General features: G+C 39.9%; 93 protein-coding genes and 2 pseudogenes (2 of these 95 cut by a window edge). 48 read left to right on the forward strand and 47 right to left on the reverse strand.

Annotation, left to right across the window (positions count from 1 at the left end; genetic code table 11):
• The 4 genes and pseudogenes from ALFOR1_RS03305 to ALFOR1_RS03320 all read right to left on the reverse strand — a co-directional run.
• Positions 1 to 1,920 carry the 5' portion of an FG-GAP repeat domain-containing protein gene (locus tag ALFOR1_RS03305; protein ID WP_104642052.1) on the reverse strand. It extends 789 nt beyond the left edge of the window, so 1,920 of the gene's 2,709 nt are visible here — the first part of the coding sequence; the start codon lies at positions 1,918 to 1,920; its stop codon lies off the left edge, out of view.
• A gap of 312 nt (positions 1,921 to 2,232) precedes the next feature.
• Positions 2,233 to 2,910 carry a DUF799 domain-containing protein gene (locus ALFOR1_RS03310; protein WP_104642053.1) on the reverse strand — a complete coding sequence of 226 codons (678 nt, stop codon included), beginning with the start codon at positions 2,908 to 2,910 and terminating at the stop codon, positions 2,233 to 2,235.
• A gap of 1 nt (position 2,911) precedes the next feature.
• On the reverse strand, positions 2,912 to 3,259 hold the full coding sequence (locus tag ALFOR1_RS03315) for a DUF4810 domain-containing protein (RefSeq protein ID WP_104642054.1): 348 nt from the start codon (positions 3,257 to 3,259) through the stop codon (positions 2,912 to 2,914).
• Positions 3,259 to 3,939 (reverse strand): annotated as a pseudogene (locus tag ALFOR1_RS03320) (CsgG/HfaB family protein). Before ALFOR1_RS03320 ends, ALFOR1_RS03315 begins: the two are co-directional and overlap by 1 nt.
• Positions 3,940 to 4,248: 309 nt before the next feature.
• Between ALFOR1_RS03320 and ALFOR1_RS03325 the strand changes: the two are divergent.
• The gene (locus ALFOR1_RS03325; RefSeq protein WP_058547077.1) at positions 4,249 to 4,926 is read left to right on the forward strand and encodes a glutathione S-transferase family protein; all 678 of its coding nucleotides are present in this window, start codon (positions 4,249 to 4,251) and stop codon (positions 4,924 to 4,926) included.
• A 173-nt stretch (positions 4,927 to 5,099) separates the two neighbouring features.
• Here the strand turns inward: ALFOR1_RS03325 and ALFOR1_RS03330 are convergent, their stop codons facing one another.
• From ALFOR1_RS03330 to dps, 3 genes are all read right to left on the reverse strand, one after another.
• Complete coding sequence (locus ALFOR1_RS03330) at positions 5,100 to 5,894, reverse strand: hypothetical protein (RefSeq protein ID WP_104642055.1); 795 nt, start codon at positions 5,892 to 5,894, stop codon at positions 5,100 to 5,102.
• A gap of 214 nt (positions 5,895 to 6,108) precedes the next feature.
• Entirely contained in the window at positions 6,109 to 9,045 is a 2,937-nt protein-coding gene (locus tag ALFOR1_RS03335) for a TonB-dependent receptor (protein ID WP_104642056.1), read from the reverse strand.
• 609 nt (positions 9,046 to 9,654) lie between these two features.
• Entirely contained in the window at positions 9,655 to 10,170 is a 516-nt protein-coding gene (gene dps, locus ALFOR1_RS03340; protein ID WP_104642057.1) for a DNA starvation/stationary phase protection protein Dps, read from the reverse strand.
• A 629-nt stretch (positions 10,171 to 10,799) separates the two neighbouring features.
• Between dps and ALFOR1_RS03345 the strand changes: the two genes are divergently transcribed.
• Positions 10,800 to 11,579: a nucleoside-binding protein gene (locus tag ALFOR1_RS03345; protein WP_104642058.1), complete on the forward strand. Its 780-nt coding sequence runs from the start codon at positions 10,800 to 10,802 to the stop codon at positions 11,577 to 11,579.
• 97 nt (positions 11,580 to 11,676) lie between these two features.
• On the opposite strand, the gene ALFOR1_RS03350 is transcribed toward ALFOR1_RS03345, so the two are convergent.
• Entirely contained in the window at positions 11,677 to 12,456 is a 780-nt protein-coding gene (locus ALFOR1_RS03350) for a DUF2189 domain-containing protein (RefSeq protein ID WP_058547082.1), read from the reverse strand.
• Positions 12,457 to 12,714: 258 nt separating this feature from the next.
• Between ALFOR1_RS03350 and ALFOR1_RS03355 the strand changes: the two genes are divergently transcribed.
• From ALFOR1_RS03355 to ALFOR1_RS03370, 4 genes and pseudogenes are all read left to right on the forward strand, one after another.
• A complete protein-coding gene (locus tag ALFOR1_RS03355) occupies positions 12,715 to 13,548 on the forward strand; it encodes a mechanosensitive ion channel family protein (RefSeq protein WP_058547083.1) in 834 nt (277 codons plus the stop codon).
• Between the two features lie 239 nt (positions 13,549 to 13,787).
• Positions 13,788 to 15,860, forward strand: a complete 2,073-nt coding sequence (locus ALFOR1_RS03360) for a catalase (RefSeq protein WP_104642059.1) — start codon at positions 13,788 to 13,790, stop codon at positions 15,858 to 15,860.
• A gap of 101 nt (positions 15,861 to 15,961) precedes the next feature.
• Positions 15,962 to 16,433, forward strand: a pseudogene (locus tag ALFOR1_RS03365) (GFA family protein).
• Positions 16,434 to 16,533: 100 nt separating this feature from the next.
• Entirely contained in the window at positions 16,534 to 17,007 is a 474-nt protein-coding gene (locus ALFOR1_RS03370; protein ID WP_104642060.1) for a VOC family protein, read from the forward strand.
• A 37-nt stretch (positions 17,008 to 17,044) separates the two neighbouring features.
• Here the strand turns inward: ALFOR1_RS03370 and ALFOR1_RS03375 are convergent, their stop codons facing one another.
• A complete protein-coding gene (locus tag ALFOR1_RS03375; protein WP_104642061.1) occupies positions 17,045 to 18,640 on the reverse strand; it encodes a nicotinate phosphoribosyltransferase in 1,596 nt (531 codons plus the stop codon).
• Positions 18,641 to 18,650: 10 nt separating this feature from the next.
• On the reverse strand, positions 18,651 to 19,505 hold the full coding sequence (prs, locus tag ALFOR1_RS03380; protein WP_104642062.1) for a ribose-phosphate diphosphokinase: 855 nt from the start codon (positions 19,503 to 19,505) through the stop codon (positions 18,651 to 18,653).
• A 186-nt stretch (positions 19,506 to 19,691) separates the two neighbouring features.
• On the opposite strand from prs, the gene ALFOR1_RS03385 reads away from it, so the two are divergent.
• Genes ALFOR1_RS03385 through ALFOR1_RS03395 form a run of 3 tightly spaced genes read left to right on the forward strand, consistent with a single transcriptional unit; the run spans position 19,692 to position 23,642 of the window.
• On the forward strand, positions 19,692 to 20,390 hold the full coding sequence (locus tag ALFOR1_RS03385; protein ID WP_104642063.1) for an NUDIX hydrolase: 699 nt from the start codon (positions 19,692 to 19,694) through the stop codon (positions 20,388 to 20,390).
• A 19-nt stretch (positions 20,391 to 20,409) separates the two neighbouring features.
• Positions 20,410 to 23,106, forward strand: a complete 2,697-nt coding sequence (locus ALFOR1_RS03390) for a DEAD/DEAH box helicase (protein ID WP_227006911.1) — start codon at positions 20,410 to 20,412, stop codon at positions 23,104 to 23,106.
• A gap of 11 nt (positions 23,107 to 23,117) precedes the next feature.
• Positions 23,118 to 23,642, forward strand: a complete 525-nt coding sequence (locus ALFOR1_RS03395; RefSeq protein WP_104642065.1) for a hypothetical protein — start codon at positions 23,118 to 23,120, stop codon at positions 23,640 to 23,642.
• Positions 23,643 to 23,723: 81 nt separating this feature from the next.
• Here ALFOR1_RS03395 and ALFOR1_RS03400 read toward each other — a convergent pair whose 3' ends face one another.
• From ALFOR1_RS03400 to ALFOR1_RS03410, 3 genes are all read right to left on the reverse strand, one after another.
• Positions 23,724 to 24,491: a DUF6515 family protein gene (locus ALFOR1_RS03400; protein WP_104642066.1), complete on the reverse strand. Its 768-nt coding sequence runs from the start codon at positions 24,489 to 24,491 to the stop codon at positions 23,724 to 23,726.
• 390 nt (positions 24,492 to 24,881) lie between these two features.
• Entirely contained in the window at positions 24,882 to 26,180 is a 1,299-nt protein-coding gene (locus tag ALFOR1_RS03405) for a YHYH protein (RefSeq protein ID WP_227006912.1), read from the reverse strand.
• A 299-nt stretch (positions 26,181 to 26,479) separates the two neighbouring features.
• Positions 26,480 to 27,376 carry a LysR family transcriptional regulator gene (locus tag ALFOR1_RS03410; protein WP_104642068.1) on the reverse strand — a complete coding sequence of 299 codons (897 nt, stop codon included), beginning with the start codon at positions 27,374 to 27,376 and terminating at the stop codon, positions 26,480 to 26,482.
• 172 nt (positions 27,377 to 27,548) lie between these two features.
• On the opposite strand from ALFOR1_RS03410, the gene ALFOR1_RS03415 reads away from it, so the two are divergent.
• Both ALFOR1_RS03415 and ALFOR1_RS03420 read left to right on the forward strand, forming a co-directional pair.
• A complete protein-coding gene (locus tag ALFOR1_RS03415) occupies positions 27,549 to 28,886 on the forward strand; it encodes an MATE family efflux transporter (protein ID WP_104642069.1) in 1,338 nt (445 codons plus the stop codon).
• A gap of 167 nt (positions 28,887 to 29,053) precedes the next feature.
• Positions 29,054 to 29,581, forward strand: coding sequence for an acyloxyacyl hydrolase (locus tag ALFOR1_RS03420; RefSeq protein WP_104643615.1), 528 nt, complete (start codon positions 29,054 to 29,056; stop codon positions 29,579 to 29,581).
• Between the two features lie 16 nt (positions 29,582 to 29,597).
• Here ALFOR1_RS03420 and ALFOR1_RS03425 read toward each other — a convergent pair whose 3' ends face one another.
• The 4 genes from ALFOR1_RS03425 to ALFOR1_RS03440 form a co-directional block, all read right to left on the reverse strand.
• Positions 29,598 to 30,665 (reverse strand): cytochrome-c peroxidase, encoded by a 1,068-nt coding sequence (locus tag ALFOR1_RS03425; RefSeq protein ID WP_104642070.1) that lies wholly within the window; start codon positions 30,663 to 30,665, stop codon positions 29,598 to 29,600.
• Positions 30,658 to 33,336 (reverse strand): TonB-dependent receptor, encoded by a 2,679-nt coding sequence (locus tag ALFOR1_RS03430; RefSeq protein ID WP_104642071.1) that lies wholly within the window; start codon positions 33,334 to 33,336, stop codon positions 30,658 to 30,660. Before ALFOR1_RS03430 ends, ALFOR1_RS03425 begins: the two co-directional genes overlap by 8 nt.
• A gap of 16 nt (positions 33,337 to 33,352) precedes the next feature.
• A complete protein-coding gene (locus ALFOR1_RS03435; protein WP_104642072.1) occupies positions 33,353 to 36,097 on the reverse strand; it encodes an Ig-like domain-containing protein in 2,745 nt (914 codons plus the stop codon).
• A gap of 195 nt (positions 36,098 to 36,292) precedes the next feature.
• On the reverse strand, positions 36,293 to 36,985 hold the full coding sequence (locus ALFOR1_RS03440; RefSeq protein WP_227006913.1) for a hypothetical protein: 693 nt from the start codon (positions 36,983 to 36,985) through the stop codon (positions 36,293 to 36,295).
• Between the two features lie 153 nt (positions 36,986 to 37,138).
• Here ALFOR1_RS03440 and ALFOR1_RS03445 point away from each other — a divergent pair, with 153 nt between their 5' ends.
• The 5 genes from ALFOR1_RS03445 to ALFOR1_RS03465 are packed head-to-tail and all read left to right on the forward strand — an operon-like array spanning position 37,139 to position 44,793.
• A complete protein-coding gene (locus ALFOR1_RS03445; RefSeq protein ID WP_104642074.1) occupies positions 37,139 to 38,500 on the forward strand; it encodes a TolC family protein in 1,362 nt (453 codons plus the stop codon).
• Positions 38,497 to 39,642 carry an efflux RND transporter periplasmic adaptor subunit gene (locus tag ALFOR1_RS03450; RefSeq protein ID WP_104642075.1) on the forward strand — a complete coding sequence of 382 codons (1,146 nt, stop codon included), beginning with the start codon at positions 38,497 to 38,499 and terminating at the stop codon, positions 39,640 to 39,642. Before ALFOR1_RS03445 ends, ALFOR1_RS03450 begins: the two co-directional genes overlap by 4 nt.
• Positions 39,642 to 42,827, forward strand: coding sequence for an efflux RND transporter permease subunit (locus tag ALFOR1_RS03455; protein ID WP_104642076.1), 3,186 nt, complete (start codon positions 39,642 to 39,644; stop codon positions 42,825 to 42,827). The genes ALFOR1_RS03450 and ALFOR1_RS03455 overlap by 1 nt, the downstream gene beginning before the upstream one ends.
• Complete coding sequence (locus ALFOR1_RS03460) at positions 42,827 to 43,510, forward strand: response regulator transcription factor (RefSeq protein WP_104642077.1); 684 nt, start codon at positions 42,827 to 42,829, stop codon at positions 43,508 to 43,510. The genes ALFOR1_RS03455 and ALFOR1_RS03460 overlap by 1 nt, the downstream gene beginning before the upstream one ends.
• The gene (locus ALFOR1_RS03465; RefSeq protein WP_104642078.1) at positions 43,507 to 44,793 is read left to right on the forward strand and encodes a sensor histidine kinase; all 1,287 of its coding nucleotides are present in this window, start codon (positions 43,507 to 43,509) and stop codon (positions 44,791 to 44,793) included. Before ALFOR1_RS03460 ends, ALFOR1_RS03465 begins: the two co-directional genes overlap by 4 nt.
• 151 nt (positions 44,794 to 44,944) lie before the next feature.
• On the opposite strand, the gene ALFOR1_RS03470 is transcribed toward ALFOR1_RS03465, so the two are convergent.
• The 4 genes from ALFOR1_RS03470 to ALFOR1_RS03485 all read right to left on the reverse strand — a co-directional run bounded on the left by ALFOR1_RS03470 (position 44,945) and on the right by ALFOR1_RS03485 (position 50,110).
• Positions 44,945 to 45,892: an alpha/beta hydrolase gene (locus tag ALFOR1_RS03470; protein ID WP_104642079.1), complete on the reverse strand. Its 948-nt coding sequence runs from the start codon at positions 45,890 to 45,892 to the stop codon at positions 44,945 to 44,947.
• A 107-nt stretch (positions 45,893 to 45,999) separates the two neighbouring features.
• The gene (locus ALFOR1_RS03475) at positions 46,000 to 46,857 is read right to left on the reverse strand and encodes an MBL fold metallo-hydrolase (RefSeq protein WP_104642080.1); all 858 of its coding nucleotides are present in this window, start codon (positions 46,855 to 46,857) and stop codon (positions 46,000 to 46,002) included.
• Between the two features lie 117 nt (positions 46,858 to 46,974).
• Positions 46,975 to 48,057 carry a methyl-accepting chemotaxis protein gene (locus ALFOR1_RS03480; protein WP_104642081.1) on the reverse strand — a complete coding sequence of 361 codons (1,083 nt, stop codon included), beginning with the start codon at positions 48,055 to 48,057 and terminating at the stop codon, positions 46,975 to 46,977.
• Positions 48,058 to 48,226: 169 nt separating this feature from the next.
• On the reverse strand, positions 48,227 to 50,110 hold the full coding sequence (locus ALFOR1_RS03485; RefSeq protein WP_104642082.1) for a propionyl-CoA synthetase: 1,884 nt from the start codon (positions 50,108 to 50,110) through the stop codon (positions 48,227 to 48,229).
• Positions 50,111 to 50,292: 182 nt separating this feature from the next.
• On the opposite strand from ALFOR1_RS03485, the gene ALFOR1_RS03490 reads away from it, so the two are divergent.
• Positions 50,293 to 50,697 carry a nucleotide triphosphate diphosphatase NUDT15 gene (locus ALFOR1_RS03490; RefSeq protein WP_058547104.1) on the forward strand — a complete coding sequence of 135 codons (405 nt, stop codon included), beginning with the start codon at positions 50,293 to 50,295 and terminating at the stop codon, positions 50,695 to 50,697.
• On the opposite strand, the gene ALFOR1_RS03495 is transcribed toward ALFOR1_RS03490, so the two are convergent.
• The 4 genes from ALFOR1_RS03495 to ALFOR1_RS03510 form a co-directional block, all read right to left on the reverse strand.
• Entirely contained in the window at positions 50,687 to 51,775 is a 1,089-nt protein-coding gene (locus tag ALFOR1_RS03495; RefSeq protein WP_104642083.1) for a polysaccharide lyase family 7 protein, read from the reverse strand. The two genes, ALFOR1_RS03490 and ALFOR1_RS03495, sit on opposite strands and share 11 nt — an antisense overlap.
• A 128-nt stretch (positions 51,776 to 51,903) precedes the next feature.
• Complete coding sequence (locus ALFOR1_RS03500; protein WP_104642084.1) at positions 51,904 to 52,854, reverse strand: alpha/beta fold hydrolase; 951 nt, start codon at positions 52,852 to 52,854, stop codon at positions 51,904 to 51,906.
• Positions 52,855 to 52,900: 46 nt separating this feature from the next.
• Entirely contained in the window at positions 52,901 to 53,671 is a 771-nt protein-coding gene (locus tag ALFOR1_RS03505; protein ID WP_058547107.1) for a substrate-binding periplasmic protein, read from the reverse strand.
• 90 nt (positions 53,672 to 53,761) lie between these two features.
• A complete protein-coding gene (locus ALFOR1_RS03510; protein ID WP_104642085.1) occupies positions 53,762 to 54,772 on the reverse strand; it encodes an AraC family transcriptional regulator in 1,011 nt (336 codons plus the stop codon).
• Positions 54,773 to 54,870: 98 nt separating this feature from the next.
• Between ALFOR1_RS03510 and ALFOR1_RS03515 the strand changes: the two genes are divergently transcribed.
• Both ALFOR1_RS03515 and ALFOR1_RS03520 read left to right on the forward strand, forming a co-directional pair.
• Positions 54,871 to 55,317, forward strand: a complete 447-nt coding sequence (locus ALFOR1_RS03515) for an SRPBCC family protein (RefSeq protein ID WP_104642086.1) — start codon at positions 54,871 to 54,873, stop codon at positions 55,315 to 55,317.
• On the forward strand, positions 55,314 to 56,135 hold the full coding sequence (locus ALFOR1_RS03520; RefSeq protein ID WP_104642087.1) for a sterol desaturase family protein: 822 nt from the start codon (positions 55,314 to 55,316) through the stop codon (positions 56,133 to 56,135). Before ALFOR1_RS03515 ends, ALFOR1_RS03520 begins: the two co-directional genes overlap by 4 nt.
• A 4-nt stretch (positions 56,136 to 56,139) precedes the next feature.
• On the opposite strand, the gene ALFOR1_RS03525 is transcribed toward ALFOR1_RS03520, so the two are convergent.
• The 4 genes from ALFOR1_RS03525 to ALFOR1_RS03540 form a co-directional block, all read right to left on the reverse strand.
• On the reverse strand, positions 56,140 to 57,972 hold the full coding sequence (locus ALFOR1_RS03525) for an Lnb N-terminal periplasmic domain-containing protein (protein WP_104643616.1): 1,833 nt from the start codon (positions 57,970 to 57,972) through the stop codon (positions 56,140 to 56,142).
• A gap of 79 nt (positions 57,973 to 58,051) precedes the next feature.
• Entirely contained in the window at positions 58,052 to 58,534 is a 483-nt protein-coding gene (locus ALFOR1_RS03530; protein WP_058547111.1) for a DUF3015 domain-containing protein, read from the reverse strand.
• A gap of 167 nt (positions 58,535 to 58,701) precedes the next feature.
• Positions 58,702 to 59,088, reverse strand: coding sequence for a hypothetical protein (locus ALFOR1_RS03535; protein ID WP_058547112.1), 387 nt, complete (start codon positions 59,086 to 59,088; stop codon positions 58,702 to 58,704).
• On the reverse strand, positions 59,085 to 59,390 hold the full coding sequence (locus ALFOR1_RS03540; RefSeq protein ID WP_058547511.1) for a hypothetical protein: 306 nt from the start codon (positions 59,388 to 59,390) through the stop codon (positions 59,085 to 59,087). Before ALFOR1_RS03540 ends, ALFOR1_RS03535 begins: the two co-directional genes overlap by 4 nt.
• A gap of 271 nt (positions 59,391 to 59,661) precedes the next feature.
• On the opposite strand from ALFOR1_RS03540, the gene ALFOR1_RS03545 reads away from it, so the two are divergent.
• Together ALFOR1_RS03545 and ALFOR1_RS03550 are read left to right on the forward strand one after the other, a co-directional pair.
• Positions 59,662 to 60,081 carry a VOC family protein gene (locus ALFOR1_RS03545; protein WP_104642088.1) on the forward strand — a complete coding sequence of 140 codons (420 nt, stop codon included), beginning with the start codon at positions 59,662 to 59,664 and terminating at the stop codon, positions 60,079 to 60,081.
• Between the two features lie 177 nt (positions 60,082 to 60,258).
• The gene (locus ALFOR1_RS03550) at positions 60,259 to 61,053 is read left to right on the forward strand and encodes a hypothetical protein (RefSeq protein WP_227006914.1); all 795 of its coding nucleotides are present in this window, start codon (positions 60,259 to 60,261) and stop codon (positions 61,051 to 61,053) included.
• A 2-nt stretch (positions 61,054 to 61,055) separates the two neighbouring features.
• On the opposite strand, the gene ALFOR1_RS03555 is transcribed toward ALFOR1_RS03550, so the two are convergent.
• Together ALFOR1_RS03555 and ALFOR1_RS03560 are read right to left on the reverse strand one after the other, a co-directional pair.
• Positions 61,056 to 62,681, reverse strand: coding sequence for a sensor domain-containing diguanylate cyclase (locus tag ALFOR1_RS03555; RefSeq protein ID WP_104642089.1), 1,626 nt, complete (start codon positions 62,679 to 62,681; stop codon positions 61,056 to 61,058).
• Between the two features lie 203 nt (positions 62,682 to 62,884).
• Positions 62,885 to 63,769, reverse strand: a complete 885-nt coding sequence (locus ALFOR1_RS03560; RefSeq protein WP_104642090.1) for an AraC family transcriptional regulator — start codon at positions 63,767 to 63,769, stop codon at positions 62,885 to 62,887.
• A gap of 184 nt (positions 63,770 to 63,953) precedes the next feature.
• Between ALFOR1_RS03560 and ALFOR1_RS03565 the strand changes: the two genes are divergently transcribed.
• The gene (locus ALFOR1_RS03565; protein ID WP_104642091.1) at positions 63,954 to 65,099 is read left to right on the forward strand and encodes an iron-containing alcohol dehydrogenase; all 1,146 of its coding nucleotides are present in this window, start codon (positions 63,954 to 63,956) and stop codon (positions 65,097 to 65,099) included.
• A 359-nt stretch (positions 65,100 to 65,458) separates the two neighbouring features.
• Positions 65,459 to 65,905: a DoxX family protein gene (locus ALFOR1_RS03570; protein WP_104642092.1), complete on the forward strand. Its 447-nt coding sequence runs from the start codon at positions 65,459 to 65,461 to the stop codon at positions 65,903 to 65,905.
• Between the two features lie 69 nt (positions 65,906 to 65,974).
• Here ALFOR1_RS03570 and ALFOR1_RS03575 read toward each other — a convergent pair whose 3' ends face one another.
• Positions 65,975 to 69,073 (reverse strand): beta-galactosidase, encoded by a 3,099-nt coding sequence (locus ALFOR1_RS03575; RefSeq protein WP_104642093.1) that lies wholly within the window; start codon positions 69,071 to 69,073, stop codon positions 65,975 to 65,977.
• A 112-nt stretch (positions 69,074 to 69,185) separates the two neighbouring features.
• On the opposite strand from ALFOR1_RS03575, the gene ALFOR1_RS03580 reads away from it, so the two are divergent.
• From ALFOR1_RS03580 to ALFOR1_RS03600, 5 genes are all read left to right on the forward strand, one after another.
• The gene (locus ALFOR1_RS03580) at positions 69,186 to 70,004 is read left to right on the forward strand and encodes an AraC family transcriptional regulator (protein ID WP_104642094.1); all 819 of its coding nucleotides are present in this window, start codon (positions 69,186 to 69,188) and stop codon (positions 70,002 to 70,004) included.
• A gap of 80 nt (positions 70,005 to 70,084) precedes the next feature.
• Positions 70,085 to 70,393 (forward strand): hypothetical protein, encoded by a 309-nt coding sequence (locus tag ALFOR1_RS03585; protein ID WP_058547120.1) that lies wholly within the window; start codon positions 70,085 to 70,087, stop codon positions 70,391 to 70,393.
• 148 nt (positions 70,394 to 70,541) lie between these two features.
• On the forward strand, positions 70,542 to 71,804 hold the full coding sequence (locus ALFOR1_RS03590; protein ID WP_104642095.1) for a TolC family protein: 1,263 nt from the start codon (positions 70,542 to 70,544) through the stop codon (positions 71,802 to 71,804).
• The gene (locus ALFOR1_RS03595; RefSeq protein ID WP_104642096.1) at positions 71,801 to 73,060 is read left to right on the forward strand and encodes an efflux RND transporter periplasmic adaptor subunit; all 1,260 of its coding nucleotides are present in this window, start codon (positions 71,801 to 71,803) and stop codon (positions 73,058 to 73,060) included. The genes ALFOR1_RS03590 and ALFOR1_RS03595 overlap by 4 nt, the downstream gene beginning before the upstream one ends.
• Positions 73,061 to 73,068: 8 nt before the next feature.
• Positions 73,069 to 76,206: an efflux RND transporter permease subunit gene (locus tag ALFOR1_RS03600; RefSeq protein ID WP_104642097.1), complete on the forward strand. Its 3,138-nt coding sequence runs from the start codon at positions 73,069 to 73,071 to the stop codon at positions 76,204 to 76,206.
• Positions 76,207 to 76,284: 78 nt separating this feature from the next.
• Here the strand turns inward: ALFOR1_RS03600 and ALFOR1_RS03605 are convergent, their stop codons facing one another.
• Positions 76,285 to 77,520 (reverse strand): TMEM143 family protein, encoded by a 1,236-nt coding sequence (locus ALFOR1_RS03605; protein ID WP_104642098.1) that lies wholly within the window; start codon positions 77,518 to 77,520, stop codon positions 76,285 to 76,287.
• 188 nt (positions 77,521 to 77,708) lie between these two features.
• Between ALFOR1_RS03605 and ALFOR1_RS03610 the strand changes: the two genes are divergently transcribed.
• The 4 genes from ALFOR1_RS03610 (at position 77,709) to ALFOR1_RS03625 (ending at position 83,587) form a co-directional block, all read left to right on the forward strand.
• Positions 77,709 to 78,293 carry a YqaA family protein gene (locus ALFOR1_RS03610; RefSeq protein WP_058547125.1) on the forward strand — a complete coding sequence of 195 codons (585 nt, stop codon included), beginning with the start codon at positions 77,709 to 77,711 and terminating at the stop codon, positions 78,291 to 78,293.
• A gap of 93 nt (positions 78,294 to 78,386) precedes the next feature.
• Positions 78,387 to 79,295 carry a GGDEF domain-containing protein gene (locus tag ALFOR1_RS03615; protein WP_104642099.1) on the forward strand — a complete coding sequence of 303 codons (909 nt, stop codon included), beginning with the start codon at positions 78,387 to 78,389 and terminating at the stop codon, positions 79,293 to 79,295.
• A gap of 159 nt (positions 79,296 to 79,454) precedes the next feature.
• Positions 79,455 to 80,816, forward strand: a complete 1,362-nt coding sequence (locus ALFOR1_RS03620) for a hypothetical protein (RefSeq protein ID WP_058547126.1) — start codon at positions 79,455 to 79,457, stop codon at positions 80,814 to 80,816.
• 128 nt (positions 80,817 to 80,944) lie between these two features.
• Positions 80,945 to 83,587 (forward strand): DUF2339 domain-containing protein, encoded by a 2,643-nt coding sequence (locus ALFOR1_RS03625; RefSeq protein ID WP_058547127.1) that lies wholly within the window; start codon positions 80,945 to 80,947, stop codon positions 83,585 to 83,587.
• A gap of 248 nt (positions 83,588 to 83,835) precedes the next feature.
• Here ALFOR1_RS03625 and ALFOR1_RS03630 read toward each other — a convergent pair whose 3' ends face one another.
• Positions 83,836 to 87,276, reverse strand: a complete 3,441-nt coding sequence (locus tag ALFOR1_RS03630; RefSeq protein WP_104642100.1) for a PAS domain-containing hybrid sensor histidine kinase/response regulator — start codon at positions 87,274 to 87,276, stop codon at positions 83,836 to 83,838.
• A gap of 411 nt (positions 87,277 to 87,687) precedes the next feature.
• Between ALFOR1_RS03630 and ALFOR1_RS03635 the strand changes: the two genes are divergently transcribed.
• The 12 genes from ALFOR1_RS03635 (at position 87,688) to ALFOR1_RS03690 (ending at position 102,041) form a co-directional block, all read left to right on the forward strand.
• Positions 87,688 to 87,951 carry a DUF4212 domain-containing protein gene (locus ALFOR1_RS03635; RefSeq protein ID WP_104642101.1) on the forward strand — a complete coding sequence of 88 codons (264 nt, stop codon included), beginning with the start codon at positions 87,688 to 87,690 and terminating at the stop codon, positions 87,949 to 87,951.
• 10 nt (positions 87,952 to 87,961) lie between these two features.
• On the forward strand, positions 87,962 to 89,686 hold the full coding sequence (locus tag ALFOR1_RS03640; RefSeq protein ID WP_058547129.1) for a sodium:solute symporter family protein: 1,725 nt from the start codon (positions 87,962 to 87,964) through the stop codon (positions 89,684 to 89,686).
• 105 nt (positions 89,687 to 89,791) lie between these two features.
• Complete coding sequence (locus ALFOR1_RS03645; RefSeq protein ID WP_104643618.1) at positions 89,792 to 91,630, forward strand: DUF294 nucleotidyltransferase-like domain-containing protein; 1,839 nt, start codon at positions 89,792 to 89,794, stop codon at positions 91,628 to 91,630.
• Between the two features lie 20 nt (positions 91,631 to 91,650).
• Positions 91,651 to 92,274 carry a 3'-5' exonuclease gene (locus ALFOR1_RS03650; protein ID WP_104642102.1) on the forward strand — a complete coding sequence of 208 codons (624 nt, stop codon included), beginning with the start codon at positions 91,651 to 91,653 and terminating at the stop codon, positions 92,272 to 92,274.
• Between the two features lie 834 nt (positions 92,275 to 93,108).
• Positions 93,109 to 93,843 (forward strand): SIMPL domain-containing protein, encoded by a 735-nt coding sequence (locus ALFOR1_RS03655; protein WP_104642103.1) that lies wholly within the window; start codon positions 93,109 to 93,111, stop codon positions 93,841 to 93,843.
• Between the two features lie 79 nt (positions 93,844 to 93,922).
• Positions 93,923 to 94,585 carry a peroxiredoxin-like family protein gene (locus ALFOR1_RS03660; RefSeq protein WP_058547133.1) on the forward strand — a complete coding sequence of 221 codons (663 nt, stop codon included), beginning with the start codon at positions 93,923 to 93,925 and terminating at the stop codon, positions 94,583 to 94,585.
• 171 nt (positions 94,586 to 94,756) lie between these two features.
• Positions 94,757 to 95,767 carry an erythrose-4-phosphate dehydrogenase gene (gene epd / locus ALFOR1_RS03665; RefSeq protein WP_058547134.1) on the forward strand — a complete coding sequence of 337 codons (1,011 nt, stop codon included), beginning with the start codon at positions 94,757 to 94,759 and terminating at the stop codon, positions 95,765 to 95,767.
• Positions 95,768 to 95,832: 65 nt separating this feature from the next.
• Complete coding sequence (locus ALFOR1_RS03670) at positions 95,833 to 97,008, forward strand: phosphoglycerate kinase (protein WP_104642104.1); 1,176 nt, start codon at positions 95,833 to 95,835, stop codon at positions 97,006 to 97,008.
• A 201-nt stretch (positions 97,009 to 97,209) separates the two neighbouring features.
• The gene (gene fba / locus ALFOR1_RS03675; RefSeq protein ID WP_058547136.1) at positions 97,210 to 98,274 is read left to right on the forward strand and encodes a class II fructose-bisphosphate aldolase; all 1,065 of its coding nucleotides are present in this window, start codon (positions 97,210 to 97,212) and stop codon (positions 98,272 to 98,274) included.
• Between the two features lie 645 nt (positions 98,275 to 98,919).
• On the forward strand, positions 98,920 to 99,609 hold the full coding sequence (gene phoB, locus ALFOR1_RS03680; RefSeq protein ID WP_058547137.1) for a phosphate regulon transcriptional regulator PhoB: 690 nt from the start codon (positions 98,920 to 98,922) through the stop codon (positions 99,607 to 99,609).
• 54 nt (positions 99,610 to 99,663) lie between these two features.
• Positions 99,664 to 100,968 carry a phosphate regulon sensor histidine kinase PhoR gene (phoR, locus tag ALFOR1_RS03685; protein WP_058547138.1) on the forward strand — a complete coding sequence of 435 codons (1,305 nt, stop codon included), beginning with the start codon at positions 99,664 to 99,666 and terminating at the stop codon, positions 100,966 to 100,968.
• Positions 100,969 to 101,075: 107 nt separating this feature from the next.
• Positions 101,076 to 102,041, forward strand: a complete 966-nt coding sequence (locus ALFOR1_RS03690; RefSeq protein ID WP_058547139.1) for a PstS family phosphate ABC transporter substrate-binding protein — start codon at positions 101,076 to 101,078, stop codon at positions 102,039 to 102,041.
• A gap of 67 nt (positions 102,042 to 102,108) precedes the next feature.
• Here ALFOR1_RS03690 and ALFOR1_RS03695 read toward each other — a convergent pair whose 3' ends face one another.
• The 8 genes from ALFOR1_RS03695 to sfsA form a co-directional block, all read right to left on the reverse strand.
• On the reverse strand, positions 102,109 to 102,345 hold the full coding sequence (locus ALFOR1_RS03695) for a hypothetical protein (RefSeq protein ID WP_058547140.1): 237 nt from the start codon (positions 102,343 to 102,345) through the stop codon (positions 102,109 to 102,111).
• Positions 102,346 to 102,583: 238 nt separating this feature from the next.
• Positions 102,584 to 103,432 carry a pantoate--beta-alanine ligase gene (gene panC / locus ALFOR1_RS03700; RefSeq protein WP_104642105.1) on the reverse strand — a complete coding sequence of 283 codons (849 nt, stop codon included), beginning with the start codon at positions 103,430 to 103,432 and terminating at the stop codon, positions 102,584 to 102,586.
• Positions 103,432 to 104,226 (reverse strand): 3-methyl-2-oxobutanoate hydroxymethyltransferase, encoded by a 795-nt coding sequence (gene panB, locus ALFOR1_RS03705; RefSeq protein WP_058547142.1) that lies wholly within the window; start codon positions 104,224 to 104,226, stop codon positions 103,432 to 103,434. The genes panC and panB overlap by 1 nt, the downstream gene beginning before the upstream one ends.
• 31 nt (positions 104,227 to 104,257) lie before the next feature.
• A complete protein-coding gene (gene folK / locus ALFOR1_RS03710; protein WP_104642106.1) occupies positions 104,258 to 104,743 on the reverse strand; it encodes a 2-amino-4-hydroxy-6-hydroxymethyldihydropteridine diphosphokinase in 486 nt (161 codons plus the stop codon).
• Positions 104,744 to 104,746: 3 nt separating this feature from the next.
• Entirely contained in the window at positions 104,747 to 106,045 is a 1,299-nt protein-coding gene (gene pcnB / locus ALFOR1_RS03715; RefSeq protein WP_104642107.1) for a polynucleotide adenylyltransferase PcnB, read from the reverse strand.
• A 269-nt stretch (positions 106,046 to 106,314) separates the two neighbouring features.
• On the reverse strand, positions 106,315 to 107,259 hold the full coding sequence (gluQRS, locus tag ALFOR1_RS03720) for a tRNA glutamyl-Q(34) synthetase GluQRS (RefSeq protein ID WP_104642108.1): 945 nt from the start codon (positions 107,257 to 107,259) through the stop codon (positions 106,315 to 106,317).
• A gap of 20 nt (positions 107,260 to 107,279) precedes the next feature.
• Positions 107,280 to 107,723, reverse strand: coding sequence for an RNA polymerase-binding protein DksA (dksA, locus tag ALFOR1_RS03725; RefSeq protein ID WP_058547146.1), 444 nt, complete (start codon positions 107,721 to 107,723; stop codon positions 107,280 to 107,282).
• A gap of 255 nt (positions 107,724 to 107,978) precedes the next feature.
• Positions 107,979 to 108,704, reverse strand: coding sequence for a DNA/RNA nuclease SfsA (gene sfsA / locus ALFOR1_RS03730; RefSeq protein ID WP_104642109.1), 726 nt, complete (start codon positions 108,702 to 108,704; stop codon positions 107,979 to 107,981).
• 121 nt (positions 108,705 to 108,825) lie between these two features.
• On the opposite strand from sfsA, the gene pepB reads away from it, so the two are divergent.
• On the forward strand, positions 108,826 to 110,121 hold the full coding sequence (pepB, locus tag ALFOR1_RS03735; protein WP_058547148.1) for an aminopeptidase PepB: 1,296 nt from the start codon (positions 108,826 to 108,828) through the stop codon (positions 110,119 to 110,121).
• A 182-nt stretch (positions 110,122 to 110,303) separates the two neighbouring features.
• Positions 110,304 to 110,870 (forward strand): phosphoribosyltransferase, encoded by a 567-nt coding sequence (locus tag ALFOR1_RS03740; RefSeq protein ID WP_058547149.1) that lies wholly within the window; start codon positions 110,304 to 110,306, stop codon positions 110,868 to 110,870.
• A 63-nt stretch (positions 110,871 to 110,933) separates the two neighbouring features.
• On the opposite strand, the gene ALFOR1_RS03745 is transcribed toward ALFOR1_RS03740, so the two are convergent.
• Entirely contained in the window at positions 110,934 to 111,590 is a 657-nt protein-coding gene (locus ALFOR1_RS03745; protein WP_058547150.1) for a Crp/Fnr family transcriptional regulator, read from the reverse strand.
• Between the two features lie 279 nt (positions 111,591 to 111,869).
• Here ALFOR1_RS03745 and ALFOR1_RS03750 point away from each other — a divergent pair, with 279 nt between their 5' ends.
• Positions 111,870 to 112,106 (forward strand): YgjV family protein, encoded by a 237-nt coding sequence (locus ALFOR1_RS03750; RefSeq protein WP_058547151.1) that lies wholly within the window; start codon positions 111,870 to 111,872, stop codon positions 112,104 to 112,106.
• Between the two features lie 51 nt (positions 112,107 to 112,157).
• Here the strand turns inward: ALFOR1_RS03750 and ALFOR1_RS03755 are convergent, their stop codons facing one another.
• Complete coding sequence (locus tag ALFOR1_RS03755) at positions 112,158 to 113,828, reverse strand: amidohydrolase (protein ID WP_104642110.1); 1,671 nt, start codon at positions 113,826 to 113,828, stop codon at positions 112,158 to 112,160.
• A gap of 162 nt (positions 113,829 to 113,990) precedes the next feature.
• Between ALFOR1_RS03755 and ALFOR1_RS03760 the strand changes: the two genes are divergently transcribed.
• Positions 113,991 to 114,449, forward strand: a complete 459-nt coding sequence (locus tag ALFOR1_RS03760; protein ID WP_104642111.1) for an energy transducer TonB — start codon at positions 113,991 to 113,993, stop codon at positions 114,447 to 114,449.
• A gap of 50 nt (positions 114,450 to 114,499) precedes the next feature.
• Here the strand turns inward: ALFOR1_RS03760 and ALFOR1_RS03765 are convergent, their stop codons facing one another.
• The 3 genes from ALFOR1_RS03765 to ALFOR1_RS03775 form a co-directional block, all read right to left on the reverse strand.
• Positions 114,500 to 114,736, reverse strand: a complete 237-nt coding sequence (locus ALFOR1_RS03765; RefSeq protein WP_058547154.1) for an EF-hand domain-containing protein — start codon at positions 114,734 to 114,736, stop codon at positions 114,500 to 114,502.
• 9 nt (positions 114,737 to 114,745) lie between these two features.
• Positions 114,746 to 114,982 carry an EF-hand domain-containing protein gene (locus ALFOR1_RS03770; protein ID WP_058547155.1) on the reverse strand — a complete coding sequence of 79 codons (237 nt, stop codon included), beginning with the start codon at positions 114,980 to 114,982 and terminating at the stop codon, positions 114,746 to 114,748.
• Between the two features lie 174 nt (positions 114,983 to 115,156).
• Positions 115,157 to 115,343: the 3' portion of an EF-hand domain-containing protein gene (locus ALFOR1_RS03775; protein WP_058547156.1), read on the reverse strand. Its footprint extends 41 nt past the window's final position; the window shows 187 of its 228 coding nt (coding positions 42-228); the start codon falls outside the window, past its right edge; its stop codon occupies positions 115,157 to 115,159.

Raw genomic sequence — 115,343 nt, forward strand, 5'->3', positions numbered from 1 at the left:
TAAGGCTGCTTCGAGAATATTTGATGAGCTATTATAATTAGGTGTAACTTTACCATCTTCATTCATAGTTAAGTATCGAGGGCGAATATAGCCACTATTTGTACTAGGAATTATATAAACTGCCGCCTCTTTTTCAGGGCTTATATTTGCCCACCCAGCTGCAATATAGGAATCGTATTGTGAAGGTGATTCTCTATTTGCGTTATGCCATAAAATTTCAGGATTTGGAGTAATACCAGCGACTACTAGTATATCTTTACCTGAACTGCTTAAGCCTGTCCCCCAAACAATTTCTTCTTTACCATCATTATTAATATCGCCAACAACCATCGCAGCGCTGCCATGATCTATAAGTGGCAGTGTCCACAGCTCTGTATAAGTATCGTCAGTAATATCGTAGGCGTGAACTTGACCCCATTGGCAGTCGCCAATTATTATCTCATCGGCTGGGTCGTTATCTATATTTGCTGTTGCTACAGAACAATTATCTTGATTATCAATAGTTAGAATTTGAGAGCGATCATTTGCATTCCATACTGTTATCGAATTCCATCCTCCAGTGCTAATGATCTCATTTATACCGTCGCTATTTACGTCACCTATAGCCATAATTGGGCCAAAACCGTCAGCGTTAAACCATTGACTGCTAGCACTTTGGATATCAAAAATTTCACCGTTTGAGAGTATTAATTCTAATGATGTGTCGCTATCGATATTTTCAACAGCTATTTCAATAGGAGAATTTCCCTCTAGAGAAAAGCTAAAAAGCTCCGTTTGAAAATTATTGTCGTAAACAATAGCTTCTTTAGCGCTATAGCTTTCACCAAAAATTACGATTAATTCAGGTCCGCTATCACTATCAATATTTTTTACCATAAAATTGTGAATAGTTTTACTTGTCGAAAATACACTTTGAGGGGGCTGTGTAAAATCACTTACTTGATAGATATTATTATTTGTTTTTACAAAGATATTGTTTGCGCCATTATCTTCTTTAAATACAGACAGGCGCATTTCATTATGATTACCGCCAAAAGAGTATGGGTAGCTGTAAATTGATTCGAATCCATCGCTTTTTTGAGATATAACAGACAGCCCTCCTAATTTATCAAGCACCAACATTTCGTTATTTTCATCGCCAATGAAGTTACCAATTTGCATGCCGTTCGATGTATCGGTAAGCTCAATATCCTTTCGCATTGTAGGTGCTTTAAAGTTTGGTATTGTTACATTTATTTCACTAACTAATGGCTCAAGGGTTCTATCAGACGTAAAAGCAAATTTAACTGTATTTTGTTGCGTTATCATAGGCAATAGTGGGGTCCATTTTACTTCCCCTTTGCTTGATACTGTCATTCCAGTGGGTCCGTATAATAACTCGACTGGGGTGTCTGACTCAGTATCTTTATTTACATTGAATGTAACTTCTTCGCCTGCTTTTGCTTCAGTAGGTACGCTTGATAAAGACAACGTTATTGCTCTATCAAGTGTAAAAATAGCACTGCCGCCAGTGCCTGATTCATACCATTGCATTTGTTGTTCATTGGGAAAACTAGCAAATAGCTCAAAGTTAGCCCCAACAATATAATCAAAAGAGCTTTCACAGTCATACCCTTGATTTTGTTGCTCAAAGCTTAGGGTTAATGAGTGACGTTCACCGCTATCAACAGATGCATCAAATGAGTAGCTACCGGTTACATTCGACTGATTAGAATTGATTTCGAAACTACCATCTGTATTAAACTGAAATGTTTCTAAGCATTTATTAGGGTACTCGTAAAACCAAGTTGCACTAATTGATTTTGATGTTTTATTAGCAATAGGGACGGCGGACTTAGCGGCATCTTCACCCCCGCCACCTCCACCGCAGCCGGAAGTGAAAATCGTTGATAAAAATATTACAGAGAGTAGCTTACGCATTACATCTTCCTTAATCTTAGCTTTGACAAACCATATAAATAAACTGGAATATAAGATTAGCCATGACACTGAGCATAACTAACAGATAAAAGTGAACGAATTGTGAATAAAAATAAGCTAGAAATCTAGTGAAATCATAATTATTTGTAAACATAAGTAAATTGAACGACGGCTAAAGTGGTTGGTTTGGAGTGTTCATAGTCGTTCGGCTCTTGCGCATAGAGTCGGTACTAATTGAGCGCTAAAAAAAGGCCGGTTACTACTTGGTAGTACGGCCTTTAAAACTCTAAAATAGATTAGTAATTATAAAGTTTATTGCTTCTTTTCGCTTGGTGCCGGTTGGCCATAATTAGGTGAACGAGGTCCATATAATAAGCCGTTGTAAACATCTGAAGAAAGTAAGCGTGTTGAAGTCATTGCTGCGATTTCAAAACCTTTATCGGTTACAGTTTCTGCAATTTGATTAATTGCAGCAACTACAAGCATACCTACAAGTCCGCCGCCGCTATTATTTTGCTGTTCAGCGGAAGAGGCTCTTGCTTTACCTTGCCATAATTGCTCGCCACTTCGTAAATCTACTAATGAAGCTGATACAGTTACAGCGGTTTCGCTAGAAATTACAACGTAGCTAGTACCATATTCTTCAATAGTAATGTATAGAGCTGTGTCAGCACCAAAAATATCATGTAGTTTTTTTACTGGTACTTGGTGTACATCACTCGCAACCGTAAGGCCATTGCCCTTGAAGGTTTGCTCAACAAGAGCTACTGGAAATACGTAAAAACCAGACTCAGCAATAGGAGCAACCATTTGAGTCATAACACTGTATGGTGCAATTACTTCAGGTGTATTATTTAATGGCGGTAAAATAATTACAGAATGAGGATCTGCATGTTTGAATGCGGTGTAATCGTGCGCTGGTGGAGGCGATACACACCCTGCAAGTAGTGCTAATAACGCTGCCGTTGTAAGTGTTTTCAAATTGAACATGTTAGGCACCTTTTGCTGAGTTTAAAAGAAAGTCTATGTACTGAACAGACTCAGGGAAAAGTGTTTTTTCAGTTTCAAAGTGAGTGGTACCTAAAGAAGGATTACCTGTTTCAAAATAGAGCATGCCTAAGTGAGCATGAAGGCCTGGCGCAACAGGTTTATTTTTACCCGCAGCTTCGCTTATTACTTGCTCAAGCATGCTAATTTGTTCTTCAGCAGATACTTCATCTGCTTTTAAGTAGGCATAAACTGCAGTGCTATAATCGCCGTAATAATAAATTGGCTCTTTAGTTGAGTTACAGCCTGCTAGGGCAGCACAGACCACAACAAGAGATAATAATTTTTTCATTATTTATCACCCCACTGACCTGACTCTAAACCAGTAACAAGCTTATTAACGACTTCACGAATCGCTAAATCAAGCACCTTTCCATTTAAAGTAGCATCATATGAAGCTGTGCTACCAAATCCAATAACTTCGCGCTCAGATAAGCTGTATTCGCCAGCGCCTTGAACTGAGTAAATAACTTCTGAAGTTGTTACGTCAACAATGTTTAAGGTCACTTTAGCATACGCAATTTGCGATTTACCTTTACCTAATAAGCCAAACAATTGGCGATCGCCTATGGCTTAACGGCCAAACTCTGTAACATCACCAGTTACAACAAATTTAGCACCACTAAGAACTTGTTTTGTACCTGTTAATCTTGCTTCTTCTGCAAGGGCTGCCATATTGTCACGATCAAGCACACTAAAGCGGTTTGTTTGTTGTAAGTGGCTCATTAATGTTGTTTTTGCTTGGCTGCCTAATCGATCTTGGCCTGAGGAAAAAATACCGTTTTGAAAGCTAGAACGATTTACAAATTGACCTACGACCAATTTACTTTTTGTACCAGAGTAGGTTGTGTTGTAGCTTGCTACAGTTGGCGTTTCAACTACTTTTGACGATGTAGTTGCACAGCCAGATAAGGTAGATGCAGTCAGTGCAGAAATTATTATTGTTTTAATGTGTTTGTTGCTTATGAGCATAAGTTTTTTATATCCGTTTAAATAAATGCAGAAGTAATTTAGAAAGGAGCTTATACGAGTATAAAGTTTAAGAATCCATTCTAAGCGACTTTATAAACAAAAAACCTTGTAAACGCAATGTTATTAATGATTTAACTTTAAAGTTTCATTTATATAAAAACTGCAATTAATATAGCTTTATCCACCTTTTAGCTATTCTGCTGAAGAAAGTAAGGCCAAACTTAAGAGCTGTTTATCTGAGGAAAATAAGAATTTGAACGATTGCTCAAGTTGTGATTTAATTGTAGCCACTACTTTTAGGAGCGTTTCATGATCAAATTTTATTTTCACCATACACCTAACCCAATGAAGGTTGCTTTGTTTTTAGAGGAAACAGGGCTGCCGTTTGAACTTGTGCCACTTGATACGTTAAAAGGTGAGCAACATACACCTGAGTTTAAAGCTATTAATCCTAATGCAAAAGCACCTGCTATTGTTGATGGTGAAACCCGTGTGTTCGATTCAAATGCTATTTTAATGTACCTCTCTGAAAAATATGCAAAGCTAGAAGGTAAAGCTGAAAACCGCGCTGAAATGCTTTCATGGTTAATGTTTATCGCATCGGGTTTAGGCCCATACTCAGGGCAAAGTGTACACTTTAGACACATGGCGCCAGAAGGGCTTGATTACGCTGTTAACCGTTACTTGCGTGAGGCACAGCGCCACTACGAAGTGCTTGATACACACCTTGAAGGTCGCGACTTTATAGTGGGTGATGAATACACCATTGCTGATGTATCAGCTTGGGGCTGGATTGATAAAGCGCCAGTAGTATTAGGTGAAGAGGGCTTAGCGCCATACCCTAATTTAAAACGTTGGTTTGAAAGTATAGATAGTCGCCCAGCTGTTGCTCGTGCGCGTAAAATTGGTACCGATGTAGCCTTCAAAAAAGAGTTTGATGAAGAAGCCAAGCGCGCGTTTTTTCCATCTAATTACCCTAAATCGTAGGGTAGTTTAAAGCAGAGGTAAATGAGTAGTTCTGTGATGGTTACTTATTTACCACTATTTTTAGATTAAATATACACGCCTACTTTTGGTGTTGGCTTAAGCTATGAGCTATTGTGCATTTGTATTAATTATTATTACTTTTGTTCAAAACTAAGTACTACATTTAATCTTTTTTATTGAGCGCCACATGCTGGGTACAAATTAAGTACTTCAGTTACTACTTGTGCAAACATAGCTTGCTCTTGCTGACTTAAATTTATATCTGCATCAAATTGCATGGTATCGGCTAGCTCAGAGGTAATTATTTCGTAAAAAACCATGGCAGTGAGTACATTACCTGCATATGAAGCATGATTTCCATCTGCATTATAAAGATTTACGCTCGGCATTATTTCTAATACTCGGTTCCATACAAAACCAATAGGCGCGACGCAGCTAGGCTGCTTTGTACTTATCGATAAATGTAGATCGTATACCTGTTTTGCTTCCGCAGGGTTACCCTTTTGAGGATGCTCTGGAAATAATATGGGGGTTATTTTTTGTTCTTTAGCAACTGAGATCATACGCTCGGTGGCGTCGGTCGGGTAGTCAACGGCTCCTGATTGCGAATATTTCTGGCCTTGAAAAATAGCATGACTCCAATTATTTTCACTTAGTTTATCTATATTAGAGTCTATTTCGGCTATTTCATCTAAAAACCGCCCGCCAACAGTCATTGTTTGTACTGAGGTATTAGATAGTTGATGTGTAATTATGGTTTCTAATAAAGCACCTAAGCTTGAACTATGGCTATTACCGTAAATAATTATTTTGTAATCACCTTGTGGATTGTTATTAGTTACAGGTGGTGATGTTAGTGTTTCTTTATTCTCAGCTATTTTTGAGTCATTACCTCCAGAGCCGCACGCAGTTAACGCTAACATTAAAGCTAATGTGAGTGATATTTTAGATATATATTCGAATGACATTAGAAACCCTTTTTTTGTACCAAATTTAAGCACGATTTCTGAATACTAGATACTTTATGGTAAAGCTGCAAGTTGGCTTTAAAGATGAAAAATTACTTTTCGGGAGGAGGGGAGTATTTAAACTTTAATCGTAAAGTAATTCAATTGTGCTTTAACACAGCTATTTTTGAATAAAAAAAGCCTGCATAAAGCAGGCTTTAGTTTTCAGGGGAAATTAAAACTTAGCACGGATACCAAAGCTGTATCTGCGGTCTGCTTCAGTGTACTTCCAAGCACCACCTAGTTCAGATAGGTAGATAGAAGGCTCACCGGTTAAGTTAGTTGCATTGCCTACTAAGGTCACGTTTTCGTTAATGTCCCAACTTGCTGAGAAGTCTAACTGGCCGCGGTCGTCACGGTAGTTGTTACCGTAAACTGTACCTTCTGCTGAAATACTGCCGTCTGAGTTAATATTTTCAACGCGTTTTTCGTTTTCAGTATCTAAGAAGCTATCACGGTAGTTATAAGCTAAACGTGTAGAGAATCCTTCGTATTCCCAAAACACTTGTAAGTTGTAGGTGTTTTTAGAAATATCTAACAGTGGGTTACCGTTAGGTTGTTCGCTGTCTGCGTAGGTGTAGTTTGCGTTTATACCCAGGCCAGAAAAAGCACCAGGTAAGCTTGTAAAGAACTGTTGGTAACCTACTTCAAAACCTTGAACTGAGCCATTTTCGCCATTTACATTTTTAACGGTATCAATACCTGTTAAACCTGCATCGCGAAGCTCTGAAACATGGTTAAAGCCATCGGCATCAACAGGGAAATCGGTTGTATCTGAGTAAACTAAGTTATCTTGAGATACACCCGCGGTATCTAGCTGACATACTTGGTTCCACTGCGTTACATTTTGACCCGCGGTGCTAGATGAAGCCTGACAGCTGCTTTCGTTACTTAAGAAAGATTCAACATCTTTATAAAACACAGCAAAAGATATTACGTTACCTTCATCAAAGTAATGCTCTACTGACAAGTCGTATTGTGTTGCACGGTATGGTTCTAAATCAATAGAGCCTTGCGTTGCGCCTGTAATATCGTTATTTACGTCAAACGCTGGGCTTAACTCACTAAAATCTGCTCGGCGCATTACTTTTGCAGCTGCAAAGCGGAATAATGTTTCGTCTGAGTAGTTATAGGTAACGTTTAAGCTTGGTAAAAAGTCGCTGTAGTCATTCTCACCTGTTACTTTTTCACCATTTAAATAAACGCTTGATTCTAAATCTGTTGTCACATAACGACCACCTACAATTGCAGTGATGTTATCAAAATCTAAGTAGGCTGAAATATAAACTGCGGCTGTATCTTCAACTACGTTACGGTACGCACTTTCTTGAAACTCTTGGTTGTCCGAAAGGCTTCCTGTTGTTGCTAAGTTAGTTCCTGCAAGTAACTGTTGTAACTGAGCGTAAGTATTCGCAGGGTTAGATAAACCGTTGTAGCTTAAAAACGTTAATAGGTCGTTTTGGCCAGAACTACCTAATTGATCAAATGAGTTATCGTGGCTAACAGTTGTAAAGCTATTTGAAAACGCAGCATTGTAATCATCTACCCATAAAGTCGCTAATGAACCGTCGGAGTCATTAAATGCATTTTTATAAATGTCTTTAATTTCAACTTTGTATTGCTCGTACTCGTAATCTCGGTTGGTAACACGTACACCGGTTTTTATTTTAGATACCCAGCTTAAGCTGCTGATAGGTTCAAACATTTCTACATCAAAACGAATAGCTGTTTCTTCGTTATCAGTTCTTCTATCTTCACTTTTAAATGTACGTAATGCTAAGTTTTGTGGGTCGGTAAATGCATTTGGATCTGAGTGAATAATACTTGGGAGTTTATTACCGTCTTGTGAAAAAGCGCCATCGTATAAATGGTTTACTAAATCAACGCCACCGCTTGCTTCAAATGTCGATTTTTCGATTGGGCGAAGAGTAAATTCAGAATCAGGTCTTACGCTTTCAGATGATGCAACAGCAACTTCACCTGAAATTTTTATATTATCAGTAATGTTCCATTCTGCACCAAGTGCATTAGAAAACGAGTCGGTTTCTCTAAAGTCACTGTATGTTTTTGGAATGCCAAATTCGTTTGTTAGTGTGTAATTATTTACACCATTCGCACCTTGAGTGGTATTTGCATCGGTTGATAACGAACCCGCTACACCTAAAATAGAGTTACCAGCTTGTTCGCCTGAGCGTTTAGTGCCGCTCAAATCAAGGTACACCATGCCATTACCAGATTGCGGTGCCCATTGCAGAGATAAATTTACAGCGGTACGTTCACGTTTTTCTACGTATTGCTCAACACTGTGCTCGTCGCGTACGATAGCGTTACCACTTGGTGTATTACCTTCTTGGCCGTTAATTTCAATATCTTGAGGCTTAACACGGCTTGAAGTTTCATCTTGACGAATTTCACGATCTTGATATGAAAACATCACAATAGCGCCAAATGTACCCATTTCGTCAAAGTCCCAATTGTCGCCAATTGAACCACTAAAAATAGGGGCTACATTTTCGGTTTTATCTGCGTATTCGCCATCAATCGAAATAGCACCTGTAAGTTTATCAAGCTCTAAAGGGCGAACTGTTTTTAAGCTAACGGTTCCGCCTAGCGCACCTTCAATCATGTCAGCGGTAGGTGATTTAACAACTTCTACCGTTTTTAAGAAACTCGAAGGGTAATCTTGTAGGCTAATACCATCACGCGAGTCACCAATGGTAGAGCGGCCATTTAATTCAACGCGGTTTTGCGGTAAACCACGAATCGATACACTGTCACCCACTCCAAAATCGGTATTAATAGATACACCTGTAATACGTTGAAGTGCTTCAGCAATATTATTATCAGGCAGTTTACCAATATCCTCTGCAACAACAGCATCTACAATACGTCCGTCAGTACGCTTAAGCATTGCAGCCGCTTTCATACTGCCTAACATGCCTTTTACTTCAATAACTTCTATATCATCAGTTGGTATATCTGAAGTTGTCGGCGCTTCCTGTGCTGAAATAGTAGAAGACGCCATTAATAAAAGGGCAGCAGCGCTGAGTGTTATTGAGCTACTTTTTTGGTGCTTATTAATTAGCGATGAAGTAATTTGATTGAGTTTCATGTATCTCTCCCGTTGGGGTACGACTTGCGTCATTGTGTGTGTTGCAATATGGTTTGGTTAACCAATTTTGTTGTGTTTGATCTGTTTGTGTCATACAGATTGTGTGGTTGAAATTAGTACAATTTAAATTTTATTACAACCTTTGTTTACCAAAATTTCATAAAATGTATTACAAATTGTTATTAAATTTACTTAAAGTTAATTTGTTCAATAGGTTATGATTAATGAAATGTTTTAATAATATTTAATATAAATTGGAAAATAACCATTACCAAAGCCATTTTATGTATGATTTGTAATATTTAATGAGGTATTTATGACTAATTTAAATTTTTTATGTAGGTATTTAGTGTGTTAATTATGAGTCTAAATTAGGCGTTACTATTCTTAATAGATTAAGTAAACCTAAAGTTGTTACGATTAAATAACTAGGTTGAAATTACTGGTTTTTATTTGCGTTAATTATTTGGTAATACCAATTTTCTATTGTGTTTAATTTATATTTATATTATGGATATGTGGTGGGATGTTGTACAAAATGGTAAATGAGCTTATTTTTTTGCAAAAAAAAGCCCCGCATAAATGCAGGGCTTGTATAGATTAAAAATTTTAGCTTTGCAGTTGGCCTGTAGCTGATTCAATATGAGCACGTACAAACCATTGAAATTGCTCTAAGTCAGCTAATTGGCTAGTAATCATATCTTCAGAAACAGGATCTAGCTCTGAAAGCGTTTCGATTGCTTTGCGGTGATCGCCATTAATACCGTTGTACACTTTATCAAGTGCACCTAAATGCTCGGTTACTAAACCTTTACCAATAGAATATTCATTCCATGAGCGACGGTCTACTATCGATTGCGGCGTTCCAACGGGTATACCGCCAAGGGTCGCAATTCTCTCCGCGATTGTATCTGTCATTTCGCGTACAGCTTCAACTTGTGGATCTAACATTTCGTGTACGCCAATAAAGTTTGGTCCAACTACATTCCAGTGAATATGCTTTAAAGTAAGCTGTAAATCAATAAGCGCAACCATACGGTTGTCAGGTGTGGCAATTGTATTTTGCGCTGCATCGTTATCCATACCGGGTGCTGTAAATTCGGCTACTTTATTTGTATTACTCATAATGTCTCCTGTTATGTGATTTATTGTTTGTAGATCTAATTACAAACATGACTTGGTATTAATAAAGCAATACGTATGCCGAATTTTTAAATTTAGCTAACATGCTGTTTTATAAGGGTATAATTTAAATTTAAGTTTTTATTAGACTCTAAATAAAATGTGCTTATGAATTATCTGCAGCTCCTTTGTAAATTATGCACACTGCTAATTAGCCCCGTAAATATAAAGCAGAACTAGGGCGTGTTGATCTTTGGTGGGTGAATTTGCAGCAGTATGTTTGGTTTTTAGGCAAGGCGGAGCTTATTTAGTGTGGTTATTCCCCATGAATAGGCGATAACGCAGCATAAAGACCAAACATGCGCTGCCCTTTGGGTTCTTTCTAGGGACGATTAACTCTTTGTTACTCGGTTTTTACTTAGCCCACTAGGTTACAAACCTCGCGCCGCGATTTAATCGCCCCTAGATTGAACAAATTTCAATCTACAAAGATCAACACGCCCTAAGTAAGCCTAATATTTGTATTGGTTACTTTTTAAAATCTAATCTCTTTTTATTATTTACCTACTTCAGTTAGTGAATACTCACTGGTATACTCCTGCCGCATTTTAATTGGGGTCTGTTAATAATTTATGAATTTTTTAAAAACACTGTTTACAACATTTATACTGCTTTTGTCTCACTCAGCATTGGCAGAAAACTGGAGTGTTACACAGCTCCATACAAATTTTGGTAATGCTTTAAACCCATTTACAGGGGAGTCGTCATTTACACGCACATATACCATAGAGCATGCATCTGAGCATGACTTAGGTGATAACTACTTATTTATCGACTTTTTAAACGACAGCCTTACCGATGGTTTTCAAGATACGGGTATTTATGGTGAGTGGTACACAACACTTAGCTTATCTAAAGCACTTAATACCTCTTTAAAGTACGGCCCAATAAAAGATACAGGTTTAGTGTTTGGTATTAATGCAGGCGAAGAAGGCTTAATGAAATACACGCCCGGTGTAAAATTAAGTTGGGATGCCCCTGGATTTGATTTTTTAACCACTACTTTTGCTGGATACATCGATGCTAACGGCGGTGTACAAAAAGATCAGTTAGCTAAGCAAGATACCAGTATTTTTGTGGATCTTGCATGGGGCGCACCTTTTTCGTTAGGTAGCCAAGCATTTTATTTTACTGGCCACGTTGAATATATTTCAGGGCGTGATGACGAGCAAGGCAGAAAAGTAAACGAATGGCTACTCGCGCAACCCGCAGTGCATTGGGATGTTGGTCAAAACTTTAATTTAGAGGCTAAGCAATTAATGGTTGGGCTTGAATGGCGTTATTGGTACAACAAGCTAGGTACTGATGAAATAGAAAACCAACCATTTTTACATGCTATTTGGGTTTTTTAAGTAGTATGTTTTAATCACTTTAAAACGAATAAAAAAATAGCGCCTTAGGCGCTATTTTTGTTTACTGTGGTTGTTAACTCATGTGGTTGGTAAAGCTTTATTCGTATCCGCGAGGTTTTTTAGTTTTAATAACTGCGATATAGGCATGCCAGCTAGCGTAGCTAAGTAGCGGCATAATGATAATAAACCCCGTTGCCCCGGTAGCAAAACCAATAGCTACCAATAAAAATATACAGATTGACCACACTACCATGGCAGCAAAGTTAGTTTTTACTGCATTCATAGAGCTGATCACTGCTGTCATTATATCAACGCGTCGTTCCATCATAATTTGTGGGGCAAATGCCGAAAGCGAAAATACCGTTACTAGCAGTACTCCACCTATAATACTGCCCAGTGTTAAAAACGCCGATAGCTCTTCAAAGGTTGGGTTGGCGTGGCTTGGGTATAAAGCGTGTACTAATGCAGCTAAGCGCATCCAAGCAATCATTATTACCATAAGCAATATAGCAAAACCCCATTCACCTACAGGGTTTCTAAACATCGACTTAATAGAGTGGGCAAACGTTGGTTTGTGGCCTTTTTCAAGTTCCCACGCTACATCGTAAAGCCCTGCTGCAAATGCAGGACCTATTAAAGCAAAGGCAACGGTTGCCGGTAAAATAACGAGGTAGGTGCCTGTAAACACAGCTGAATAAACAATAGCAACAGGAATAAGCGTAAATATAACCCCGTAAATGAGGCTTAGTATGGGGGCGCGTGCCATGTCTTTAAATGCAAGCGCTAACCAATGAAAGGCGGCAAAAGTATCAACCTTATTGCACTCAATACAGCGTGCAAATTCGGTATTTTTATTAATAGTATTTGTTGTTGGCATAACAATGTTCCTTAACAAGGTGTCTATTAAAGGTTTAGAACACATTGGCTTTATTTACAAATTGAACAATATATACGCAAAAACATTAGGGTTTGCTCACTTTATATTCATAAATGTGATTTTTTAAGCTTTATTACTGCATAAAAAGTAATGCGCTTAGCTTTAGGTCGTTGTAAAGTCGTATTTTAGTTAATAAAAGGTTAATATGTCGGCGTTACAATGTTTTAATAATTTACAAACAGTTCAACAGGAAAAAAAATGGACGACATAATAAATAATCTTGATGTAAATCAGTACTTACCTGCGGCAATAGATTGGGCAACTAATATTTTGCTAGCAATTATTATTTTACTTTTAGGCTTATGGTTAGCAGGTAAAGTAAGAGGCATAATTATTGGTTTGTGCCACAAGTATACTCACTTAGACGACACACTATTTCGCTTTTTAGGCAGTATGGCCCGTTACATTATTTTAGCGTTTGTGTTTATTGCAGTGTTAAACCGTTTTGGTGTACAAACGGCTTCAATTATTGCGTTATTAGGCGCTGCAGGTTTAGCAATTGGTTTAGCATTACAAGGTGCGATGTCTAACTTAGCTGCTGGCGTAATGTTACTTATATTCAGACCTTATAAAGTGAATGATTTTATTGAAGCAGCAGGGCGCTTTGGTAAAGTAACTGAAGTAGATATGTTTACTACAATTTTGCAAACGTTCGATAATCAACAGGTTATTATTCCAAATAGCCAGATTTGGGGTGCGCAAATTATTAACCACTCACACCACCCAATTCGTGGTGTAGATATGCACTTTGGTGTGGCTTATGACGAAAATACCGACGCAGTACGTAAAGTAATAGATAGTGTATTAGACGCACACCCACATATTTTAAAAGACCCAGCACCATTTGTAGAAGTAGAAACCCTTAACAACAGCTCAGTGGACTTTTTAGTAAGGCCATTTTGTAAAGGCGAGCATTACTTTGAAATTTTATACACAGTGCCGGAGCTTATTAAAAAAGCCCTTGATGAAAACAATATAGAAATCCCATTCCCGCATCGTAAGGTTATTTTAGTTAACGAGAATAAAGATTAACTAATTTAAAAAGCCTAAATCTAAGAGCACTTTTACGTGCTCTTTTTTGTCTGAAAAAGTTACATACCTGTGTAAATTTTTCTTTTTAAAATCCTCTAAATACTACTTTTTTGCCTGTATGACCCTTTTTTTACTAGGTTGGATGGCTGGTCTTTATTTTGCATTTGCATAGTCGCTTTTAGTTTTAAAGCCCATAAAAACTATCGACCCATTAAATCAAACTGTATGAAGGACTAAACATGGCTGAATCATTTAAATACTCAGGTAATAAAGGGCATGGCGGCGAATTGCATCAAAAGGCATCGGATGAACACCCTACCATGACCACCGCGCAGGGCTGCCCTGTAAGCGACGATCAAAACTCATTACGTGCGGGCAAACGTGGCCCTGGATTATTAGAAGATCATATAATGCGCGAGAAAATCTTTCACTTTGATCACGAGCGCATTCCGGAGCGAGTAGTGCACGCTAGGGGTTATGGTGCACACGGATATTTTGAAACTTACGACACGCTTGAAGATTTAACGTGTGCAGATATTTTTCAGCGAAAAGGTGAAAAAACGCCAGTGTTTACTCGCTTCTCTACGGTTGCAGGCAATAAAGGATCACCAGATTTAGCACGTGATGTACGCGGTTTTGCGGTTAAGTTTTATACCCAAGAGGGAAACTGGGATTTAGTGGGTAACAATATACCCGTATTCTTTATTCAAGATGCAATGAAGTTTCCTGATTTAATTCATAGCGCTAAAGCCGAGCCTGATCGTGGTTTTCCGCAGGCGCAAACAGCACATGATAACTTTTGGGACTTTGTGAGCTTGTCACCTGAGTCAATGCACATGGTTATGTGGGCAATGTCTGATAGAGCTATTCCGCGCTCTTTACGTTTTATGGAAGGCTTTGGTGTTCATACCTTTAAATTTATTAATGCCAAAGGCGATGAAAAATTTGTTAAATTTCATTGGAAGCCAAAAGGCGGTATGCAATCGGTAGTATGGAACGAAGCACTTAAGCTTAACGGCGCCGATCCTGATTTTCATCGCAGAGATATGTGGGAATCTATTGGCAATGGCGACTTCCCTGAATGGGAGTTAGGTGTGCAAGTGTTTGATCAGCAATTTGCGGATGAATTTGAATTTGATGTTTTTGATGCCACTAAACTTATTCCTGAAGAGCAAGTGCCAGTTCAAATTGTTGGCCGCATGGTGCTTGACCGTGTTGTAGACAACTTTTTTGCAGAAACAGAACAAGTTGCCTTTTGTACTCAAAATATTGTACCAGGGCTCGACTTTACACCCGACCCGCTACTGCAAGGTCGTAACTTTTCATATTTAGATACTCAAACTAAGCGTTTAGGTGGGCCTAACTTTACGCACATTCCGGTCAATGCTCCTAAATGCCCAATGCGTCATTTTCAGCAAGATGGCCACATGGCAATGCACAATCCAAAAGGGCGTGTAAATTACGAGCCAAACTCGTGGAGCGGCGACGAAAATAACCCGCGCGAATGCCCTGTACATGGCTTTAAAAGCTCAAGCGAGCCTGAAGTAAGCGGCGGAGATAAATTACGTTATCGCTCAGAAACTTTCAGCGATCATTACAGCCAAGCACGCCAATTTTATTTAAGCCAAACAGACATTGAGCAAGCGCATATTCAATACGCACTGGTATTTGAGCTTTCTAAAGTTGAGCATTTACCAATACGTGAGCGTGTAGTTTCGCACTTACTTAATATAGACGACACGTTAGCGCAAGAGGTTGCCAAAGGCTTGCGCTTGCAAGAAATGCCAGAGCCGGCAGAAGCCGCAATGCCAACTCGTGACGATTTACCTACTTCAGATGCGCTTAGTATTTTAAAAAATGCGCCTAACACCTTTAAAGGCCGCAAGTTAGGTATTTTAATAAGCGATGGCTTTGACGCTGATATTTTTGATTCAGTTGTCAATGAACTTGAAGCCGAGGGTGCAAACTTTGAAATTATTGCAGCGCAAGTTGGTGGCGCATGTTGTAGTAAAGGTAAGCATATTGCAGCGGACCAAGTAATTAATGGTGGCCCTTCGGTATTGTACGATGCGGTAATGATACTGGCGACTCAAGAGGGCGCTGAAAAACTTGCTGGTATTCCTGAGGCTAAAGACTTTGTAAACGATGCATTTGCTCATATGAAATACATTGGCTATACGCAAGAGGCTATGCCTTTATTTAAAGCGGCAGGCCTTGATGGAAAAGCAGATGATGGTTGGATAGATTTAGAGGCGCATTCAGCCGATAAGTTTATAAATACATTACGAAATTTAAGATACTGGAAACGTTAGTAAGCTCAATAATTAAAAAACCACAACATGAATTGTTGTGGTTTTTTTAAGCTCACCTAGCTAAGGTATTAATTCAAGCCAGCAATAAAATTGGATTTATTATGAAGCTTAATGGCGCTTGCCACTGTGGCAAAGTGAAATTTACGGTTAACTCAAAACACCCTTATCCTTACAATTTATGTTACTGCTCTATTTGTCGTAAAACCGCTGGGGGGCGGCGGGTTTGTTATTAATTTAAGCGCAGAGTATAAAACGCTTGAAGTGCAAGGGCGTGAACACATAACTGTTTATCATGCAAAAATAGGCGATAAAGTCAGCCCAGCAGAGCGTTATTTTTGTAAGCATTGTAGCGCTAACTTGTGGTTATACGATGCACGTTGGCCAGAGCAAGTTCATCCCTTTGCTGGTGCAATTGATAGTGAGTTACCCATACCGCCAGAGCGCACTCATTTAATGCTTGGTAGTAAAGCCAATTGGGTAAATGCACCCATTAATAAAGATGATAAGCAATTTGAAGAGTACCCTGATGAAAGTATTGCTGCTTGGCATCAGCGTTTAAACCTCGAAAAGTAACGCAATTTTTTGTATGAGCTAAGCTTAAGTGTAGAGGCAATTAAACGCATATTTAGTTACTTAAGAATTAAAGAACACCGCGTAAGTAAAGGAGAACATTATGGCAGTTTCAGCAATCCCAAAAGGGTTTACTTCAATAACACCTTATTTAATTATTGATGGCGCTCAGCAAGCCATTTGCTTTTATAGCGATGCATTTGATGCACAACTTGTTATGCAAATGCCTTTACCTGAAGGCGGTATTGCACATGCTGAAATTATTATTGGCGACTCACATATTATGATTTCAGATTCATGCCCAGATGAGTCTTTTAAAAGCCCAAGTGAGCTTGGAGGCACACCGGTAAGCTTAATGCTGTACGTTGAAGACGTTGATGCAGTTTTTAATAAAGCCATAGAACTAGGTGCCACGCAAATACGCCCAGTGCACGATCAATTTTATGGTGATAGAGCGGGCACTTTACAAGACCCATATGGCCATATGTGGACCATAGGCACACACAAAGAAGATTTAACAGATCAAGAAATTAATCGAAGAATGGCTGACTTAATGTCAAAAGAGCAAGATGCATAAAGCAGCTTGCTCTTTGGAGATTAGAATATATTAACAATTAAATTTGTGTATCTATTAAAGTTCTAATTTCATTTAGTGTTGTTTCTTTAACTATTTTGCCGTTTTCAAAAACAACCTCTAATAGGCCTTTAGATTCTTCTTGCTCGGTTACGTCATCAAATAAAGTTAGTTCGCCATTTACTCTGTCTATTTTTAAGAGCCCTTTAGCCGATTTTTTCTTTGAGTCAGTTTTTGGGTCTTTAAAAATAGCTAAACGTTCACCTGCTTTAACTACACTCGTTGCTTTTACAGCAGAGCCATGTGTGTCACGTGTTACGTATTGGTAGCTGTATGAGCCAATACCAAGTACGACTTTTGAAGCGAAGCCTTTATCCATTAAGCGCTGTAAAATTTGGCGTTGGCGAGTTAGTGTTATTGCGTCACCATATATAGCACCAATATGATCATCAAGCAGTTTATAGCCTTTAGATGTTATTGTGCCGCCAAATGTATCCCATAGGCACTCTATAAGCCCTTTAACTTCACATTCCATCAGTTCAATAGTGTTGCTATCTTCAAATCCGTAATATTGACCATTAAAGCGATATGCTTCATAGCCTTTATTAATAACGTCAGCTTCAGCTTTTTTTTGTGTTTCAAATAACTCCTTGTAATCAGATACTGGTGAAACTTTGTAACCTGTTAATACTTTAACAGGGTCGCCAGAATCGGGGCGTATAACTAAGGTGCCATCGCGCGCCATTATTTCGCTTTTTAACTGAGGCAAGTAGTCAGTAACAAGTGTCCAAAAGTCCCATGTGTCAGACACAACACTTAAAATCCCTTTTGGTGATTGCTCTTTCATTAGGTACTTAAAAAACTCTATTTCACCTTCCATAATCCATGAACAGGTAACCGAATGTTCAGTTGCATCTACAGAGCAGCCAACTAGCTCGTTATCTACATTTGCTCCGTAATATTTTTCTGCAAATAAAACAGCGGGTATGGTATCTGTACCTACCAGTCCTGATGCTAAATGGCCAAAGCCACTCATTGCCGCAGCGTGTTTGCCAAACATACCTCTAAAGCTAAAGTCATGGCCTTGAAAAGGAACAAACTCCATAGGCGTCCCTGTTTTTTGTGCAAACTCTTTGAATACTTTTAAATATGCAACAGAGGTTGTAGTGCTGGTTTGTATTGGCCAGTTTTCGCAGCTCAATACAGTTTCAATCATATTTGTTAGCCATTGAAAGCCAGCTTTAGTGTTTACTATTGTCATAGGCGGAACTAAATAAGGGACTAATGTTCCCTCTGGTAACGCTTTAATTTTTAATGGTAAGTAACCTAAATCATGTAAATCTTCTAAATACTTTACATCAACTGTATAGCCAAGCATTGAGCTCATTATTCGTTTATGGTTAGCAACGGCAGTTGCTTTATCTAGTTTAAAAAACTCATTCCATTCTTCTAAAAGATAACTTTTAATAAAGTATTGAAGACCAACAAACGCAACTCTATCGTTATTTTCTATGTTGCTAAGCTTTCCGCTTCTTGATGTAAAGTTTGCATATACTTCACTTACATCAGGGTGATAAGCACGGCTATGAAATTCTTTATAAACATCTTTTTGCATACTTGCAGCTGTAATAGTCATGGTGTTTTCCTTACATCTCAATTATTTGTAAACTAATGGCGTTACTATTTTTAAACTCATTAGCCGGTTTAAACGAATCAGTTGTATAAATGCGCTCTATTAGGCCTTCAAAAACATCAAGCCCCTTTGAAAAAATACCGTGAGTTATAAAAAGAGAAACTTCAGCAGCACCATTGCTTTTTAATACCTTCGCAAGTTCAATAAACGTTCTGCCGCCATCACAAATGTCATCAGCAATAAGTACGTTTTTACCTTTAACATTACCAATAATTTCTGTTTTTATTATTTCGCCTGTTTTTAAGTTTCTTACTTTTTGAGCTTGAATAACCTCGGGTACGCCATCGAATTTTTCTGAAATTTTAATCGTTTTTTTACTTGCTCCAGCGTCAGGAGAAATAAGCGTTAGTTCGCCTTTTGCTAAACGTTGGCTAAGTTCTTCACAGCGTCCAAGTAACGTAATTTGCTCAACATTAGTTACTCTATTAATTAAAGCTGGGGATACATCGCTATGCGCATCCCAAATAGTTACTTTTGAAAAGTGTAAGCTATTAATAAAGCTTGCCATAACGGCTGCGCCTAGCGCTTCCCCTTCAACGCATACTCGGTCTTGGCGTGCATAAGGAAAATAAGGAATAACGAGTTCGATAGGTGTGCTTTCATCTGTTAATCTTTTTAACGCATCAACAGCAATCATTAATCTAACCATTTTTGAAGAATTGGTTAATCGTTCAAAAATCTCTATTTTGATAGAGTCTGAAAAATTAGCAGTGTTGAATCTGACATGCTCTTCACCACCTGAAAAAGTAAAGTGATCATAATCAACTAACGATTTACTTCCTGTTGAGTTATAGCTAAATATTTTCATTTTTTGTCCTTTTAATGTTTGTGTCCTAGCGACACAATTAAATTATCAAATGTACCTATAGTAATCAAGCTGTTTTTTAAACTAAATCACTGAGCTAATGATATATCTGTAATTTTACAGTAGGTTGAAATTGAGATGTGTTTAATTTATTGTGTCACTAAGACCTTAACTTAATGTGAGCACGCTGTGATTAAACATTACGATATTACCGAATACAAAAATCCATTATTTACAGTCGACAGTGTGTTATTTACTGTTAAAAACGGTGCCCTAAAAGTACTGATGGTTAAGCGTGCGAGCGAGCCGTTTGCAGGTCGGTGGGGGCTGCCAGGTGGGTTTGTTGACGTAGATATTGACGATAGCGTAAGTATGACTGCGCTTAGAAAGCTTAAAGAAAAAACCAGTGTGGCACCTCAATATTTAGAGCAGTTGCAAACATACTCAGGTATTAATAGAGATCCTAGAGGGTTTAGTGTCACTTTAGTTTATTTTGCTTTAATTGCAGAGGCGCAAGTATCAACCCATATAGAAACGGTTGATGATGCAAAATGGATAGATATAGATGAAGTAAATAATTTGCCAGTGGCTTTTGATCACAAGTATATTATTGAGCAAGCTAAAGCGCGTTTAAAACAAAAAGCATTGTACTCAATGGCGCCGGTATATTGTTTGCCAGAGCATTTTACCGTAGGACAGTTTAAGTCCGTAATTGAAACCATTATAGGTAAACCTGTTCAGCGTAAAAGTATAATAAGACGCATTGAAGCTGCTGGTATGTTTGAAACACTAGATGAAAAAGTTAAATCTGGCGGTCGCTTAGCACAGTTATACAAAGTAAAAGCCGGCGTTGATATTGTTAATTTTGAGCGTAATTTGAGTGTTTAACTTTAAATGGAATTAAATTTTGAGTAGTAAAAACGTCCTGTCGTATTATCGCGATTGCTACAAAGAAGATAGCGCAGATTTAAATTTATGGAATCTAAATAAATTAAAAAAAGAGGATCGCTTTGTTCTTCAAGGCCGAGATGATTTAGGTTCTGGGTTTTTACCACGCCTTCCAATTCCTGCAGATTTTGCTAAGCAAATGATGAAGCGTGTAGAGATCTATCAGCGAGAACGGGTACTACTTTATACACGCTTTATATTAGTTGGTAATCTTGAGGTTAGGGGGGAGTTGAAACAGGTTGTTTCGCCTATCTTATTTAATGAAGCTGTTATAGAAAAAGAACAGGATGACTATTACTTTTCTCTTACTGATGCTCAACCGGACATAAATGAATCATTAACTCAACTATTAATACCACAGGGTAACAAGCTTACAAGTATTGATGAAACGGCTGATATTCAGTCAGCTTACTTTTGGACCTCATTATTAAAAGAAAGCCCTTTAGCAATCAATGTATTTGAGCTTTTAAGCTATCCTGAACTTGCTAACAATGACGAAATAAAAAAGGCATTAAAAAGTAAAAAAAACACACTTTTACCTGTCTCTATGCTGGTTTTTGTAGAGCGTTCAAGCAGTAGCCGTGGTGTACTTCATGAGTTAGAAGAAATCATAGAATCAAATAAACTACCGCCTCCTATAAATGGTTTAATTGCGGGTGTGCAGCCAATAATCGAAAATAAAAAACTAAAGTATGATTACTTACCGGGTTTACTGTCAGCTTCGCAAAAGAAAGTTATCTCAATTGCCGCAAATATTAATTTAGGCTGTGTTTCTGGACCGCCAGGCACGGGGAAAAGTTACACCATTGCAGCTATTGCAGCAGAGCATATGGCGCGAGGAGAGTCGGTGCTTATTGTAGCAAATAATAATCCCGCACTGGATGTAATAGCCGATAAATTAGATAAAAATTTTGGGCTAAGCGATGTATCCATACGCGCCGGACAAAAAGAGTTTTTAAAAAAATTAAAAGATTATATTGCCGATTTATTAGCAGGGTACTTAGCGGATGAACAAGATAACCCCGCGCTTATTGAGTCTGAACTAAACGAATTAAATACCTCATTAAATGAATTAGAACTGCGCTTTAGTCAGTTTTGCCACCGAGCCATAATTAGAGGTAAAAGACTCAAAAATCTTGAAGATAAGAATATCGAATGGCTTAGCAATTTATACATTAAATTTGCTCGTCGTGGTATTAAGCAATTAGCAAAGCAGTGGTCTTCGTTAGAGCAAATAAATACCCAACAACTTAAAAGAGAAAAACTGGCGAGTAGTTATTTAAGCGCGTTAAAAAATAAAAACCTTAAAGCGCTAATTGATACTCAGCGTAAATCGTTAAACGCATTTAACCAAGCTATTCGTAGTCGCACATCTAAAAGACAATTTGAGCTTTTTGATAATATAGAATACGAGGCTTTATTATCGGCTTTTCCGGTGTGGCTCGTAAGTTTAAATACCTTGTATAGAGTACTACCGTTAAAAGCCGAAATGTTCGACTTAGTTATTATTGACGAAGCGACACAATGTAACACCAGTAGTTGTTTACCTGCACTTTATCGCGCAAAAAGAGCGCTTATTGTTGGTGACACTAAGCAGTTAAGGCATTACTCTTTTTTGGCAAAAAACAAAGAAGCCCAGCTTATGTCTAAGAATAATGTGAGCTTTAGCGATAAAGGCGTTATGAGCTATCGTGATAACTCTATTCTAGATTTAGCCTTAAATGCATTAAACGATAATAAACAACTGGCATTTTTAGATGAACATTTTAGAAGCAAGCCTGAGTTAATTAATTTTAGTAATGAACATTTTTATCAATCAAAGTTAAAAATAATGCAGCACAGACCTTGTACAAGTACGGGTAACTTACTGGTACAACGCGTTAATGGAACTCGAGATAGTTCAGGTATTAATCATCTTGAGGCGAGCAGTATTATAAACACGATTAAGCAACAAATTGATGATGATAAAAGCGCAGGGATCAGCCATAGCATTGGGGTTGTTTCGCCTTTTAGAAGCCAAGCTGATTATATTACCAAAGAGATAGAAGCTCACTTTAATGAAGCTGAGATAATAAAGTATAAACTGAGATCTGCCACTCCATTTGGTTTTCAAGGCGAGGAGCGAGACATTGTGCTTATCTCTTTTGCGCTAGATAATAATGCTAAAAGAGCTGCGGCTTATATTAATAAAGCAGATGTATTTAATGTGTGTATTACACGAGCGAGGCAAAAACAATGCGTATTTTTATCAATAGATGAAACGCAATTGCCAGAGCATTATTTACTAAGGCGTTATATAAGTTCAATAACGCAGTTTAAAGCAACTCACAATGTAACCTCTGATATTGATAAATTTCAGCAAAGCGTTATTTGCAAATTAACTAGTTTAAAAATAGAAACGTGGGCTGGTTACACGATAGCCGGAACGGATGTTGATATTTTGTGCCGGTATAATGGTCGATATCTTGCGATTAATTTAATTGGCTTTCCAGGGCCATGGGCTGATTTTTTTGAGCTCGATACCTATAAATTATTTAGCCGCGCTAATATAGATATACTGCCAATAAGTTATGGATTATGGGTTGTAGATAAAAGTACGTGTGTACAACACATTATGAGTAAGCTTAGGGTGTGCGGAACGTACTCAATAATGTAAAAGGAATTAAAATGTTTATGTCTATGTTTAAGCCTGAGTATGGGTACTATGGATTTTTATTTATGACCTTATTGACTTTGTGTGGGTCGATAGAAGGATATTTACTGTCTTACAAGCAAAAAATTATAGATAAAAGCATTTCTAATAACGCTAAAAAGATGAACATATCATTAGAGGAATCCACACAGCAAGATAATATAAAATACCGCAGGAAATTGGCTAAACGAGGGTGGGGGAAAGCATCACTAATATTTATATACGAAACAAGCTCATATCTTTTTGTTCTTTTTTTGTTGATATTTCCTTTTATTTTAGCAGCTTATATCCCCATAGTTTTATTTCTTGTAGATAATTACTTTTATCAATTTTTCATTTACTTTATTATTTGGGTGGCTTATTTTTTTCTATTCGCTTTATATTTAAAGTTAAATGATAGTGGTGGAATTCTTCTTATTATAGGCATTACGGCATTTTCGGGCTTTTTTCTAGCTAGTTCATTAGCTGTCGTAGTTAGGTGGCTAATGGGCGTGATTTAGTAATTAAGGTGCACCCTAGATCGGGTTACATTAAATAAAAAGCTCAGCAGTTAAGTGCTGAGCTTTTAAAGTTTATTACAATTAACCTAAATTTATAGCTAAATATTTTATTTCGTCACCATTTATTTGCGGTAAAAAATAAATATCTTGGTACTTAAAATATTGTTGATCGTTAATCGTGACAGCCTCTGCCGAAATAGGGAGGGCGTCGTAGGTTTGGCCTAAATCGTAATTTTTAGCACTGCCTACTTTTATAGCCTGATTAACAACTATTTTTGGCTCATCAACTACTCTATAACCATTATTGTCTGCCACATAAAATACATTTTGGTAGGTATAGTAAGTGGTATTATGGCGCTTAAAATGCGAGTAGTGCCTAGGTAATGAGCGTATTCTTAAACCTCTTGGTGGCTTAACAACATGATAGCCTCTTTTCGCTTTACGATAATAAATACCGTCACTAAAGGTAAACGAAATACCATTAAATCTAATTGATGCACTGTTACGCGGTAAATGATTAAAGTAGCGCCCTGGTCTGTAGGTAACTACATTGTGGCGGTTATTTTTTATGTAAGTACGTTTGCGTTTTTCTTGCTTGTAACGCACAACTTTGCGTTTTGTTTCTTTACGCTTTTCGCGTTTCTCTTGTTTACGATCTTCCCTTTTGTTTTGTTTATATTCAATACGTTGCTTTTTATCTTCACGGCGTTCATCGCGTTTGTACTGAATACGTTTAGCACGGTCGTTATTAAAATTTTTGCTGTTCTCTCGCTCGTTTGGTGCTCCAAGCGCAGAGCCAGATACTGCGCCTAATGCAAGTAGAGCTGGGAGTAAAAAAGTGAGTTTCATAATATTGCCTCGTGTATGTTTTTACATAACTGGGTTCAATACTAGCGCTTTAAACTGAATGGTAACTGACATGTAACGGCTAACGAGAGTATGTTTACAGCTTTTTACTAACGTTTACTGTTCTTGACACAAGCCAACGCTTTCTCACATTTTTGACGATTTTAGGAACTTTTATAGGCTATAAGTCGCGTAACTAATTGTTACGGCAAGTGCTTTTAACACTTGCTGTAATTTATAATTAGCCTGAATTTTGGATAATAAATCTATCTCGAGTGGCTATTTTCAGCGCTAACAGCGTTGAATTTACTGAAAATCTCTGGCTAGAGAATAAACTTAAATATCGTCATGGTTCAATATGTTAGTAAATCTCTTAACCAGAGTTCAGGTTAATTAGCGTTTTGGTTTTTCGGGTAGGGCTGCTTTTAATTGCTCCAATGGTACGTTAAGTGCTTTTGCTACAATCGTTAAATCGGCATTAGGGCCGCCAGCGTCTTGCATGGCTTGATTAAGCGCCTTTTCGCTAACGCCTAGCTTTTTAGCTGCTTGTGCAAACCCAGGTGGTGACATGCCGCCGCCATTAGGACCACCTGTTTTTGAGCCACCGCCACCAGGTGGTTCATGGCGTGTTATTTCAGTACCTTCAGGCGGTTTAGCCCCTACGCCAGCTTGTGCTGTGGTAGTAAAGTTGTTTTGTGCAACCGCGCCTTTTAAGCACTTAGGTAAGTTAGGGAATGTATTACTTGCGTGGTAGTGGTAAGTAACTATGCCGTTTTCACCCGTAGGGCCTGTGTGGCCATTACAGCTATCAAGCTCGGTTGGGGATGTACCATCAATTTCTTGGCTTCCGTAAATAGGGTAGCCATCAAAGCCATAACCAAATAGAGCGCTTGGCTTTTGCGTTAAATTATTACAGTTGGCGTTTACATGTTCGTGTTTATATACGCTGTCTATATCACTGGCGGTGCCGTGGTAGTGGTACCAACCGCCCGGATCAATATGGCCTGCGCACGTATCTAGCGCGGGTAAATGCCCTGTATGTTGCACACTTGGCGCATCCGAAAAAATAGGCACACCCGCAAGCGCTATACCCACTTTAGATACAGTGCCCAACGGTGTTGATTGCTCAGACATAACAGGGTGCAGTGGTAAAAGGGCGGTAATTTCTACGCTTTTATCTACCGATACATTAATACATGCATGATCAACTGTTGGGCGAATGGTCGCGTTATCAACAATATGCACTTTGCCGTCTTCATCGTAAAAGGTAAAACCTTGCTCGTTAAGCATGGTTAAAAATACTTTATCTAACCTATATAGCCCCGCATTGGTGCCATCCCAATCCCAAACTCCACCTACGTCGTCGAGTGTTTCTGGGCAAAAAGGGCCGACTTCAATATTGTCGGGCTGATATTTTAAAACCACTTGAGCACACTGAGTTTGTAGGCCGTTTTCAAGCGTACACTCAACAGTTTCTGGCAGCTTTACCATGGCTTTAATATTAAATTCATCGGTATTTATAAGCGTGTTTTTAGCGCTTTTAGCTTCTGGGGAGGTAGGTGTACTTTCGCTTTTTATCTGCTCGCCACATGCAGTTAAAAGTACCGTGGCACTAAGCAGGAAAAATGCGAGTTTAGTCTTTGTAGTGTTAACGCTAGGCGCTTTTAAACGACTTCGTTTAATTGATCTCATACTTACCCCAAAACGATTTATATACGTAGGTTTTAGTATGGCAATAAATTGTGCAAATAAAATGAAAGTTTTAAAAGAGTTATTGATATGTTTGAGATGTATGGCTAGCTTTTAATTAACATTATTGGGAGTTGTTATTAAGTTATTTAATAAACTTACACGATTAAATACGAAGTATAAAAGTACAAGTTAGCAACTGCTGTTTTTACTTGCCCAAGGTTTACCAATGAAGCTCCATATATTTAAAGCGCAAAAAGCACAAACCTAGGTTTGTGCTTTTATATTTTACAGTTAAATAATTATATTTTTTCCCAGTAGGGTTCGTCACCAAAGTAGCCGCTAAAGTAGTCTATAAAGGCCCTTACTTTTGGCGCTAATAAACGCGAACTTGGGTAAACACTCCAAATAGCGGTGTCGGATGCAAGTGGGTAGTCTTGTAAAATTTGTACCAGCTCACCACTTTGTAGTTTTTTATAGGCACACCAGCTCGACATTAACGTAATACCTAAGCCTTGCACGCACGCATCGCGCACCGCTTCACCGTTATCAGCTTGTAATACATTATTGGTTTTAATATTTTGTGGGCCTTCGGGTGTTGTAAACGACCACGTAGTTAAACCATGAAGATTAACGCAGGTATGATTTTTTAAATCTTGTGGTGTTTTAGGTGTGCCGTGTTTAGCAAGGTACTTAGGCGATGCGCAAATTAAGCGTTTATCACGGGCAACCTTTCGGGCTATAAGGGTTGAGTCGTTTAATGCGGCGTCGCGTATTGCTATATCAAAACCTCCGCCAACCATATCAATAATGCTATCACTTAGGCGTAAATCAATTGTCAGGTCGGGGTATTGCTCAATAAACCCAGCCAATGCAGGAATAATATGCATACGCCCGAACGAAGCAGGGGCGGTAATGCGCAATTTTCCTTGTGGAGTTACACTGCCTATACCTACCGATGCGCGCGCCATTTCAACATTAGCAAGTACTTCTTCGGCGTGAGGTAAAAAGGCTTGGCCTTCTTCAGTTAACGACACTTTACGCGTTGTACGGTGCATAAGTTTAACGCCTAGGGTTTCTTCAAGCTTATTCATTTGCGCGCTAGAAACCGCAGCCGATAAGCCTAACTCCTTGCCTGCTAAGCTAATATTGTGTGTTGTTGCGATTCTGACAAACAGATTTAAATGGGCAATATTCATTATCAAATTTTTCAATAAACTGATTATTTAAACAACTATATTATCAAAAGTTAGTTGTGTAAATATACTAACAACCTATTCATTGTGACTTTTCCTGTGGCGCTTACTATAAGCGCCTTTTTTTTCGGTATTTTTCTCGTTTAAATTTTTAAGTTTAGAGTGAGCCTGCCTTATGAGCCGTAATACATCATTACTTTTAAAGTATTTATTTAAGCAAACTTGGCCTATGTTGGTTGGCTTGTTTTCTATTATGGGAAGCCAGCTGGTTGATAGTATTTTTATTGCTAAGCTAGGCGCTGAGCCGCTCGCTGTAGTTGCCTTTAGTATTGCTATTTTTCAGGTAATTGTGGGAGTACAAGTAGGCTTAGGTATTGCGGCAACTGCGACCATTTCTACTGCACTTGGGGAAAATAAAGTTAACTACGCACGCTACTTAGGTAGTTTAATCGTATTTATTGGCACCGTAATAGTAACGCTATTGTGTTTGGCGTTGTGGTTTTTTCAACAGCCTATAATTTTAGCGTTGGGTGCAACGCCTTCGTTATTTAATTTAACCGAGCTTTACAGGCTACCTTGGCTAATAAGCTGCTGGCTTGGAGCGCTTCTTTATTTTGGTTACAGCATTTGCCGTGCCCATAACGAAACCTTATTGCCTGGGCGAATTATGGTGCTAACCAGCGTGTTAAATATAGCGCTCGACCCATTGTTTATGTTTACCTTTGATATGGGGTTAGCGGGTGCTGCATGGGCAAGCTGTGTTGCTTTTGCAATAGGCTTAGTAGTGGTGTTTTACACGCTTATTAAACGAGAACTTATAACTTTTGACGTTTTAAAAAACCGCACCGAGCAGGCAATAAAAGCCATTGCAAAAATGATGGCACCGGCTTTACTTTCACAGTTTATTCCGCCTATTTCAGCCATGATAGTAACGGCACTGATTGCCGCGTATGGTGGGTTTGCTGTAGCAGCTTGGGGGCTTGCAAACCGTATTGAATATATTGCGATTATTTTGATCTTAGCGCTTACCATGGCGCTGCCCCCCATTGTTGGAAATTTAAAAGGGCGGGGCGAGCTTAGGCAAATATTAAGTGTAGTAAAACTTGCGTGCGGTTTTGTAATTGGCATGCAAATTTTATTAGCGGTTATTATGCTAGGTGTGGCTAACCCGCTTGCAAATGCGCTTAGCAATAATAGTGAAATAGTTGCTAACCTAACAGATTACTTTGCTTTTGTGCCCCTGAGCTACGCGGCTTTGGGTGTATGTATGATCACGGTATCGGTATGTAACGCGCTGGGGTTTGCGACCACGGCCTTATTTATCTCCATATTGCGGCTATTTTTGTGTTACTTACCACTACTTTGGTTAGGCTCGCATTTTTACGGTTTAACAGGGTTATTTATCGGTATGGCATGCGGTAATACCTTGTCGGGTATTGTGGGTTGGCAGCTTTTTAAGCAGCAATATAAGCGGTTAACAACACACGTTAGCGTGCGCTCAATCACTGTTTAATTATCAATATATTGAAGAAAGTTATTCCACTTAAATTGCAATTATCAAAATAGTTAAATGCAATTAGTATGCACCTCATTGAATCATTGCTTAATCTATAGCAGTTAAATTTGCTGTGTTTAGGTCAAGCAATTGCAATAAAAATAGAGCTGCTTGAGGTGAATAACATGAAACTTTATAAATTGTTTTTAATAGCTATAACGCTATACGCAGGCGCTGCAACGGCTGCACAAGATTACTTTTCGATGAGCTATATTCAAGGTGAAGGAGACGTGCGAGGGGTTAAGGTGGCTTATCAATGTGCCTTAGATTATCAAATTGAAGGCTTTGAAGAGCTAGAGATTTACCTAGAAGCCAATGCTAACTTTTTTGAATACGATGACCCAAAACGCTACGACGCTAATTTAGGCTTATCGCTTTCGCCAGTTATTTTTTATCCTATTGGCAGTATTGCAGGGAACCGCGTTTTTGCCGAGTTTGGTATTGGTTTAAGCTTATTAGACGACACCAAATTTGCGGGAAAAAACATAAGCACACATTACCAGTTTGAAGACCGCCTAGGCATTGCCATGAAATTTGGTGAGGCTGAGCAACATAGCGTGTCACTTAAGTATTTTCATTATTCAAACGCTGGTATTAAAAAGCCCAACCCAGGCCTCGATTTTATATCGCTTAGCTACTCACGCGCACTTTAGGTGAGTAGCTTACTATTTATAAAATCCGTAAAAATGCCACTAGGTCTGCTTGTTCTTGCTTGGTTAAATTAAGCTTTATAAGCAGGTTGGTGGTTTTAGGGAAGTGTGGGTCGTTTAGTTGGTTTTTTCGTGGTCTGGGCCTTACTCCTCCATGGTTATATAAGGCGACAATGCCGGCTAAATCGTCAAATAAGCCGTTATGCATCCACGGAAATGTTTGCATTAACCCTAATAGCGATGGGGTTCTAAATTGGCCAATATGCTCAGGGTTGTGGGTGGCATCGTAGCGGCCTTTATCTTCAAAACGGCGGCCGTAATAATGCAGCCCTGTGCCATGGAATTGGTTGTCGCTAAGTAGTGCGCCGTTATGGCAAGTCATGCATTTAGCTTTAGTTCTAAATAGGTGCAGGCCATTTAACTCACTATCACTTAGGCTACTAACTGCTTGTTGTGGATTTTTATTAAGCTGCGTTAAAAAAGTTTTATAGCGGCTATTTGGCGCAGCTAATGTGCGTTCAAACGCAACTAAGGCTTTTGCCATTTGCTCGGTGGTTAACGTGTTGCTATTAAAAGCGCTTTTATTAAATGCACGGTAACTCTTATCTTTATTTACTCGGGCTAAGGCTATTTTTGGATCTAAGTCCATTTCAATTGGGTTTTCTATTGGCATAAGTGCTTGCTGCTCAGCGGTGCTTGCGCGTCCATCCCAAAAAAAATGTTGCCATTGATCAATACCAAAAATAGCGGGGGTGTTACGCGTGCCTATTTGCTTGTCAATGCCTATGGCAGTTGTACGGCCATCATGAAAGCCTTTGTCGCGTTCATGGCAGGTGGCGCAGCTAACGGTATTATTACGTGAAAGCTGCACATCATGAAAAAGCTTATCGCCTAGTGCCACGTGCTCAGGCTTAGGCGATGCTACAGGCAAAAGCGACATGGGCTCAACGCTTCTTCCGTCACTGGTTTGAATAGCAGGCCAATGAGCTTGGCCTTTGCTATAAAGTGAGCGTAAATCGTTACTAATTGTTGATTTGGCGTTTAAGCTAAATGAGCACAGTAAAAAAATACTTAATAACCTAATCATAGTTATAGCTAACTCCTACCCAAAACATACGCCCGGGCTCAATACCTGATGCCCCTTCGTTTACTGTGTAAGTGCGGGCATTTAATAAATTAGAAATATCTGCTCTTATGTCAATAGACTGGGTTTTTGTGAGGTTATGGCTATAGCGTAAACTGAGCCCTAGCATGGTTCTGGCGCGTATTTCTTGCTCTTCGTATACATCAACTAAGCTTGATTCTACAGGGCAACTTGTACAGCTTTGCTCAAGCCCAATACTTTCGCTAGCCCCGGTACTTACCGCGCTGGTGTAGCTGTCACTGTAGGTAACATTTAAGCCTGTACTAAATGAGCTGTTCCAATCAACATTCCAGCCAAGCGCACCTGACACTGGGGTGCCAAAATTGGTACGTATTTGCTCTAGCTGCCCAAGCGTTACAAGCTCGCCTTCGCCTTGTGCATTGAGATAATAAACGAGTTCATCAAGGGGGGTATTTTCTGCACTAGCGCTGTATTCGTCGTTTGAAACTTTGTTTTCAGCGTAGGAGGCATTGGCCCATAAAGAGTGTTTACCAAACTGTGCACTCCACGAGATAGAGTAGCGCTCTGAGCTGCCATCACCCTCGTTAGTCATATAAATGTATTTATAGCCATCACTAGCTGCTTCTTCATCGGTAACCTGAGAAAACTGCTGATGCTTTTTACGTTTTACATATTTGAGCGATATATTGCCTGCTTTTTCAAATGAGTGCGCAATGCCTAATGCGAGTTCGTCATCGTAGGGGGTATTTACATCATCAAAGCGGTATTTAAACGCGCCGGTATAGTTAGACGGCAGCCACCCTTGAAGGTAGCCGTTTTCAATTGGGCGATACTCTCGATATGAAAAACGCTGCTGCTCTTTTACTTTATAACCAATAATGGCTGAGTCGTAATAGCGGTTTACCCCTGCGCTAATAATAGTGCGGTTGTTGTTAAATACATCGTAACCAAGGGATAGACGTGGCGCAATATTATGATTAGCTAAAAAGTCATCGTATTCGTAGCGCATACCTAAATTTAAGCTTAATTGCCCTAAGGTGATGCTATCTGTTGCATAAAACGAGGCGCGATTTAACGCTACATTAATATACTCTGCTGGGGTTACTAAGCGGCCATTAAAATACTGCGCGGTGGTTGTTACATTGTTGCTGTACGCTGTTATGTGATCTTGGTTGTTAAAATCAATTTCGCCCCCTAACTGCGCTGCAAGTTCGTCAATAGATATAGTGGTTTCAAGCGCTTGGCAGTCAAGCGTGTAACCACTGCAATTAAGTGGTGTACTAGCGCTAGACCATATAATAGGGGAGTCGTAGTTGTAGCTATTTTGTATGCGTTCGCGCTCTACTTCTTGGCGAATAAGCTCTATACCGGCCTTAATATTATGCTCAGTTCCTGCAAATTCAAATGAATTGAAATTTAGCGTGTTTTTCCAGCTGGTGGTGTATTGGGTGTTATCTAAAGCGCCATAGCCTCCTTGGCGAGAGTAGCGTGTTTGCGCATCGCCTTGGTCGGCATATTGTCCCCAATCTTTGCCTTTAGCTTGCAGCCAGTTATAAAAGTGCGCTGGGCCTTCTCGGTTGCTATCACTCATACTAAAATTAAGGTTGCTGCGCCAGGTTGCAAAATCAAAGTGCTGGGTAAGTGATGCGACCGCGCCTACGGCGCCGCCTTCTAAATGGAAGTCGCTGTCTTTGGCGTCGGTTATAAAGTCATCTACTTCGTAAGGTGAATACATTAGAGTTAAATCTAATGCGTCTACCCAGCCATTGCGATAACCATATTTAACAATGGCATTTATGTTTTTACGGCTTTGCGTTTTGACTTCCCCTAACGACAAATCGCTGATGTCGCTGGTTAAGTAACTAACACTCATCATTACGCCATGGCGCTTATTAATTTGTTTATTAGCACGCAGGTTATAGCTGATTTTTTCATACTTAGGCGTTTCAAGTGTGCTTTGATCAACATTTTGCTGAGAGCTGTCTTGATCGGCTTCTATAAAGTGATAACTCCCCCAGCTACTTTGATTACTTCGCACACCAAAGCTAAAACTGTCATTGGTAAATACGCTTTTGGTTTTACTATCAACAATACCACCCGAAAAGCCACCAAACTCAGCCGGAATGTTATGGTCGTATACTGTGATTGATTCAACTACATCGGAGTTTACATTCATGCTTTGCACGCCGCCCGATACATCGTTTGATGAAGAGCTTAAGCGGCTGCTGCTACCAGGGTCTATGCGGTTATTGTAGTTTAGTCCATCTAATGAAAAGCCAGTTTGCCATGGCTGCGCGCCTGAGATTGATATTTCTGGTGCGCTGATTTCTGCCAAACTACCAATAGAGTAAGCCTCGTTGCTTAGCTGTACACCAGGGAGCAATGCAATAAGCTCGTTTATATCGCCGTTGCCTTTAGGTGTGGCATTTATAAAGTCACGATTTAAGTAAGAACGCCCAATAACTTCGGGTACTTCTATGCCTATGTACTGGCCTTTTACTTCAATGTGCTCAAGTGCTTCACAACGCTCTTTTTGCTCATTTTTAAGGTCGTTACATGGCTGTGTTTTTGGTTCGGTCTGCTGTTGCTGCTCTGCGGCGTATACACCCTGAGAAAGCAAAAGCAGACACGCGAGGGTAGTCGGTGTCTGCATTTATTACGGCTCTTAGTTAAATACCTAGTGGGGTAGTGTCTTCGCTATCAATTACGCCATCGTTATCGGCGTCTTGGTCGGCAATTAATCCAGCTAAGGCTATATCTTCATCGCTGGTGTTAGGTAAAAAGAAGTTAGGTAAGCCGTCGTGGTCAGTATCTACGCTGGCAATAGCTATGCCTTTAAAGTCATCACGAGAGGCGACTAAGTTGGTCATGCCTATGTAAAGCTCAAGCTGATCGGCTTCGCCATTAACGCCATTATTTATTAAGCTTTGTGCTTTAGTGGTATCGTTAATTAGCGTAAAACTGTTTACTAAATCTTCCATGTTGTCGGCAATAATTGTATCGGCAAAGTTTAAAATAAGAGGCTCAAGCGTATTTAAAAGCGTGCTAGCTTGTGTTTTTGCATTGCTATAGTTTGCTGAAAAATCGCTAATATTCGCCGCGTTAGTGCCCATACTTGAAAGCATAGAATAACGTTCAAATTCACCTGTTTGAGCTTCTTCTAAGCCAATTACTTCGGCTTTAACAGCGGCTAAAATAGTTTCTAGCTGATCGCTTGTTAATGCATTTAGCTCAGGCGTTATTTCAGTAATAGCATCATTTAAAGTGGTACTTGCCAGTGATGTTTGGTTTGCATTAACTAAGTAACCTAAGGTTTCTAAGCGGGCTTCAAACCTGTCTTCGGTATCTTCATCTAGTGCAATGTAGCTAAGTAGTTGATTGTGTACACCAGCTACTTGCTCCGATAAGCCGCCTTTAATAAGCGATACTATTACTTGATTATGAGCTGCAATTGATGAGGTATTACTTAGCGTACGTATATCGCCTGCATTGAGCGTATTAAGCATGGTTAAGCATTTATTAGCGGAATTTGCTGTATCACCACCGACTTGCGCAGTTAAATCAACTAACAATTTACAGCCCTTGGAACCGGTTAAAAGCGTGGTTGATGATTCTTTGCTTATGTAGTCATCCGAGGCTATAAAGTCGCCAGCATAGGTAAATACTTGCTGTGCTAGATCGTTTCTGCCAGCTTCACTTAAAATTAGGCCTGTGCCAGGGACGTTATCAAGCGATGTTAGCGCTCTAAAAAATTCGTTGTAATCACCATTTTCTATAAAAAAGCTGCGAGCTTGTGCTGCGGCACTCGTTATATCTTCCCCACCAAGCAGGCGATTAGCTATATTAAAACCATACACTTGCTCTTGCGCGCTGTTTATATCGGTTTCGCTGTCTGATAGCGTTATTGCTGGGTTTTCGCCGCTTTGGTATAGGCCTTCAATTAAGCCTGCTAAAAATTGAATAGGGTAAGTGTAGTTATCCAAAGTAGCGGCGCTGTAAGGCGATGCAGAGTAAGCGTAGTTACTATCAAAACCCGTTGAACCATACATGGCAAGTACTTGGTTGGTATAGTCTTTTGCCGCTTCAAATTCACCAGCTCTATAAAGGTATTGCGCAGCCCATGCACCATGTAGCGTTTTGTATTGCTCGTATGGTTGGCCTTCGTATTCGCCGCTACGTACTAGCCTGTAACCTGTTTTTACTGCAAGTTGCGCGTAATTATTAGCAAGCAATTTGGCTTGCGTTAAATCGCTTTCATCTAGGCTTTGCGCATAGCTTTGTAGGGCGTCATCTATTGATAAGCGTACGCCATTTAAAAAGTAGCCATAGCTTGAGGTGTATTCGTCTTCGCGTACTTGCTCTGCGTATAATGAAATTGTATTTAACAAATTACTTGCTTGCGAAACTTGATCAGCAGCTAAATAGCTTTTTACTAAAGAATAAAGCGCTGATGCGTCTGATGAGGCAATGTTATCAAAGCCTTTATCAGCTAAGTATTGGTTGTAGGCCGCCACCGCTTGGTCACGGTAATCGTTAGCTTGTTCTGTTTGGCCTATTTCATCTAGTGCTTGTGCCACATCTTTTAGTGCCGAAGAACGCGCTGTTTGCTCGTTTATTAGCGCTAAATAGTCGTTAGCAGTATCTAAAAATCCTGCACGTGCATAGGCCGCAGCTTGGGTTGCGTATACCTCATATCGAGAAAGTTCATCGGCAATATTTGCGCTTAACTCGTCGGCTTGTTTTAAGTGCGACAGACTAGAGCTGTAGTAATAATTAAGTTTATCTTCGTTAGTTACATAAGATGGGCTTAGTGAAATAATTGCAGTTAACGGCTCGCTAATTAGGCCATCTGTGTAGCTAATTTCAAATTGCTCATCAATGCTGCTTAGAGATTGAGCCTCATAGGTAAATTCACCCGTGGTGCTATTTATGCTCATTACGCCATTACTCGGTGGTGTTATTAAGCTAATAGTTACGGTGTCGCCATCTAAGTCTTGTGTAGTAATAACCCCTTGAGTGGTGGTTGAAGAGGTGACAAATACATTAGTAGTGAGTAGCTGCGGGGCATCATTAACATTTTCTACGCTAAAGCGTATCACTACATTAGCCGTTAAGCTGCCATCGCTTGCGCTAATGGTTGCTGTGTCTTCTCCAAAATAATTACTAAATGGTGTGTAGGTAAATTCACCGTTTGCTTCAACTGCTATGATGCCATTGCTTGGTGCATTAGCAAGCGTATAGCTTAAGGCGTCATCGTCGGTAGCTGTTACTTGGCCTAAAAAAGCGGTGTCTTCGTTTACAGTAAAACTTAAATTAGGTTGAGAAAACTGTGGAGCAGTATTACCAGAGCCACCGCCACAACCAGCCAACGCAAGCGCGCATAATATTGGGGTAAATTTAATTAGCTTGTTCATTATTGTTAATATTAAAAGTTAATGATGTTACGAATGATAACGCATATCAATTAGATTTTAAAGTGTGTGAAGTATTTGTCATATTAATAGTGAGTATCCACAAAGTATTTCTAAGGCAGCTAAAACACAAAACCCTGCTATTAACAGGGCTTTATTGTGAGTAAAAATGAGATTAGTAAAGTGGGGGGATGGTTATTAGTTTAAGTCGCTAATAATAAGCAGCGGAAAATTTTTAACTGAACGAGGTTGCCAATTATTATAGCTAATATTGCTAATTCCAAAATAGTTAAGCACCTTAGGTGAGTACGTCCAGCCACGCGCACGTTGCTTTATGGCGGCACTGCGTAAACTGGGTTTTAGCCCTACTGTGAGTAGGTCGTGATTTACATTTAGCTTTGTGTAAAAGGCTTTTTCGCGCAAGCTTGCTTTAGCAATTACCTCATCGTAATGGGCGCGTAATGCCTGCCACTTTTTGCTTTTTTGTGGTTCTTTTAAATGCTTTACCATGGCATCAATATCACTATCTAACCACTTAGCTGAGGCTGCATCCCCATGCCAGCCAATAATCGTATTGGGCTCAATTGTAGTAGGGTGCCCAGCAAGCAACACATAATTAGCACACGACGAAAAGCAAAACTGCTTTATGTTTACCGTTAGCTTATGCGCCAAAATTAACTCGGCTAAGTCCATCCCTAAATCTATGTTTCCGCCGCCGCTGGTAATCGTAAATGTATTAATTGTAGGGTTAGTTTTTAAAAGCTCAGCTGCCGTATTGTTATTTTGTTTGTTGATTTGGCCACTGTATCTAATGGTTTTATCACTTAAGGTTACTTGAGCCTGCAATAACGTGGGGAGTATTAAAAAAAGGGTAAAAATTAATTTATGCATATGAGTTTTAAGTGAGTATTTTTGCCAAAGGCTACGTAATTTGGCTAAACGAGGCAAATACTAATTTGTCTAAAGCAAGTTAACCCCTTTTAACCCATCCTTAACCCTTGCCCTAATACACTGTGTGTAATGATGTAAATTAGGCACAGTTAAATGGTTTATTTTAAAAAGCGCTCAACGGTTTTATTGCTTGCACTTAGCTGCACGCTTGCTGCGTGTAGTAGCCAGCCAAGCTATACAGGTAATAGCACCGAGCAATCGCTAAAGCAGCATGCAAATTGGCAATACACACAAGATGATGCAACCGAGGTAAGTTATATCACTGATTTAGTGAATATAGCGGGGCTTGATTCGTTTATTAACCAAGCCGTTGCAAATAATCCTTCATTTAACCAAGTGCATGTGGCGCTAAAACTTGCTTATGCACAGCGCGATGTTACCGCAGCAAGCCAGTGGTTTAGTGTAGATGCCGATTTTGACGCTCAGCGCAACGAAACAACTGGCACGCAGTACAGCTCATCACTAGGGGTTAGCTGGGAGGCCGACGTATGGCAAAAAATTGCTGATAACGTAGCCGCGCAAGACATGACCATAGCCAGTAATCAGGCCACTTACCAAGGCGCTAAAGACACCTTAGTAGCCAGCGTGATGCGCACGTATTTAAACATTATTTTGCAGCAAGATTTACTTAACATAGAGCAGCAGCGTTTAACTGTTTTAGAAAATAACGAGCAAAGTATTGTTGAGCGTTACCAATACGGCTTAGGTGATTTAGAAGCCCTTGATACCGCGCGTACAAATACCGCCTCAACCCGAGCCACTATTGCCGATTATCAAGAACAAATAGCGCAAGCTAAACGTGCTTTAGTATTATTAGTGGGCGTTGATAAACTTGAAAACTTACCTACTACCTCTGTTTTACCTGAGGTAATTGAGCCGCTAAGCGCGCTACCAGATCAAGATTTAGCGCGTCGCCCCGATTTACAAAGTGCCTATTACAATATTCAATCTAAACGTTATTTAGTGGATGTAGCTTACAAAGATTTACTGCCAAGCATTACGCTTTCGGCATCGCTTAGCGATTTAGCAACTACACCAAGCCAAGCATTATTAACCAGCCCAGTATGGAACTTATTAGGCAGTTTAAGTGCGCCGTTGTTTCAAGGCGGGGCACTTCGTGCACAAGTTGATATTGCAAAACTAAATGCCGAACAAGCGTTTTGGGAATACCAAGACACGCTACTTAGCGCCGTAAACGAAGTAGAAAATGCACTAGGTCAAGAGCAATCATTAACACAGCAGCAGCTACAAATTAGTAAAGCACTTGCCAGTGCTAAGCGCAGTTATAGCAACTACCAAAGCAAATACCAGCAAGGTTTGGTTGATATTTTAGATTTACTAACCGTGCAGCAGCAGGTGTACGACCTACAAGCTCAGCTAAGCCAAATAAATTACACCCTTTTAACTAACCGTATAGATTTAGGCCTTGCCTTGGGCCTTGGAGTATCGTCATGAAAATTTCGCCAGTACCTGTTGTTGTAACTCTTGTTGCCATTGTTTGTATAGGGCTTGCTATTTCATATAACGGCCAAAAAATGGCGCAGCAAGCAAATGGCCCAAAGCCAGAGCCGGCTAAATCTGTGTCACCCAATGTATCGGTTATAAATGCTGTGCCAAGTACTTATCAAGCCTATGTTAGCGGCCACGGTGAGGCTAAAGCACACTGGGCACTTAGCTTAAAAGCACAAGTTAAGGGCGAAATAACCAATATGAGCGAGCAATTTGCTACCGGTAATGTAGTTAAAAAGGGCCAAGTGCTTGCACAAATAGATAACACCGAATACTTACAAGCAGTCGCGAGCGCTAAAGCCACATTGGCAGATGCCAAACTTGCCCTACAAGAAGAGCAAGACTTAGGAAACCAAGCAAAGCGTGAATGGCAGCGCTCGGGTGTAACACAAGCGCCAAGCTCACCTTTAGTATTTAGAACGCTACAGCTAGAAGCCGCCCAAGCAACGGCCGATAACGCCCAATACGCACTACAAACTGCGCAGCGTGATGAAAAAAACACCCATATAAGTGCGCCGTTTGATGCTGTTATTTTATCGCGCGATGTAGATTTAGGCACTTACGTAAGCATTGGCGATACACTGGCTACATTAAACAGCACCGACAAAGTAGAAATTAGCGTACCGCTTTCATTAAGCCAATGGCAAAACCTGGCAAGCGATAAGTCGGGCGAGGTTATTTTAAGTGATGTAACAACACAGAATCAGTGGCAAGGTTACATTGCTCGTTTTGAGCAGCATCTTGACGATAGCTCTCGCCAGCGCAGTGTAGTGGTTGCGCTAGACAAACCTTTTGAGCAAGCAACACCATTGCTACCAGGTACATTTTTAGCGGTACAAATTGCCGGTAAAGCGCTTAACAACGTAATTAAATTACCCGCCTCAGCAGTATCGCAAGAAGGCTTAATTTGGTACGTAAACGAGCAAAACACGTTAATGAGCATTCAAGCGCAAAAACTATTTGAGCGCGGTGATTACGTTTATATCTCTCCTATTGAAGGACACACTAATTTACGTGTGGTGGCTCGCCCACTCGTAAGCTACTTAAACGATATGTTAGTAAACCCAATTGTTGAGGAGATGCCATAATGAGCCCGCATCAAGCACCGCAATTACCTAATAATACTAACCCTTTGCACGGTATTATTAGCTGGTTTGCTAACAACTCAGTAGCCGCCAATTTATTACTCATTAGCGTAATAGTTATGGGCATAATGTCGCTTTCTACTTTGCGTAAAGAGGCGTTTCCAAGCCTTGAGCCAGATACTATTTCGGTATCGGTGGTTTACGACAGTGGCGATGCCTTACAAGCAGAAGAAGGCATCGCCCTAAAAGTAGAAGAGGCCCTTGAAACCGTACCGGGTATTAAGCGCATTACCTCTACATCTGATGCCAGCGGCAGCCATGTAAGCATTGAGAAAAAAACCGATTACTCGCTTGATGAGCTACTCACCGATGTTAAAAACCAAGTTGATGCCATAAATAACTTTCCGGCAGATGCCGAAGAGCCGGTGATCGACAAAGCGCGCAGGCAAGATCACGCATTAACCTTACAATTATTTGGTGATGCCGACCGCCATACTTTGCAAAACCTAGGTGAAAAACTAAAAGCCGATTTATTAGCTAAATCGGGCATTAGCGATGTAGAGCAATCGGGCGTGCTTGATCCTATGATGTCGGTAGAAATCGACGAAGGCAAACTACAAGCCTACGGTTTAACAATTAGCGATGTAAGCGAGGTGATTAACAACGAATCATCGAGCCCGCTTTCTACTAGCTTGCGCGATAGCAATAAAATAATGCGCCTAAAAGCGGCAGATCAAGCTTACTGGCAGCGCGACTTTGCCAATATTGTGTTACTTAAAACGCAATCAGGCACACAAATTAAATTAGGTGATGTAGCAACCGTTACCGACACATTCGCAGAAGATACCAACTCACTAAGTCGTTATAACCAGAAAAATGCCGTAGGCATTGAAATTTTAATGGATGAAAATAGCGATATAACCACCATAGTTGAGCAAGCACAAAGCGTAATTGATACATGGCACGAGCGCGGCTTATTACCGCAAAATGTAGAGCTTGAAAGCTGGCACGACAAAAGCACCATGATCACCGAGCGCCTATCGCTGCTTACTAAAAATGCTGTAACCGGTATTATTATGGTGTTTGTTATTTTAGCGATATTTTTAAATGTACGCGTTGCGCTATGGGTTGCGGGTGGCTTGCCATTTGTATTTTTTGGCACGCTGTACTTTATGACCGACAGCTACACCGCACTGACTATAAATGAAATGACCACCTTTGGTTTTATTATGGCACTGGGGATCGTGGTTGACGATGCCGTGGTTGTGGGGGAGAGTATTTACACCACTCGCAAAAAACACGGCGACACCCTTAATAACACGATTTTAGGCACCATGAAGGTGGCTGTACCCACCATATTTGGCGTATTAACCACGGTAGCTGCGTTTGTTGCGCTTTCGAATGTATCTGGCAATTTAGGTAAAATTTACTCTCAGTTTGCGACCGTAGTGACGATTTGTTTACTGCTTTCGGTTGTTGAATCAAAACTTATTTTACCGTCGCATTTAGCCCACGTAAGTACTAAACGTCAGTTAAAGTCGGGCCTTAGTGGCTTGTGGTCAAAGGTGCAGCACGGCGCCGACAGCAGCCTAACTTGGTTTAGCGATAAAGTGTACCGCCGCGTTATTGAATACTCGTTACGATTTAGATACGCCATTGTTGCTGCATTTGTGGCCTTTTTTATTCTGGTTGTTGGTATGCCTATGACCGGTGCAGTAAAAGTAGGTTTTTTCCCAAGTATTGCCGGCGATACCGTAACCGCTGAACTTGTTATGCAAAACGATGCAGCGTACGGACAAACTAATAAAAACTTGTTAGCGCTTGAGCAAAGTGCACTACAAGCCCAGCAAAATTTAATGGATAAGTTTGACTCGCAAGAGAGCGAAATAACGAGCTTACAATTAGTGAGCAGTAGCGATACTAGCGGTACGGTAAGTGTTGAGCTATTAAACGAGGGCGACTTTACTGCAAGCGAATTTGCACAAGAATGGCAGCGCCTTGTCGGTATGCCAGAGGGCAGCAAAAAACTACAAGTATTGGCTACACGTAAAATGGTCGATAACTTTAAAGTAGAGTTAAAAGCGTGGGATGACGAAACTGTAATGGCCGCAGGCGCACTGTTTAAAGAGCGCTTACAAAATACTGCTGGTGTTAATGGCATAGACGATAATTTAAACCCAGGTCAGCCACAGCTTAAATTTAGCTTAAATGCACAAGGGCGCGCTTTAGGTATGGATACGGCGAGCCTATCAGAGCAGGTTTTACAAGCTTTTGGTGGAGCAATTGTACAGCGTTACCAGCGCGATAAAGACGAAGTAAAAGTACGTGTACGTTACCCAGAAAACGCCCGTAAAACACCAGCCGATATAATGCAATCGCGTATAAGGTTACCCGATGGCACCGTAGTACCTTTGGTTAACGTAGCCAATATAAGCAGCGAATATCAGCAAGATGAAATAACCCGCATTGATGGCTTACGTGCAATTTACTTAAGCGCACAAGTAGATAAAAACATTGTGGCATCTAACGAATTAGTTGCTAACTTAAGCCGCGATTTAGTACCTGAGCTTAACGCGCAATTTCCTAACTTAAGTATTCACTTTGCCGGAGAAGCCGAAGAGCAAGACGAAACAACAGGCTCAATGGCCACTATGTTTATAGCCGCGTTATTAGTTATTTACGTATTGCTGGCGATTCCGCTTAAATCGTACATTCAACCAGTATTGATTATGGTGGCGATTCCGTTTGGTATTGTGGGTGCTATTTTAGGCCATTGGTGGAACGACTTAACCATCAGCATACTTTCTTTAAATGGTATTTTGGCGCTCAGTGGGGTGGTTGTAAACGACAGCCTATTATTGGTATCGCGCTTTAACGAGCTGGTAAAAGATGAAGGCATGAGCACGCACGATGCCATTGTAGAGTCGTGCACAAGCCGCCTGCGCGCGGTAATGCTTACCTCAATTACAACCTATGCGGGCTTAGTGCCGTTATTAAGCGAAACCTCAATGCAGGCACAGTTTTTAATCCCTGCTGCGGCATCACTTGGTTATGGTATTTTGTTTGCCACGGTTATTACGTTAATCCTTATTCCGGCATTATTAATGATTCAAATAGACATTAAGCGCTTACTTGCCAATGTGTTAGACTTTTTAAGTGGTAAACGCACCCAAGGAGCTGCCTCTTAATGATAAACGTACTACTGGTTGAAGACGACATAGACCTGGCAACAACAATTGTTGATTACCTCGATATAGAAGACATTGAGTGTGACCATGCAAGTAACGGCGTTTTGGGCTTAAATTTACTGCAAATTAATGATTATCAGATGATTATTTTAGATGTAAACATGCCCAAAATGGACGGCTTAACAATGTGCAAAACATTGCGTGAACAAGGTAAAGATATTCCGGTATTAATGTTGACCGCACGCGATAGCCTCGATAACAAACTAGAGGGCTTTGCCGCCGGTAGCGACGACTATTTAGTAAAACCCTTTGCCATGAAAGAGCTAGTAGCGCGGGTACAAGTGCTGGCAAAGCGCAAAAGTGGTGAGGCAAAACGCCTCACCTTAGCTAATTTAAATTTAGATTTAGCAAAGCGCAGTGCCGATGTAGAGGGGCAAACATTAAAGTTATCGCCCATTGCATTTAAATTGCTAGAAACCTTAGTACGCCATGCGCCGCAGCCTGTTACGCGCAGTGTAATTATGCAAGCTATATGGGGCGAAGAGCAGCCCGACAGCAACAGTTTAAAAGTGCATGTGCATCATTTACGTAAGCAATTAGAAGCCACCACACACCAAGTTACACTTGAGACCATTCCTAGTGTGGGCTTTGCAATAACAGCAAATGAAGGGCAACCACAATGAAAATAAGGCCTAGTTTAAGGCTCTACTTTTTTGCCAGTATGGTGGTGCTTAGCTCTGCTATGGCCATTGGCTTTTCGTTTTTAAGTGTAAATTACTTTATTGATGGGCTAGATAAAGGCTTAAACGGGGTTATGTTAAAGCTTTCGCAAACCACAGAAGTAAAGCCAGGGGAAACAAAAGAGCTGGTGGGCTTTAATATTGCAAGCCGCTGGGAAGACATGCCTGCGTCAATTCAGCAACGTTTTAAAAAACCAACAGAAGTGGGGCTTTTACATAAAACAAAAGACAGGCCATCGATGTTTTCTATGCCGCAAAATTTATTTTTTGTGGTGTATTATCCAAACCCCGAAGGCGAGCCGCGTTATATATCGCGCATTATGCTCGAAAAAGACAAACCACAATTGCTCGCTAATATAGAGCCCGAACAACGCATGCTATGGATTGCCATTACAGGCATTGCTGCCATTGTGTTATTTGCGTTTTTTTTGTTTATGGTAATGAAAAAAATAGCTAAGCCAGTGGAGTCGTTAAGGGGCTGGGCTAAATCGTTAAACCAAACTAATCTACAGCAAACACCGCCCGATTTTACATATAACGAACTAAACACTTTAGCCACATTAATACGCAGCAGCTTGCTTTCGGCGAATGAAAGCGTAGAGCGCGAGCAGCGCTTTTTAAGCTATGCCAGCCACGAGCTGCGTACGCCAATTTCGGTTATTCGCAGTAACGTTGAGCTACTCAATCGGCTGAGCGAAAAAGCCCCGTTAAGTGATAAACAACAGCTTACACTTGAGCGTATAGAGCGCGCCGGTTTAACCATGAACGATTTAACCGATACGTTATTATGGCTAAGCCGCAACGAAGATCAGCAAAGTAGTCCAGAACCTGTAAACCTTAGTGATAAAATAACGACCCTGAGTAATGAGCTTAACTACTTGCTTAATGCGAAGCACGTTGAGGTGGTTTTAAACACCCAACAAGAGAGCGTTATTACAACCGATGCTACTGCGTGCCAAATTGTACTGACTAATTTAATTCGTAATGCCTACCAACATACCCAATTTGGCCAAGTACACATTACGCAGCAAGGCAGTAAAGTCACTATTGTTAATTGTAGTGAGCAGGGCGATGCCCCTAAAGCGAGCGAGCCCTTAGCAAAACACGTCAGCATAGGGTACGGACTAGGCCTACAATTAAGCGAAAAAATAATAAAACGCCACGGCTGGGTTTACGATGTAAACGACATGCCAGGGCGCTATGAAGTGGTGGTCGATTTTAGTTAATTATTTGGTTAATTAGGTTTAAAAGTCTATTAAAAAAGCGGCTTAACGCAATGAACGTTAAGCCGCTTTTTAATGATTACTGATAGGGCGTATTACTTATAATACTAATCATCAAAATAGATCACTTAATTAAGCAGATTGGTATAAATGATTATTCGGCCGCAGCTTGCTTGGTTTTTCTAAACATAAACTCAAGGGGAATGTGTAGGCGCTTTGCCCATGCGTTTTCGGTATGATCTTCCCCCGGGAAGTACTGGCTTTGCCATAGCTTTGCTGGGTATTGTTGCGCCATAAATAAATCATCAATTTGCGCTTGTAGCTTAGGGTACATGGCATCTAAAGTGCTGTCGCCGTAATCAAAATACACTTTTTGGTTACTCAGCTTTGCGATGTTGTTGGCAATGTAATTTTGAAACTCGGCAAAGACTTCGTCGTCGTGGCTAAAAATACCTGGCCAGTGGGTCGACATACAAATAGCGCCTGAAAATTCGTTAGGGTAATTAAGTAGTGTGTACCACGATATAAGCCCACCCATGCTAGAGCCACCAATATAGCGGTGCTGCGCGCCTTTATTTACGTTGTAGTTAGACTCTATATAAGGAATAACTTCTTTAACTAAAAAGCGTGAGTAGCTGTCTGAGTACACCTTAGAGGCAAATAATTTGTGGCCTGGGTATTTTTCTAACTGGTATAGGGCGTTTTGCTTTTGTTTGCTCAAGGCCTCAAACGGTTGCTGTGGGTAGTATTCGCTGTGGCGGTTTTCTACGGCGTTTGGAATGCCTACCACAATAAATGGGCGTACTTTGCCTTGCTCTATTAATGAGCCGGCTACTTCATCTACGCGCCACTCTTGCTTGTTCCATGTGCTATTGGCATCAAACAGCATGCGGCCATCGTGCATGTAAAGTACATCGTATGTGGTGTTTTTGCTGTAACCTGGCGGTAACCATACATTTAAAAAACGGTTTTTTACAAACTGTGATTCTATATTGTCGATCACCTCAATATGGCCCTTGCTTACTTGCACTTTGGGCGTGTTTGCATAGCTGGTATGCACTACAAATATTGATAAGCTAAACAGTAAAGCAACTAATTTCATGGTGGCGCCTTAGCATACAAAAAGTGCACTATCACAAGCTCGCATTGTTAATTCAATGTGAATACGTATGCACTTGTATTTAAGCAACAAATGCATACACATACAATTTATAAATCGCTGCGCCAGCCCATGCCCGACTCTTCCATAAGGCGCTCGTATACGCCTTCAATATTAAGTGGCAACCATGCTTGGTATTGCTTTAAATCTGAAAACTCATCGAGCTTAACGTTTTGTTTTATTTGCTCTAGGCTTTGCCCTGCAAGTGCGCCTGCGGTTACTTGGCTGTAAAGCTGCTCTATATAGCGTAAGTAACGTGCTACATCGGCTTTATTACCCATATCGGCATGGCCGCCCACAAAGGTATTAAAGTCGTATTTTAAAACCGCTTGGGTTGAATTAATCATACCTTGAATATCGTAGCTCCATAGTTTTTGCCATGGCATTCTGCCAATAACTATCCAGTCGACCACAAATAGTGTTTTTTGCTTTTCGAACAGCATACTTACCGAGCCTCGTCCATCATTAGGACCGTGGTAGTTAAGTTTTAAGGTTGAGCCGCCAAGGGTAAGTATTAGTTCGTCATCAAAGGTAAGATTAGGCATAACAGTTTTTATTTTTGTGTTTTTAATATCTTGTGCGGTAAATTTGTGCGCAACAAAGGTTGTGTTCGGGCTTTTAAATACCTCTGCGCCGTAAATATGGTCGCTGTGATTATGACTGTATACAACATATTTTACCGGTACGTTGTAGCGAGTTTTAATTTGCTCCTTTAACCAAGTAGCAGCTTTTTTATTAAGTGGGTCGGTAACTATTGCACCTTGTGGAGTGATTAAAAATACCGAGCGGTGTCTGTCGTCAATGAAGCGGTGGAGGCCATCGCCTAAATCTTCAATTTCGTAACTTTGAGCCATAAAACCAATAAGTAATAGGCTGGTAGCGATTAGTGTTTGTAATAAGCGAGACATGCACATTCCTGTTTAACGTTTTTTATAGGTTAGTTAAGTAAGAAAGTGCAAGTAAGGAATAAATTTCAGCTTTTATAGAAAAGGTAGCGGGCTAAAGTTAATTTAGCCCGCTATTTTTTAACGAACTAGCTGATCGAGTAAATGTATTACTTGTTCACTGGCTGATTCCATTAAGTGTATGTGTTTAACAGCTTCGGCTTTTTTGCCTTGCTTAATTAGTTGTAGCGCTTGTACGCCGTTTTTGTGTACTTCACTGTGGGGCTTGTCTATTTGTTTAAATGCGCTTAGTGATTTGTATTCATTTGATTCGTCTGACTTGTACCATTTACCTAAGCGGCACATGGTGTGATCGGTAAAATCATCTATCGATTTATTAATTTTGCCATTGGCTACGGCGTACACTTCACCTTTCCATACAATATGATCTAACTTAACGGTTTGAATAAATGAGCGTATAGATGCCTGCGAAATGGTGTTTTTCATGCTGGTGAAAAAATCAATGATTGATGCGTAATCGCTATTCAGCGATGCAAAATTGCTAGTAAGTTGTGTGTTATTTTGTTGTATGTCGTCGGCGGAAGTTACAGTTACTTCTGTTTTATCGATAATTTCTTTTACTAGGTCGGCAACCTCTTGAGCCGATTTATTTGTGTTAGTAGCGAGTACGCGTACTTCGTCGGCAACCACGCTAAAGCCTCGGCCAGCTTCACCTGCTCGGGCAGCCTCAATGGCGGCATTAAGTGCTAATAAATTTGTTTGATCCGATATTTTAGAAATGGTCGATACAAAGGTATTAATACTACCAGCAAGGCTTGAAAGGCCAGATATGTTTTCACTCATGCTACCCATTTTATGGGTCATAAGTTCCATCTCGCTGGCTATATGCATTAATGATTCGTTTGAGTTATTTAAAAGCTCATTTATTTTATAGCTAACTTGGCTCTCTTGCTCAATGGTTGAGTAAGACTCAAGCACCGTTTGGCGAACACCTTCAATTTGGCTTATGCAATCTATAGAGCTTGAAAGTAAGTTTTCGGTAAATTGTTCGTCATTTGTGGTTTGTGTAAAGCTTAGCTGTTGTTCTAAGTGTTTGTTTTCTTGTAATAGTAGTTCGTTATGCGCAGTTAACTCTTCAATTTGTTTTGCTAGCTCTTCGTTATAGTTTTTAGTTTCTAGGTACTTTTTACTTAAAACAAACATCAATAAATCCTACATTATTATGGGTATATTTTTATTATAGTTACATTTTGTACTTTACTAGAATTTTTAATAGTTATCTGATTTTTATAAAAATAATTTTATTAAATAAATTGGCGGCAAAAGTTAACTAACATAGCTATTTATACAAATAGCTATGTTATTTTTGGGTTTAGCGTTGAGTTATTTGTTGGTTTATTTCTTCAAAAATACCGGCATCGTCTATGGTTGAAGGTATTTGTAGTTCGTCGCCATCGACCAATTGGCGTAAATTTTTGCGTAATATTTTACCTGAACGAGTTTTTGGTAATCGCTCTACGCTTACTATCGTTTTAAGGCACGCTATAGCGCCTATTTGGCTGCGTACTGTTTGCACAAGCTCTTGCTCTACATCGGTAGGGGAGCCGGTAAAGTCGTTTTTAAGAACAATCATCGCCATAGGTAATTGCCCTTTTAGGTTATCGGTAACCCCAAACACAGCGCATTCGGCAACGGCTGGGTGCGCCGCGACTATTTCTTCCATTTCACCAGTTGAAAGCCTATGGCCTGCTACATTTATAACATCGTCTGTGCGGCCCATTATAAATAAGTAGCCGTCGTCATCTATGTAGCCACCATCGCCCGAAAGGTAGTAACCCGGGTACTCCGTTAGGTAACCTGTTTTAAAACGTGGTGTATTTTGCCAAATGGTTGGCATGCAACCTGGTGGCAACGGCAGTTTTATCACTACAGCACCTTGCTCGTTTGGCGCGCATTGCTCGCCATGCATATTTAGTATTTGCACATCAAACCCAGGGGTTGGCACTGTTGAGCTGCCTGGTTTTGTTGCTAATTCTTCTATGCCTACAGGGTTACAAGCAATGGCCCAGCCGGTTTCGGTTTGCCACCAGTGATCGAGTATTGGTAGGTTGGTTTTTTCTTTTAGCCAGTTGTAAGTTGGCGGGTCTAGCCGCTCGCCCGCTAAAAATAAGCGTTTTAAACTACTGGTGTTGTATTGCTTAAAGCCCTCTGCGTTAGGGTCTTCTTTTTTTATTGCTCTAAATGCAGTTGGCGCGCTAAATAATGCATTTACCTTATACTCTTCAACCACTCGCCAAAATGCATTGGCGTCGGGAGTGCGTACAGGTTTGCCTTCAAATAAAATAGTGGTGCACCGGTACATTAGCGGCGCATACACTATGTATGAGTGTCCAACTACCCAGCCAATATCTGAAGCAGCCCAAAACACATCACCGGGCTGCATGCCGTAAACGGTTTCCATGCTGTAGTGCATAGCAACTGCGTGGCCGCCGTTTTCGCGCACAACACCTTTAGGTGTGCCTGTGGTGCCAGAGGTATATAAAATATAAAGTGGGTCACTTGCATTTACGGCAACAGGCGCAACTTCTTTGGCGCTTTGCATTGCGTTGTCCCAATTGATATCGCGTGTAGGCGTTAATGGCGCAATTGCTTGCTCGCGCTGATAAATAACACAATGATCTACCTTGTGTGTGGCAAGGTCTAAAGCGTTATCTAGCAGTGGTTTGTATTCAATAATGCTATCTACCTCTACGCCACATGAAGCGCTCAGTACTAGCTTTGGTTTAGCATCATCAATGCGTACAGCTAATTCGTGGGCTGCAAATCCACCAAATACCACTGAATGAATTGCTCCTAAGCGGGCGCAGGCCAACATGCCTATTACAGCTTGGGGGATCATAGGCATGTAAATAACAACCCGGTCGCCTTTAGTAACGCCTAACGATTGCATTACACCTGCAAATTTAGCTACCTGCTGTTGTAGTTGTAAGTAACTATACGTTTGCTTGGTATTGGTTACGGGGGAGTCGTAAATGAGAGCTGTTTGTTCACCAAAGCCAGCAATTACATGCTGGTCGAGCGCTAAAAAGCTGCTATTTAATTGGCCACCGTCAAACCAGTGGTAAAGGCCGTCGTTGTCTTGTATGTAGGCGTGTTCGGGTTTTTTGTACCAAGGTAGGCGCTTTGCTTGTTCGAGCCAAAACTGCTCTGGGCTTTGCTTAAAATTATTATAATGCTGTTTATACGGGCCTAACATAATTGGCTCCTAATACTAAATGTGTGTGAGAGACCTTACAAAAGTAGGCCTTTTTTTAAGCAATAGGTATTCGACTATGGTCGGCTAAAAGTTAATCAGAAAAGTGTTTTTTATATAGCTAAATTGACAAAATAAAGTGTGTAGCTCAGCATGGCGGGCAATTAAAATGAGTGAAAAAATTTATGAGTAATACAGTGCGAGTAGGTGTGGCGGTTATTATTATGCGCCAAAACACTATTTTATTAGGTGAGCGAATAGGTGCACATGGTGCAAATACATGGGCAACGCCCGGCGGGCATTTAGAATTTGGCGAAAGCGTTGAGCAATGTGCAATACGCGAGGTATGTGAGGAAACAGGGCTAAATGTAAGTAAAGTAACTAAGCTAGATTTTACTAACGATTTTTTTAGTGCTGAAAATAAACATTACATTACTTTATATGTAAAAGCCGATTACGAAGGCGGTGAGCCTGTGCTAAACGAGCCAAATAAATGTATTCAGTGGCGCTGGTGCGACATTAATAATTTACCATCGCCACTGTTTACATCACTTAAAAACTACTTAACTACAACAACGCTTACGGCTTAGTTGATGGGCTTAATACTAATTTTTTAAAGCTTACTTGCGCGTAATCGCCATTTTGCTTGTCTGTAGCCCAATCACCCGTACCTAAACAACCTGGGTACCAAATTCCTTTAGCGCTTTTGGTACTACATTGGTTATACGCACCCGCTTTAAAGTAATGCCAATCGGCAGCGTAGCCATTAGGATGATCTTTATCATCTACTTTGCCATAAGCATCTACGTTATTACCTAAGTTAATAGAGTAGTTAACGTCTTTTTTGCCTTGAGCACTAAATGTAAGGTGCATAACATTTTTATGTACGTTCACGGTGTAGCTAAACTCGTCACCTAGTGCAATACCGTTAGCCGCTGGGTCATCTGGGTTTTCCCAGGTGTTGCCCCATACAGGGTAAGTAATGTCGGTTCGGTTAGGATCTTTTTTTGGTAAGTTACGCTCGTAGTTCCAAAATACCGATCCGGTTTTATGCCCTGGCCATTTTTTGTAATAAATTTTAAGTGGTTCGTTACCCCAGCCAAAACCCAGCTTAGTGTCTATAAGTGCCTGATCTTTACCTGCGTGAATTTGCCCTACCACCACAGAATAAGCGGCTTTTTTACTCGGATCGTTTGCACGCAGGGCTACATGATCAACTTTGAGCGTGGCTTCCATTTTTCCGCCTACTGAGCCAAAACGCTCCGATAGCGGGTGCACAGCAAGTGCAAAATTGTTTTTTGAATTTTTAGTTTTTATTTTAGTGTTTGTTCCGCGGATCATTTGTCGTAATTCACTACGGGTATTGGTTGAGTTTGCGCTGGTAAGTGCTTTATTTGGCGAGGCAAATACCATATAACCCTGATCATCCAAGTAGAAAAAATCAGGGTGCGCGTAAGTTTGAATTTCTTTAACGTCTACTGTATCAATTTTTCCGTCGTTGTTTAAATCGACAGGTACGTTAATTTTCCAGTTTGATAAATCAAATTTTGATGCAGGGACTGCTGCATTATTTTCAAGTTTAGTATTTGTACTAGCGCAGCCCATAAATAATAAAGGAGTAACAGCAGCCAGTGCTGTGAGTTTAAAAGTAGATGTTAGATTTTTCATTGTTGTCTCTGTGTGATGATATTAAAAATGAGCGATATTAACTTCGCTTAACTTTAATCTAACATACCAATTTAAAATATCAACATTACCAATTTTTTGTCTATTTAATTTTTATAGCCCTTTTTTGGTTATACCAATGTGGTTTTTTGTTGCTGTTGTTTTTTGCGTTTTTTATTTAGGTGTTTGCGCTGCGCTTTTTTTACATGCTTAACTATCCACTTTGTCATAAGGGGCATAAGTTCTGGCGCAAAGTTATGGCCCATCCCAGGGACTACTCTTAGCTTGGCTTTTTTTATAAGTGCGGCTGTTTTTTTGCCTGCACTTACGGGTATTACCACATCGTCGCAGCCATGAATTACTAAAGTGGGCGTTTTAATTTTACGTATTAAATGTTGCCTGTTTTTACTTGCGGCCATAGCAACTAATTGGCGCTTATAGCCATTAGGATTATATGAGCGTTTTACAATTTGAGTTGCATGCAGGCGAAGTGCGCCTTCTGTTTGCGGATAAGCAGGGCTGCCAATAAGTTGATTAAGCTTAATATTATAATTTATTGCCTCATCGTGGCTGGTATTTTTAGGCTGTAATTTTGCAAGCTTTATAAATACGCCAATGCTTTTAGCACTAAGCCTTGGCAGGCTAGAGCTCGACATAATAGTGGTTAAACTGAGCACCTTTTTTTTATGCTGTGCTGCAATTAACTGGGCTATCATACCGCCCATAGAAGCCCCCACAAAATGTGCTTTTTTAATTTTAAGGGCTGCCATAAGCGCCAGTACGTCATCAGCCATGTCATCAAGTAAGTAAGGAGTTTTAGCGCGTATTGGTAAGCGTTTACTCAACCACGATTTAAATAAGCTGGGGTTTGTGTGGTGCTCTAAGTGAGTTGAAAGACCAGTATCGCGGTTATCAAAACGAATAACTCTAAAGCCTTTTTTTACCAAGCCATAGTAAAGCGAGTCGGGCCACACGGTCATTTGTGCGCCCAAGCCCATAATTAAAATTATTACAGGGGATTTTTTATCGCCTTCGTCTTGGTAGTTAAGCGTAATACCTTGAGGTGTTTTGATTGTTCGCATAGCCAAGTAGCATTGTTAGCTTTGCTAAAATTATAGGCGCTATTTATTACAACTTGTTGGCAGTGCTTGGTATGGGCAGTTGCCACTTTTGTAAAATAGCGCTGTATTCACCATTTTCTTTTATAAGTGCTAAACCTTGAGCAATTTCTTGTGCAGATTGAGAATCAAAAAGCTTGCTTGCAGCAAAATTAAGAGAAGAGGGTAGCTCATCTAGATGAATGCGTTTGGTTATTAGATTTGGGTCGAGCCCTGAACTTTCCAACTCATTATTAAGGGTGAGTGTATTCGTTACTACAAAATCGATACGATTTTTATATAGCATTTGCCAAAGTTGTTGGTAATAACTAACAAGAACTAGGTTTTTGTTTTCTGTAAACCCTTTACGCTTTAAGTAAGCTTCGCTTGAATAGCCTCGAATGGTAGCCACTTTATATTCTTTAGCAAAATTTAAGTGAACGACCTCATCTATGTGGCTTTTTAAACTAATTAAATAAGCATCTGCAAAATATACCTCGCCTAACCAAGTAAAGTTGTTAACACGATTTGGTGTTTTTAATAGCGATAGCATTATTGCGTTAGAATTTGCTTGCTGTTGCTTAAAAATACGTGCCATTGGCATTATTTCAAACTTGGCGGTTAAATGGCTCTGCTTTATTACTGCTTTTGCTATATCAACTAATGCGCCATCGGGTTCGTTATTTTTATTTATAAAATGATACGGCGGAAGGTCTTCGGCAATAAAAGTGACAGAATGAGCGTTGCATAGGGCGCTATACAACATCATTACCATGGCACTAAATACAACACGCACAAACATAAATAAATCTTTTTAAGTAATATTACAGCTAGTGTAATGAGTGTAGCTTAAAAGGTATATATGTAATGTATATTTAATGTAAGTAAATAGTTATTTTTGGTTTTGAATATTGCCTTTTATAAATTTTAAGGGCGAGCAATTATGCCACCTCATAAAAGCACGATTGAAAGAGCTTTGATCTGTAAAACCTAAAATGTTTGATACTTCAGTAAGCGGCATATTACCTAATAAATTAACAACACGACTTTTACGTTCTTTTTCGAGTAGTTGAGCAAAAGTTAAGCTTTGTTTTTTTAAGCGCCGTTGTAATGTACGAGGCGTTACATTGAGCGCATTTGCTATGCCTAATAGGTTGCAGTTTTGCAATGTAGTTTTTGCTGTAAGTAATTGTTTAACTTTTTCACTTATACATCCTTGGCTTTTTAGGCTAGTTAACTGCTGTTCAGATAGTTGTTTAAATGTTTTATTTATAACGGCATTGTCGGTTTTAAATGCAAGGGTTAAGTAACCGCTTGGAAAGTTTATCTGGTTATATTGCGCATTACTTTTAACTGGGCAAGCAAACCACGACTCTAAGTGCTGCTGTTGCTTTAACTGCCAATTATAGGTAAAGCTAATACTACTTGGTGAAAGTGATGAGCTTATTAGCTGGCGAATAACACTCACCCACGCAGTCATATTTCGTAATACAACTTGTTCATTACAGCTCGGATGCGCCAGCCAGCGAACGGTTGCTGTGTCGCTATTTGATAAAAATTGAGCTTTACCAATATTGGCTACTAAGCTGTCGTAGTTTAAAAGCGCTTGTATTGCATTGCTAAGGTTATCGCTTGATTCAATTAAATAGCCCAGTACACCGTAATCGGCAGTGCGAATATGTTTTCCTAGCTCAAATCCAAATAGTGGGTTGTTAAGTGCCGTGCTGGCAAAACTTAATAATGCGTTGTAACTCTGTAAGCTTATACGCGGAGCAAGTTGCTGGCTGCTTTTATTTACATACTCATTAAAACTGATGGCATTAAGTGCCGCTTTATTATCAACATCTTGAGTTTGCAAGTAATCTAAAATACTCGAAAAATAATGATCAGCCAATGTGTGCATTTGTCGTCTAAAGCTAATAAATGGTCGTGTATGAGCAAGTTTGCCATGTTAAGTTTTTATATGCTAGTTGAATGCTAAATAACCTCATACTGTAAATAATGATTTTTATTAAAATAAAGAAAACGCTTGATGCACCGCCTTCAAAAATAACAGAAATACTGTTAAATCATAAGCAACTAGGGCGATTTTTTAATGCTAAATTTAAGCTAATAGCGGCTGCAAATAACGGTGAACTAAAAGGGGGTAAAGGCGCTATTCGGCAAGTTGAAATGGCAAATACGGCGTTTAACGAGCAAATTATAAGTGCTAATCAAAGCCATATTTGCTATCAAATAATAGGTAATAAACCTGTCGCTAATCACCAAGGCGATATATACCTAAGCGCAAATACATCGCTAGAAGGTTTTAAAACAAACTTAAGTTACTATATTCAAGGCAAAGCGCCTTGGTGGCTGCCAAATATTCTTCTAAAATATGTAATTACAAAAGACATAACCCAAGCATTAAATAAATTAGAACATTATTTGCTAGCGGGTGATGTATGAGCTCAGACATTATTTTACTCGCCCTAAGCCCGGTATTTTTGCTTTTTGTTTGCTACGAGTTTATTAAGTTTAAACGTTATTACGACATAAAAGACAGCCTGGCAAATACTGCCTTAGCGCTACTCCATCAAGGTGCTGATACACTTGCTTTATTACTGCTAATGCCTTTTTTTTATTGGCTGTATGAATACAGGTTATTTGATATTGAACTAAGTATTTTAAGCATAGCTTTTGCCTTTTTACTACAAGATTTTTTATATTATTGGTTTCATCGGGCATCGCATCATATTCACTGGCTGTGGGCTGCGCATGTAGTGCATCACAGCTCTACCAAAATGAATTTTACAACTGCATTTAGGCAAAGTGTAATGTACCCCGTAGCGGGTATGTGGGTATTTTGGCTACCTATAATCTTGCTAGGCTTTGACCCATTAACCGTATTTAGCGTAGTAGCACTTAATTTGGCGTATCAATTTTTTGTGCATACGCAAATAGTAGGCAAGTTAGGCTGGTTTGAAAGCGTATTTAATACGCCGTCTCACCATCGGGTTCATCATGCGATTAATAAAAGCTACCTTGATAAAAACTTTGCAGGCGTGCTTATTATTTGGGATAAGCTATTTGATACCTTTGTAGAAGAAGATAAAAATCAGCCATGCAAATACGGCATAGTAGGGCAATTAAATAGTAATAGCCCACTGCTGATAACGTTTCATCAGTGGGCTCATTTATTTAAAAGTGCGTTCATAGCAAAAGGTTTAAAAGCTAAATGTAAGGCAGTACTTGGCTACCCAACAAGTAGCGTTAAAGTTAAATAAAGCCTTAAAAGTAAAACTGCAGGGCTAAGCTAGCAGCTGTATTGTGGCTATGCCATTTTTCGTGCTTTATTTGGCTGCGCAGTGCTAAATTGCGCGACAATGCGTAGCTCCAAGTTAGCGCAGCTTCGCTGTGGTTATTAGCGGCATTATCGCTTAGCCAAAACATATTACCTGTAATCGCAAGCTTGTTTTTGTTATTTACTTGCCAAATAACGCCAGCCTCACTGCCTAGTCCTACACTTAGCTGGTTAGAAGTATCTCCAGTATTTAGCTCAAATTGTCCCAAAATATAGCCATGCACACTGTTTGGATTACCGTAAGACTTACCATATCCACCTTTAGTAAAAAAGCGGCCTGAGCGTTTGTTTTGATTTGGCTGTCTGTCAAAACCCATTTTGATATTCCATGACCAGCTATCAAATACACGGTTATCGGGGGCAAGCGACATAGCATCGAGTAAGTAAAAGTGCTCAATGTGGCTATTGCCGTTATCTGTAAGGTTGGCTTCTAAGTCAAAAAAGTTAATTTGTGCACCGGGTATAAAGCCTGCGGGTCTGTCGAGTAAATCGTGATAAGCAAGGCGATAAGCTAAGTTGGTGGTATTTTGCTGGTTATTATTTTGCACTCTTTTAGCTGCTAGCCTTGAAGAACCATGGCCTTGCTCTGGCGAGGCTTTAGGTTTTTTGGGCTTAGATAAAGGGGAAGGGACAGCATACTTACTGCGCATTAATAGTAACTTAGTAAGCCTTGGGGCTATTTCTTCACGGTTAAGGGCTTTATCGTAAAATTCAAAATTTAGCCATTCGTACGCCATTTCAAGTATAGCTACTAGCTCTTTTTGTGAGTAATTACGGGTATTTAATGGTTTGCCTTGCATAAGCGCTCTAGCATCACTAAGTTGCTGATCGCTTAACTGTGTTGAATAGTGATACAGCTTAGCGCCAAAAGCAGGGCGATAATTAGGAGCTTGCAGCAAGTTGTTGTCTCTAAGTGCGGCAACAGTGTCTGAAGGAATAGCCTGCATGTTAAATTGCGAAGTTAAATTAAGATCGTCTTTAGCTAATTGTAATAGCCCCAGTAACTGATACGAGCAGTTTTCGTCTATAAAAAAGTAATCAAAAGTGGCGCTTTGTAGCTCCCATAAATGCAGTAAAATCCGCTCTACTTGTTGCTCGGTTAAATTTAGTTTGTACTCCCAAATATCGCGTGATTCTAAGTCGTTATATTCACGTACTTTTTTGTAATACGGCATCAGCGAAAACTTACCAGGGTAGCTACCAACAAGCCCTTTTAATGCATACATAGCAGCGTTATCGGAGCCATCAGGCTCTGCTGCAAAATTTACAGCAAAAGCAACAAGTTCTTTATTACGGGTTTGATCTTTAGCGTCAATACGCAGCAATGTATGCCCAAACATTGATGAAGGGCTATTCATAAATGCAGTAGGAAATACCAGCGTAACCCCTTGAGGATTAATTACTTGTTGCCATGCTAAAAGCTCAGGGCAATTAAGTGCAGGCCAATTATTATTAATTTTTGATTTTAGCCATGTGTAGCGAGCAGGAAATTGGCAGCTGTATTTTTGTTGGCTGGTTTTATTGCCATTAAATGCGCTAATGGTGGCATTTAGCTCATCAACTGGGTTTGTTTTACCTGTGGGTGCTATAAAAAACTCAGCACTGTCTACTTCACTTTTAAAGCTACCTAATGTGGTATTGCGGTAGTGGCCTAATTTGAGCCAGTAAGGGTGTGTGGCTAACGTATTATTTTCAATACTTTTAGCATTAGAATATGTACTAAAGAGCGTAACTAACAGAATAACTAATATTTTTTGCATACCCAAAACCATAAAAAAAAGCCGCTAGAGGTTACTCTAGTGGCTTTATTTATACATATAAAACCGGCTAAATAGCTGATTAAGAAAGAGTATAAGAAGCTAGTTGTGCGTCACTTGCTACAACAGTGTTTAGGTTTTCTAACACTGTTTGTGAAGTTACGTTCTCAGAAGTAAATACTGAAGAAAACTGTGCTTGAGCAAGCTTGTTAAATGCTGCTTTATCTTGTTCTGCAACACCCCAAACCTCAGCAAGTGTAGCTAAAGTTTCGCCTTCACCTTGAGACATATCACGAGCAAGTTGCTCCATGTTGCCATCGATGAATAAAGCGATTTTTTCAGAAGAAGTTACTGTACCAGTACCGTCACAACCTAAAGTACCAAAAGTGATACCGAAAGTTTGGTTACCAGAAGTACCGTTAGTTGTAGCGCCTAAAATTTTAACGCCTTTACCTTGTTGTCCTGCAAATAACATAGAGCCTAGACCACAACCAATATCTTGGTCAGCCATTGCGTTAGAGAAAGGAAGTAAAGATAAAGCTGCTACTGCGATTAGTTTTTTCATATTCATAAATCCATATATGATTAATCTTTATTTAGGGTAAATAAAGTTCGCAGAAGATTTTAACAGAGTTGTAGAAAAAAGGAACATACCAAGGTATGAATTTTTTGATGTTGAATTTAACTTAAGTATTAAAATTAACAAGAGGGTTTTTTTAGTATTTAACTATTTTATTTTGGGGTTGGCTTTTTACTTCTCGGGGCGCCTAATAAAATGCACATATGGCAAATACACACCGACAAAAATGCGCTAATACCTAATGCACCGCCATAGCCATCGAGCTTAGGTACTAAGTATTCAAATAGTAACGAAAATAAAATAGATGAACTAGCAACCGTGTAAATACCAAATCGATGTGGGGCGCTCATGCCTATAAATGTGCCTCCAAAAAATACGACTGAGTACAAGTTGGGGTTTAGGTTTAAGGCGCTTAAAATTAAATAGGCAATAATAGAAAGTGAGGCAGAGGCGCGTATGCCATCAAAACGATTGTGTTTAGCTAAATAAAACGTTAAAAATGCGCCGAGTAAAGCAATAAGTGGATATTCTATGTTCATAAAACGACGCCTTTAGCTAACATAAATAAAGCGACACTTGCAAAGGCAACACTGCCAAGCTTACCGCCAAAGCCTGTAAACATATTTATAGTAAGCACATATAAGCTAGCCCCAATGACTGAAATTATTGCTATTTCCCAATAACTTGTAATTAAGTGCGTAGAACACATTCCAGCAAAGCTGCCTGCGTAAATTGCAGCATACGGATGATTTTTATAACGCGCAGGAAAAGGAATAAACGAGCCAACAAGCCCTGTAAGTGCGGCCGAAATCACTAAAGGCAATGCAAAAGTGGTGTGCATTGCAAAGCAGGCTAAAAAGCCAAAAAAGAAAGTGATGAATTTTAAAAATAAGAATTTAATCATAGCGGCGCATTTTAAACTAATCCTTTTACGCTTTCTAACAATCCTTAATAAATAAAACAGCATTATTAGCTTAAAAAGTTATTAAGGTTATTTTTTAATCTCACTTGGTATTGTCTATGCTTATTTGTGGCTGTTAATGTTTCATAAATTATATTTTATGTATAATAGAGGTTATTAATATACAAATACTAAAAATTAAAGGTAATTTATGTCTAACTGTCTTCATTTGGCTATTCCGGCTGGCGATTTAAAAGTAGCTAAAGCGTTTTATTGCGATGTGCTTGGCTGTAAAACAGGTAATAGCGAAGAAGGGCGCTGGGTAGATATAGATTTTTGGGGTAATGAGTTAACACTGCATCAAAGTGTTGAGCGCTTACCAACCGTTCGCCACGATGTAGATATGGGCGCAGTAGCTGTGCCTCATTTTGGTATTCATTTATCAGAAGATGAATTTAACGGTTTAAAAAAACGTATTGAAGCAGCTGGGCTTGAGTACCTTGATAAACCGTACCGCCGTTTTGTAGGTGATGAGTTTGAACAAGAAACTTTTTTTATTGAAGATCCAAACGGTAACGTGCTTGAAATGAAAACCATGGTAAACCCTGAGGTTTTATTTAAAAAAGCGTAATTAGTGTTTTATTTATTAAATATTAGGCCACTTTTATAGTGGCCTTTTTTTGTATCCTGTGGGGTTTTGTGTACCCACAGGTGAAAATAATTGCATTATATGCGTTACTTTTATTCACTCTACAACACATAATTTAAAACGTAGACTTTAAAGTAACTCTCATACTTTATAATTATTATGTTGCTTTTAAAACTCACCATTGCGCCTCTACTTTTATTATTAATTAACTATGCTCAAAAACGCTTAGGCAGCTTTGTGAGTGGCATTATTCCTGGCCTGCCAATTACATCTGGACCTATTTCTTATTTTATTGCGCTTGAGCAAGGCAAGTTATTTGCCAGTAATTCAGCGGTTGCATCTTTGTATGGCATGAGTGGTATAGGGCTATTTTGTTTTTGTTATGCGGCAATGCTTACAAAATACTCAGTTATTAAAGCTCTTTTTGCTGCGTTAACGCTGTGGTGCTTATTTAGTGTATTTATCTTGGTATTACCCATTAATATTGCGCTTGCGTGTGTTATTTCGCTGAGCGTTTTATTTACGTTGGCATGTGCATCGAGTAAGTTACAGTTTGCACCTGACGTTAAGCCATTTACCGCTGCGTGGGAGCTGCCGGTAAAAATGCTGTTGGTTACTAGCTTTATTGTTTTAGTTACGTTTATTTCGGCAAATATTGGCGCTATGTGGAGTGGGTTACTATCTACCTTTCCGGTGATATTAGCGGTTATGGGCTGCATTGCCCACGCAAGTGATAAAAAGTTCTCGGCTTATAAAGTACTTAATGGTGGCATTATTGGCTCGTTAGGGGGCTGTATATTTTTTGCTGTAATTGCACTCGCGCTTAAATTTAATTTTGTTATTTGGCAGGTATATGCAGCCGCAGCGGTTTGCTCAACATTGTTTACTATTATTATGAGCCACTATATAAACCGTAAACAGTTTGCTAAGCCGGTTACGGTTTTAAATACTTAAAGCTAGCCATCAACTAAAGTGAGAGGCTTTACTTTTCGCTGTAGTTTTTCATGATACATAGCGGTGTCGCCGGCTTTTAAAATTTCGTCAATATTTTTAGGAGGCTCACTAAATACACTGCTGCCAATGCTTGCTTTTATAGCAATAGGTTGGTCGTTATGCGTAATGGTGAGTTTGTTTAACTCTGTTTTTAGGTGGTGCGTTTTTGGATTTACCTGCGCTTTGGTATAAAAGTGGGCAAGTACAACAAATTCATCACCGCCTAAGCGACCGACTGCATCGTTGGTACGTACAATCCTTTTTAAACTGGCGGCTACTTTACATAAAGCTTCATCGCCTACGGCATGCCCATAATTGTCGTTTATCTGTTTAAAGTCATCTAAATCTATATACATTAAGCATAAAACACCGCCTTTTTTGGCGTGCTGCTCAATAAGTCCTGCTGATTTTTTACCCCAGCCACGGCGGTTTAAAATGCCACAAAGGTGATCGTAATCGGCTTCCGTTTCGGCGCGTCTTTGTGCTATTCGCATACGGCTAATACGCCTAGAAACAGCCACGGCTAGTAAAAATGACTCTACAGCAAAGGCTATAATTAAACCGTAGCGGCGCATAAATGGGCTTTCGTTTATTAATAAAATTCTAAAAATCATACTCACAAACACAAAGCTAAGCGCTATAAATACAAGTGCAGCTTCGCGAATACCTTTGCGAGCTTGCCAAGCCGATAATACAAATACCACAGCAATAATAACCAAGGTTGTATAACCCGTAACTTTGCCAGCTATGTTCCACATTTGTGGCGTTTTAAACAGTATTTGTAAAATGCAAAACAGCATTACAACTAAAGCTAAGCCTTTTAAAAGGGGATCTACTTTTGGCCAGCTAACTTTAATTTGCAAAAGAGCACAAATAAACCAGGTTGCGCTTATAGCACTAAAGCCAATAAACATTAGGTATATATTAAATAAAGTACTGTTGTGCTGCGTGGTTAAAAATAAGTACAGTTGCCCTTCTTGTAAAAGTATAAAGCCGCCAATACAAAAAATGTATAAGCTGTAGAGCTTAAATATATCGTCTTCTAAGCGGCTTCCCATAATTAACACATACAAAATAAGCGTAATGCACAAGCCATAAAACAGCCCTAAAATTAGGTTTTGCTGTTGGCTTTTTTGCATAAATACTTCAATAGGTTGCCACTTAAATACAGGACGAAACGGCATGGGTGAATATAAAGTTAAAACTGCCGTAGTTTCTCCTCTCTCTATTAAAAAAGCGGGTTTATTGTATTTTATAGGGGTAAGTATTTTATTTTGTTGCCGCCATTCAAAACTCTCAAGTGTAGAGCGATTAAAACTAAACACGCCACTGTGCTGTAATTGGCACTTTACCAAATATTGATTTTTACCAAATCGGGTTTCTAACCTTACTTGTTCGTCTGCATTTAAAGTTTTTGAGGGCGTTGTTATTGGATATGTTTGGCTAACTTCACAAGTTTGTGCAGCAAATACAGGGTTAGTAAATAGTAAAGTAGTTAAAAAAGTGCCTACAAATAAGAGTACGTACCTTTTAGGCCACTGAAGATAAAGTGTGAGTACTGCTAAAAAATTTAACTTTTTAAAAGCCATAGGCGAGAGAAAATAAATACTACATTTTTTTATACTAGCAGAGCTCGCCTATTTAGCTATTAGTTAATTACGGTGTATTGAAATTTGTGGATTGAAATATATTCAAGCTAGGAGCGTTTTAATCGCGGCGCGAGGTTGAAACCGAGGGAAGCTCGCTATGCAGCTGTAAATTAAACCAACTATAAACAACACGCCCCAGTAAATTAACTGTGCAATTGAGTTAACACTTCGCTTGGCGTTTTATTAAAGTGGCGCTTAAACTCGCGGCTAAATTGCGAGGGGCTGGTATAGCCTACCTTTAATGCGGCCTCATTTGCTTTACTACCGTTGCTTGTAATGAGTTCTTTTGCTTTGGCTAAGCGTACTTTTTTTAAGTATTGCAATGGCGATTCAAAGGTCACTTGTTTAAAGGCGCGATGAAACGACGACACACTCATGTTTACCTCTTCAGCTAAGCCTTCAACAGTAATTTGATCTGCATAGCTTTTATGCATGGTAGAAAGTGTTCGTGCTATTCGGGCGTAGTGCCCATCGTGCATGGCAAGGCCAATTAAGGTATGACCCTGAGGACCACAAAGTACACGGTATACCAATTCTTTAATTATATCTTCACCAAAAATATCGGCTTCTAGTGGGCTATTTAGTGCGCTTAATAAACGATGAGTTACTTGCTCCATAGCACCATCTATTTTTGCTGATTGCACACCGCTCATTTGCCCAGAAGTAAATGGCGTATGTTCGCCCATTTGGTTTACTAACTTATGTAATGTTGCTGGGTTAATATCAATAACTACGCCCATTACAGGTAGGCCGTTATCAGTAAAAGCTTCGCATTCAAGTGGGACGGGTACACCTAAAACCAGGTAGTCGCCAGCACCATATTTTATTTGATGATCAGGGAAATGAATTATTTTATGCCCTTGGCCAACTAAAATAATACCAGAGTTGTAAATGAGTGGCTGACGAGGTGAGCTTTTACTCGCACGATGAAAGTAAACACCGGGAATAATAGTTTTCGTAACGCCTTCAAAATTGAGCAAATCATTGTGCTCGGCGTATTGCTGCAACATGCTGGCTACAGTGGGCATTAAAAAACCTTTTATCGTACAAATTTTGCGTAAAATAACAACGTTGGCAGTATTAGGCAAGCTTTAGGTATTTATTAGGCTTTTTTAATGTTTGTTTTGCCACTAATATGCACTCATTGAAATTTAGCTTAGTGAGTAACTAAGCATTCTATTTAGTATTTAACCGTCACCTAGGAGCAAAGTAATGAAATTTAGCTACGTAAATCCAACACTTATTCAGTTCGGCCAACAGCAAATTGCATCACTAACCGATTTGATCGCAAAAGATCAAAAAGTATTAGTAGTGTACGGCGGTGGTTCAATTAAAAAGAACGGCGTGTACGACCAAGTTGCAGCAGCACTTGAAGGCTTTGATTGGGTTGAGTTCTCAGGCGTTGGCGCTAACCCAACAATTGAAGTGTTAGACCAAGCAGTAAAAATTTGTAAAGAACAAGATATCGACTTCGTATTAGGTGTAGGCGGCGGTTCAGTAATTGACGGCGTTAAATACATTGCAGCATCTGCAGTTTATGATGGCGAAGGTTGGGATATACCTACTGGTAAGCATATTATTACTAGCGCATTACCAATCGGCGCAATATTAACATTACCTGCAACGGGTTCTGAGTCTAATCAAAATTCAGTTGTGAGCAAAGAAGCAACGAAGCAAAAACTACCGTTTGCATCACCAGAAGTACTGCCTAAATTTGCGATTATGGACCCTGATGTAATGAAAACATTACCGCAGCGCCAACTTGTAAATGGTTTAGTAGATGCATGGGTTCATACCTGTGAGCAGTACCTTACATTCCCTGAAACAGCATTGGTTCAAGAAGGTTACGCAGAGGCACTTTTAAGAACGCTTAAAACGCTGGGCGATAACTTTGAAAACCAAGACGATGCATGGCGTGCAAACCTTATGTGGGCAGCAAACCAAGCACTTAATGGTTTAATTGGTTCTGGCGTATCACAAGATTGGGCAACACACATGATTGGCCATGAGCTTACAGCTGCTTACGGTGTTGACCATGCACGTTCACTTGCTATTGTTCAGCCTTCTTTATTACGTAACCAATTTGCAGTTAAAAAAGCGAAGCTAGAGCAAATGGGTAAAAACGTATTTGGTCTTGCGCAATCGGATGATTTAGCAGAGCAAACAATTCAAGCAATTGAAGCGTTTTACCACAGCTTAGATGTTGCCACTGTGCTTACTGAACATGGCGATGACAAAGCCGCCGCTATTGACAATATTATTGGTAAACTTGAAGCGCATGGCATGCTAGCACTTGGTGAAAACCAAGCAATTACGCTAAAAGAAAGCCGCGAAATTTTAGAACAAGCTGTTGCTTAATCACTTTTAAGTAACTTAAAACTAAAAGCCGCTAACGTTTAACGTTAGCGGCTTTTTTGTGACTTATACCAATCCGCAATAATACTTATTCATTTTGCGGGGCTAAACGTATCGCTATCTGCGTTAAAAAATTCTCATTTAGAACAACTAAATAGCAAATTTTTTGCCTGGTTATCAACACGTTTTTCCATCCTCAAAATAGATCACCTAATTAAGCGAATTGGTATTAAATAAATTAAAAACACAACGTTTATAATTAACCAATAATATCGGTATTAATGTTTTAAAATGATGATAGTAAACTGTGTTCATCGGTTAGCAAAACTAACACCTTATAAATTTACACAGGATAAAAACTCATGACACTACTACAAAAAATATTAAACTCTAAAGCTGGCGCTGCAGCACTTATTTTACGTGTACCAGTCGGGTTAATTTTAGCAGCGCACGGCGCGCAAAAATTATTTGCTTGGTTTGGCGGTTACGGCCTTGAAGGCACAGGGCAGTGGATGGCAAGTATTGGCTTAGATCCTGGATACTGGTTAGCTTTAATGGCAGGCAGCGCTGAATTTTTTGGCGGCATTGCATTAGCACTTGGTTTATTAACACGCCCAGCAGCCCTAGTTACGGCGTTTACAATGTTGATTGCAATATTTAGTGTACACATTAACAATGGTTTATTTATGGCTAACAACGGTTACGAATACGCACTTACTTTATTAGTTGCAACTGCAGCGCTTGCTATTCAAGGTGCAGGTAGCTTTTCGGTTGATAGTGTTATTGCTAAAAAGCTAGCTGATAAATAGCGGCAGGAATTTATAATAAAAAAAATAGCGGCTAATTTAGCCGCTATTTTTGTATGGGTTAGTGCTAAGTTATTTAGCCGAAAAAGTTAAAGAGTAGTTGTACTGCGTTTGCTCTAGTAAATACTCTTTATGGGTACTTGGGCTCCACGAATCATCGCCGCCAACCCCCATATGTTGATGATCAATATGTACATGTAAGCAATCATCAGCTACTAGCTCATTGGTGTGCTTTGCTTGCGTAAGCATGCTTTGAGAGTATTCACTGGCGGCAAATAAAAATGTACCGGTTACGGTTAAATTATTAACGCTAAGTAATTGGCAATCACTACGCACGCCGTTATCGGTTGGGAATATATACGGTGTATGTAGCTCATTATGTTGCGCGCTGTAATAACCTAAACGCGCAGCCGCTTTGCGATCTGGGTAGTTTTCAAATGGCCCTAAACCAACCCAGTTTACTTGTGTATCGCTTTGTTTATTAAGCGTTGTGCTTAACCCTATGCGTGGCATGGGTGGCAAAGTGTCGTTTAGTTGTGCATCAACATTTAAGCTAATTTCACCGGTATTATTAAGTGTATAAAGCCAAGTTGTTTTTGCTTGTACTGCGCCATTAAATTCATAACTAAATACACAGGTAATACGTATATCTATCTTTGATTGCACTACTTCAAACGAGCGACATGTACGCTGCCACTGCCCAATACCTGCTCTTAACCAGCGCGCTTCCCATGCGTTAGGGTCTAGGTTGTCTACTTCGCTTACGCCTATGTCGTTATCAAGCGGGGCGCGGTAAAAATTATCAACCAATGGGCTTTTAATAACTTGGGTTTGATTGTGCAGCCATTGCTCAATAAGGCCTGATTGGCTATTAAACACAAGTTTAAAGCTATCGCCTTCAATATTTAGCTGTGTGTTGGTTTCGCTAATATTTAGTGCGCCGTGCGTTGAGGCGTTTGCTAAAGCAGGCGAAAATGTATCAGTGCTTAAACTTTGGCTATTTATAAGCTTAAATTGCTCGGTGTTTAATACATGCTCGGCACTTGCAAAGCTTGAGTCGTTAATCAGTGCTACATCTAAATTAAGGTGATATTGCGCACCGGCTTTAAACACCGTTTTTGTATTAACAGTCAGCGTTTTCATACTTTGCGGAGCAATACTAATAATTTGCTCGCCTTGCTCTATACATTGGCCATTTTCTATTAACTGCCAAACCAATTTTTCGTTATCAGTTGCCCTAAATACATAATCACTAAATACATCAACGGTATAGTGGTTTTGAGTTTGCTCACGCAGCGTAAATTGTAAATGCTGTTGGCTGTATTTAGCTTCAAACAAGCTAGGATGCGGCGTGCGATCTGGAAATAATAAGCCGTTAATACAGAATTGACGGTCGTTTAGTTCATCACCAAAATCGCCACCGTAAGCCCAATAATGCTTACCGTTTTCATCAGTTTTAGATAAACCTTGGTCTACCCAATCCCAAATAAAGCCACCTTGCAAACGCGGGTATTCTCTAAATGCTTGCCAGTAATCATCAAAGCTACCTAGGCTGTTACCCATAGCATGGGCGTATTCACATAAAATAAGCGGACGCGTTTCACCCGGTAGGCTTAACCACTTTTTAATAGAGTATTTAGGTACGGCGTCGTCGGCAATATGGGTATCTACACGGGCGTACATAGGGCAAATAATATCGGTTGCGGTGGTATTTGCGCCGCCACCTTCGTATTGCACTGGGCGCGATGGGTCAAAGCTTTTTGACCAGCCGTACATAGCATCGTGGTTTGCACCGTGCCCGCACTCATTACCTAGTGACCAAATAATAATAGAGGCGTGGTTTTTATCGCGCTCAAGCATTTGTGTATAACGCGACATAAATGCGCCAGTCCACTGCGGATCGCTTGCAAGCCTACCCATTGGGAACATGCCGTGAGTTTCTATATTGGCTTCGTCTACTACGTATAAACCTAACTCGTCACACAGCTCGTAAAAACGAGGGTGGTTAGGGTAGTGAGCGGTACGTACAGCATTAAAGTTATTTTGCTTCATCAGCTTAATATCTTCAATCATGTCGGCAGTGCTCACTGTATGGCCGTTTTCTGGGTGATGCTCGTGGCGGTTAACACCGCGAATAAGCAGCGGTTTGCCGTTTAAGCAAAGCTGCCCGTTGAGCATTTCTACTTTTCTAAAGCCAATGTTGTAGGCTTCTACGTCTACTGTAATGCCTTGCTCATCTAACAGGCTTACAACACAGCGGTATAAGGTTGGGGTTTCGGCGGTCCATTTTTTAGGGTTTTGTATATCAATTGTTTGAAAAACCACATCGCTCCAGCCGCCTTTTTCATCAACGCGTTTATTGTTAGTGCTTTGTATTTGTGGCTCACACAGTGCCAGTTCACCATCAAAAACCTGTACTGCTACTTGGTAGTTATTTGGCGCATCAATTGCGGTTTTTATATGCAAAGTCGCATCGCGGTAGCAGGCGTCTAAATCTGGGGTTATAAATACATCGCGTATTTGGTGTTGCGGTTTAGTAAGTAAATTAACATCGCGGAATATACCGCTTAGCCACCACATGTCTTGATCTTCTAAGTAACTGCCATCGCTCCAGCGAATAACCATAACCGCAATGCGGTTGGTGCCAGCCACTAACAGTTTGCTTAAATCAAATTCGCTTGGTAAGCGGCTATCCTGCGAGTAGCCCACCCATTGACCGTTACACCAAAGGTGAAACGCCGAGTTTACGCCTTCAAAAATAATATGGTTTCGCTGAGCTAATTGCTCCGCCGGAATAGTAAACTCTGTGCGGTAGCAACCTGTTGGGTTATCGCTTGGTACAAATGGCGGGTTTACGGCAAAGGGATATTTAACATTACAATAAATAGGTTTATCAAAGCCGTGTAATTGCCAGTTAGAAGGCACAGGAATACTTTGCCAGTCGCTGGCGAGTGCCTCACTTAGTAATGACTCATCAACCGCTTCGGGCTTATCAAATAATTTAAAATCCCACTGGCCGTTTAAACTTTGTTTTTGTGATTGCGTGTTTGTACGGGCATGGTCAACGCTTTTAAAACCATTAAGTGGGCTGTGCGCTTTTACTTGATTAACTTGCACCGAAATTGGGTTTTCCCAATCGCGGCGATTAATTATGTGCTGTAGTGAGTTCATTAGTGTCCTATTGCATGTGTGGCAATTATAGTGGCTTAAATATAGCTAAAATAATGCCTTGAGGTTATGCTTAAAGCTCTCTTTTATTTATCCAAAACTATCATTTTAAATTATGCGCAACACCATTAAAGATGTACTCGATATTGGCCCAGAGTGTACAGAGCGGTTTATTGATTTAAACACGCTTTCGCAAATGCCAAGCCTTGAAATAGAGCTGGCAGGTTGCTCAAATTTATTGGGTGACTATTGTGTTGCACGTACTAACCCGCTTGAACACACTCTTTTTTATACTTTGGCTGGCCAGGGCTCGTTAAAAACCATTAATAACCAATATGCACTGGCCGAAAATAGCTTAGCTATATTGCCAGCAAGGCAAAGTTTTGAGGTTAAAATAGCGAGCGAAAAATGGGATGTTATTTGGCTAAACCTTGCAAACACTAAACGTTGGCAACATTTAAATTTAGCGCACGCTAAAGTATTAACTAATCAGCAGTTAGCGCCATTACATTTAGCGATGGAGCTTTTATACAGCGAGGGAAACGCTACTTTGCGCGAAGGCGTAATGCCTATTTTAAGCCACTATTTAAACACTACGCTTCAAAGCGAGCCGCAAATAGGCGGGCAAAACAGATTAACCAGCTTGTTTTTAGAAGTAGAAGAGCGCCTGCAATTTGATTGGACAATAGAAGCTATGTGCGAACAAGTACATTACTCAGCACCGCATTTACACAGGTTATGCCAAGCGCAATTTGGTAAAAGCCCAATGCAGCAGCTTATTTACTTACGTATTAAACGGGCTAAAAACTTGCTACTAAATACCCGCTGGCCTGTTGCCCATATTGCCGCTTACGTGGGGTATCCTAATATATTTAATTTTTCAAAACGGTTTAAAAAATCAGTGGGTGTATCACCAAGTGAATTTAGAAAATAACGTGAGCGGCTCTCTACATTTGAATAAATTTAAGGTATTGTGCGGTTTCTTAAATTGCATTTTATAGTTTTAGGTAATGGATGCGCTCAAACTACTTTTTAGTCGTGATACTTTTAGTGCTTGTACACAGCTTTATTAGCTGTGATGCTGCTGCGTATCATTTACAAGAAGAAGTCGATCATGCTTCGCACGTTCAGTCTGTGGCCGATACAGACGATGAAGACGCGCAACCACCTACCGAAATTCATGCCCATCAGCATTGCCACTGTGGTTACTACAGTACACTAAATCACCCTATAAACCCTGAGCAAAGCCAAGCAACTCAGCCTGCTTGCTACAATGGTTTAAATTACCCACCGGATGTTCCGCCACCCAATTTTTATAGCTAGTTTTTAATTTTAAACACTTTGTATATAACTGCCTGCGCCTGTGCGCTACAAGGCTAATTATGTACATATTTAGGTTGCTTAATCGCGCTTGTTTTTAAAATAGGCATAGTGATTAAGCCAACTCTGTTTGTTAAAACGGATATGCTATATGAACAAAAAACTACTTATGCTGGTGGCGCTACTGTGTGCACTACCAACACTGAGCGCTTTGGCAAAAAGCGAGCCTCAAAACGTATTAACGCTAAAGCAAGCGCTTAAAAATACTGAGCAGCAAAACTTACAGCTTAAACGCTACCCGTACCATCAAAAAATATTAACCGCGCTTAAAAGCCAAGCCGCGCTTTCACCTAACCCTGAGCTGAGCTTTGAAGCTGAAAACTTTTTAGGAACTCATGGCTCTCATGCGTTTTCGGGGGCGCAGTACACGCTGGCTTTAAGCCAGTTAATTGAGCTTGGCGATAAACGCCAAAATCGTATTAATTACGCTACTGCAAATATAAAAGCGCAAACAATTGAGTATAAAAATACTCGGTTAGCACTTTTAGCAACCACCGCTGAGCGTTATTACCAAGTACTAAAATTTCAGGCGTTAATTGCGTTAAACAGTGAGCGTAAAAACACTGTTAAGCAGGCACTGAACGCAATTGAAAAACGCGCTAAAGCCGGTGCGGTCTCAAGTGCTGATGTAACCCGCATGCGTTATGCATTAAGCCAAGTCGATTTAAATACGGCCATGCTACAAAGTGAGTTTGAGCGCTCTCGCTTAGCACTCAATGAGCTTTGGCAAGAGGTGAAAGTGAGTGATTACTATGCGGGCGATTTATCACAAATAGCAGCTATTAAAAGTGAGGCGGCGTTACTTGATATGATAAATACAGCGCCTGAATTTGCACTGCTACAGCAGCAATATATGCAAAAAACGGCTAATTTAGCGCTGCAACGCTCCAGCGGTCAAAGCGATTTAACCTTGGGTGGTGGCGTGCGATATAACCAGCAAACTGATGCCAGCTCATTTGTGTTTTCGTTTTCAATGCCGCTGCAATTAAGTAATGCTAATGGCGGTAATATTGAGGCGGCGCATCATCAACTTGCGCTACTTAATGAGCAACAAGGGCAATTACGTATTCAGTTACGTAAGCAAATACGCACGCTCTATGCGTATTACCAAGGTAAAGCGGCGCAAGCGCAGCTTTTAACACTGCAGGTTATTCCACAAGCGCAAACGCTTATAAAACAAAGTTTAAAAAGCTATCAACAAGGACAAATATCGGTATTGCAATTACTCGACGCACAGCAAGCTTTATTTGATTCTAAACGCGCACTTATCACAACGCATAGCGAGCTATACCAAGTGCTCCTTACCCTTGAGCGTTTAACTGGCCAACCTTTAATTGAGACTCATCAATCATGAATAAAACTCTTATCGCATTATTAATTACGCAATTACTTACACTCCCATTTTTGAGTAGCATGGCTATGGCATCTGATGACAACCACGAAGAAAGTCATGGTGACAGCCACGAACAAGGTCATAAAGACGAACACACACAAAAAGGCCCGCATGGCGGCTTTTTACTAACCAATAACACGCTTAATTTAGAGCTTAAATTAACCCAGTTTGCAGGTAATACCGAGCTGCGAATATATGGGTTTAATAACAATAAAGCCGTTGATATAAATCAGCTAGACGTAACCGTAAACGTGCAGCGTTTAAGCGAAGCGCCACAGCTTATTCGCTTTAAAGCTGAAAATGACTATTTAGTAAGTACCGTGAGCGTAAACGAGCCGCATTCTTTTAAGCTTGATGTAATGGCTCGCTATAAAGGCGCTGAAATAAATTATCATTATGAGCAAGAAGAAGGGCGTACAACGCTAAGCGAGAAAGCAGTTGAACGCGCTGGTATTAAAACTGACATTGCAAAAGCAGGTAGCGTTGAGCTAACCGATACTTTATTTGGTGTTATAGCACCCACTGCGCAGAGCACCGTTGAAGTAATGGCGCCTTATACCGGCTTAGTTAACGATATTTTTGTAAGCATTGGTCAAAACGTTAAAAAAGGCGAGAAGCTTGCCAGTATAACTAACCGCGAAACCCTACAAAATTACACCATAAAAAGCCCAATTACAGGCGTTATTACCGAGCAATATTTAAAGCGCGGCGAGCTTGCCAGTAGCGCGCTAATGCAAATAGTAAACCTTGAAACCGTATGGGTTGAGTTGTCGGCCTTTCCCGATAACATTGAAAAGCTTGCCATAGGGCAAAGCGCCACAGTGTATGACTTACATCATCATTTAAATGCCCAAGGTGAGGTGTTTTACATAGCCCCAATGATGAGTGGTGGGCACATTGCACGTGCGCGAATCGAGCTTAAAAACCCTGATGGCCATTGGCGACCAGGTATGCATGTTAATAGCGACATTAGTACTGTAAAAGTAGATGCGGCTGTACGCGTCAAAGCGATTGCTATTCAAGAATTTAACGGCAAACCTAGCGTGTTTATAAAAAGTGGCAATGTGTTTGAAGTACGCCCAGTAAAACTCGGTGCTAAAAACAGCGAATGGGTAGAAGTGCTTGAAGGGCTTTCGCCAAACAGTGAGTACGTAACTGAGAACAGTTATGTAATTAAAGCCGATATTTTAAAAAGCGGCGCAAGTCACTCTCACTAGGAGGCAACATGATTAACTGGATAGTTTCGTTTGCGGTTAAGCGCCGAATGATGGTGCTTGCACTCACACTTTTATTTGCTGGGTTTGGCGTATACAACACACAAAATTTAGCCGTTGATGCCGTACCCGATATAACTAATGTGCAAGTGCAAATAAATACCAAAGCGCCGGGTTTTACCCCGCTTGAAGCCGAACAGCGTATTACGTATTTAATTGAAACTGCAATGGCGGGTATTCCTAGGCTTGATTACACCCGCTCGATTTCGCGTTATGGGCTTTCGCAAGTTACCGTTATTTTTAATGAAGGCACCGATATTTACTGGGCGCGCCAGCAAATATCAGAGCGCATACAAAGTATTAGATCAGATTTACCAGCCAATATTGAACCAAACTTAGGGCCAATTGCCAGCGGGCTAGGGGAGATTTTTACTTACTCTGTGCATGCAAATAACGGTGCATTAAAAGACGATGGTACGCCATTTAACGCAGAAGATTTACGCACCCTGCAAGATTGGGTTATTCGCCCGCAGCTATTAAAAGTAAAAGGCGTAACCGAAATAAACAGCCAAGGGGGTTTTGAGCGCCAATATCAAGTAGCGCCCATGCCCGAAAAGCTATTGGCTTATAAGCTCACACTAAGTGATGTAATTACGGCACTTAAATTAAATAATAGTAACCAAGGTGCAGGGTTTATAGAGCGTTTTGACGGGCAATATTTAGTGCGCTCACCAGGGCAATTAAAAACCATTGATGATATAGCCAATACCGTGGTTGCTAAGCGCGATGATGCACCCGTTCGCATAAAGGATGTGGCTAACGTGCGTTTAGGTAAAGAGCTCAGAACCGGCGCTGCTACTTATAACGGTAAAGAAACCGTGCTTGGCACCGCCATGATGCTCATTGGCGAAAACAGCCGCGTAGTGGCAAAAGCCATGGCAGATAAACTCAAAGATGTACAGCTAAGCTTGCCTGAAGGTGTTGTGGTTGAGGCTGTTTATGACCGTACAACCCTTGTTGATAAAACCATAGACACTGTAAAAACGAACCTGTTTGAAGGCGCAGTGCTGGTGGTTGTTATTTTATTGCTACTACTGGGTAATGTAACTGGTGCATTGATTACGGCCATGGTTATTCCGCTTAGTATGTTATTTGCCATTACCGGTATGGTAGGTAATAGGGTGTCGGGTAACTTAATGAGCCTAGGCGCAATCGACTTTGGTTTAATTGTTGATGGCGCAGTAATAGTAGTTGAAAACTGCTTAAGGCAACTTGGCCCTGCGCAACATAAGCATGGCAGGCTACTTACACTAAACGAGCGTTTAAGTGTGGTAACCGCCGCCACTGAAGAAGTGTTTAGCCCAGCAGTATTTGGCATTTTAATTATTATGCTGGTGTATTTACCGCTGTTTGCATTAAGTGGTGTTGAGGGCAAAATGTTTCAGCCAATGGCGTTTGCAGTGGTTGCTGCATTAGTTGGCGCACTTATTTTTGCCGTTACCTTTGTACCTGCCGCTATTGCGGTATTCGTACGTGGCAAGGTGAGTGAAAGCGAAAATGCAGTTATGCGCGGTATTAAAAAAGGCTATAAACCGCTACTTGGTCTATCGCTTAAGTTACCGTGGGTGATGGTATGTATTGCGGGTATTTTAGTGATTGCACTTGGCTTTAAAGTTAAAAATATGGGCGCTGAGTTTTTACCGCAGCTTGATGAGGGCGATATAGCTATGCATGCGCTGCGCATTACCGGCACCGGTATTGAGCAATCGGTAAAAATGCAAAAAGAGCTAGAGCAAGCCATTTTAGCTAAGCCTGAGGTGGCTAATGTATTTTCAAAAATTGGTACGCCCGATGTAGCAAACGATCCTATGCCACCTAACGTTGCCGACACCTTTTTAATGTTAAAACCGCGCGAGCAATGGCCTAACGCCGCTTTAAGAAAAGAAGAACTGGTTAAGCAAATTCGCCATTTGGTAAATGAAGTACCAGGTAACAACTATGAGTTTACCCAACCAATAGAAATGCGCTTTAACGAGTTAATAGCTGGCGTGCGGGCCGATGTGGCAGTGCGTATTTACGGCGATGATTTATCAACATTAAAACAGTATGGCGAAAAAGCCACAGCCTTGGTGCAAAGCATTACTGGCGCAACCGATGTACGCCTTGAGCAAATGGAAGGCCTGCCTACGCTTTCGGTTACGCCGCTTCGCGACCACATGGCGCTGTTAGGTTTAACAGTAACTGACATACAGCAAAGTGTAAGCGCTGCGGTAGGCGGTGTGCAAACTGGGCTTATTTATGAAGGCGATAAACGCTTTTCGTTATTAGTGCGTTTAGATGAGCGTTGGTCTAGCGATATAACACAGCTTGCACGTTTACCTGTTGCTGTACCAAAAAGTGCTAACCCCGACCTTGCATTTGTACCGCTTGGCGAAGTTGCAAATATTAGTATTGATAAAGGGCCTAATCAAATAAACCGCGAAAGCGGTAAGCGTAATGTTGTAGTAACTGCAAATGTAGAAGGGCGTGATTTAGCAAGCTTTGTAAGTGATGCACAAGCCGCCTTAAATTCAGATCTTAATTTACCAAGTGGTTATTGGATTGAATACGGCGGCACGTTTGAGCAGCTAGAATCAGCAAGTAAGCGGCTATCGCTGGTGGTGCCAGTTACTTTATTGCTTATATTTGGGCTACTTTACAGTGCGTTTAATTCACTGCGTGATTCGTTAATTATATTTAGCGGCGTACCACTTGCACTTACAGGTGGCGTGCTTGCGTTACTATTACGCGATATGCCGCTTTCAATATCAGCAGGCGTTGGCTTTATTGCGCTTAGCGGTGTAGCAGTATTAAATGGTGTGGTTATGCTGTCGTTTATTAAACAATTAAGAGCCGATGGGCTTAGTTTAATTGATGCGATACAAACCGGTGCGCTTTCGCGTCTGCGACCAGTACTAATGACGGCTTTAGTGGCGAGTTTAGGGTTTATTCCTATGGCTCTAAATACAGGCACCGGCGCTGAGCTACAAAGGCCGCTGGCAACGGTTGTGGTTGGTGGGATTATTTCATCAACTTTACTGACGCTATTAATACTGCCTGCGCTTTATAAATTAGTGCATGCAAAATTTACTAGGCATCAAGCTGCTTAGCTAATTGCATCTTGTTAAGTAATGTAAAAAGCAGCTGTAATTACAGCTGCTTTTTTGTTGTTAGGTAAACATTGCAGATTAATTATATTGAAACAGGTTATCCCAGCGCTCATCCAAAATAGTTTTTGCTTGATCTAAATTTATTGCGCTATACACATCGTTAGTGCAGGTTACTAAACGCATCCGAGTGAGCTTTTCAAGCGCATCGCTAATTTCAAAGTCGAGCTCGCACTTATACTTTGTTTTAAACCACGCCTCTATTTGCTCATCAAGCATTTGTGCGCTTAAGCCACTTCCTGATTTCAGTAAAAACGTATAGGCCAGCAGGGCTTCTTTTATGTCTTCTTCTTCGGCGGCGTCTATAAGGGTATGAAAAACACCGGCGTTGTTATCGAGGTTTTTAAAGTAAAGATTATCGCTTAGCGCTTTCATAAATTTAATTTTACGGTTTTTAAATTTACTCCACTCTTTAAAAATAAAGCTGCCAAATACTCCCATGCCAATAGCAAAGGTAATAAAGTGTTGCTGAGTCATTTCTACGGCTTCACTTCTAAAGCCACCCCAAAAAGCAAACAAAGCAAATAATAATAAAATTGATGCGCCAAGCTTTGTAATTAAAACAACTGCACCGCCAATTAAAGCCGATGAGCCAATAATCACTTTATCAATAGGGCGCATACGTACTTCGCTATTAGGAAATAGCATTTCAAGGTCGGCTTTTGGGACATTTTGAAACAGCTTAACTATGGTCGAGCTTGGCTCAAACCCTAAAGGCGTTTTATTTTTAGCGTCAAAGTGGGCTTTATCTTTAAAACGAATAAACACTGCAACGCGGTCGTAATTAGTAAAGTGCAGGGGCTTTTTACGCAAGCCCCAAAAGCTGGTTATGGTTTCAGTGAGCTGTGATTCGCCACGGCGATAAAAAACCACTTCTTCAAAGTCGTCAAACTCTACCTCAAGGCGCACTTTAAAAAGTGATTCTTCGTTTAGTGCATCTTGTAAATCTTGATTGGTTATTACTTCAAAGTTAGCGGCGTTGAGTACTTTGGCAAAATCGCGCGCAAACTCACGTTGGCACTGCGCTTTTTGATCATTAGAAACCGGCGCTAAAGAGCGTGTATCGCTATTAGGCTCAAAGGGGGCGTAGTTATTTTTAAGCGATTCAAGAGTTGCGTGGTAATCGTAATGGATAAGGCTTGCTAATAAATCACAAAATTGTTTAAACGACGTTTGCTCAGAGCTGTTATTTAACTCATCACTACACATATCAACAATATCTTGTTTTCGAAAGGGAATAAAACGCGCACTTTGCATAAATTTTTAACTGCTTTGGTAGGTATTTAACTGCATTGGCACATAATAAAATATTCTTATGAATATTGCTAATTTGTTAATAATAAATAAGTTACGCCAGTAGTAGTGAAATTTTCAGGCTGTATTAACCTAATTATGTGATGATTAAAGCATATATAAATTTACTAACGCCTTTAAAAGGATTGCACATGGCCATTCAAAAAAAATTAAAAGAAAAAACACGTAAATTTATCGATTCTAAACACATGCTAACGGGTATTACTGTGGCGTCGTTTTTAGAGTCAACCATAGTGCCTATTCCGCTTGAAGCTGTGCTAGTACCCCTTATGCAGGCACGTCGTGAAAAGCTTTGGTTAATAGCCCTTATGGCGACCGTGGGCTGTATTATTGGTGCTTTGTTTGGTTATGCACTTGGCTATTATTTATTTGATGCTATTGGCGATTGGGTTATTAATACGTTTTCGAGCCCGGAGCAGTTTGAAAATGTTAAACAGCGAATGCAGGACCAAGGCTTTTGGTTTGTTATGACCCTTGGCATTGTGCCCATACCGTTTCAAATAGCGATGCTTGCTGCCGGCGCTACAAAGTATTCAATTTGGTTATTTTTACTGGCTGCAGGCATTGCTCGTTCAATTAGATATTTTGGTTTGGCAATCATCGTTTATTACGCGGGTAATCAGGCAGAGCGAATTATCAGTAAACACAAAACAAAGGCAATGATTGCAATAACTATTTTAGTGTTAGGATTATGGGGACTCAGTACCGTAATTTAGGCTCATTTATATGTATTATCATGAGTTTTAAGCCCATGCGGGGTTTTATTATTATGCTATAGTTTTTTATTAAACAGATAAAAGCATAATAATATGATTGAAACAGTAAAGCTCACCGTTAAGCTTTCTAATTTTTATAAAATGAGCTGGGTAAATAAAGCGGTAAGTTTGGCTTTGCTGTTCTACATGATTATTTTTACGGTGTATGCTTTAAATACTTTCCCGCCTTTAAATATAGAAAATAACGTATATGGATTTACTACCGATTTTAGTAACTTAATTGTACTTATATTTTTATTTTGGATGGTTCAGTGCTCTGAGCTATCTAGGCAAGCATATGTGTTCTCCACTTTAGGTTTATTGCTTTGGACTATGGGCACCACTGCCGATGTACTTGATGAGTTAGTTGTTCAGCCTTTTTGGGTTAGTGTTTATTTTGAAGATTTATGCAGAACATCGGGTATGCTATTCACCTCTTATGGTTTATTTAAAACAATGCGTTTTGTGCAAAGTATTCATAACCGATTAGCGTGTGAGCTAATTATTGATGATTTAACTAAGGTACATAACAGGCGTTACTTTTACCGACATGTTAGAAGTGCAGAGGTAACACCTTACGTCATTTTAATTATTGATATAGACCACTTTAAGTCTATTAATGATGAGTTTGGCCATGATGTGGGCGATATGATTCTTCAGCAGTTAGCAACTACATACAATAATGCATTTGAAGGAAGCGCGCAGTTTGCTCGCTTAGGCGGTGAGGAATTTGGAGGTTATTTACCAACAAGTAAGATGCTGCAAGTTAGTGATTTTTGTCAGCATTTAATAGACCTTGCACACAGCATTAATGTTAAAAATGTTCGCCACTTAACAGTAAGTATTGGCGTAGCAAAACAAACTCCTAACGAGCCCCTTGATAAAGTAATGAAACGTGCCGATCAAGCTCTATATGTAGCTAAACAAACAGGTCGAGACCGTTTTGAAATTGCATCTAACTGATTTTTACAATGTAAAAAAACGTCCTTATTATTTGCACATTTGCTACACTTTTTAACGATTACGTAAGGAAATGTCAGTGAGGGTAATACTTTGTAAACCATGAAATTTTAATGCTGCAATAGAGTCATAATAGTGATTTTAATAATAAGGAATAACTTAATGACTCACACTCTACTTAAAGCTGCTTTACCAATAAGTTTAATATCTATTTTAGCTGGCTGTGGCGGTAGCGATAGCTCAAGCTCAACCGGTTATATTCAACTTTATAATGGCTCATACAACAGCCCTTACACACGTTTGTTTGTTGAAGAAACAGAACGTTCTGGCACCGACTTTGCCGATGTAACTACACGGCATAACTACAGCACTGGTACTTACGATGTAAGCTTTGAATACCTAGATGCAAACGACAGCTACATTACTATTAGCGAACAAGAAGTATCAATTAAAGGCGATAAAACGCAGTTAGTAATAATGAGCGGCAATTTTGACGAGCCTACATTTACAGAGTTAAGCGTGCCAACAACAAGTGATACCGGTGAATTTAACTTAGATTTTTACAACATCGCAGGTGAAGACAATAGCTACGATGTTTACCTTGCAACTGATGATGGCGTATTTGAAAGCGCAAATCTTTTTTCATCAGAGCAATATTTAAGTGAGTTAGACTTACAAAGCTTAGATGAAGGTTACTACACAATTTATATTACTAAAGCGGGAAGCACTGATGTTATTTACGAATCATCGTCAGTGTACTTTTATGATGAAGCAAGCTACGTAGCAATGATCCGCCCAAGCTATGCAACCGAAGACGGTGGTATTACTTTAGATGTAGTAACTGATAATAACTACGTGACTGAGCTTAAGCACCAATCAGCTTTAGGGCAGTTACGTTTTATAAATACAGTTGACGATTACTCGCCAGTGAGTTTTACAACAACCCGCGGTACTACTGAAAACACAACAGATACAGTAGCAAGCGATACCTACACAAATTACATTGAGCTTTCACCTAATAGTTACAGCATTGCTATGTACGATGAAGAAGGCACTAAACTTGCCGATAACTTTTTAATGACGCTTGAGCGTGAGCAAAGTGCTGTTGGTATTTTTTATAACGATGCAGATAATGGCCTTCGTATGATGAGCGTTGAAGAAAACCTAACGCCAAGTAGCTACAGCCATACCGTATCGGTAGTTAACTTAATCGAAAGTTACGCCGGACAAACAGTATCAGACATTGACGTTTACTTTACCCTTGATGGCGAAACAGTAGACGACACGAGTAATGTTGTAGATGGCCTAGATAAATACGACCAAGAAGAGCAAGTTGTTGATAATGAAGTTTACACTGTTTACGCCGTATACGAAGATAATGGCCAGCAAATTGTACTTATTCAGCAAAGCGATATGGACTTTACTCAAGAGGGTAACTACATATTAATTTTAGAGCATGATGAAACAAGTGCATCAGGCTACAAAATGACACTTAACCTTACCGTTACTGATAGCGTTGAGTAATTAATTTAAGTTTTAAGTAGTGTTAAAGCCTAAACATATAATGTGTTTAGGCTTTTTTATTGAACAAAATTTACTTGTTAATTAGTAATTAGGTACACTCATAGCATAATAAATAATAAGAGCATGCCATGGATGATTTAGTTGGGTTAGCAGTTATAGCAATGCTAGTTATTGCTGCAGGGGCTTTGTGTGGGTTAATTGCATTAATACAATTAAACGGATTAAAGCAAGAAATTGCAGTATTGAGAGCTAAAGTAACGAAATTACAAGCCTCTAAAGTAGTGCCATTTAATAATGTGCAGGGTGAAGTAAAAGACCCTGATCCTGAACCTCAGGCCATGGCTATAAACACTGAGCCAACTTTAGCTATCCAAAGTGCACCCATTGGCGCGGTAAAACAAAAGCCGGCAGCGCCTAAAAAAGCTAAACCAGCCACGCCTTCATTTATTACCACATTGTTTGAAAAATTACGCACTGGGTTTGAGCAAAACTGGATGACCTGGATAGGCGCAATAGCGCTTGCTTTCGGCGGTATATTTTTAGCTAAGTACAGTTTAGAAGCCGGGCTTTTATCACCCCTAACGAGGCTTAGTTTAGGTGGCGTATTTGGGCTGAGCTTAATTGCAGTGGCAAGTTACTTACATTACAAACGTATTATTTTTGAAGGCTTTAATAACTATATACCGGCAGCGCTTGCCAGCGGCGGTTTTATTACATGCTTTGCATTAACACTTTTAGCTTATAGCTCCTACAGCATGATAAGCCCAACAGCTGCATTTATTGTACTTGCAATCATTGCTATAAGTGCCAGTGCTATGGCGCTTAAGCTAGGACCTTTGCTAGCTGTACTGGGTATAATTGGCGCATACAGTGTGCCTATTTGGGTTAATACCGGCAGTAATAATTTATTAGCGTTATTTATGTATGTGGGCTTTGTTAGTTTGTCGGCATCATTGGTTGCACAAAAAGTACAGCGCGCTTGGCTTTGGTACTTATTATGGGCAGGGCACATAGGCTGGTATTTAGTCGGATTTTTAATTACACAGTTAAAAAGCAATACACCATGGTTATTTGCAACCTTTGCATTACTTAGTATTGTTGGCTTGATTGCTTTGCCGCGTTTAGGCTTAAAATTAAAAAGCATTGAACATCGCCCGCACTCTTTAAAGCGCCTTGTAAAAGTATTACCCGATCACCTCTTATTACTCGCCTTTATAGTCCCGTTAATTTTTACCATGTCGATTAGTTATTACACTTTACAGTGGCAAGCTATCGGTGTGTTGAGCATTGGATTGTTATTATTGTTAGTACTTAAAAATAGTCGCTGGGATTTATGGCAAGGGCTATCGCTGGTTATCGCTATTTTAATGATTATAAGCGCAGAGCAAATGAATTCTTTATCAGCTTTTTTTGATGATGGATTATTTATATTTAAAAGCGAATACGGCTTAGGTTTATTGCTTGGTTTTGGCTTTATGGCGTACGGGCTTTATTTTGGTAAAAAATATATTAAACGTTTAGCGTTTCATATTAGTGCAGCGTTTAGCGTTTTTGTGATGATAGGTACGTTATATTCGCTTATTCCAAATAGCGCATTAAGTACTGCTTATCCTCTTTGGGCTTTTGTATTATTTGTTGTAGCGGCTATTTTAATTAAATGTGCGCAGCATAATACAACGCTATTTCAACGCTTTACCTATTGGGTAGGGGCAAATGCTAATATTACTTTAGCAATCACCATGCTATTAAGCGACAGCGGTTTAACCATTGCATTAGCTATTCAAGTGCTGTTAATTAGTGTGCTTATAAAACGTTTTAATGTGCCTATGCCGCATTGGCCAATTAAAGCGTTAGTGGCTGCTTTATTACTGCGCTTAACGCTTGCGCCATGGACACCAAGTTACGACGCTCTCACATTATTTGGCTTGCACTGGAGCATTATTGTTTATCCGCTGTGTACTGCATTATTTTTTGCTGCGGCTAAATGCTATAAATCATCGCAATTAAAAGTATGGTTAGAAGGGGCCGCTCTTCATTGTTTAGCGCTATTTATTACTACAGAAACAAGTTATCAGCTTGTTGGGCATTATCCACAGTTTGACTCGCTTAGTTTTTATGAGCAAATATTGCTTACATGTAACTGGCTTGCTCTGGGCTGCGTTTATTTACATCGCGCACGTATAGCAGGGAGCTTAACTAAGCTTTATCAAATTGCAGGGGGGGTATTAGCTGGCGGAGCTGGCTTTATTTCAGTTAAAACACTACTCGATGACAACCCGTTATTAAGCTCTATTTATATTGGCGAGCTCCCTGTATTTAACTGGCTATTTTTGCTTTGGTTAGTACCTGCAGGCTTAACGATTTGGTTATATTCACTTATTAAACCAATAAACGCTAAGGTAGCGCCGTTTGTACTTGGAGTTGCAGGTTTACTTGGCTTAATCGCTATTAACAGTTTTATTCGCCAATACTGGCAAGGGCCTTATATTTACCTATCAAAAGGGGCAAGTAACGCAGAGCTGTATAGCTATTCTATTATTTGGCTAATACTAGGCGCCGGTACAGTTATATTAGGGCACCTTAAAAACCAGTTACTCATTCAAAAAATAGGCTTAGGGTTACTCGCTGCGGTTATTGTAAAAGTGTTTTTAATTGATATGGCTAATTTAACGGGGCTGTTAAAAGCGCTTTCGTTTATTGGCTTAGGGCTCTCATTGGTGGGTTTAAGTTGGTTATTTCAAAAGCTTAGAAGCCGCTCAAAAGTTATATAATACTGATATTTTATAAAGCAAAGCCCAGTAAATATACTGGGCTTTTTGCTTACTTAGCTTAGCAAAAGCTAAGTAATACCAATCCGCAATAATACTTAATCATTTTCAGGGGCTAAACGTGTCGCTATCTGCGTTAAAAAATTCTCATTTAGAACAACTAAATAGCGAATTTTTTGCCTTGCTATCAACACGTTTATCCGCCCTCAAAATAGATCACTTAATTATGCGGATTGGTATAACTAATAAAATTAAGTACTGTGATTAAGCAGTGCTTTTAGCTTACCAGGCTTAATGGGTTTGCTTAAATAATGAATATTAGCTGCTTTGGTTTCTTGTTTTAGCTCGGTGTCGCGCACTGCGGTAATTAAAATAGCCGGAATATCGCCTTGCCATATCTCTCTGAGCGTTTTAATTAAAGTGATGCCATCGCACTCATTGCCTAATTGATAATCCATTAAAATTACATCTGGCGCTTTATTTTGTTTTGCATGCTCAAGCACCTTGTCGACATCGTCAAATAAGGTGTAATTGGCTTGCCACTTTTTAAGTAAGCTGGCCATAGCTGCTAGATTTTCTGGGTCGTCGTCAACAGCCACTATATTAATAGCCGCGCGGTTTTCTATTAAGCTGCTAGCGGCTGGTTTTTGTTGTACAAATTGCCCATCGCCGTAGGGTACTTCAATACTAAAGCGGCTGCCTTTACCTGGCTCTGAGTGCACATCAAGTTCTAAGCTTAATAAATCGGCCATACGTTTTACAACGCCAAGCCCGAGGCCTACACCTTTGTTGTCACCGGCTTCTATGCGGTAAAAGTCGTTAAATATTTTAGCTTGTTCTACTTCGCTAATACCAGGGCCTGTATCCCATACTTCTATTCGTAAATTGTGTTTACGGTTTCTACAGGCAATAAGTACTCGGCCTTTGTCGGTATATTTAACAGCGTTCGATACTAAGTTTTGAATAATACGACGTAGATAGGTTATATCGCTGTGCACTATTTGCTGATTTGAGCGCACGCTAAGTTTAAGGCCTTTATCGCTTGATAAAATAGCGTACTCACTTTGCAGTGGCGCTAAAATATCATCAATAGAAAAATGGCGTGGGGTAGGGGTCATGGCGCCTTGTTCTAGCTTGGCAATTTCTAATAATGCCGACATTAAATGCACCGTAGAATCTAGGCTATCGCCAAGCTTATCAAAGCTATTTTGATTAGTTTTATCGAGCTGTTTTTCATCAATAGCGGCAAGGTATAATCGTGCTGCATTAAGTGGCTGCAAAATATCGTGGCTCGCGAGCGTTAAAAACCGCGTTTTACTGTCGTTGGCCTGCTCTGCTTCGCGCTTGGCTAAAGTAAGTGCTTGCTCTGTTTGTACGCGGCTATCTATTTGTGCTTGTAAGTCTTTATTAATGGTTTGTACTTCTTGTGTTCGCGCTTCTATGCGGTTTTCAAGATCCATGTTTATTTCTTCAAGGGCATTTTGCGTACTAATGTGATTAGTAATATCCGAAAAGCTCGTTACAAAGCCGCCATCAGGTAGTGGGTTACCAATCATTTCGTATACTTGGCCATTGCGGCGATGGCGTATAAAGTGATGAGAGCTGCCATTTTTTAAATGTTGAACACGTTTTTCTACTTGGCGGTCTATTTCGCCGGGGCCACATTCACCGCGCTCTGCGTTGTATCTAATAATGTCTTGTATGGGTTGGCCTACTTCTAAAAAGCCCTCGGGGTAGCCAAACATTTCGCCGTAGCGTTTATTCCATGCAACTAGGTTTAGATCTTTATCGACAACCGAAATACCGTGGCTTAAATTTTCGAGCGAGGTATACAATAAATTTTGGTTAAATTGAAGGGCTTGTGTGGTTTCGTCAAAAAAGTTGACTACTTCTTCAAAGGCCATGCGTTTACCCGATGACACTGTATGAATAAGTGCTTGAGCAGAAGATGCACCTAATACACCGGTTAGTGCGCGCTCGCAGTAAGCTATAAATTCAGGCTCAGGGTGTCCGCTGTTGTCATTTAAATGATGCGCTAGCGCATAATGAGCTAAAACTTGCTGGCTGCGCTGAATACCTAAAAAGGTTTGCAAAAGTATTTTAAAATCGTAAACCGTGGCTTTAACGTTTTTGTTTAAGCGGCGAGATAAAATAGCCTGATCTTTAGGATTAACAAATGCAGCTGCTTGAATTTTATCAATTAAGCGCTCCTCTGCTCCTAACGAAAAGCTAATGTAACAACCAATATTGGCAAACAGCGCAATTAAAGTACCTCGAGTAATAAGCGTTTGTTGCAGCTCGCTATCAATCACTGCGCCAGCATCAAGTATTGGCATCATTAAAAATAATATCCAACAAATAAAGCCCGCCACTAAGCCTGCATATACGCCATAAGCATGGCCTTTTCGCCAATATAAACCACCGACTATTGAGGGTAATAATTGTGTAACCAACGAAAATGCAACTAAGCCCATACTGGCCAGCGCACTACTGTGGCCAAACCATTGCTGATAAAAATAGGCCAAAATTAATATGCCAGCAATAGTAAAACGCCTAACAAGTAATATGCGCGATTTATAGCTACTGGTAATTAAATTACGTTTAAATTTACGACGTAGCATTAGGGGTAATACTACATCGTTTGAGATCATAGTACTTAGCGTAAGTGTTGCAACGACTATCATTGCGGTTGCAGCGCTCAACCCGCCTATAAATACAAAGGTGGTTAAAAATGCTTGGTCATGAATTAACGGAAGTGCTAATACAAAGCTGTCGGGGGAGAAACCTGAGCCAATATCGGGATGAATAGCAGCGGTGGCAATGGGTAAAATCATCGCGGCGGTAAGCAGTAAATAAAGCGGAAACGCCCAGCGTGCAGTAAATAAATGGCGCTTGTCTTGGTTGTCGACCACGGTTACATGAAATTGACGCGGTAAACATATAATTGCCGCAGCAGCCATGAGCGATTGGCCAATAAAGTTAAAACTAAAAAAGTTAAAATCGGCCCAGTGCTGCCAAATAGACTCGCTTACTTTATTCGAGGTTGCGACAGGCATATTAAAAAGGGTGTAAACAGCAAGCCCTGCTACTGCAACAAGTGCAATAAGTTTTATCATCGACTCAAATGCTACAGCAAGCATTAAACCAGAGCGGTACTCTGTTACATCCACTTTGCGCGTACCAAAAAATATTGCAAACATTGCCATAATTAATGTGGCCGAAAGCGCGAGCATATCGCCCGATATTTTATTACTACTTTGCAGCAGTAAAAAGCTGGTACTAAGGGCTTTTAATTGCAGCGCAATATAAGGAATAGTCGCTAATAATGCGATTAAAGTTACCATAATTGCAGTGGTTTGGCGCTTGCCATAACGCGCAGAAATAAAGTCGGCAATGGTGGTTATGTTTTGCTTTTTACTTACTAACACCAGTTTGCGTAAAAACCCTTGGCCGAAAAAAAACAACAGTGCAGGGCCTAATAATATGGGTAAATAACTCCAGCTGCTGGTGGCTGCTGTACCTACAGAGCCATAGTAGGTCCACGATGTACAATAAATACCTAAAGATAAAGAATATACAAAAGGGTGATGGCTTATACGCTTTGCCAATGGTGTTGTTTTATCGCCCCAGTTGGCAAGCCAAAACAGCACACCTATATAACCTAAAGCAACAATAATGAGTACGGCAGTCATGTTGTTATTAACCTTATTAGTAAAACATTTCCCTCAACCTTGAGAGCATTAACACAATACCAGAACTGGTAATAAGTGTGCGTGCAGATTTTTACTTTAAAACGCGCTTATTTTTATAATCTATTGAATATATTAAGTAAATTTATATTTAGTATTTTTATTAGACTAATGTCGCATTATTGACCAATTTAGAGTTACTGCACTTTACTGACACTCTGATAGTAGCTTAACTTCATGAAAAATATGATTTTAATGTTTATTTATAAAATGTGTATTTACAGTTTACGTAAACGTTAACAAGCTGTTACGACTATGGTCTCAATTCAATATTTAAGCTGCGTTGCTAAATTGATTAGCGAAGATAAAAAACCACCCATCGCGATACTGCGATGCTTAAAGGGGAAAATAAAAATGGCTTTTAAAGATGAAGAACAAGCAAAAGCTTATTGGGCAGAAAACATTTCACTACTGTTTAAATTACTAGCAGTGTGGTTTGTGGTCTCGTTTGGCTTTGGCATATTACTGGTAGATGTACTTAATGAAGTACGTTTTTTTGGGTTTAAACTTGGCTTCTGGTTCTCCCAGCAAGGCGCGATTTACACCTTTGTTGCTTTGATTTTTGTGTACGTTTTCAAAATGAATACGTTAGATAAAAAATACAGCGTAGACGAATAGGAGCTAAGCAATGGATGTTCAAACACTCACATTTATAATTGTTGGTTTAAGCTTTGCGCTTTATATCGGCATCGCAATTTGGGCTCGAGCGGGCTCAACTAAAGAATTTTACGTAGCGGGCGGCGGCGTACCACCACTTGCTAATGGCATGGCAACAGCTGCAGATTGGATGAGCGCCGCGTCGTTTATTTCAATGGCGGGTATTATTTCGTTCGCAGGGTATGATGGCGGCGTTTACTTAATGGGGTGGACCGGCGGTTATGTATTACTCGCTATGTGTTTAGCGCCTTACTTACGTAAATTCGGCAAATTCACGGTACCTGATTTTATTGGCGATCGTTACTATTCACAAACAGCGCGTGTTGTTGCTATTTTGTGTGCCATATTTATTTGTTTTACTTACATTGCAGGGCAAATGCGCGGCGTAGGCGTGGTATTTTCTCGCTTTTTAGAAGTAGAAATTGAAACCGGTGTATACATTGGTATGGTGATTGTATTCTTTTATGCAGTACTTGGCGGCATGAAAGGCATTACCTACACGCAAGTAGCACAGTACTGTGTGCTTGTATTTGCATACCTTGTTCCTGCTATTTTTATCTCAATGATGATGACAGGCCACTTCTTCCCACAAACAGGTTTTGGCGCCACACTTATTGGCACCGACGGCGTTTATGTACTCGATAAGTTAGACGGTTTAAGTGCAGAGCTTGGCTTTGCCCAATACACCGAAGGCTCTAAGAGCATGATTGACGTATTTGCCATTACAGGTGCGTTAATGGTGGGTACTGCTGGTTTACCACATGTAATTGTTCGCTTTTTCACTGTACCTCGTGTTAAAGACACACGTATTTCAGCTGCGTGGACACTGGTATTTATTGCTATTGTCTATACCACAGCACCAGCGGTTGCCTCATTTGCTCGTGTAAACATGATTGATACCATTAACGGTAAAGACGGCAGTGGTACAGAGTACGCAGAAGCACCTGCGTGGATTAAAAACTGGGAACGCACAGGCCTTATTACCTTTGATGATAAAAACGGTGATGGCAAAATGTTCTACACAGCGGGTAAAATTGAAGATCCAAATAGCGCAAACGAAGTAAAAGTAGACCGCGATATTATGGTTCTTGCTAACCCTGAAATTGCCAACTTACCAGCATGGGTAATTGCCTTAGTAGCCGCAGGGGGGATTGCAGCAGCACTATCTACTACCGCAGGTTTACTGCTGGTTATTTCGACCTCTGTTTCGCACGATTTACTCAAGCGAACCCTTAAACCCGATATTAGCGATAAGCAAGAGCTACTGGCCGCTCGATTAGCTGCGATGGTTGCTATTGTTATATCCGCTTACTTTGGTATTAATCCGCCAGGATTTGTAGCATCGGTGGTCGCGTTTGCCTTTGGTTTAGCGGCAGCGAGTTTCTTCCCAGCAATTATCATGGGTATATTCTCTAAAACAATGAACAGAGAAGGTGCAATTGCCGGCATGGTAACGGGTATTGGCTTTACCGCTGCGTATATTATCTTCTTTAAGTTTGTAAGCCCTGAGCTAAATAGTCCTGAAAATTGGTTCTTAGGTATTTCTCCAGAAGGCATAGGCCTAGTTGGTATGATTATTAACTTTGTAGTTGCAGCGACTGTACTTAAGTTTACTCAGCCTACACCTGTTGAAATTCAAGAAATGGTAGAAGGTATTCGTAATCCTAAAGGGTCGGCTGGAGCACATGCTCACTAAGCCTACTTATTTATAAAGCACCAAAAGCCCGACTTTAGTCGGGCTTTTTATTTGTATAAATAATGAGTACATTGGTGCAGTGTATACTTTTTAATGAGTGCAACAATGAGTGTAGAACAACAAGAAGTAGCCCAGTATGTGTGTATGCAAGCGCCTTTTAGTATGTTGCAAACAAGTGCATGCGAATACTTTGTAAGCCATTTAGATTGTGTTTACCTAACACGCGAAAACCAAGCACAATGGCTGCAAAGCGAAAGTCCAAAGCTCTTTTTAATTCGCTCAGGTTTGTACGACTTGGTTGATGCCAAAGGCGACGTAGTAACGCGTTTAGCGCAAGGTGATTATTTTGGTTACCCCTCGCTTTTAACCGGAGAAGCAATACAAAATAGGTTAGCGGTTCAAAAAGAGGGCATAGTGTATATGCTCAGCCAAGAGCACTTTGATTTTTTACGCCGTGAATACAAACCGTTTGAGCAATATTTTGTAAGGGCGCACGCAAACCGTTTACTCTCATCACATTATAAAAGTAAAAACGATAGCTGGTCTGAGCGTAAAATATCTGAGCTTATGACCCGCAAAGCGATAACTTTAGCGCCCGATGCGAGCATTAGGCAAAGTGCTAAAAAAATGAAAGAGCATGGCGTGTCTTCAATTATGATCACCGAACATGCCCATTTAGTAGGTGTAGTTACTGACCGTGATTTACGTAACAGGGTACTTGCCGACGAAGTAGACCCAAAAGAAGCTGTTAGCAGCATAATGACCGCTAAACCCAAGTTTATTTTTGAAAATAACCGCGTGTTTTCTGCGCTGCATTTAATGCTTAAATATAATATTCACCACTTACCTGTACTTGATGAAAACCATAAACCGTTGGGTATGCTTACTAGCACCGATTTACTACGCCAGCAAAAAAGCGATCCAGTACAACTCATTGGCCGCATTTATAAAGCGCATACCATTACTGACTTAAAACGCTACGCAAAAGAAATTCCTGAGCTCCTACGTAGTTTTTCATACAACATTGATGATATATCACTAATTGGTAAATTATTAAGCGGTTTAACCGATGCACTAACATCGCGCCTTATTCATTTATTTCAAGAAGATAATGGTGCAGCGCCCACCAGTTTTAGCTTTATTTGTTTTGGCTCGCAAGCGCGAGAAGAGCAAACCCTGCACTCAGACCAAGACAACGGTTTACTACTGCCTGATGATTTAAGTGATGAACAACACGCTTACTTTAAACATATGGGGGAGTTTGTATGTGAACAGTTAGTAGAGTGCGGAATTAGACGTTGCCCTGGAAATATTATGGCCAGCAGCGATTTATGCCGAATGAGTATAAGTGACTGGTGTGAGCGCTTTTTTAAATGGATAAAAAGCCCAACGCCAAACGCCATGCTTAACTGTAAAATATTTTTTGATTTGCGCTTTATTGAAGGCTCAAATGCCTTGTACAGCAGCTTTTGTGAGCAGCTTACTCGCATATCTCGCAATGAATTATTTTATGCCGCTATGGCAACCGATATAAGCAGTAACAGCGTACCGATTGGTCTATTTAACAAGTTTAAAACCGAAAAAACCGATCAAAATAATAAATACATAGATTTAAAAACACGTGGTGTGGTTATTATTAACGACATAGCAAGGTTATACGCACTTAAAGCTGGAATTAGGCGCGCTAATACACAAGAGCGATTAGATGCGCTTTTAAAGCACAGCTTACTCAGTAAAAAGGATATATATAATTTAAAAGATTGCTGGCGATTCTTAACTCAACTGCGCTTAAGTACTCAGATAAATGAAGAGGGATTACCAAGTAACTGTATTAATCCTGATAAGTTAAATTCGCTTGAGCGCCATCAGTTAAAAGAAGCTTTTTACTTAGTTAAGCAAGCGCAGCAAGCCGCCGCGTTTAAATTTGCTCGTGGCAGTTTATAAGGCGTATTTTAGGAAAGACCATGGTGAAAAAATTGCTTAGCGAATACTTTAAAAAGCGAAATTTATTAAGTCAAAATGCGTTAACACAGCGCTATTTAGTTATTGATTTAGAGCTAACAGGGCTTGATGCAAAACAACACGAAATTGTATCGGTAGCGTGGGTTGTAATAGATAACCAATGTATAAAAATGAGTGAGTCAAAACACTTAGTTAATAAAGATGTTAAAAGCCTAGAGCAAAGCCCTGTATATCATGGAATTAACGACGATACTTTAGCTAAAGGGCAAAGCCTTACCAGTATATTAGCGCAATTAAGCAGCCACTTTAGTGATTGTATTTTAGTGTTTCATAATGCAATGCTTGATTGGGGCTTTTTAAAAGTGGCGCTTAAAAGCGCAAATATTAATATTCAACCCAAACTCATCCTCGACACGCTCCATATAGAACAAAAACGACTAATTAATCATTCGTGTGATATAAAACAAGATGATTTAACCCTAAGTGCGTGTCGTACGCGTTATGAGTTACCAAGTTATCATTGTCATCATGCGCTTACCGATGCACAAGCGACCGCCGAATTACTACTAGCTCAGTGCCATCAAATAAGCCGTGGCAAAGAGTTGCAGTTGAGGTCAATAATTTAACAAAACTACAGCATTTACTATTTATTTTGTTAAGATAAGAATTTTAAAAGGATTTTTTATGGTAATTGAAGCCGCCAGTTAGTATTACAACCAGTTAAACAATGACCTTAAAGCAGTTAAAAAGTACATTCACAATAATTTTGGTGTGTTTCTTACTATTCTTTACTTACTGGGTAGTTTATCAGGTGTTGTGTATCTTTACGTTTTACTTAATAACTTTTCGGTTGATGTATTCAACTTTATTGAAATAAGTGACTTTTTACTGGCACTGATTTCAAATCCTTTACTTATTACTCTTTATACTGCGATCATCGTTATAACTGCTATTTATTTCAATTGGCGCTCAGGACACATACCAGACCCTAGTAAAACAAACATTTTAAAAAGACTTTATTATGGCTTTTGTTACCCGTACTATTTATTAAAACCTAGTTATACAGCGGTATTATTTTTAGCGCTTATAATACCTACATACCCTACTATATTGGCGTATTTACATAGTAAAGATATAGTAAACGAAAAAACAATGAGTTATCACTTATCATTAAATTATCCAATTACTCAGAGTAAAGTAACTCAACATTCAAAATGTTCAAATAGTAGCCTCAACAATTGGAAATTTATTTGTTTATGATAATAAACGAGAGAAGTTACTTATTATTTCACAAGAAAATATTTCAGCATTAATACCTAATCTACACCAAGAAAAATCGATTAAGCCAGAGTCAAAAGCTGCATCAAACACACAGTAATTAAACATTCGCTGAAACACGATTGGCTGCTATTTATTAGTATGGACGCATAACTCAGCATGGCACTTATTCAGGGCAAATTATGAAACTCATCACTACTATTTTCTTAACCTTATTCCCAATTATCGCTTTTGCTAATTCAAGCTTACCTGCTAATCGTCATATTGCAGTGCAAGGATCAGCTGAGATATTGGCTGTGCCTGATATGGCTCAAATATCTTTTGAAGTAATAAGCTTTAAAGACAAATCACTTGATGCTAAACGTGATGTGGATGACCGAGTGAATTTGTTACTTAAAGGTTTAAGCAAGTATGATGTTAAGGAGACTGATGTTTCCGCTTCAAGCCTGTTAACTCATAATGATGACGATATGTTTAATGTCGAGAGCGGTACAGCAATAAATGCAGGATATGTAGCAACAATAACACTTAAAGTAACATTAAGAAATATTGAAAAAGTGAATGATTTTATCGATTTTGCACTAAGTGTAAAAATTAATGAAGTGACGAATATTGAGCTTATGTCTTCAAAATCTTCGCAGTTAGAAGCTGAAGCAACACAAGGCGCAATAGAAAACGCTATAGTTAAAGGAAGCGAGCTTGCTAAAGCGTTTGGGGCAGAACTTGGAAAAATTTACAGTATTAATTCAAATTCTAACCGTTCAAGTTATGGTTATGGCGCAGATAGTTTTGAGCGAATAGTAGTGACCGGCTCTAAAGTTACTAGAAATCCATTTAAGCAAGGTAGATACCTGCATGAAACTATTACATTTAAATCATCTATAAATGTGGTGTTTGATTTAGAAGTAGATGATTAAGTTAAAATTTTCATTCCAAATACATTATCATAATGTAAGCTGGCTTTACGTTTTTGATTAATTTGAAGGTAGCCATACTATGAGCGATGAAAGCAACACATTAAAAGCACAAACCGAGGCAAAAGTAGCAGCAGGGCGAAAAGGTAATCCTGCTTTTATGAAAGGTGTTGATGGGAGTATTGCTCAAGCAAAATCTTTTCAAGAGGGTGCTAACGCACTTGCTCTAAACCAAAACGCGCCAAACTTTGAGTTACCAAATCAACATGGTCAATTGGTGCAGTTAACCGAGTTACTTACTAAAGGCCCCGTGGTTATTACTTTTTATCGTGGTAGTTGGTGTCCATACTGTAATTTGCAGCTAAAAGCGCTTCAATCACGCTTACCTGAAATTCATGCATTAGGCGCACAGTTGGTGGCTATTAGCCCGCAAGTGCCTGATGGCTCAATGAGCGAAAACGAAATAAGTAACATGGATTTTGTAGTACTGAGTGACCAAAATGCAGATGTTGCAGCAAGTTATGGCGTAGCGTGGAAAGTCCCTACATTTTTATTAGAGCATATGCGGGTAGACCGCGGCCTTGATTTAGAGTCGCTTAATAACGGCAATGGCAGCATTTTACCTATCCCTGCAACCTTTGTTTTAAATAGCGAAGGTAGGGTAACGTGGCGTTATGTTGATGTTGATTACCGCACACGCTCAGAGCCAGAAGATATTATTAATGCATTGAAAGCACTTAGTTAAACTCTTTAGGTTGTACTTACTCAAAAGTAGCCTGCACTTTAGCTACTTTTGGGTTAATTCAAAGTTTCTAATCGCTCCCTCTTATAATAATGTTCAAGGTCGATTACAATACAGCCATCTAAAAGGCATATTGCCTTTATCTGCACGTAAAGAGAGTGGATTTTATATTTCATGGCAATCAAACTTGCAATTAATGGTTTTGGTCGTATTGGTCGAAATATTGTCCGCGCGTTGTACGAGTCAGGTTTGAGCGACGAGATAAAAATTGTTGCGATTAACGAACTTGCTGACCCTGAAGCTATTGCTCATTTATTAAAATACGACACATCCCACGGTCGTTTTTCTTTTCCTGTAAAACTTGGTGAAGACACCATTAGTGTTGCAGGCGATACCATTGCACTTTTTTGTGAAGAAAACCCAGTAGAATTACCTTGGCAAACCCTTGATGTAGATGTAGTTCTTGAATGTACTGGTGTTTATCATTCGCGTGAACACGCACAACTACACATTACTGCGGGCGCTAAAAAGGTGTTGTTTTCGCATCCGGCTGATAACGACGTAGATGCCACAATTGTTTATGGCATAAACGACGATGAGCTTAAAAGCGAGCACACTATTGTATCTAACGGCTCGTGTACCACAAATTGTGTGGTACCCGTAATTAAAGTATTAGACGATGCGTTTAGTATTGAGTCGGGCGCTATTACTACTATTCATGCTTCGATGAACGATCAGCAAGTAATTGATGCGTATCATCATGATTTACGCCGTACTCGCGCTGCGAGTCAGTCTATTATTCCGGTCGATACAAAGCTTGCCCGTGGTATAGACCGCATATTGCCTAAATTTAAAGGCCGCTTTGAAGCGATAGCGGTGCGTGTACCAACGATTAATGTTACGGCGATGGATTTAAGCGTGACGGTTAACGCTGATGTTGATTTAAATACAGTAAATAATGCACTTAAAGCACAAGCGAAAGACCGCTTAGAAGGCATTTTAAGTTACACCGAAGAGCCATTGGTATCGGTTGATTTTAATCACGACCCGCATTCTTGTATTATCGATGGCACTCAAACACGTGTTAGTCATAAAAGGCTGATAAAGTTATTAGTGTGGTGTGATAATGAATGGGGTTTTGCTAATCGTATGCTCGATACAGCTCGTGCTATGATGGCTAAGTAAACGTATTTTATAATAATTTTAAATATATTTTTCAGGTTCAAGAATCGTTAACTAAGGAGATGTTCATGTCGGTCATAAAAATGGCAGATTTAGATTTAAACGGCAAACGCGTATTAATTCGTGAAGATTTAAATGTACCAGTGAAAGCAGGTAAAGTGACGTCAGATGCGCGTATTCGTGCTGCGCTACCTACTATTAAATTAGCGCTTGAGAAAGGCGCTAAAGTAATGGTTATGTCACACCTTGGCCGTCCTACGGAAGGGGAATATGATGAAGAGTTTTCGCTTGCACCTGTAGCTGATTACCTAAACGATGCCCTAGAGCAAACAGTGCGCCTTGAAAAAGATTACCTAAACGGCGTTGAAGTTGCTGATAACGAAGTTGTTGTGTTTGAAAACGTACGCTTTAACAAAGGCGAGAAGAAAAACGATGAAGCGTTATCAAAACAACTTGCAGCACTGTGTGATGTGTATGTAATGGATGCATTTGGTACGGCTCACCGTGCACAAGCCTCTACGCATGGCGTTGGCTTATTTGCAGATGTAGCCTGTGCAGGTCCGCTATTATCGGCTGAACTTGAAGCATTAGGTAAAGCACTTGATAACCCAGCTCGCCCATTAGTGGCTATTGTGGGTGGTTCAAAAGTATCAACTAAATTAACCGTTTTAGACTCTCTTTCTAAAATTGTTGACCAGCTAGTAACTGGCGGCGGTATTGCTAATACCTTTATTGCAGCTGCAGGTCATCCGGTTGGTAAATCACTTTACGAGGCTGATTTAATGGACGAAGCAAATCGTTTATGTGCAGCAGCTAAAGCAAACGATGGCGAAATTCCGGTTCCTACCGATGTTGTAGTAGGTAATGAGTTTTCAGACTCAGCTGTTGCTACGCTTAAAGATGTAAGCGAAGTGACAAGCGACGATATGATTTTTGATATTGGCCCAGATACAGCCAGCCAACTTGCTAAAATTATAGCAAATGCAGGTACTGTAGTGTGGAATGGCCCTGTTGGCGTATTTGAGTTTGATCAGTTTGGTAATGGCACGCGCGCTATTGCACAAGCAATTGCAAATTCAAAAGCGTTTTCAATTGCTGGTGGCGGTGATACCTTAGCTGCAATTGATAAATACGGCATTGCCGATAAAGTTTCTTACATTTCTACCGGTGGTGGTGCGTTCTTAGAGTTTTTAGAAGGCAAAAAACTTCCAGCAGTAGAAATGCTAGAGTCGCGCGCTAAATAAATTTATTTAGCTGTGTAAGGTGAGGGGAAACCCTCGCCAACAATTAATTATTAAATACCTCTCACCCTAATTTAATAATTAATTTTGACGGAACTTTGCTGCGAAGCAGTGATTTTTCGTGGTGTTATTTAAACGCCAAACTAACAAATCCGTTCAAACTAGATGGTAGGAGACTGCTGTCGATAAATTGGAGAATACCCAATGGCTTTAATCAGTATGCGACAACTTTTAGATCATGCAGCTGAACACGGTTACGGCGTTCCAGCCTTTAACGTGAATAACCAAGAGCAAATGCGCGCAATAATGGAAGCGGCTGATAAAACAAACAGCCCAGTAATTGTTCAAGGATCAGCAGGCGCACGTGCTTATGCTGGTGCTCCATTTATCCGCCACATGATTTTAGCAGCCGTTGAAGAATGGCCACATATACCCGTTGTAATGCACCAAGATCACGGCACCTCACCCGGTGTTTGCCAACGCTCAATTCAACTAGGTTTTTCATCTGTAATGATGGATGGCTCATTAATGAGCGATGGTAAAACCCCTTCAAGCTACGAATACAATGTAGAAGTAACACGCGAAACCGTTGCGATGGCGCATGCGTGTGGCGTATCGGTTGAGGGCGAGTTAGGTGTACTTGGCTCACTTGAAACAGGTGAAGCTGGCGAAGAAGATGGTGTAGGCGCAGAAGGTAAACTAACTACGGATCAAATGCTTACCGACCCTGAAGAAGCGGCAGACTTTGTAAATAAAACTCATGTTGATGCGCTGGCTATTGCTTGTGGTACATCGCACGGGGCTTACAAATTTACGCGTCCGCCAACGGATGATATTTTAGCAATTGATCGTATTAAAGAGATCCACGCACGTATTCCTGATACGCATTTAGTAATGCATGGATCGTCGTCTGTACCACAAGAGTGGTTAGAGATCATAAATCAATACGGTGGCGAAATTCCTGAAACTTACGGTGTACCAGTAGAGCAAATTGTAGAAGGTATTAAGTTTGGCGTTCGCAAGGTAAATATAGATACAGATTTACGTTTAGCCTCTACCGGTGCTATTCGCCGCCATATGGCGCTTAACCCATCTAACTTTGACCCGCGTAAATACTTAGCAGAAGCTACAAAAGCGATGACAGAGATTTGTGTAGCGCGTTATAACTCGTTTGGCACAGCAGGGCAGGCAAGTAAAATTAAGCCAATTTCACTCGATGAAATGCACCTTAAATACTTAAGCGGCGAACTAGACCCAAAAATTAGATAATACGCTCTTATAAGCGATTTTTTCAAAAGCCAGTAACTTAGTTGCTGGCTTTTTTAATGCCTATCAATTTTATTATGCTGAGATCACTGTATTACTAACCCGGTTATTTGGGATCACGCATTTACTAACGCACCTATTTTTTGGATCATTAATTTACTAAGCACAGCTTATATTAAGGCCATTTTTGCATTATAAATAATCTGATCGTTTTTTATTTATACAAATAATCAGTAACTTAGCGTTTTGACTAAGTAAAACTCTGATCTCAACACCGATCTGCTTGGTAAAAATCTGATCTTTTACTTAGCTCTTAGTAAAAAACCGATCTATTTTTGAGCGAATGGTTACGTGCATCCATTAATATTGGGCAAAAGCAAAAGTTTGTAAACTAAGTTAGTAAAGTGATGATCCCATCAAAAAGATTTTGTTTATCCTCAATGAAATAAAACTGTAATCGCTTTAAAATATGTTTTTAACGACATTAATAATTAAAATGTTTTTAAAAATATGACGTTAATGAGGGTTTTTGTCACTAATTTGTGTTTTTTTTACCACGATTTTAATTTACACGTTACACTTTCATAAAAATGTCATACTTAGTCATAATAATGAAAACTAATTCGATAGCGTAAGAGATAATTTGGAATGTCACGTAAAGTACTAGTCGTAGATGACGAAGCTCCTATTAGGGAGATGTTGGTTTTTGTTTTAGAGCAAAATGGATTTCAGGCAATTGAAGCAGAAGATTACGACTCTGCCATTGCTGCAATGGTAGAACCTTACCCAGACATGGTTTTACTTGATTGGATGTTGCCAGGAGGCAGCGGTATTCAAATTGCTAAAAAGTTTAAGCAAAGTGAATATACTCGTCAAATTCCTATTATTATGCTTACTGCTCGCGGCGAAGAAGAAGATAAAGTTCGCGGCCTTGAAGTTGGCGCAGATGATTACGTGACTAAACCGTTTTCACCTAAAGAACTGATGGCACGTATTAAAGCGGTTATTCGCCGTGTTTCACCAACGTCATTAGAAGAAGCGATAGAAGTTCATGGTCTTCGTTTAGATCCTATCTCGCATCGTGTAACCTCTGAGGGAAGCGAACTTGATATGGGCCCAACCGAATTTAGATTATTACACTTTTTTATGACCCACCCAGAGCGTGTGTATAGCCGTGAACAACTGCTAGATCATGTTTGGGGCACTAACGTATACGTTGAAGACCGTACTGTTGATGTGCATATTCGCCGCTTGCGTAAAGCGATTGCACCACTTGGACATGACCGTTTAGTACAAACTGTACGTGGCGCAGGTTACCGTTTTTCAAGCAAATTATAACGTACTTACAGCTTTGCTTGTTTGTAAAGTACTACTCTAAGGTAAAGTGAGTGTATGTATCGAGTTGTTAACAAGCAGGCGTTAGCAAAGCGCCTGTGTATTTATTTTTTACCCTTATTATTAATTGGTGTGCTAGTTGGCGCACCATTTTTGCTTTTATTTTTAGGCACAACTTCCCTTCTTGTATGGCACTACCATCAACTTTATCGTTTAAGTGACTGGCTCTTAAATCAACGTAGCTTTAATCCGCCTGAAGGTGAGGGCGCGTGGGAGCAAGTTTTTGAAGGTATATATCATTTACAACATCGCAATCGTAAAAAGCGTAACGAACTTGCTGATTTAATTAGGCGATTTCGTGATGGCGCTGAAGCGGTGCCCGACGCAGTTATAGTACTTCAAAACGATTTAAGTATTGTGTGGTGTAATCAGTTAGCACTTAAGGTATTAGGTCTGCAGTGGCCTACAGATCATGGTCAGCGCTTAGATAACTTAATACGCGAACCTAAATTTGCAAAATATATGCACCGTGGTGAGTTTGAGGAGCCACTTGAACTTGATAATGGTCATGCAATAGAGCAAGTGCTTGAGTTTAGGGTAATGCCGTATGCAAGTACTCAGCTTATGGTTGTTGTGCGTGATGTAACGCGTTTAAAACAGCTTGAACAAATGCGCAAAGACTTTGTTGCCAATGTATCGCATGAGCTGCGCACGCCGCTTACGGTAGTGACAGGCTACCTAGAAATGATGGATGGCGATATGATGCCACCGCCAGCTATGTGGAATAAAGCGCAAAATACCATGCTTGAGCAATGTAAGCGCATGGATAGCTTAGTTAATCAGCTTCTATCGCTATCGCGAATTGAAGGCGCTCGTCGCCAAGACAGCGATAAAGTAGTAAATGTACCTCAGCTACTTGGCTATATTCAAACCGAAGCGCAATCAATTAACCAAGATAAAGGCCACGAGCTAATTTTTAATATTGATACCACTTTAGATATTAAAGGGGCAGAGGATGAGCTACGCAGCGCATTTTCTAACTTAGTATTTAACGCAATTCATTACACTAAACCCGGTGGAAAAATTGAAGTAACTTGGCAGCGTAAAAATAATCATGCCTGTTTTAGCGTAAATGATAATGGCGATGGTATTGCGCCTGAGCATATAAACCGTTTGACCGAGCGCTTTTACCGCGTAGATAAGGCCAGAAGCCGAACAACCGGTGGCTCAGGTTTAGGGCTTGCGATCACAAAACATGTGCTTACAAGGCATGACAGCCAATTAAATATTAGTAGCGTGGTGGGTAAAGGATCGTGTTTTTCTTTTGAATTTTCAATAGATAAGATAGTTCCACAAGCGTAAAAAATCAAAGTCATAAAAGTGTCATTTAAGGGTAATGTAACTGTCATCTACTCACTTTAGAGTAGACGGCAGTTAGGAAATGGGACGAACAAATCGGAGAACCCCACATGAAATTTAAAAATTTAGTTGCCGCAATGGGTGTGGCTGTTACAACTTTAGTATCTGCGCAGGCTGTTGCACTTGATAAAGCAATTCCTGAATATCAAAAAATTAACGGTGTTTCAGGTAACTTTTCATCTGTAGGTTCTGATACGTTAGCCAACATGATGACTTTTTGGGCTGAAGAGTACAAACGTATTTACCCAAATGTAAACATTCAAATTCAGGCGGCAGGTTCTTCAACTGCTCCACCGGCGCTTACCGAAGGTACCTCAAATATGGGACCTATGAGCCGTAAAATGAAATCTAAAGAGATCGAAGCGTTCGAAAAGCGTTACGGTTACAAACCAACTGAAGTACGTGTAGCAATTGATGCACTAGCGGTATTTGTACACAAAGATAACCCAATTGAAGGTCTTCGTATTGACCAAGTAGATGCTGTTTTTTCTTCTACTCGTAAGTGTGGTGCATCTGAGCAAGTTAACCGTTGGAGTGATGTTGGTTTAACTGGCGACTGGGCTGCAAAAGACATTCAATTATATGGACGTAACTCAGTATCTGGTACGTACGGTTACTTTAAAAAGAAAGCACTATGTAAAGGTGATTTCCGTAACAACGTAAACGAGCAACCAGGTTCTGCATCTGTAGTGCAGTCAATCTCTTCATCATTAAATGCTATTGGTTACTCAGGTATTGGTTACAAAACGTCAGGTGTACGTACTGTGCCACTAGCTAAAAAAGGCACTAACTTTGTAGATGCAACACTTGAAAACGTTGCGCAAGGTAAATACCCACTGTCTCGCTTTTTATACCTTTACGTAAATAAGCACCCTAACAAGCCACTTTCGCCAATTGAAGCAGAGTTCTTGAGAATGGTACTTTCTAAAGACGGTCAAAAAATCGTTGAAAAAGATGGTTACGTACCACTATCTGCTAAGTTAGTAGAAGTTGAACTTAAAAAGCTTGGTTTATAATATAAATCTAAGTTAATAAAAAACCGCTCAATGAGCGGTTTTTTTGTATCTATAATCTAAAGCTAAATTATATATTACCTAACTTTTCGGCCTGTACTTTACACTGGTTATAGCTTTCTACACATTTACCCGAGCATACTTGTTTTTTTAAACTTTCAGCAGTTGTTTGTTGTTCACAGCTGGTTTCGCACTGGTAGTTTTGTTGAGCACACTGGTTCATTTCAGGGTTTTCAACTTGGTTTTGACAACCTGCTAATAGTACAAAAGTAAGGGCAACTACGCTTGATTTTAGTAAAGTTTGCATGCTTATCTTATCCTTAAAGTCGCTCGCTAAAGTGTTATACCAATCCGCGATAATACTTAATCATTTTGGGGCTAAACGTGTCGCTACCTGCATTAAAAACCCTCATTTACGACTGCATAGATGCAGAAGGTAGAGCAATACAGGAGTAATTGCCGAGAACAACTCAATAACGAGTTTTTTCCTAGCTATCAACAGGCTTTCCACCCTCAAAATAGATTACTTAATTAGCGAATGGGTATTAAATAACAACTTGTAAGTTGTCTATTAATCTAACACTGCCTAAAAAGGCTGCGGCTAAAATAACAAATTGTGTATCTTCGAGTGTAGCAGCTTTTAATGTATCTCGTTGAGCTATCTCAAAATAGTCAGGTTTTAAACCTGCCGCTTCTAAGTTTTGCTTAGCGCTATTACTCAGTGCAATAAAGTCTTTATTACCGCTTTTAATTTGCTCTGCACATTCGTTTAAGGTTTTAAAAAGTACTGTAGCAGTCGCTTTTTGATCGGCCGATAGGTATCCGTTACGCGAGCTCATGGCAAGGCCTGAGACTTCTCGCATCGTAGGTACGCCAATAACTTCAACTGGTATTGATAAGTCGCGGGTCATGGTTTTAATAACTTGCAGCTGCTGGAAGTCTTTTTCACCAAAGCAGGCATAATCTGGCTGTACTAAGTTAAATAGCTTAGTAACAACAGTTGCGACTCCTCTAAAGTGACCAGGGCGTGAGCCGCCGCAATAACCCATAGATATATCGGGTACATCAACAAAGCTCTGTGCACCTAAACCGTTAGGGTAAATGGTGTCTACGCTTGGGGTAAATACAATATCGGTTTCAAGGTCGGCAAGACCTTGTTTATCTTCATTGAGTGTACGCGGGTAGTTATCTAAATCTTCATTTGCGCCAAATTGCATTGGGTTTACAAAAATGCTTACGACTACCTTATCGGCCAATGTTTTTGCTTTTTCAACAAGTGAAAAATGGCCTCGGTGTAAGTTACCCATGGTTGGCACTAATGCCACGCTAAGACCTGCTTGGCGCCATGCTTTAATTTGACTACGTAATGATTTGATTTCTGTAATTGACTGCATTATTTAAACTCGTGTTCGGCGCTTGGGAACGCGCCACTTTTAACGTCTGTACAATATTTTTGAACGGCTTGTGGCATGTTGCCTGTTTCGAGCAAAAAGTTTTTAGAAAATTTAGGTATGTAACCTGCTGAAATACCCACAAGGTCGTGCATTACTAATATTTGACCATCGGTTAAACTTCCTGCGCCAATACCAATAGTAGGTATGTTAATCGCATCAGTAATACGTTCAGCAAGGGCACTTGGAATACATTCTAGTACTAATAATTGCGCGCCTGCTGCTTCAAGTGCTTTTGCATCATCAATCATTTTTTGTGCTTTGTCGTCTTCACGGCCTTGAATTTTAAAACCACCAAATACATGCACTGATTGAGGTGTAAGTCCTAAATGACCACATACCGGAATACCTTGCTGAGTTAGTGTTTTAATGCTGTCGTATAGCCATTCGCCACCTTCAAGCTTTACCATATTAGCGCCAGCACGCATTAGCTCTGCAGCATTTTTACAGGTGTCACTTACACTTGAATAGGTCATAAATGGTAAATCGGCAATAACAAATAGCTCACGGCTACCTGCGCGTACACAACGTGTGTGATAGGCGATATCTTGATTAGTTACACCAAGCGTGTCGTCGCCACCTTGAAGTACCATACCTAAAGAATCACCCACTAAAATAACTTCTACGCCGTTATCATGAAATAACTTAGCAAAGCTGGCATCGTAGGCCGTTAGCGCAGTGATTTTGTTATTTTCTGCTTTCATTTTATTTAAAGTAGAAACGGTTATTTTAGACATAATATTCCTCGCAGGCTAAAGCCTTGGTTAATTACAGAGGTAATTGCTGTAGGTCGTTGAGCGGTAAACCATTTGCAATGGTTTTTAATGCAATACCGCTTGGTAAAATAAGTTCGGGTGCAAGTTCTAGTAACGGATAAACTACAAACTCACGTTCGCATAAACCATAATGTGGCACAGTTAAACGGGTCGTATTAATAATCTGCTGGCCAAAAAGTAGCGTGTCTATGTCTAGCGTGCGCGGCCCCCAACGTTCGGCCTTTCTAACACGGCCGTGCTCAAGTTCAATTGCTTGAGTGAAATCAAGTAATTGCTCTGGCTCAAGGGATGTTTTTATACAGGCTACTGCGTTAACGTAATCGGGCTGATCTTGCGGGCCCATAGGTTTACTTGCATAGTAATGCGATACGCTTATAAATTCGCAATTAGGCAGCTTTTTAAGCGCTGTTACTGCGTTATCAAGCTGCTCTTTTGGTGAGTTTAGGTTGGCTCCTAAACCCAAATAAACACGCTGCATGTTTTACTCAGTTGGCTTTTTTGTATTACGGCGACGAGGGCGTTTACGTGGCTTAGGTCCACCTTGATGACCTAAGTTTTTCACCATCTCTTTTTGACCGTTAATATCTTGGCTTAAGTATTGAGTCCACCACTGCGCTAATTCGTTATGTTGTGTTTCGCCTGCATCTACGCGTAATAATAAAAAGTCGTAAGCTGCTTTAAAGCGAGGCTGTTGCGTTAGCCTGTAAGCACGTTGACCTGCTCGTTTATCTAAACGATGCTGAATATGCCAAATGTCGCGAGCACCTAAGGTAAAGCGTTTTGGTACAGCAATATGCTGTGAATTATCGCTAAGTACTTTATTCATTGCTTGTGCAAAAGCGTCGTATTCAGAAAGTTGCTCTTGGTTTTGAATCTTTTTAGTACGTTCAAGTAGCGGAAACCATAGTAAGGCGGCAAATACAAAAGCGGGTGTTACTTTTTTGTCAGCATTTATGCGTTTATCGGTGTTTTGAAACATTTGCTGAATAAATGCAGTTTCAAGACTGCTTGGATTTTTATCTAAAATTTTATCAAGTTCAGGAAATAGCGATTTAAATAAACCGTATTGACGTAACATTAAAAAGTTAGCTTCGGCTTTACCGTTTAAAAACAGTTTAAGTACTTCTTCAAACAAACGCGCAGGCGGAATGTTATCAAGTAAGCTGGCAAGTGCAGTAATTGGCTTTTCGCTATTAGGTGCAATGCTCATATCAAGTTTTGTAGCGAAGCGTACCGCTCGTAGCATACGAACAGGGTCTTCACGGTAACGTGTTTCAGGATCGCCAATTAGCTCAATTTGCTTTGCTTTAATTGCAGCTAAGCCGTTAGCGTAATCGTGAATGCTAAAATCGTTAATTGAGTAATACAAAGCGTTGATTGAAAAGTCACGGCGCTCGGCGTCTTCTTCAATACTACCAAAAACGTTGTCGCGCAATAATTGCCCTTCATTACTTGATTGGCTTATTTGGTTTTTGTCTTCTTGCGCTTCGTGGTGCCCGCGCATTGTGGCTACTTCAATAATTTCGCGACCAAATACAATGTGCGCTAAACGAAAGCGGCGGCCAATAAGGCGACAGTTTCTAAAAAGCTTTTTTACCTGATCAGGCGTTGCGTTTGTTACTACGTCAAAATCTTTTGGCTGTTGACCTAACAATATATCGCGAATACAACCACCAACTAGGTAGGCATCGTAACCACCGTCTTTTAAGCGGTATAATACTTTGATTGCATTTGGGCTAAATTGTTTGCGAGAAATACCATGTTCACCACGCGGGATCACTAACGGTTCGCTACTTACAGCGGCACTTTCAGTATTGGTACTTGGGCCAATAATCTGCCTGCAAAATTGAAAAAGCTTGGAAATAATAATCTGTCTCCTACAGAAGGTGTTGATTGGCTCTGTATTGCAATCAAAACTGCAGCAAGTATAGGCGTTAAAACGTATTACTGGCTGCTTAACATAATTAGCATATATTTAGGCGGCTATCATATACCAGCAGGGTTTAAAAATTAAGTTGATGTGTTGAAATTAAGCCGTTTTTAGCTATTTTATTTGCTTAAATGCGTAAATTGGACTGCTTGGTGAGTAGGATGTTGAGAAATTTGTATTTCAGGCACTTTAGGTACTTGCTTTAAGCTAAAGTTTTTAACTCCCCACGCAATTAATTGTTCAATATTTAAATCTATTAAATCGGTGCTGATGGGCAAACCTAAAAATTCAAACGCACTGATTAAAGCAGGTTTTGGGTTTTGTTTACTAATTGCTGGTGCGTAATTTTGTTTAGAGAGTTTAAAGCCAGGTTCTGCAACCGCTAAAGGTAAATGGGCAAACTCAGGAGTAGGGCTGTTAAGTTGTTTAAATAAACTTATTTGCCTTGCTGTTGGCTCAATTAAATCAGCGCCTCTAACAATACGATTTATACCTTGGTCAATATCATCGATAACAACAACAAGCTGGTATGCAAATAATCCATCACTTCGCTTTATAAGGTAATCTTCAACGGCGAGGGCTTTATTTACGTTTATATCACCTTGTATTAAATCGCTAAAATGAGTAGTGGGGTATTGCTGAGTAAGGCGTAGTGCACCTGTAGTTTTATCATGATTAAGTGACTTGCAATGCCCTTGATAAATGCCACCAATGGCTTTTATTTGTTTACGCGTACAACGACATGCATAAATAAGATTTTGTTTTAAAAGTGTTTGAGTAACATCTTGATATAAATCTAAGCGCTGCGTTTGATAAACAACGGGTTCATCCCAGTTGAGGGCGTAGGCTTGTAAGGTGTGTAAAATATCGGAGTCGGCGTTTTTGACCACGCGTGTAGTATCTATGTCTTCTATACGTACTAACCACTTTCCTTGGTTAGCTTTAGCATCAAGAAAGCTACCCACAGCCGCCACAAGTGAGCCAAAGTGTAATGGCCCAGAAGGAGACGGTGCAAAACGACCGCGATAGTCACGCAAAGGCGTGGTAACGGCTGTAGGAGACATAGTTAATTAATATTGGTTAATTAACCGCGTCCAGCTTGTTTTTCTTTGATTTCTGCAAGTGTTTTACAATCTACACATAAATCAGCAGTTGGGCGCGCTTCTAAGCGGCGAATGCCAATTTCGATGCCACATGATTCACAAAAGCCAAAATCGTCTTCTTTAATTAAATTGATTGTTTTTTCAATTTTTTTGATCAGTTTACGTTCGCGGTCACGAGTTCTTAGTTCTAAAGAGAACTCTTCTTCTTGCGCAGCGCGGTCAACTGGATCAGGAAAGTTAGCAGCTTCGTCTTGCATATGCGATTTTGTGCGGTCAACTTCGTTACGTAAATCGTTGCGCCATGCTTCTAAAATCGCTTTAAAATGAGCACGTTGTGCTTCATTCATATACTCTTCGCCCGGCTTTTCTTGGTATGGTTCTAAACCGGCCTGAGCCAATAAACCATGTCTTTTTTGGTCTGGCATAACTCTCTCCTAAATCCTTAATTTAATGCCTCAGCATTAGCCGGCGGTATAAATAGCAGAATCTTATACCCTAGGCAAATTTATTTTTGATTAATCGAATTAGCTTCAACCATATTTTGCGGCTAAAAAGCACATTTTTTGCTAATTGTTCTTTTAATAGCCGCATTTTCGCTTTCTAAAACTTGCCTATTAATATGGGCAAAAAGTTTAAAAACAAGTTAAATTTTTAATTTTAAGCATTATAGACTCATATTTTTACGAGTTAGCTATAAATGCAATTTTCTCATTGAGTATTACTTCATTGGCGCTAATGCTTGCTTTATAAACTAAAACCTCAACACCTTTACTAATAGCGTGGTTTAATAGTGCGTTATATTTTTCATCTATATGTGCAGCACCGCTCACTTTATTTATACCTTCGTGCAATACAGCGAACAGTAATACTGCACGGTGGCCTTGTCCGATCATTTCTATGAGTTCGCGAATATGTTTTTGTCCACGCAGCGTTTGCGCATCCGGAAAATAGCCTTGAGCGCTTTGCGGGTCACTTTGACTTAGTAATGTGACCGATTTTACTTCAACGTAGCAATCACTTTTACTGCTATCGGTAAGTAAAAAGTCTATGCGGCTATTTTCACTGCCGTACTTTACTTCGCTTTGCAGCTGCTCATAGCCGTTAAGCTCAGTAATAACATTGTTGTTTATAGCCTCTTCAACCACTTTATTAGCAATGGCTGTATTTACACAAATAAGCTGCGATAAATTATTTTTGGTCAGCTCTAATGATTGTGGGTATTTTCGCTTGGCGTTGTCGCTGGTTGAATAAAAAGCGCTAAAGCCAGGTTCTGCACAGCCGGTCATTTTGCCTGTGTTGGCACAATGAGCGGTAAACTCGCTGCCATCTTTAAGTTGTAGGTCGGCTAAAAAACGTTTGTAGCGCTTTAATAGGGTCGCGCTTTGTAGGGCTGGGCTGTATTTCATTAAATATTCCAATACTAAACGCAGTTGGTACGTAGGTTTATGTTATTTATCTCAAGCTGTTGGGAACTTGTGCGCACTATAGTAAACTCGTTGGCACATTTAAGTGCAAGGATATTCTAACATGAGTGAAAAATTTGTTGTTCAACTAAGCGAACACGCAGCACCGAGCCATTGGGGCGAAAGCGCCACGTTGTCTTTTAACGAGCAAGGCGCAACGGTTCATTTATCTGAGCAAGAAACATTAAAAAATGTTCAAAAAGCAGCGCGTACTATTGCTAACCAAGGCGTAAAAAGCGTTGTATTAGCTGGTGACGCATGGTGCACCGAAAGCCAGTGGGCTTTTTACCAAGGCTTTGTGACACCAAAGTTATTAGATGGTGTTGAATTTACAGATAACGCACAGTCAGATATTAAAGAGCTTGCACATTTAAAAGCCTCGGCTACATGGGCACGTGAAATGGTAAACGGCACAGCTGATGACATTTACCCAGAGAGCCTTGCTGAAAAAGCAGCTGAATTTATTCAATCATTAGCGCCTGAGCACGTAAGTTACCAAATCATTAAAGGTGATGCCTTATTAGAGCAACAGTGGATTGGTATTCATGCGGTTGGCCGTGGCAGTGTTCGCCCTCCTGTATTACTTGAGCTTGATTACAACCCTACAGGCGATGAAAATGCACCAGTAAGTGCAGCCCTTGTAGGTAAAGGTATTACATTTGACTCTGGTGGTTATTCAATCAAGTCAAGCGAAGGTATGCTTGGTATGAAGTGCGACATGGGCGGTGCAGCAACGGTAACCGCAGGTTTAGCATTGGCTATTAATCGTGGTGTAGAAAAACGCATTAAACTATTTTTATGTTGTGCAGAGAACTTAATCTCTGGTCATGCATACAAGTTAGGCGATATTTTAACTTACAAAAACGGTACAACTGTTGAAATTGTAAATACCGATGCTGAAGGACGATTAGTACTTGCCGATGGCTTAATGGCTGCAGGCGAAACGGGTGCACCATTAATTATTGATGCCGCTACGTTAACGGGCGCTGCACTTGTTGCTGTTGGCCAAGAGTACAACGCTTTATTTGCACTTGATAAAGAACTAGTTCGTGAAGTAGAAGATTTTGCGTCTCAAGAAATGGAAGCAGCATGGCCATTACCTCTTGAAAAATGGCACCAGCAAAATTGCCCATCACCATACGCTGATACGGCTAATAGCCGTGCTCAAAAAGGTGGCGGTTACGGCGGCGCATCAAACGCGGCAGGCTTTTTATCACGCTTTGTACCAAACGATGGTAAAGGTTGGGTACACATAGATTTAGCTGCTGCATTTAATATGGGCAGCACCAGTCAATGGGCTGCGGGTGCAACAACTCAAGGCATGAGAACAGTTGCCCGTACATTGTTAGAAAAAGCTTAATAATACGTAAAATAGGCTTTTAATACTTTAAATAGGCACCCTTTGGTGCCTAATTTATTATTTACAGACAAGCAATTTTTTTTTATTTGCGGTAAAATCCTGCGCCAATACCTGTTTGAGTGTTTATTTATTGGCTAAAGAGCCTTCACTCAAATGTTATACTCACCACTGGGGTTCTAACTATGTCAGATAAGTGCTACATCACAGCTCAACAGCTACTTGAAGATTCATTCCGCGTAGCGGCACAAGTTTATAAAGACGGCTTTCGTCCAGACTTTATTATTGGTATTTGGCGAGGTGGTGCACCAATCGGTATTGCTGTGCAAGAATATTACGATTACAAAGGTATTGAAACCGACCATATTGCGGTTCGTACTTCGTCTTATTACGGCATTGGTAAACAATCAAAAGAAATTAAAGTACACGGTTTACACTACATTGTAGAAAACGCCAATGCGGGTGACTCGTTACTAATTGTTGATGATGTATTTGACTCAGGCCGCAGTATTGTCGCTCTTAAAGAAAAGCTTTCTGAGTTAATGCGTTTAAACCTACCTAGCGACATTCGTATTGCGTGCCCGTACTACAAACCTAAAAACTCAAAAGTAGATACTATTCCAGATTACTACATTCATGAATCGGAAGAGTGGTTAGTGTTCCCGCATGAGTTATCGGGTTTAACGCCTGATGAAATCATTGAAGGTAAATCAGACCTTGCAAAGATTCACGATATCTTACTAGAAAAGTAATATGTAATTTATCCATAAAAAAAGGCCGTTGAGGCCTTTTTTTATGAGAAAATTTTAAACAACTTAAAGTTGAGCAAAGCTATCAACATATTCGCTAAGTTTGGGAATGTCGACCGCCTGCAAACCATGAGTACTTCTTTGCACTAGATCTTTTTCAACGAGTTCAGTCACAACGCGTCTGTAAGCTCGCTCAGTGGTTGCAAAGCGTTCGGCTTCGGCATTCACTGTAGGGTAAGCTCTTAGAAGCGTAGGGTTGTTGTTCTCGGCTCTTAATAAGCAATCCTTAGCTATGTTGTAGCTCAGGGGTAGTAATAACTTATCTAAATTGATTTTTTGGTTTTCCTGAAACTTAGCCGCGATAGTTTGTGCTGTGTATAAGCTAAGTTCTGGCTTTTCGAGTAGTAGTGCTCGCCAATGTCGTAATTCAATTAAGTTATAGGTTACGTCACTAAAACACGTAACAGTATAAATACACGGGTTATTGTTAAGCGCTTCTATTTCGCCTATCAACGTATTGTTGCAATCCAATTGACCTAACAGCAGGCGGCGTCCGTTGCCTACATCGTAACTAAACGACACAGTGCCACTGCGTACAAGCACAAGCTTGCTTAAAGGCTGATCTTGGTGGATCAGCACTTCTTTTTTTGATTGCTGATAACTACTACCCGCAAAGGTAAGAAGTTGTTCAACAAGGTAACTAGAAAAATGGTATTGAAACATCAATATGCTCTTCGGACAATTGTCCTATTTATTACACCCTAATGACGTTAACATTAAAGCTCTAAGAATTTACGCTAACTTGCAATTACATCTAGCCTTGCTAGATGTATTATTTTACCTTCATTTCCCGTGTAATGATTTAGGAAGTTGTTGGCAACCACCAGCAAACTTTTTTGGGTTTTTATGCAAGTTAGCTTTTTTATTTAACACTTTGCAATACTTATAAGTGCCATAAGTTAGCAGTAATGTAATGCTAACCTAAAGCCTAGGAGAGAACAATTGAGTTGGGAATATTTAGGTTATATTGCATCAGCTTTATTGGTTGCATCGTTAACAATGACCGATGTAGTTAAACTGCGTTGGTATAATATGTTTGGCTGTATTGTTTTTACAGCTTATGGTGTGGCAATTAACGCCGTACCTGTCATTTTCACTAATGGCTTACTTGCGCTAGTAAACATGTATCATATTATTAAATTATATCGCCAGCCAAAAGTAGTTCAGGCAAAAAGCTAAACTATTCGGTGGTACTAAAAAGGGTTAACGTGAGTTAACCCTTTTTTTGTTTTATTTATCGTTAACTTCTTTTTTGTACTTAAGCTTACCGGCAACCCATGTTTGTAATACATGAGTGCTATAAATTTCTTCAACGGGTACTTTAAAGTAGTCTTTGTCTATTAAAATAAAGTCAGCCCATTTACCTTTCTCTAAGCTGCCAACTTTAAACTCTTGATGTGCCGCATAAGCACCGCCTAGCGTGAACGCACGTAATGCATCTTCCCTATTAAGTACTTCACTTGCACGCCAGCCGTTTTCAGGCAATTTATTATGATCCATCCGTGTAATAGCTGAATACAGGCCATCAAATGGGTTTGCCAGTTCTACAGGATAATCAGACCCTGCAGCCACTACCGAACCTTGTTTTAAAAATGTTTGCCAAGCATAAGCACCGCTTAGTTGTTTGTCAGTTAAACGCTGCTCTGCCATGTGCATATCTGAAGTAGCATGAACAGGTTGCATAGATGGAATTATTTTCAATGCTTTGAAGCGAGGAATATCGTCAGGCTTTACAATTTGCGCGTGCTCTATTCGGTTTCGAAGAAGTATTCCGCCAGTTTTTTTAAATACATTTTGATAGGCATCAAGAACTACCTTATTTGCTTTATCACCAATAGCGTGCGTATTTGCGCTAAAGCCGCTTTTAAAGCTTTGAGTAAAAATAGACTCGAGCTTTTGCTGTGTTTCAAGCATTAAACCATGATGACCTGATCTGTCTGCATATTCTTCAATAAGGGCAGCACCACGAGATCCTAATGCGCCATCGGCATATACTTTAACACTACGAATTTCCATAAAGTCATTTTTGTCATGGTAGCGGCCTGCTTTTAGCATTTCTTCTAAATCTGGACTTGCACCGCTTAACATAGCCACAATTCTAAGTGGTAAATTACCTAAGTCGCCACGTTCTTTGTAAACTTGCCATGTGGTTTTATCAATACCTGCATCGTGTGTTGAGGTAATGCCTAAGCTTAATAAGTGCTTGCCGGCTGCATCTAGTGAATTACTAATATCTTCTTTTGAAGGAGCTGGCATATGTTTTGTAATTAGCGCTTCGGCTTTATCAACAAATATGCCAGTAGGATTGCCAAACTCATCTTTTATTATTTCACCGCCTTCAGGCGCTTCGGTTGTGGCGGTTATGCCTGCAAGTTCAAGCGCTTTACTATTTACCCAAATAGCGTGGCTGTCAACGCGTGAAAGTACAACAGGGCGGTCGTTAACTATTTTATCTAAGTCTTTGGCGCTTGGAAAGCGGGTATCGCTCCAAAGCTCTTGGTTCCAGCCTCGGCCTACAATCCAGCCTTGTTTATCTTTAGCAAACACTTTTAATTTTGAAGTAACGTCATCAACCGATTTTGTACCTCGTACATCTAATTGCGATAAGTTGTCGCCAAGGCCAATTACATGGCCGTGCGCGTCAATCAAACCAGGTAGCAAGGTGTTGCCATGTGCATCAATTAGTTTCGCATTAGGGAAGCTATTTTTAAGGGCATCTCCGCCTAGGTTTATTACCTTACCATTTTTAATAACAAGGGTAGAAAATTGCTGTACTTCACCTTTGTATAAAGGTGTGTAGCCGTTTGCGTTGTATATAACTTTGGTTTGAGCAATAGCGTGGCACGAATTAGCTAATATGGTTGCTAGTAGCAGTGGTTTTATCAATGTTTTGAGTTGCATAAGGTATTATTTTTTATTGTTTGTGCGTTAACACTAGCAAACCAAAATTTATAATACCAATGTGAGAGGTGAGTAATACCATATTATTTTTTGGTTGCGTATTAGGTAATTTATGTGAATACTACCTAGTATTAACGATTTATTAACGCATAAGGAGTTGCTATGAAAGCTCTATACTTTATATTTCCAATGACTGCCTTACTTAGTGCATGCAGTTCAACTACAGATTCTTCGGAAGATATATCTAAGCTTAATTATTTAGACTTATCTACTCCAGAATTACGTGATACAGAAAAAGAATACTGGCTAAACAAAAAAAGGGTAGAGCCAATCTATCCGGCTAAAGCCGCTAAAAAAGGCATTACAGGGTGTGTCGAGCTTGTGACAGTCATTAATTCACAAGGTAAAGCGCAAGGTTATAAGGTCATTTCTTCATACCCAGAAGGTGTGTTTGATCAAAGCTCTCTTAAAGCTGTCAAGTTGTGGCGTTGGAAGGCTGCCCCTCAAAATACAAATAAGCAACCAGTACTAACAAATATTAGACTGGATTATTCACTCACGCCAAAGCCGACAGGCGAAGAGTATCTAAAAAATTGTCCTGCTCGTAAGTTTTATTACTAACCATAATAAATTTCAGGCTAGGCAATAACCTAGCCATAACTTTTGAATTATTACTTACTTGCATATATGCCGTATTCGCTAAGTGAAAGTCGGCTGTCTTTGTCTTTATCGTAGCTTGCAAAACGTGACCATAAGGCGGGATCTATTGCAGTTTCTGCTCGAGATAAAAAGCCATTTTTGTTTCTATCTAATTTTTTAAATTGCTCTGCAATATTGTTGTTGGCTGCAAAGGTAGCTGCGCTAAAAATACTAAACGCGAAGAGCGCCATATAGCTTATGTTTTTCATACAAATCACTTAGTAGAGGTTATTGGTGAGATAATTTTTAAATTCGACTAACGAAATTTGGTTATCTTGGTTCTTGTCCCACATCACAAACGTGCTCAAAAGTTGCGGTTGAGGTTCAAGTTCATCTTGGGTTAGGTAGCCACTTTTATTGCTATCGAGATGATCAAAGCGTTGTTTTACATCAAGTGCAGCGGCATTAAAGCTAAAAAGCAAAAATAGGCTTGATACAAATGTAAGTATCTTCATGGTATTCCTTCCAAAAGATGTGTTTAAAATGAGCTATTAAAATAGTGAAAAAGCACTTGCCGTAATTTAACTCCCAACATTAAATCCGTTTACACACTCCCTCAGGGATTATGGCAAATGCTTTTAATTCAACTTTACCTGTAACAAGCTTAAATAAAACTTAACTAAAGCGAGTTATGGCTTAAAACTTTCAAATTCCTTTTTTGAAATCTTTTCATCGTCATCTTCATCTAAATCAGAAAATTGTCTCATTACTTCTTTGTCTTGCTTTGCTTCAGCAAGTGTAATTTGTCCGTCCATGTCTTTATCTAAATGAGCAAAGCGAACATGCATTGGCGACGCCAATACGGTTGCGCTAATG

The organism is Pseudoalteromonas carrageenovora IAM 12662, assembly GCF_900239935.1.
Classification (GTDB): domain Bacteria; phylum Pseudomonadota; class Gammaproteobacteria; order Enterobacterales; family Alteromonadaceae; genus Pseudoalteromonas; species Pseudoalteromonas carrageenovora.

Coding starts and splice junctions, on each gene's coding strand:
- ALFOR1_RS03310 (WP_104642053.1), bottom strand. CDS start 2,910: ATGTTCAATTTGAAAACACTTACAACGGCAGCGTTATTAGCACTACTT.
- ALFOR1_RS03315 (WP_104642054.1), bottom strand. CDS start 3,259: ATGAAAAAATTATTATCTCTTGTTGTGGTCTGTGCTGCCCTAGCAGGC.
- ALFOR1_RS03325 (WP_058547077.1), top strand. CDS start 4,249: ATGATCAAATTTTATTTTCACCATACACCTAACCCAATGAAGGTTGCT.
- ALFOR1_RS03330 (WP_104642055.1), bottom strand. CDS start 5,894: ATGTCATTCGAATATATATCTAAAATATCACTCACATTAGCTTTAATG.
- ALFOR1_RS03335 (WP_104642056.1), bottom strand. CDS start 9,045: ATGAAACTCAATCAAATTACTTCATCGCTAATTAATAAGCACCAAAAA.
- dps (WP_104642057.1), bottom strand. CDS start 10,170: ATGAGTAATACAAATAAAGTAGCCGAATTTACAGCACCCGGTATGGAT.
- ALFOR1_RS03345 (WP_104642058.1), top strand. CDS start 10,800: ATGAATTTTTTAAAAACACTGTTTACAACATTTATACTGCTTTTGTCT.
- ALFOR1_RS03350 (WP_058547082.1), bottom strand. CDS start 12,456: ATGCCAACAACAAATACTATTAATAAAAATACCGAATTTGCACGCTGT.
- ALFOR1_RS03355 (WP_058547083.1), top strand. CDS start 12,715: ATGGACGACATAATAAATAATCTTGATGTAAATCAGTACTTACCTGCG.
- ALFOR1_RS03360 (WP_104642059.1), top strand. CDS start 13,788: ATGGCTGAATCATTTAAATACTCAGGTAATAAAGGGCATGGCGGCGAA.
- ALFOR1_RS03370 (WP_104642060.1), top strand. CDS start 16,534: ATGGCAGTTTCAGCAATCCCAAAAGGGTTTACTTCAATAACACCTTAT.
- ALFOR1_RS03375 (WP_104642061.1), bottom strand. CDS start 18,640: ATGACTATTACAGCTGCAAGTATGCAAAAAGATGTTTATAAAGAATTT.
- prs (WP_104642062.1), bottom strand. CDS start 19,505: ATGAAAATATTTAGCTATAACTCAACAGGAAGTAAATCGTTAGTTGAT.
- ALFOR1_RS03395 (WP_104642065.1), top strand. CDS start 23,118: ATGTTTATGTCTATGTTTAAGCCTGAGTATGGGTACTATGGATTTTTA.
- ALFOR1_RS03400 (WP_104642066.1), bottom strand. CDS start 24,491: ATGAAACTCACTTTTTTACTCCCAGCTCTACTTGCATTAGGCGCAGTA.
- ALFOR1_RS03405 (WP_227006912.1), bottom strand. CDS start 26,180: ATGAGATCAATTAAACGAAGTCGTTTAAAAGCGCCTAGCGTTAACACT.
- ALFOR1_RS03410 (WP_104642068.1), bottom strand. CDS start 27,376: ATGAATATTGCCCATTTAAATCTGTTTGTCAGAATCGCAACAACACAC.
- ALFOR1_RS03415 (WP_104642069.1), top strand. CDS start 27,549: ATGAGCCGTAATACATCATTACTTTTAAAGTATTTATTTAAGCAAACT.
- ALFOR1_RS03420 (WP_104643615.1), top strand. CDS start 29,054: ATGAAACTTTATAAATTGTTTTTAATAGCTATAACGCTATACGCAGGC.
- ALFOR1_RS03425 (WP_104642070.1), bottom strand. CDS start 30,665: ATGATTAGGTTATTAAGTATTTTTTTACTGTGCTCATTTAGCTTAAAC.
- ALFOR1_RS03430 (WP_104642071.1), bottom strand. CDS start 33,336: ATGCAGACACCGACTACCCTCGCGTGTCTGCTTTTGCTTTCTCAGGGT.
- ALFOR1_RS03435 (WP_104642072.1), bottom strand. CDS start 36,097: ATGAACAAGCTAATTAAATTTACCCCAATATTATGCGCGCTTGCGTTG.
- ALFOR1_RS03440 (WP_227006913.1), bottom strand. CDS start 36,985: ATGCATAAATTAATTTTTACCCTTTTTTTAATACTCCCCACGTTATTG.
- ALFOR1_RS03445 (WP_104642074.1), top strand. CDS start 37,139: ATGGTTTATTTTAAAAAGCGCTCAACGGTTTTATTGCTTGCACTTAGC.
- ALFOR1_RS03450 (WP_104642075.1), top strand. CDS start 38,497: ATGAAAATTTCGCCAGTACCTGTTGTTGTAACTCTTGTTGCCATTGTT.
- ALFOR1_RS03455 (WP_104642076.1), top strand. CDS start 39,642: ATGAGCCCGCATCAAGCACCGCAATTACCTAATAATACTAACCCTTTG.
- ALFOR1_RS03460 (WP_104642077.1), top strand. CDS start 42,827: ATGATAAACGTACTACTGGTTGAAGACGACATAGACCTGGCAACAACA.
- ALFOR1_RS03465 (WP_104642078.1), top strand. CDS start 43,507: ATGAAAATAAGGCCTAGTTTAAGGCTCTACTTTTTTGCCAGTATGGTG.
- ALFOR1_RS03470 (WP_104642079.1), bottom strand. CDS start 45,892: ATGAAATTAGTTGCTTTACTGTTTAGCTTATCAATATTTGTAGTGCAT.
- ALFOR1_RS03475 (WP_104642080.1), bottom strand. CDS start 46,857: ATGTCTCGCTTATTACAAACACTAATCGCTACCAGCCTATTACTTATT.
- ALFOR1_RS03480 (WP_104642081.1), bottom strand. CDS start 48,057: ATGTTTGTTTTAAGTAAAAAGTACCTAGAAACTAAAAACTATAACGAA.
- ALFOR1_RS03485 (WP_104642082.1), bottom strand. CDS start 50,110: ATGTTAGGCCCGTATAAACAGCATTATAATAATTTTAAGCAAAGCCCA.
- ALFOR1_RS03490 (WP_058547104.1), top strand. CDS start 50,293: ATGAGTAATACAGTGCGAGTAGGTGTGGCGGTTATTATTATGCGCCAA.
- ALFOR1_RS03495 (WP_104642083.1), bottom strand. CDS start 51,775: ATGAAAAATCTAACATCTACTTTTAAACTCACAGCACTGGCTGCTGTT.
- ALFOR1_RS03500 (WP_104642084.1), bottom strand. CDS start 52,854: ATGCGAACAATCAAAACACCTCAAGGTATTACGCTTAACTACCAAGAC.
- ALFOR1_RS03505 (WP_058547107.1), bottom strand. CDS start 53,671: ATGTTTGTGCGTGTTGTATTTAGTGCCATGGTAATGATGTTGTATAGC.
- ALFOR1_RS03510 (WP_104642085.1), bottom strand. CDS start 54,772: ATGCACACATTGGCTGATCATTATTTTTCGAGTATTTTAGATTACTTG.
- ALFOR1_RS03515 (WP_104642086.1), top strand. CDS start 54,871: ATGATTTTTATTAAAATAAAGAAAACGCTTGATGCACCGCCTTCAAAA.
- ALFOR1_RS03520 (WP_104642087.1), top strand. CDS start 55,314: ATGAGCTCAGACATTATTTTACTCGCCCTAAGCCCGGTATTTTTGCTT.
- ALFOR1_RS03525 (WP_104643616.1), bottom strand. CDS start 57,972: ATGCAAAAAATATTAGTTATTCTGTTAGTTACGCTCTTTAGTACATAT.
- ALFOR1_RS03530 (WP_058547111.1), bottom strand. CDS start 58,534: ATGAAAAAACTAATCGCAGTAGCAGCTTTATCTTTACTTCCTTTCTCT.
- ALFOR1_RS03535 (WP_058547112.1), bottom strand. CDS start 59,088: ATGAACATAGAATATCCACTTATTGCTTTACTCGGCGCATTTTTAACG.
- ALFOR1_RS03540 (WP_058547511.1), bottom strand. CDS start 59,390: ATGCACACCACTTTTGCATTGCCTTTAGTGATTTCGGCCGCACTTACA.
- ALFOR1_RS03545 (WP_104642088.1), top strand. CDS start 59,662: ATGTCTAACTGTCTTCATTTGGCTATTCCGGCTGGCGATTTAAAAGTA.
- ALFOR1_RS03550 (WP_227006914.1), top strand. CDS start 60,259: ATGTTGCTTTTAAAACTCACCATTGCGCCTCTACTTTTATTATTAATT.
- ALFOR1_RS03555 (WP_104642089.1), bottom strand. CDS start 62,681: ATGGCTTTTAAAAAGTTAAATTTTTTAGCAGTACTCACACTTTATCTT.
- ALFOR1_RS03560 (WP_104642090.1), bottom strand. CDS start 63,769: ATGCCCACTGTAGCCAGCATGTTGCAGCAATACGCCGAGCACAATGAT.
- ALFOR1_RS03565 (WP_104642091.1), top strand. CDS start 63,954: ATGAAATTTAGCTACGTAAATCCAACACTTATTCAGTTCGGCCAACAG.
- ALFOR1_RS03570 (WP_104642092.1), top strand. CDS start 65,459: ATGACACTACTACAAAAAATATTAAACTCTAAAGCTGGCGCTGCAGCA.
- ALFOR1_RS03575 (WP_104642093.1), bottom strand. CDS start 69,073: ATGAACTCACTACAGCACATAATTAATCGCCGCGATTGGGAAAACCCA.
- ALFOR1_RS03580 (WP_104642094.1), top strand. CDS start 69,186: ATGCGCAACACCATTAAAGATGTACTCGATATTGGCCCAGAGTGTACA.
- ALFOR1_RS03585 (WP_058547120.1), top strand. CDS start 70,085: ATGCGCTCAAACTACTTTTTAGTCGTGATACTTTTAGTGCTTGTACAC.
- ALFOR1_RS03590 (WP_104642095.1), top strand. CDS start 70,542: ATGAACAAAAAACTACTTATGCTGGTGGCGCTACTGTGTGCACTACCA.
- ALFOR1_RS03595 (WP_104642096.1), top strand. CDS start 71,801: ATGAATAAAACTCTTATCGCATTATTAATTACGCAATTACTTACACTC.
- ALFOR1_RS03600 (WP_104642097.1), top strand. CDS start 73,069: ATGATTAACTGGATAGTTTCGTTTGCGGTTAAGCGCCGAATGATGGTG.
- ALFOR1_RS03605 (WP_104642098.1), bottom strand. CDS start 77,520: ATGCAAAGTGCGCGTTTTATTCCCTTTCGAAAACAAGATATTGTTGAT.
- ALFOR1_RS03610 (WP_058547125.1), top strand. CDS start 77,709: ATGGCCATTCAAAAAAAATTAAAAGAAAAAACACGTAAATTTATCGAT.
- ALFOR1_RS03615 (WP_104642099.1), top strand. CDS start 78,387: ATGATTGAAACAGTAAAGCTCACCGTTAAGCTTTCTAATTTTTATAAA.
- ALFOR1_RS03620 (WP_058547126.1), top strand. CDS start 79,455: ATGACTCACACTCTACTTAAAGCTGCTTTACCAATAAGTTTAATATCT.
- ALFOR1_RS03625 (WP_058547127.1), top strand. CDS start 80,945: ATGGATGATTTAGTTGGGTTAGCAGTTATAGCAATGCTAGTTATTGCT.
- ALFOR1_RS03630 (WP_104642100.1), bottom strand. CDS start 87,276: ATGACTGCCGTACTCATTATTGTTGCTTTAGGTTATATAGGTGTGCTG.
- ALFOR1_RS03635 (WP_104642101.1), top strand. CDS start 87,688: ATGGCTTTTAAAGATGAAGAACAAGCAAAAGCTTATTGGGCAGAAAAC.
- ALFOR1_RS03640 (WP_058547129.1), top strand. CDS start 87,962: ATGGATGTTCAAACACTCACATTTATAATTGTTGGTTTAAGCTTTGCG.
- ALFOR1_RS03645 (WP_104643618.1), top strand. CDS start 89,792: ATGAGTGTAGAACAACAAGAAGTAGCCCAGTATGTGTGTATGCAAGCG.
- ALFOR1_RS03650 (WP_104642102.1), top strand. CDS start 91,651: ATGGTGAAAAAATTGCTTAGCGAATACTTTAAAAAGCGAAATTTATTA.
- ALFOR1_RS03655 (WP_104642103.1), top strand. CDS start 93,109: ATGAAACTCATCACTACTATTTTCTTAACCTTATTCCCAATTATCGCT.
- ALFOR1_RS03660 (WP_058547133.1), top strand. CDS start 93,923: ATGAGCGATGAAAGCAACACATTAAAAGCACAAACCGAGGCAAAAGTA.
- epd (WP_058547134.1), top strand. CDS start 94,757: ATGGCAATCAAACTTGCAATTAATGGTTTTGGTCGTATTGGTCGAAAT.
- ALFOR1_RS03670 (WP_104642104.1), top strand. CDS start 95,833: ATGTCGGTCATAAAAATGGCAGATTTAGATTTAAACGGCAAACGCGTA.
- fba (WP_058547136.1), top strand. CDS start 97,210: ATGGCTTTAATCAGTATGCGACAACTTTTAGATCATGCAGCTGAACAC.
- phoB (WP_058547137.1), top strand. CDS start 98,920: ATGTCACGTAAAGTACTAGTCGTAGATGACGAAGCTCCTATTAGGGAG.
- phoR (WP_058547138.1), top strand. CDS start 99,664: ATGTATCGAGTTGTTAACAAGCAGGCGTTAGCAAAGCGCCTGTGTATT.
- ALFOR1_RS03690 (WP_058547139.1), top strand. CDS start 101,076: ATGAAATTTAAAAATTTAGTTGCCGCAATGGGTGTGGCTGTTACAACT.
- ALFOR1_RS03695 (WP_058547140.1), bottom strand. CDS start 102,345: ATGCAAACTTTACTAAAATCAAGCGTAGTTGCCCTTACTTTTGTACTA.
- panC (WP_104642105.1), bottom strand. CDS start 103,432: ATGCAGTCAATTACAGAAATCAAATCATTACGTAGTCAAATTAAAGCA.
- panB (WP_058547142.1), bottom strand. CDS start 104,226: ATGTCTAAAATAACCGTTTCTACTTTAAATAAAATGAAAGCAGAAAAT.
- folK (WP_104642106.1), bottom strand. CDS start 104,743: ATGCAGCGTGTTTATTTGGGTTTAGGAGCCAACCTAAACTCACCAAAA.
- gluQRS (WP_104642108.1), bottom strand. CDS start 107,259: ATGTCTCCTACAGCCGTTACCACGCCTTTGCGTGACTATCGCGGTCGT.
- dksA (WP_058547146.1), bottom strand. CDS start 107,723: ATGCCAGACCAAAAAAGACATGGTTTATTGGCTCAGGCCGGTTTAGAA.
- sfsA (WP_104642109.1), bottom strand. CDS start 108,704: ATGAAATACAGCCCAGCCCTACAAAGCGCGACCCTATTAAAGCGCTAC.
- pepB (WP_058547148.1), top strand. CDS start 108,826: ATGAGTGAAAAATTTGTTGTTCAACTAAGCGAACACGCAGCACCGAGC.
- ALFOR1_RS03740 (WP_058547149.1), top strand. CDS start 110,304: ATGTCAGATAAGTGCTACATCACAGCTCAACAGCTACTTGAAGATTCA.
- ALFOR1_RS03745 (WP_058547150.1), bottom strand. CDS start 111,590: ATGTTTCAATACCATTTTTCTAGTTACCTTGTTGAACAACTTCTTACC.
- ALFOR1_RS03755 (WP_104642110.1), bottom strand. CDS start 113,828: ATGCAACTCAAAACATTGATAAAACCACTGCTACTAGCAACCATATTA.
- ALFOR1_RS03760 (WP_104642111.1), top strand. CDS start 113,991: ATGAAAGCTCTATACTTTATATTTCCAATGACTGCCTTACTTAGTGCA.
- ALFOR1_RS03765 (WP_058547154.1), bottom strand. CDS start 114,736: ATGAAAAACATAAGCTATATGGCGCTCTTCGCGTTTAGTATTTTTAGC.
- ALFOR1_RS03770 (WP_058547155.1), bottom strand. CDS start 114,982: ATGAAGATACTTACATTTGTATCAAGCCTATTTTTGCTTTTTAGCTTT.